General features: G+C 45.6%; 98 protein-coding genes and 2 tRNA genes (1 of these 100 running past the window's edge). 47 read left to right on the forward strand and 53 right to left on the reverse strand.

Annotated elements, in window-relative coordinates:
• Positions 1–37 precede the first annotated feature (37 nt).
• From NX845_RS14670 to rpoC, 11 genes are all read left to right on the forward strand, one after another.
• A tRNA-Gly gene (locus NX845_RS14670) sits at positions 38–112 on the forward strand.
• A 14-nt stretch (positions 113–126) separates the two neighbouring features.
• Positions 127–202 (forward strand) — tRNA-Thr (locus NX845_RS14675).
• 95 nt (positions 203–297) lie between these two features.
• Positions 298–1,482, forward strand: coding sequence for an elongation factor Tu (gene tuf, locus NX845_RS14680; protein WP_012604914.1), 1,185 nt, complete (start codon positions 298–300; stop codon positions 1,480–1,482).
• A 223-nt stretch (positions 1,483–1,705) separates the two neighbouring features.
• Positions 1,706–2,083, forward strand: coding sequence for a preprotein translocase subunit SecE (gene secE / locus NX845_RS14685; protein WP_017073785.1), 378 nt, complete (start codon positions 1,706–1,708; stop codon positions 2,081–2,083).
• Between the two features lie 13 nt (positions 2,084–2,096).
• Positions 2,097–2,645 (forward strand): transcription termination/antitermination protein NusG, encoded by a 549-nt coding sequence (nusG, locus tag NX845_RS14690; protein WP_012605006.1) that lies wholly within the window; start codon positions 2,097–2,099, stop codon positions 2,643–2,645.
• Between the two features lie 212 nt (positions 2,646–2,857).
• Complete coding sequence (rplK, locus tag NX845_RS14695; protein ID WP_010435555.1) at positions 2,858–3,286, forward strand: 50S ribosomal protein L11; 429 nt, start codon at positions 2,858–2,860, stop codon at positions 3,284–3,286.
• 4 nt (positions 3,287–3,290) lie between these two features.
• The gene (gene rplA, locus NX845_RS14700; protein ID WP_017077557.1) at positions 3,291–3,995 is read left to right on the forward strand and encodes a 50S ribosomal protein L1; all 705 of its coding nucleotides are present in this window, start codon (positions 3,291–3,293) and stop codon (positions 3,993–3,995) included.
• A gap of 244 nt (positions 3,996–4,239) precedes the next feature.
• On the forward strand, positions 4,240–4,734 hold the full coding sequence (rplJ, locus tag NX845_RS14705; protein ID WP_017077558.1) for a 50S ribosomal protein L10: 495 nt from the start codon (positions 4,240–4,242) through the stop codon (positions 4,732–4,734).
• Between the two features lie 57 nt (positions 4,735–4,791).
• The gene (gene rplL, locus NX845_RS14710) at positions 4,792–5,157 is read left to right on the forward strand and encodes a 50S ribosomal protein L7/L12 (RefSeq protein WP_004729770.1); all 366 of its coding nucleotides are present in this window, start codon (positions 4,792–4,794) and stop codon (positions 5,155–5,157) included.
• Between the two features lie 235 nt (positions 5,158–5,392).
• The gene (rpoB, locus tag NX845_RS14715) at positions 5,393–9,421 is read left to right on the forward strand and encodes a DNA-directed RNA polymerase subunit beta (RefSeq protein ID WP_004729769.1); all 4,029 of its coding nucleotides are present in this window, start codon (positions 5,393–5,395) and stop codon (positions 9,419–9,421) included.
• 90 nt (positions 9,422–9,511) lie between these two features.
• Entirely contained in the window at positions 9,512–13,714 is a 4,203-nt protein-coding gene (gene rpoC / locus NX845_RS14720) for a DNA-directed RNA polymerase subunit beta' (RefSeq protein ID WP_029222058.1), read from the forward strand.
• A 372-nt stretch (positions 13,715–14,086) separates the two neighbouring features.
• On the opposite strand, the gene NX845_RS14725 is transcribed toward rpoC, so the two are convergent.
• Positions 14,087–14,584, reverse strand: a complete 498-nt coding sequence (locus NX845_RS14725) for an Rsd/AlgQ family anti-sigma factor (RefSeq protein WP_017077561.1) — start codon at positions 14,582–14,584, stop codon at positions 14,087–14,089.
• 164 nt (positions 14,585–14,748) lie between these two features.
• Here NX845_RS14725 and nudC point away from each other — a divergent pair, with 164 nt between their 5' ends.
• The 3 genes from nudC (at position 14,749) to NX845_RS14740 (ending at position 17,601) form a co-directional block, all read left to right on the forward strand.
• A complete protein-coding gene (gene nudC / locus NX845_RS14730) occupies positions 14,749–15,558 on the forward strand; it encodes an NAD(+) diphosphatase (RefSeq protein ID WP_102498712.1) in 810 nt (269 codons plus the stop codon).
• A 299-nt stretch (positions 15,559–15,857) separates the two neighbouring features.
• Positions 15,858–16,925, forward strand: a complete 1,068-nt coding sequence (hemE, locus tag NX845_RS14735) for a uroporphyrinogen decarboxylase (RefSeq protein WP_004729761.1) — start codon at positions 15,858–15,860, stop codon at positions 16,923–16,925.
• A 130-nt stretch (positions 16,926–17,055) separates the two neighbouring features.
• On the forward strand, positions 17,056–17,601 hold the full coding sequence (locus NX845_RS14740; RefSeq protein WP_065682711.1) for a DUF4136 domain-containing protein: 546 nt from the start codon (positions 17,056–17,058) through the stop codon (positions 17,599–17,601).
• A gap of 5 nt (positions 17,602–17,606) precedes the next feature.
• Here NX845_RS14740 and NX845_RS14745 read toward each other — a convergent pair whose 3' ends face one another.
• The gene (locus NX845_RS14745) at positions 17,607–18,533 is read right to left on the reverse strand and encodes a D-2-hydroxyacid dehydrogenase (RefSeq protein WP_017080179.1); all 927 of its coding nucleotides are present in this window, start codon (positions 18,531–18,533) and stop codon (positions 17,607–17,609) included.
• A gap of 71 nt (positions 18,534–18,604) precedes the next feature.
• On the opposite strand from NX845_RS14745, the gene NX845_RS14750 reads away from it, so the two are divergent.
• Positions 18,605–19,192 (forward strand): YjaG family protein, encoded by a 588-nt coding sequence (locus NX845_RS14750; protein ID WP_004729756.1) that lies wholly within the window; start codon positions 18,605–18,607, stop codon positions 19,190–19,192.
• Positions 19,193–19,272: 80 nt separating this feature from the next.
• On the opposite strand, the gene NX845_RS14755 is transcribed toward NX845_RS14750, so the two are convergent.
• Positions 19,273–20,424, reverse strand: coding sequence for a CNNM domain-containing protein (locus NX845_RS14755; RefSeq protein ID WP_017077566.1), 1,152 nt, complete (start codon positions 20,422–20,424; stop codon positions 19,273–19,275).
• Between the two features lie 270 nt (positions 20,425–20,694).
• Here NX845_RS14755 and hupA point away from each other — a divergent pair, with 270 nt between their 5' ends.
• Together hupA and NX845_RS14765 are read left to right on the forward strand one after the other, a co-directional pair.
• Positions 20,695–20,967: a nucleoid-associated protein HU-alpha gene (gene hupA / locus NX845_RS14760; RefSeq protein ID WP_004729753.1), complete on the forward strand. Its 273-nt coding sequence runs from the start codon at positions 20,695–20,697 to the stop codon at positions 20,965–20,967.
• A gap of 47 nt (positions 20,968–21,014) precedes the next feature.
• On the forward strand, positions 21,015–21,713 hold the full coding sequence (locus tag NX845_RS14765) for a DUF1481 domain-containing protein (RefSeq protein ID WP_065682709.1): 699 nt from the start codon (positions 21,015–21,017) through the stop codon (positions 21,711–21,713).
• A gap of 168 nt (positions 21,714–21,881) precedes the next feature.
• Here the strand turns inward: NX845_RS14765 and purD are convergent, their stop codons facing one another.
• The gene (gene purD, locus NX845_RS14770) at positions 21,882–23,171 is read right to left on the reverse strand and encodes a phosphoribosylamine--glycine ligase (protein ID WP_102575795.1); all 1,290 of its coding nucleotides are present in this window, start codon (positions 23,169–23,171) and stop codon (positions 21,882–21,884) included.
• A gap of 181 nt (positions 23,172–23,352) precedes the next feature.
• Positions 23,353–24,945 (reverse strand): bifunctional phosphoribosylaminoimidazolecarboxamide formyltransferase/IMP cyclohydrolase, encoded by a 1,593-nt coding sequence (purH, locus tag NX845_RS14775; RefSeq protein ID WP_102569469.1) that lies wholly within the window; start codon positions 24,943–24,945, stop codon positions 23,353–23,355.
• A gap of 325 nt (positions 24,946–25,270) precedes the next feature.
• Here purH and zntR point away from each other — a divergent pair, with 325 nt between their 5' ends.
• Positions 25,271–25,711: a Zn(2+)-responsive transcriptional regulator gene (gene zntR, locus NX845_RS14780; protein ID WP_029222059.1), complete on the forward strand. Its 441-nt coding sequence runs from the start codon at positions 25,271–25,273 to the stop codon at positions 25,709–25,711.
• 90 nt (positions 25,712–25,801) lie between these two features.
• Here zntR and fis read toward each other — a convergent pair whose 3' ends face one another.
• From fis to NX845_RS14825, 9 genes are all read right to left on the reverse strand, one after another.
• Entirely contained in the window at positions 25,802–26,098 is a 297-nt protein-coding gene (fis, locus tag NX845_RS14785) for a DNA-binding transcriptional regulator Fis (RefSeq protein ID WP_004729744.1), read from the reverse strand.
• Positions 26,099–26,121: 23 nt separating this feature from the next.
• Complete coding sequence (gene dusB, locus NX845_RS14790) at positions 26,122–27,090, reverse strand: tRNA dihydrouridine synthase DusB (protein WP_260256973.1); 969 nt, start codon at positions 27,088–27,090, stop codon at positions 26,122–26,124.
• Positions 27,091–27,230: 140 nt separating this feature from the next.
• A complete protein-coding gene (gene prmA, locus NX845_RS14795; RefSeq protein ID WP_017083825.1) occupies positions 27,231–28,118 on the reverse strand; it encodes a 50S ribosomal protein L11 methyltransferase in 888 nt (295 codons plus the stop codon).
• 188 nt (positions 28,119–28,306) lie between these two features.
• Entirely contained in the window at positions 28,307–29,650 is a 1,344-nt protein-coding gene (gene accC, locus NX845_RS14800) for an acetyl-CoA carboxylase biotin carboxylase subunit (protein ID WP_004729738.1), read from the reverse strand.
• A 15-nt stretch (positions 29,651–29,665) separates the two neighbouring features.
• On the reverse strand, positions 29,666–30,115 hold the full coding sequence (gene accB / locus NX845_RS14805) for an acetyl-CoA carboxylase biotin carboxyl carrier protein (protein WP_017083823.1): 450 nt from the start codon (positions 30,113–30,115) through the stop codon (positions 29,666–29,668).
• A gap of 74 nt (positions 30,116–30,189) precedes the next feature.
• Complete coding sequence (aroQ, locus tag NX845_RS14810; protein ID WP_004729735.1) at positions 30,190–30,639, reverse strand: type II 3-dehydroquinate dehydratase; 450 nt, start codon at positions 30,637–30,639, stop codon at positions 30,190–30,192.
• Between the two features lie 323 nt (positions 30,640–30,962).
• Positions 30,963–32,912, reverse strand: coding sequence for an acetate--CoA ligase (gene acs, locus NX845_RS14815; protein WP_260256963.1), 1,950 nt, complete (start codon positions 32,910–32,912; stop codon positions 30,963–30,965).
• A 218-nt stretch (positions 32,913–33,130) separates the two neighbouring features.
• Positions 33,131–33,763 (reverse strand): 3'-5' exonuclease, encoded by a 633-nt coding sequence (locus NX845_RS14820; protein ID WP_065682705.1) that lies wholly within the window; start codon positions 33,761–33,763, stop codon positions 33,131–33,133.
• Positions 33,764–33,774: 11 nt separating this feature from the next.
• A complete protein-coding gene (locus NX845_RS14825) occupies positions 33,775–35,607 on the reverse strand; it encodes a DUF294 nucleotidyltransferase-like domain-containing protein (protein WP_065682704.1) in 1,833 nt (610 codons plus the stop codon).
• Positions 35,608–35,840: 233 nt separating this feature from the next.
• Here NX845_RS14825 and NX845_RS14830 point away from each other — a divergent pair, with 233 nt between their 5' ends.
• Positions 35,841–37,031: a 3-phenylpropionate MFS transporter gene (locus NX845_RS14830; RefSeq protein ID WP_017094128.1), complete on the forward strand. Its 1,191-nt coding sequence runs from the start codon at positions 35,841–35,843 to the stop codon at positions 37,029–37,031.
• A 110-nt stretch (positions 37,032–37,141) separates the two neighbouring features.
• Positions 37,142–40,573, forward strand: a complete 3,432-nt coding sequence (locus tag NX845_RS14835; protein ID WP_167409364.1) for a PAS domain-containing hybrid sensor histidine kinase/response regulator — start codon at positions 37,142–37,144, stop codon at positions 40,571–40,573.
• Positions 40,574–40,689: 116 nt separating this feature from the next.
• Here NX845_RS14835 and NX845_RS14840 read toward each other — a convergent pair whose 3' ends face one another.
• The 4 genes from NX845_RS14840 to NX845_RS14855 all read right to left on the reverse strand — a co-directional run bounded on the left by NX845_RS14840 (position 40,690) and on the right by NX845_RS14855 (position 44,666).
• On the reverse strand, positions 40,690–42,075 hold the full coding sequence (locus NX845_RS14840; protein ID WP_108156220.1) for a lyase family protein: 1,386 nt from the start codon (positions 42,073–42,075) through the stop codon (positions 40,690–40,692).
• A 12-nt stretch (positions 42,076–42,087) separates the two neighbouring features.
• Entirely contained in the window at positions 42,088–42,474 is a 387-nt protein-coding gene (locus NX845_RS14845) for a hypothetical protein (protein WP_004729728.1), read from the reverse strand.
• A 211-nt stretch (positions 42,475–42,685) separates the two neighbouring features.
• The gene (locus NX845_RS14850; RefSeq protein WP_004729727.1) at positions 42,686–44,389 is read right to left on the reverse strand and encodes a sodium:solute symporter family protein; all 1,704 of its coding nucleotides are present in this window, start codon (positions 44,387–44,389) and stop codon (positions 42,686–42,688) included.
• A 10-nt stretch (positions 44,390–44,399) separates the two neighbouring features.
• Positions 44,400–44,666, reverse strand: a complete 267-nt coding sequence (locus NX845_RS14855; RefSeq protein ID WP_004729726.1) for a DUF4212 domain-containing protein — start codon at positions 44,664–44,666, stop codon at positions 44,400–44,402.
• Positions 44,667–45,114: 448 nt separating this feature from the next.
• Between NX845_RS14855 and NX845_RS14860 the strand changes: the two genes are divergently transcribed.
• Positions 45,115–46,866: a potassium/proton antiporter gene (locus NX845_RS14860; RefSeq protein ID WP_004729725.1), complete on the forward strand. Its 1,752-nt coding sequence runs from the start codon at positions 45,115–45,117 to the stop codon at positions 46,864–46,866.
• Here the strand turns inward: NX845_RS14860 and NX845_RS14865 are convergent.
• The 11 genes from NX845_RS14865 to aspA all read right to left on the reverse strand — a co-directional run bounded on the left by NX845_RS14865 (position 46,863) and on the right by aspA (position 61,699).
• Positions 46,863–47,492 carry a response regulator transcription factor gene (locus NX845_RS14865; protein ID WP_004729724.1) on the reverse strand — a complete coding sequence of 210 codons (630 nt, stop codon included), beginning with the start codon at positions 47,490–47,492 and terminating at the stop codon, positions 46,863–46,865. The two genes, NX845_RS14860 and NX845_RS14865, sit on opposite strands and share 4 nt — an antisense overlap.
• A gap of 212 nt (positions 47,493–47,704) precedes the next feature.
• A complete protein-coding gene (locus tag NX845_RS14870) occupies positions 47,705–49,588 on the reverse strand; it encodes a protein-disulfide reductase DsbD (RefSeq protein WP_260256964.1) in 1,884 nt (627 codons plus the stop codon).
• 175 nt (positions 49,589–49,763) lie between these two features.
• Positions 49,764–50,252 carry an arginine repressor gene (locus NX845_RS14875; RefSeq protein WP_004729722.1) on the reverse strand — a complete coding sequence of 163 codons (489 nt, stop codon included), beginning with the start codon at positions 50,250–50,252 and terminating at the stop codon, positions 49,764–49,766.
• 326 nt (positions 50,253–50,578) lie between these two features.
• Positions 50,579–51,043, reverse strand: coding sequence for an aspartate carbamoyltransferase regulatory subunit (gene pyrI / locus NX845_RS14880; protein ID WP_102559674.1), 465 nt, complete (start codon positions 51,041–51,043; stop codon positions 50,579–50,581).
• 15 nt (positions 51,044–51,058) lie between these two features.
• Positions 51,059–51,988, reverse strand: a complete 930-nt coding sequence (gene pyrB / locus NX845_RS14885; RefSeq protein ID WP_004729720.1) for an aspartate carbamoyltransferase — start codon at positions 51,986–51,988, stop codon at positions 51,059–51,061.
• Between the two features lie 500 nt (positions 51,989–52,488).
• Entirely contained in the window at positions 52,489–53,499 is a 1,011-nt protein-coding gene (locus NX845_RS14890) for an ornithine carbamoyltransferase (RefSeq protein ID WP_102490934.1), read from the reverse strand.
• A 209-nt stretch (positions 53,500–53,708) separates the two neighbouring features.
• Positions 53,709–54,620, reverse strand: a complete 912-nt coding sequence (gene arcC, locus NX845_RS14895) for a carbamate kinase (RefSeq protein ID WP_004729718.1) — start codon at positions 54,618–54,620, stop codon at positions 53,709–53,711.
• Positions 54,621–54,693: 73 nt separating this feature from the next.
• Positions 54,694–55,917 carry an arginine deiminase gene (gene arcA, locus NX845_RS14900; protein ID WP_017077581.1) on the reverse strand — a complete coding sequence of 408 codons (1,224 nt, stop codon included), beginning with the start codon at positions 55,915–55,917 and terminating at the stop codon, positions 54,694–54,696.
• 850 nt (positions 55,918–56,767) lie between these two features.
• Complete coding sequence (locus NX845_RS14905; protein ID WP_017094774.1) at positions 56,768–58,216, reverse strand: YfcC family protein; 1,449 nt, start codon at positions 58,214–58,216, stop codon at positions 56,768–56,770.
• A 542-nt stretch (positions 58,217–58,758) separates the two neighbouring features.
• The gene (locus tag NX845_RS14910; protein ID WP_004729714.1) at positions 58,759–60,066 is read right to left on the reverse strand and encodes an anaerobic C4-dicarboxylate transporter; all 1,308 of its coding nucleotides are present in this window, start codon (positions 60,064–60,066) and stop codon (positions 58,759–58,761) included.
• Between the two features lie 181 nt (positions 60,067–60,247).
• Positions 60,248–61,699 (reverse strand): aspartate ammonia-lyase, encoded by a 1,452-nt coding sequence (gene aspA / locus NX845_RS14915; protein ID WP_004729713.1) that lies wholly within the window; start codon positions 61,697–61,699, stop codon positions 60,248–60,250.
• Positions 61,700–61,983: 284 nt separating this feature from the next.
• Between aspA and NX845_RS14920 the strand changes: the two genes are divergently transcribed.
• Positions 61,984–62,508, forward strand: coding sequence for an FxsA family protein (locus NX845_RS14920; RefSeq protein ID WP_004729712.1), 525 nt, complete (start codon positions 61,984–61,986; stop codon positions 62,506–62,508).
• Between the two features lie 174 nt (positions 62,509–62,682).
• Here NX845_RS14920 and NX845_RS14925 read toward each other — a convergent pair whose 3' ends face one another.
• The 4 genes from NX845_RS14925 to NX845_RS14940 form a co-directional block, all read right to left on the reverse strand.
• A complete protein-coding gene (locus NX845_RS14925) occupies positions 62,683–63,162 on the reverse strand; it encodes a tRNA (cytidine(34)-2'-O)-methyltransferase (protein WP_004729711.1) in 480 nt (159 codons plus the stop codon).
• 77 nt (positions 63,163–63,239) lie between these two features.
• Complete coding sequence (locus tag NX845_RS14930; RefSeq protein WP_017088984.1) at positions 63,240–63,857, reverse strand: superoxide dismutase; 618 nt, start codon at positions 63,855–63,857, stop codon at positions 63,240–63,242.
• A gap of 76 nt (positions 63,858–63,933) precedes the next feature.
• Positions 63,934–65,313 carry an envelope stress sensor histidine kinase CpxA gene (gene cpxA / locus NX845_RS14935; RefSeq protein WP_260256965.1) on the reverse strand — a complete coding sequence of 460 codons (1,380 nt, stop codon included), beginning with the start codon at positions 65,311–65,313 and terminating at the stop codon, positions 63,934–63,936.
• On the reverse strand, positions 65,313–66,002 hold the full coding sequence (locus NX845_RS14940; protein ID WP_017080183.1) for a response regulator: 690 nt from the start codon (positions 66,000–66,002) through the stop codon (positions 65,313–65,315). Before NX845_RS14940 ends, cpxA begins: the two co-directional genes overlap by 1 nt.
• Positions 66,003–66,189: 187 nt before the next feature.
• Here NX845_RS14940 and NX845_RS14945 point away from each other — a divergent pair, with 187 nt between their 5' ends.
• From NX845_RS14945 to pfkA, 3 genes are all read left to right on the forward strand, one after another.
• On the forward strand, positions 66,190–66,699 hold the full coding sequence (locus NX845_RS14945; RefSeq protein ID WP_017077588.1) for a CpxP family protein: 510 nt from the start codon (positions 66,190–66,192) through the stop codon (positions 66,697–66,699).
• Positions 66,700–66,862: 163 nt separating this feature from the next.
• Positions 66,863–67,771 carry a CDF family cation-efflux transporter FieF gene (gene fieF, locus NX845_RS14950; protein ID WP_026012358.1) on the forward strand — a complete coding sequence of 303 codons (909 nt, stop codon included), beginning with the start codon at positions 66,863–66,865 and terminating at the stop codon, positions 67,769–67,771.
• A 316-nt stretch (positions 67,772–68,087) separates the two neighbouring features.
• Entirely contained in the window at positions 68,088–69,050 is a 963-nt protein-coding gene (gene pfkA, locus NX845_RS14955; protein ID WP_004729705.1) for a 6-phosphofructokinase, read from the forward strand.
• A 147-nt stretch (positions 69,051–69,197) separates the two neighbouring features.
• Here pfkA and tpiA read toward each other — a convergent pair whose 3' ends face one another.
• The gene (gene tpiA, locus NX845_RS14960) at positions 69,198–69,968 is read right to left on the reverse strand and encodes a triose-phosphate isomerase (protein WP_004729704.1); all 771 of its coding nucleotides are present in this window, start codon (positions 69,966–69,968) and stop codon (positions 69,198–69,200) included.
• 249 nt (positions 69,969–70,217) lie between these two features.
• Between tpiA and NX845_RS14965 the strand changes: the two genes are divergently transcribed.
• The gene (locus NX845_RS14965) at positions 70,218–70,565 is read left to right on the forward strand and encodes a 5-carboxymethyl-2-hydroxymuconate Delta-isomerase (protein WP_004729703.1); all 348 of its coding nucleotides are present in this window, start codon (positions 70,218–70,220) and stop codon (positions 70,563–70,565) included.
• Between the two features lie 86 nt (positions 70,566–70,651).
• Positions 70,652–71,074 carry a DUF805 domain-containing protein gene (locus tag NX845_RS14970; RefSeq protein ID WP_102453774.1) on the forward strand — a complete coding sequence of 141 codons (423 nt, stop codon included), beginning with the start codon at positions 70,652–70,654 and terminating at the stop codon, positions 71,072–71,074.
• A 101-nt stretch (positions 71,075–71,175) separates the two neighbouring features.
• Here NX845_RS14970 and NX845_RS14975 read toward each other — a convergent pair whose 3' ends face one another.
• The 3 genes from NX845_RS14975 to glpX all read right to left on the reverse strand — a co-directional run bounded on the left by NX845_RS14975 (position 71,176) and on the right by glpX (position 73,424).
• The gene (locus tag NX845_RS14975; RefSeq protein WP_017080185.1) at positions 71,176–71,523 is read right to left on the reverse strand and encodes a DUF3135 domain-containing protein; all 348 of its coding nucleotides are present in this window, start codon (positions 71,521–71,523) and stop codon (positions 71,176–71,178) included.
• Between the two features lie 110 nt (positions 71,524–71,633).
• Positions 71,634–72,254 carry a metalloregulator ArsR/SmtB family transcription factor gene (locus tag NX845_RS14980; RefSeq protein ID WP_004729698.1) on the reverse strand — a complete coding sequence of 207 codons (621 nt, stop codon included), beginning with the start codon at positions 72,252–72,254 and terminating at the stop codon, positions 71,634–71,636.
• 162 nt (positions 72,255–72,416) lie between these two features.
• Entirely contained in the window at positions 72,417–73,424 is a 1,008-nt protein-coding gene (glpX, locus tag NX845_RS14985) for a class II fructose-bisphosphatase (protein WP_004729697.1), read from the reverse strand.
• A gap of 324 nt (positions 73,425–73,748) precedes the next feature.
• Between glpX and zapB the strand changes: the two genes are divergently transcribed.
• Positions 73,749–73,991, forward strand: a complete 243-nt coding sequence (gene zapB, locus NX845_RS14990; RefSeq protein WP_004729696.1) for a cell division protein ZapB — start codon at positions 73,749–73,751, stop codon at positions 73,989–73,991.
• A 112-nt stretch (positions 73,992–74,103) separates the two neighbouring features.
• On the opposite strand, the gene rraA is transcribed toward zapB, so the two are convergent.
• The 7 genes from rraA to priA form a co-directional block, all read right to left on the reverse strand.
• Positions 74,104–74,622: a ribonuclease E activity regulator RraA gene (gene rraA / locus NX845_RS14995; protein ID WP_004729695.1), complete on the reverse strand. Its 519-nt coding sequence runs from the start codon at positions 74,620–74,622 to the stop codon at positions 74,104–74,106.
• 73 nt (positions 74,623–74,695) lie between these two features.
• Positions 74,696–75,613, reverse strand: a complete 918-nt coding sequence (locus NX845_RS15000) for a 1,4-dihydroxy-2-naphthoate polyprenyltransferase (RefSeq protein WP_017080187.1) — start codon at positions 75,611–75,613, stop codon at positions 74,696–74,698.
• A 155-nt stretch (positions 75,614–75,768) separates the two neighbouring features.
• Positions 75,769–77,109 (reverse strand): HslU--HslV peptidase ATPase subunit, encoded by a 1,341-nt coding sequence (gene hslU, locus NX845_RS15005; protein WP_017077598.1) that lies wholly within the window; start codon positions 77,107–77,109, stop codon positions 75,769–75,771.
• A gap of 58 nt (positions 77,110–77,167) precedes the next feature.
• The gene (gene hslV, locus NX845_RS15010) at positions 77,168–77,716 is read right to left on the reverse strand and encodes an ATP-dependent protease subunit HslV (RefSeq protein ID WP_004729692.1); all 549 of its coding nucleotides are present in this window, start codon (positions 77,714–77,716) and stop codon (positions 77,168–77,170) included.
• Positions 77,717–77,960: 244 nt separating this feature from the next.
• The gene (gene ftsN, locus NX845_RS15015) at positions 77,961–78,500 is read right to left on the reverse strand and encodes a cell division protein FtsN (RefSeq protein WP_029222060.1); all 540 of its coding nucleotides are present in this window, start codon (positions 78,498–78,500) and stop codon (positions 77,961–77,963) included.
• A 122-nt stretch (positions 78,501–78,622) separates the two neighbouring features.
• A complete protein-coding gene (gene cytR, locus NX845_RS15020) occupies positions 78,623–79,627 on the reverse strand; it encodes a DNA-binding transcriptional regulator CytR (RefSeq protein ID WP_004729690.1) in 1,005 nt (334 codons plus the stop codon).
• 240 nt (positions 79,628–79,867) lie between these two features.
• A complete protein-coding gene (gene priA / locus NX845_RS15025) occupies positions 79,868–82,069 on the reverse strand; it encodes a primosomal protein N' (RefSeq protein WP_017083806.1) in 2,202 nt (733 codons plus the stop codon).
• Positions 82,070–82,401: 332 nt separating this feature from the next.
• On the opposite strand from priA, the gene rpmE reads away from it, so the two are divergent.
• Positions 82,402–82,620, forward strand: coding sequence for a 50S ribosomal protein L31 (rpmE, locus tag NX845_RS15030; protein ID WP_004729688.1), 219 nt, complete (start codon positions 82,402–82,404; stop codon positions 82,618–82,620).
• Positions 82,621–82,952: 332 nt separating this feature from the next.
• Positions 82,953–84,242: a malic enzyme-like NAD(P)-binding protein gene (locus NX845_RS15035; RefSeq protein ID WP_004729687.1), complete on the forward strand. Its 1,290-nt coding sequence runs from the start codon at positions 82,953–82,955 to the stop codon at positions 84,240–84,242.
• Between the two features lie 240 nt (positions 84,243–84,482).
• Here the strand turns inward: NX845_RS15035 and metJ are convergent, their stop codons facing one another.
• A complete protein-coding gene (gene metJ / locus NX845_RS15040; RefSeq protein ID WP_004729686.1) occupies positions 84,483–84,803 on the reverse strand; it encodes a met regulon transcriptional regulator MetJ in 321 nt (106 codons plus the stop codon).
• A gap of 208 nt (positions 84,804–85,011) precedes the next feature.
• Between metJ and NX845_RS15045 the strand changes: the two genes are divergently transcribed.
• The 3 genes from NX845_RS15045 (at position 85,012) to metF (ending at position 89,782) form a co-directional block, all read left to right on the forward strand.
• Positions 85,012–86,193: an O-succinylhomoserine (thiol)-lyase gene (locus NX845_RS15045; RefSeq protein WP_029224093.1), complete on the forward strand. Its 1,182-nt coding sequence runs from the start codon at positions 85,012–85,014 to the stop codon at positions 86,191–86,193.
• A gap of 2 nt (positions 86,194–86,195) precedes the next feature.
• Positions 86,196–88,607 (forward strand): bifunctional aspartate kinase/homoserine dehydrogenase II, encoded by a 2,412-nt coding sequence (locus tag NX845_RS15050; protein ID WP_102449838.1) that lies wholly within the window; start codon positions 86,196–86,198, stop codon positions 88,605–88,607.
• Between the two features lie 275 nt (positions 88,608–88,882).
• Positions 88,883–89,782 carry a methylenetetrahydrofolate reductase gene (gene metF, locus NX845_RS15055; protein WP_004729683.1) on the forward strand — a complete coding sequence of 300 codons (900 nt, stop codon included), beginning with the start codon at positions 88,883–88,885 and terminating at the stop codon, positions 89,780–89,782.
• A 108-nt stretch (positions 89,783–89,890) separates the two neighbouring features.
• On the opposite strand, the gene NX845_RS15060 is transcribed toward metF, so the two are convergent.
• From NX845_RS15060 to argE, 3 genes are all read right to left on the reverse strand, one after another.
• Positions 89,891–90,430, reverse strand: coding sequence for a PadR family transcriptional regulator (locus NX845_RS15060; RefSeq protein WP_004729682.1), 540 nt, complete (start codon positions 90,428–90,430; stop codon positions 89,891–89,893).
• Between the two features lie 373 nt (positions 90,431–90,803).
• Complete coding sequence (gene ppc, locus NX845_RS15065; RefSeq protein WP_017077604.1) at positions 90,804–93,440, reverse strand: phosphoenolpyruvate carboxylase; 2,637 nt, start codon at positions 93,438–93,440, stop codon at positions 90,804–90,806.
• Between the two features lie 251 nt (positions 93,441–93,691).
• Positions 93,692–94,828, reverse strand: a complete 1,137-nt coding sequence (gene argE / locus NX845_RS15070; protein ID WP_260256967.1) for an acetylornithine deacetylase — start codon at positions 94,826–94,828, stop codon at positions 93,692–93,694.
• A gap of 153 nt (positions 94,829–94,981) precedes the next feature.
• Between argE and argC the strand changes: the two genes are divergently transcribed.
• From argC to argH, 4 genes are all read left to right on the forward strand, one after another.
• Positions 94,982–95,986, forward strand: coding sequence for an N-acetyl-gamma-glutamyl-phosphate reductase (gene argC, locus NX845_RS15075; protein WP_017077605.1), 1,005 nt, complete (start codon positions 94,982–94,984; stop codon positions 95,984–95,986).
• A 12-nt stretch (positions 95,987–95,998) separates the two neighbouring features.
• The gene (argB, locus tag NX845_RS15080; RefSeq protein WP_017080193.1) at positions 95,999–96,787 is read left to right on the forward strand and encodes an acetylglutamate kinase; all 789 of its coding nucleotides are present in this window, start codon (positions 95,999–96,001) and stop codon (positions 96,785–96,787) included.
• A 113-nt stretch (positions 96,788–96,900) separates the two neighbouring features.
• On the forward strand, positions 96,901–98,112 hold the full coding sequence (locus NX845_RS15085) for an argininosuccinate synthase (RefSeq protein ID WP_009848894.1): 1,212 nt from the start codon (positions 96,901–96,903) through the stop codon (positions 98,110–98,112).
• 347 nt (positions 98,113–98,459) lie between these two features.
• On the forward strand, positions 98,460–100,334 hold the full coding sequence (gene argH / locus NX845_RS15090; protein ID WP_004729676.1) for an argininosuccinate lyase: 1,875 nt from the start codon (positions 98,460–98,462) through the stop codon (positions 100,332–100,334).
• A 261-nt stretch (positions 100,335–100,595) separates the two neighbouring features.
• Here the strand turns inward: argH and NX845_RS15095 are convergent, their stop codons facing one another.
• Positions 100,596–100,844, reverse strand: coding sequence for a DUF3624 domain-containing protein (locus NX845_RS15095; RefSeq protein ID WP_029235154.1), 249 nt, complete (start codon positions 100,842–100,844; stop codon positions 100,596–100,598).
• Positions 100,845–100,931: 87 nt separating this feature from the next.
• Between NX845_RS15095 and NX845_RS15100 the strand changes: the two genes are divergently transcribed.
• Positions 100,932–101,279 carry a RidA family protein gene (locus NX845_RS15100; RefSeq protein WP_004729674.1) on the forward strand — a complete coding sequence of 116 codons (348 nt, stop codon included), beginning with the start codon at positions 100,932–100,934 and terminating at the stop codon, positions 101,277–101,279.
• Between the two features lie 329 nt (positions 101,280–101,608).
• Here NX845_RS15100 and NX845_RS15105 read toward each other — a convergent pair whose 3' ends face one another.
• The 3 genes from NX845_RS15105 to NX845_RS15115 all read right to left on the reverse strand — a co-directional run bounded on the left by NX845_RS15105 (position 101,609) and on the right by NX845_RS15115 (position 104,352).
• Complete coding sequence (locus tag NX845_RS15105; protein ID WP_017088972.1) at positions 101,609–103,075, reverse strand: dihydrolipoyl dehydrogenase; 1,467 nt, start codon at positions 103,073–103,075, stop codon at positions 101,609–101,611.
• Between the two features lie 325 nt (positions 103,076–103,400).
• Positions 103,401–104,129 (reverse strand): glutathione peroxidase, encoded by a 729-nt coding sequence (locus NX845_RS15110; RefSeq protein WP_004729672.1) that lies wholly within the window; start codon positions 104,127–104,129, stop codon positions 103,401–103,403.
• Positions 104,130–104,172: 43 nt separating this feature from the next.
• On the reverse strand, positions 104,173–104,352 hold the full coding sequence (locus NX845_RS15115; protein WP_017080197.1) for a hypothetical protein: 180 nt from the start codon (positions 104,350–104,352) through the stop codon (positions 104,173–104,175).
• Here NX845_RS15115 and oxyR point away from each other — a divergent pair.
• Positions 104,351–105,244 carry a DNA-binding transcriptional regulator OxyR gene (gene oxyR, locus NX845_RS15120; RefSeq protein WP_076648692.1) on the forward strand — a complete coding sequence of 298 codons (894 nt, stop codon included), beginning with the start codon at positions 104,351–104,353 and terminating at the stop codon, positions 105,242–105,244. The two genes, NX845_RS15115 and oxyR, sit on opposite strands and share 2 nt — an antisense overlap.
• Before the next feature lie 111 nt (positions 105,245–105,355).
• Here the strand turns inward: oxyR and NX845_RS15125 are convergent, their stop codons facing one another.
• Positions 105,356–107,917, reverse strand: a complete 2,562-nt coding sequence (locus tag NX845_RS15125) for a penicillin-binding protein 1A (RefSeq protein WP_019350879.1) — start codon at positions 107,915–107,917, stop codon at positions 105,356–105,358.
• A gap of 151 nt (positions 107,918–108,068) precedes the next feature.
• Here NX845_RS15125 and pilM point away from each other — a divergent pair, with 151 nt between their 5' ends.
• From pilM to NX845_RS15165, 8 genes are all read left to right on the forward strand, one after another.
• A complete protein-coding gene (gene pilM, locus NX845_RS15130; RefSeq protein WP_260256968.1) occupies positions 108,069–109,094 on the forward strand; it encodes a type IV pilus assembly protein PilM in 1,026 nt (341 codons plus the stop codon).
• Positions 109,078–109,677, forward strand: a complete 600-nt coding sequence (locus tag NX845_RS15135) for a PilN domain-containing protein (protein WP_260256969.1) — start codon at positions 109,078–109,080, stop codon at positions 109,675–109,677. Before pilM ends, NX845_RS15135 begins: the two co-directional genes overlap by 17 nt.
• Entirely contained in the window at positions 109,670–110,299 is a 630-nt protein-coding gene (locus NX845_RS15140; protein ID WP_004729667.1) for a type 4a pilus biogenesis protein PilO, read from the forward strand. Before NX845_RS15135 ends, NX845_RS15140 begins: the two co-directional genes overlap by 8 nt.
• On the forward strand, positions 110,283–110,804 hold the full coding sequence (locus tag NX845_RS15145) for a pilus assembly protein PilP (RefSeq protein ID WP_017085981.1): 522 nt from the start codon (positions 110,283–110,285) through the stop codon (positions 110,802–110,804). Before NX845_RS15140 ends, NX845_RS15145 begins: the two co-directional genes overlap by 17 nt.
• Before the next feature lie 35 nt (positions 110,805–110,839).
• Positions 110,840–112,558 carry a type IV pilus secretin PilQ gene (locus NX845_RS15150; RefSeq protein WP_065606431.1) on the forward strand — a complete coding sequence of 573 codons (1,719 nt, stop codon included), beginning with the start codon at positions 110,840–110,842 and terminating at the stop codon, positions 112,556–112,558.
• 176 nt (positions 112,559–112,734) lie between these two features.
• Positions 112,735–113,253: a shikimate kinase AroK gene (aroK, locus tag NX845_RS15155; RefSeq protein WP_004729664.1), complete on the forward strand. Its 519-nt coding sequence runs from the start codon at positions 112,735–112,737 to the stop codon at positions 113,251–113,253.
• 26 nt (positions 113,254–113,279) lie between these two features.
• Positions 113,280–114,368, forward strand: a complete 1,089-nt coding sequence (gene aroB / locus NX845_RS15160) for a 3-dehydroquinate synthase (RefSeq protein ID WP_004729663.1) — start codon at positions 113,280–113,282, stop codon at positions 114,366–114,368.
• Between the two features lie 79 nt (positions 114,369–114,447).
• Positions 114,448–115,343 carry the 5' portion of an SPOR domain-containing protein gene (locus NX845_RS15165; RefSeq protein WP_260256970.1) on the forward strand. 622 nt of this gene lie beyond the right edge of the window, so only the first 896 of its 1,518 coding nucleotides appear in the window; its start codon is at positions 114,448–114,450; its stop codon lies beyond the right edge, outside the window.

Genomic DNA, 115,343 nt, shown 5'->3' on the forward strand with positions numbered 1-115,343 from the left:
ATTCTAAAGGTTAAATAGCTCAAAAGAGTTACGTGTTGCGTGCATCGTATAATGGCTATTACCTCAGCCTTCCAAGCTGATGATGCGGGTTCGATTCCCGCTGCACGCTCCAACTCATTTTTGTGTGCTGATATAGCTCAGTCGGTAGAGCGCACCCTTGGTAAGGGTGAGGCCCCCAGTTCGACTCTGGGTATTAGCACCAGTCTAAAGCTTCTTCTCCTTTAATAAAGAAAACCATTTTTTTTGGTTGCGTGGTCTTATTTTAAGCCACCTAATCCGTACCTAGAGGGACACCCCATGTCTAAAGAAAAATTTGAACGTACGAAACCGCACGTAAACGTTGGTACTATCGGCCACGTTGACCACGGTAAAACAACTCTAACTGCTGCTATCTGTACTACACTTGCAAAAGTGTACGGCGGTGTTGCTAAAGATTTCGCATCTATCGATAACGCTCCAGAAGAGCGCGAGCGCGGTATCACAATCGCAACTTCTCACGTTGAGTACGATACTCCTGAACGTCACTACGCACACGTAGACTGTCCTGGACACGCCGATTATGTTAAAAACATGATCACTGGTGCTGCTCAAATGGACGGCGGTATCCTAGTTGTTGCTGCTACAGATGGCCCTATGCCACAAACACGTGAGCACATCCTACTTGGTCGTCAAGTTGGTATCCCTTACATCATCGTATTCATGAACAAATGTGACATGGTTGATGACGAAGAGCTACTTGAGCTAGTAGAAATGGAAGTACGTGAACTTCTTTCTGAGTACGAGTACCCAGGAGACGACCTTCCAGTAATTCAAGGTTCTGCACTTGGCGCTCTAAACGGCGAAAAGCAGTGGGAAGACAAGATCGTTGAGCTTGCAGAAGCACTAGATTCTTACATTCCACTTCCAGAGCGTGCTGTTGATCTACCGTTCCTACTTCCTATTGAAGATGTATTCTCAATCCAAGGTCGTGGTACAGTAGTTACTGGTCGTATCGAGCGCGGTATCCTACGTGTAGGTGACGAAGTAGAAATCGTTGGTATCAAAGAAACTACTCTTACTACTTGTACTGGTGTTGAAATGTTCCGTAAACTGCTTGACGAAGGTCGTGCAGGTGAGAACGTTGGTGCACTTCTACGTGGTACTAAGCGTGATGACGTTGAACGTGGCCAAGTACTTTCTGCTAAAGGTTCAATCAACCCACACACTAAGTTTGAGTCTGAAGTATACGTACTTTCTAAAGACGAAGGCGGCCGTCACACTCCTTTCTTCAAGGGTTACCGTCCACAGTTCTACTTCCGTACAACTGACGTAACAGGCGACATCACTCTACCTGAAGGCGTAGAAATGGTAATGCCAGGTGACAACGTTCAAATGACTGTTGAGCTAATCGCTCCAATCGCAATGGACGAAGGTCTACGTTTCGCAATCCGCGAAGGTGGCCGTACAGTTGGTGCTGGTGTTGTAGCTAAAATCTTTGCATAAGATTTGACGAACCACTAGTAAAAAGGGCATCATTTGATGCCCTTTTTCTTCGCTGAAAAAAGAGTTGGATGTTTTGGCATCAATTTTAGCTCTTAGCAAAGAACTAAACGGTCTTTTTGACTAAAATGACTGTTAGATGTGTTGTTTTGCAACGCAAAGGAATGTGCCCTGCAACAGCGGGGTTATTGTCGTCTATATTTAAGACTTATCACAGGTTGGTTTTATGAAAGCAAACGCTGAAACTCCTGATAGCTCAGGTGCAGCAGATACAATGAAGTGGGTAGTCGCTTTTGTACTGTTGGCTGCTGCTGTTGTGGGTAATTACCTGTATGGTGAATTGTCTGTTGTAATTCGCGCTGCAGGTGTAGTTGTGCTGATTGCTGCCGCACTAGGCGTTGCAGCAACAACAGTTAAAGGTAAAGCTGCGATCGATTTTGCAAAAGAATCTCGTATGGAGATTCGTAAAGTTGTTTGGCCTACTCGCCAAGAAACTATGCAAACCACATTGATCGTTTTAGCTGTATGTATTGTTATGTCTCTAGTGCTTTGGGGAATTGACGGCATTATGGTCCGTTTAGTTTCTCTAGCGACTGGGGTGTAGAGGGTTCTGATTCATGAGTGAAGCTCCAAAAAAACGTTGGTATGTAGTTCAAGCCTTTTCTGGCTATGAAGGTCGTGTATCTCAATCGCTACGCGAACATATTAAAATGCACGACATGGAAGAGTTCTTTGGTGACGTTTTAGTACCTACTGAAGAAGTAGTGGAAATGCGTGCAGGTCAACGCCGTAAAAGCGAACGTAAGTTCTTCCCTGGCTACGTATTAGTGCAAATGATCATGAATGATGAATCATGGCACTTAGTGCGCAGTATCCCTCGTGTTATGGGCTTCATTGGTGGTACCTCTGATCGTCCTGCGCCAATCACTGACAAAGAAGCTGATGCTATCTTGAACCGTCTAGAGAAAGCGAGCGAGTCTCCACGTCCTAAGACAATGTTCGAAGCGGGTGAAGTGGTTCGTGTGAACGATGGTCCGTTTGCTGATTTCAACGGTACAGTTGAAGAAGTAGATTACGAGAAAAGCCGCATTAAGGTATCTGTATCGATCTTTGGTCGTGCAACACCGGTTGAGCTTGAATTTGGTCAAGTTGAAAAGCTAGACTAAAACTCTAACTTTTGAACAAGCTGTGGATAAATGCTTCATAAGTTGTTCAAAATAAAAGAGTATAAAAAACCACCTTTTTAGGGTTGTTAAAGGCGCGAATTATGATTATAATTTCGCGCCTTTTTGCTTCTATCGAAGTAAGAAAGAGTTAATTGAAATTAAGGGGAGCTTGCCTTAGGGCTAGCGCATGTACCCAAAAATTAGGAAATATCATGGCTAAGAAAGTTGAAGCTTATATCAAACTGCAAGTTGCAGCTGGTATGGCAAACCCAAGTCCACCGGTTGGTCCTGCTCTAGGTCAACACGGCGTGAACATCATGGAATTCTGTAAAGCGTTCAACGCAAAAACAGAATCTGTTGAGAAAGGTCTACCTACTCCAGTAGTAATTACTGTTTACAACGACCGTTCTTTCACGTTCGTAACTAAGACTCCACCTGCTGCTGTTCTTCTTAAGAAAGCTGCTGGCGTTAAGTCTGGTTCAGGTCGTCCAAACACTGAGAAAGTTGGTACTGTAACTGACGCTCAAGTTCAGGAAATCGCAGAAACTAAAGCTGCTGATATGACTGGTGCTGACATCGAAGCAATGAAGCGTTCTATTGCTGGTACTGCTCGTTCAATGGGCCTAGTGGTAGAGGGATAAGATCATGGCAAAACTTACTAAGCGTATGCGCGTAATCCGCGACAAAGTTGAAGTAACTAAAGAATACGAAATCAACGAAGCTGTTGCTCTTCTTAAAGAACTAGCGACTGCTAAATTCGTTGAGTCTGTAGATGTTGCTGTTAACCTAGGCATCGATGCTCGTAAATCTGACCAAAACGTACGTGGCGCAACTGTGCTACCTCACGGTACTGGCCGTGAAATCCGCGTTGCTGTGTTCACTCAAGGTGCAAACGCAGAAGCAGCTAAAGCAGCTGGCGCAGATATCGTTGGTATGGAAGATCTTGCTGAGCAAGTGAAAAAAGGCGTAATGGACTTTGACGTTGTTGTTGCTTCTCCTGATGCAATGCGCGTTGTTGGTCAACTAGGTACAATCCTAGGTCCACGCGGTCTAATGCCAAACCCTAAAGTTGGTACTGTAACTCCTAACGTTGCTGAAGCGGTTAAGAACGCTAAAGCTGGTCAGGTTCGTTACCGTAACGACAAGAACGGTATCATCCACACTACTATCGGCAAAGCGTCTTTCGAAGCTAACCAGCTTCAAGAGAACCTAGAAGCACTTCTAGTTGCTCTTAAGAAAGCTAAGCCTTCTTCAGCGAAAGGTACTTTCCTGAAGAAAGTAAGCATCTCTACTACGATGGGTGCTGGTGTTACTGTTGATCAAGCTAGTCTTGATACTCAAGCAAACTAATTTGCTTTGGCGCAGATTTAGTATATACTTCTGCGCCTAATATTTGTGGTTGGGTGGTTTTTGAAGCAATTCATAACTGTCTATCCCAAGACCGTAGGCGCTGAACCTTTTTAAGGTGAAGCTTAATAAAACCTACGTAGGCGATGTTGTCGTTTGAAATGAATTTATTCATTTTTGAATAACATCGTAAACGCTCAATGTATTTTATATTGAGTGCTGTAATCACAACCAGAGGTTAATCCAAATGGCTTTAAATCTTCAAGACAAAAAAGCAATTGTTGCTGAAGTCAACGAAGCAGCCAGTGGTGCACTTTCTGCAGTTGTAGCTGACTCTCGTGGCGTTACTGTTGGCGCGATGACTTCTCTACGTAAACAAGCTCGCGAAGCGGGTGTTTACATGAGAGTTGTTCGTAACACACTAGCACGCCGTGCAGTAGAAGGTACTGAGTATGAGTGTCTACAAGACACATTTACTGGTCCTAGCCTACTTGCGTTCTCTAACGAGCACCCTGGTGCTGCAGCGCGTCTTTTCAAAGACTTCGCTAAAGAGAACAAAACATTCGAGATCAAAGCTGCTGCATTTGAAGGCGCAGTTACTGATGCTGATGTACTAGCGACACTACCAACTTACGACGAAGCTATCGCACGCCTAATGATGTGCATGAAAGAAGCTTCTGCTGGCAAGCTGGTTCGTACTATCGCTGCTGTTCGCGACCAAAAAGAAGAAGCTGCGGCATAAGCCTTGCTTTTCACTGGTTGCTATTTAAACTTATTGTTGACTTAAAAGAGAATTGTTATGTCTATTACTAACGAGCAAATCCTAGACGCAGTTGCAGAAATGTCTGTAATGCAAGTTGTTGAGCTTATCGAAGCTATGGAAGAAAAATTCGGTGTTACTGCTGCTGCTGCAGTTGTAGCTGGTGGTGCTTCTGCTGAAGCTGCTGCTGAGCAAACTGAATTCGACGTTATCCTTACTGGCGCTGGCGCAAACAAAGTACAAGTTATCAAAGCTGTACGTGGCGCAACTGGCCTAGGTCTTAAAGAAGCTAAAGGTCTTGTAGACTCAGCTCCTGCAGCGCTTAAAGAAGGCGTTGACAAAGCTGAAGCTGAAGCTCTTAAAGCACAGCTAGAAGAAGTTGGCGCTTCTGTTGAAATCAAGTAATTATTACTTAATTTCCTAGCCGCAAGGCTATTGGCTGGTGGTTTATTAACCACCGGCCTTTTTGCGCTGTAGGGCTATGACGAATTTCCCGCTGTTTAACCGTCATAATCCGAGCAAAAAAACAGTCATTTTTTCGAAATGATTGTTCAACTACAGTAAACAGCTGTTTGTCACCGCCCCCTCTGAAGAGTGTTTTGGGTGGTTTGGGTCACTTATCAGCGAGCTGAGGAACCCCATGGTTTACTCTTATACCGAGAAAAAGCGCATCCGTAAGGATTTTGGTACTCGTCCACAAGTTTTGGACATTCCATACCTGTTATCGATCCAGCTTGATTCTTTCGATAAATTCATCGAACAGGATCCAGAAGGTCAATACGGTCTTGAAGCTGCTTTCCGTTCTGTATTTCCAATTCAGAGCTACAACGGCAATTCTGAGCTGCAATACGTTAGCTACCGTCTTGGTGAGCCAGTTTTTGACGTTAAAGAATGTCAAATCCGCGGTGTAACTTACTCAAAGCCACTACGCGTAAAACTACGTCTAGTTATCTTTGATCGAGACGCACCAGCAGGCACTGTAAAAGACATTAAAGAACAAGAAGTCTACATGGGCGAAATTCCGCTTATGACAGACAATGGTACTTTCGTAATTAATGGTACCGAGAGGGTTATCGTATCCCAGCTGCACCGAAGCCCAGGCGTGTTCTTCGACAGTGATAAGGGTAAGACCCACTCATCAGGTAAAGTTCTTTATAACGCACGTGTAATTCCTTACCGTGGCTCATGGTTAGACTTTGAGTTCGATCCTAAGGATAACTTATTCGTACGTATCGACCGTCGTCGTAAGCTACCAGCATCGATTATTCTTCGTGCACTTGGTAAATCGACTGAAGAGATCCTAGATCTGTTCTTCGACAAGGTGAACTTCGAAGTTAAAGACCAAACTCTACTTATGGAGTTGGTTCCTGATCGTCTACGTGGTGAAACTGCGTCATTCGACATCGAATCAAACGGTAAAACTTACGTTGAGACTGGTCGTCGTGTTACTGCTCGCCATATCCGTCAACTTGAAAAAGATGGCGTTGAGCACATCGAAGTACCAGTAGAGTACATCGTTGAAAAGATTGCTGCGAAAGATTACATCAACGAAGCAACTGGCGAGATCATCGTTGGCGCAAACCAAGAGATTAGCCTAGAAGCACTTGCTAACCTGTCTCAAGCAGGTCACAAGACTCTAGAAGTGCTGTTCACGAATGACCTAGACCATGGTCCATTCATGTCAGACACTCTACGTGCGGATAGCACAGTAGATCGCATCTCTGCATTGGTAGAAATCTACCGCATGATGCGCCCTGGCGAGCCACCAACGAAAGAAGCTGCAGAATCATTGTTCGAAAGCCTATTCTTCTCTGAAGATCGTTACGACCTATCAACTGTAGGCCGTATGAAATTCAACAGCTCTATCGAGCGTGAAGAAGAAGAAGAGCGCGGTACTCTGGATGAATCAGACATCATCGAAGTGATGAAGAAACTGATCGGCATCCGTAACGGCATTGGTGAAGTGGACGATATCGACCACCTTGGCAACCGTCGTATCCGTTCTGTAGGTGAAATGGCAGAAAACCAATTCCGTGTTGGTCTAGTTCGTGTAGAACGTGCCGTTAAAGAGCGCCTAAGCCTTGGTGACCTTGATGCAATCATGCCTCAAGATCTTATCAATGCTAAGCCGATCTCTGCTGCAGTTAAAGAATTCTTTGGCTCTTCACAGCTTTCACAGTTTATGGACCAAAACAACCCATTGTCAGAAGTTACGCACAAACGTCGTATCTCTGCTTTAGGTCCTGGTGGTCTTACTCGTGAGCGCGCAGGCTTCGAAGTACGTGACGTTCACGTAACTCACTACGGTCGTCTATGTCCGATCGAAACGCCTGAAGGTCCAAACATCGGTCTAATTAACTCGCTATCTGCGTTTGCACGTTGTAACGATTACGGTTTCCTAGAAACTCCGTACCGTCGTGTAGTAGATGGTGTAGTAACAGAAGAAGTTGATTACCTGTCTGCAATCCAGGAAGGTCAATTCGTAATCGCGCAAGCAAACACTATTCTTACAGAAGAAGGTACGTTTGCAGATGAGCTAATCACAGCTCGTCAAAAAGGTGAATCTGGTCTTCACCCACGCGAGCACGTTGACTACATGGACGTTGCGACAAACCAAGTAGTATCTATCGCTGCTTCGCTTATCCCGTTCCTAGAACACGATGATGCGAACCGTGCATTGATGGGTGCCAACATGCAACGTCAAGCGGTACCAACACTTAGAGCTGATAAGCCTCTAGTAGGTACTGGTATTGAACGTAACATCGCAGTTGACTCTGGTGTTACAGCGGTTGCTAAACGTGGTGGTCAAGTTCAGTCTGTAGACGCTTCTCGTATCGTAGTTAAGGTTAACGAAGATGAATTGGTACCTGGCGAAGCTGGTATCGATATCTACAACCTAACTAAGTACACGCGTTCGAACCAAAACACATGTATTAACCAACGTCCAACTGTACTTCCTGGTGAACCAGTTGCACGCGGTGATGTTCTTGCTGATGGTCCTTCAACTGACCTTGGTGAACTTGCTCTTGGCCAAAACATGCGTATCGCATTTATGCCTTGGAACGGTTACAACTTCGAAGACTCGATCTTAGTATCTGAGCGCGTAGTTCAAGAAGACCGTTTCACGACAATTCACATTCAAGAACTATCTTGTGTGGCTCGTGATACTAAGCTGGGTTCTGAAGAGATCACAGCTGATATTCCAAACGTAGGTGAGTCTGCTCTGTCTAAACTAGACGAGTCAGGTATCGTTTACATTGGTGCTGAAGTTAAGGGTGGCGACATCCTTGTTGGTAAAGTAACCCCTAAAGGTGAAACTCAACTGACTCCTGAAGAGAAGCTACTACGTGCTATCTTCGGTGAGAAAGCATCTGATGTTAAAGATACTTCTCTACGTGTACCAAACTCTGTTTCGGGTACTATCATCGATGTACAAGTCTTCACTCGCGATGGCGTAGAGAAAGACAAACGTGCACTTGAAATCGAACAGATGCAGCTTAAAGAAGCTAAGAAAGATCTAACTGAAGAGTTCCAAATTCTTGAGGGTGGCCTTCTTAACCGTGTTAAAGCTGTACTTCTGTCTGGTGGTTACTCTGAAGCTAAGCTTGATACTATCGGTCGTAAGCAATGGCTAGAGCAAGTTCTAGAAGACGATGCGCTACAAACACAGCTTGAGCAACTTGCTGAGCAGTGGGATGAGCTAAAAGCAGACTTCGATAAGAAGTTTGAAACTAAGCGTCGTAAAATCACTCAAGGTGATGATCTAGCGCCTGGCGTTCTTAAGATTGTTAAAGTTTACCTAGCGGTTAAACGTCGTATCCAGCCTGGTGATAAGATGGCCGGTCGTCACGGTAACAAAGGTGTAATCTCTAAGATTAACCCTGTTGAAGACATGCCATACGATGAGAAAGGTCAGCCTGTAGACATCGTACTTAACCCGCTGGGTGTACCATCGCGTATGAACATCGGTCAGATCCTAGAAGTTCACTTAGGTTTGGCTGCGAAAGGTATCGGTGACAAGATCAACCAAATGCTTAAGGAACAACAAGAACTGCATAAGTTCCGTGAGTTCCTACAGAAGGTTTATGATCTTGGTGATACTCGTCAGAAAGTTGATATTGCTGAACTGTCTGATGATCAAGTTCGTACACTGATTAAGAACCTACGTGGCGGTCTACCGATTGCTACTCCTGTGTTCGACGGTGCTTCTGAGTCTCTAATCAAAGATCTACTTAAACTGGGTGATCTGCCAGAATCTGGTCAGCTTAAACTGTTTGATGGTCGTACTGGTGATTCGTTTGAGCGTCCTGTAACTGTTGGTTACATGTACATGCTGAAACTGAACCACTTGGTTGATGACAAGATGCATGCTCGTTCAACTGGTTCTTACAGCCTAGTAACTCAGCAACCACTTGGTGGTAAAGCTCAGTTCGGTGGTCAGCGTTTCGGTGAGATGGAAGTATGGGCACTAGAAGCATACGGTGCTGCATATACTCTACAAGAAATGCTAACAGTTAAGTCGGATGACGTTAACGGCCGTACTAAGATGTATAAGAACATCGTAGATGGCAACCATAGCATGGAACCTGGCATGCCTGAGTCGTTCAACGTACTGTTGAAAGAGATTCGCTCGCTAGGTATCAACATCGAGCTAGAAGACGAAGAGTAATCCCTCTTTTTTATAAAGAAGATTGGATTACTTGGTAAAGGGGGCTCACTTTAGTCGGTGAGCTCCTTTAACTCCTTACAGGAGCTGAACGTGAAAGACTTATTAAACTTTCTAAAAGCACAGCATAAGACCGAAGAATTTGATGCAATCAAAATCGGTCTATCTTCACCAGATACGATCCGTTCGTGGTCTTTTGGTGAAGTTAAAAAGCCAGAAACAATTAACTATCGTACGTTCAAACCTGAACGTGATGGTCTGTTCTGTGCACGTATTTTTGGTCCAGTTAAAGACTACGAATGTCTTTGTGGCAAATACAAGCGCCTGAAGCACCGTGGTGTTATCTGTGAGAAGTGTGGCGTTGAAGTTACACAAACTAAAGTTCGTCGTGACCGTATGGGCCACATCGAGCTTGCTTCACCAGTTGCTCACATCTGGTTCCTAAAATCACTACCGTCTCGTATCGGTCTACTAATGGATATCCCTCTGCGTGATATCGAACGTGTTCTTTACTTCGAAATGTACGTAGTAACTGAACCGGGTATGACTGATCTAGAAAAATCTCAGATGCTTACTGAAGAAGAGTACCTGGATCGTCTAGAAGAGTGGGGTGACGAATTCACTGCTAAGATGGGTGCTGAAGCGATCAAAGATCTGCTTTCAACAATGGACCTTCATCAAGAAGTGGAAGAAATGCGCGAAGAGTTAGAAACAACTAACTCTGAAACTAAGCGTAAGAAAGTTACTAAGCGTTTGAAGCTAGTTGAAGCGTTCATCTCGTCAGGCAACAAGCCTGAGTGGATGATCCTAACTGTACTTCCAGTGCTACCGCCAGATCTGCGTCCTCTAGTACCTCTAGATGGCGGTCGTTTTGCGACTTCAGATCTGAACGACCTTTACCGTCGTGTGATTAACCGTAACAACCGTTTGAAGCGTCTTCTAGAGCTAGCGGCTCCAGACATCATCGTACGTAACGAAAAGCGTATGTTGCAAGAGTCTGTTGATGCCCTTCTAGATAACGGTCGTCGCGGTCGTGCGATCACGGGTTCTAACAAGCGTCCTCTGAAATCTCTTGCTGATATGATCAAGGGTAAACAAGGTCGTTTCCGTCAGAACCTTCTAGGTAAACGTGTAGACTACTCTGGCCGTTCTGTAATCACAGTAGGTCCATACCTTCGTCTACATCAGTGTGGTCTTCCTAAGAAGATGGCACTTGAGCTATTTAAGCCGTTCATCTACAGCAAGCTAGAGACTCGTGGCATGGCTACGACAATCAAAGCTGCTAAGAAAATGGTAGAGCGCGAAGAAGCGATCGTTTGGGATATCCTAGACGAAGTTATCCGTGAACACCCAGTACTGCTTAACCGTGCACCTACACTTCACCGTCTAGGTATCCAAGCGTTTGAACCAGTACTAATCGAAGGTAAAGCGATTCAGCTTCACCCACTAGTGTGTGCGGCATACAACGCCGACTTCGATGGTGACCAAATGGCTGTACACGTGCCTCTAACTCTAGAAGCACAGCTTGAAGCTCGTACCCTAATGATGTCGACGAATAACATTCTGTCGCCAGCATCAGGTGATCCGATCATCGTACCTTCTCAGGACGTTGTATTGGGTCTTTACTACATGACACGTGACAAGATCAACGTGAAAGGTGAAGGTATGTACCTTGCTGGCCCTGCTGAGGCTGAAAAGGCATACCGTACTAAGACTGCTGAGCTACATGCTCGCGTTAAAGTACGTATCACTGAAACAGTAGTAGACGAAGACGGCAATAGCACAACGAATACTGGCCTAGTAGATACGACTGTAGGTCGTGCAATGCTATGGCAGATCGTTCCTAAAGGCCTTCCGTACAGCATCGTTAACCAAAAGTTAGGTAAGAAGCAGATCTCTACTCTTCTTAACGAGTGTTACCGTAAGCTTGGTCTAAAAGATACAGTAGTATTTGCTGACCAAATCATGTACGCAGGTTTCGCATACGCGGCTCTTTCTGGTGTTTCTGTAGGTATCAACGATATGGTTGTTCCTCAAGCGAAATACGACGAGATTGAATCTGCTGAAGAAGAAGTTCGTGAAATCCAAGAGCAATTCCAATCTGGTCTTGTTACTGCGGGTGAGCGTTACAACAAAGTTATCGATATCTGGGCATCTACGAATGACCGCGTTGCGAAAGCAATGATGGATAACCTATCTTCTGAAACAGTTATTAACCGTGACGGCGAAGAAGAACAGCAAGAATCGTTCAACAGCATCTACATGATGGCCGACTCGGGCGCACGTGGTTCTGCAGCTCAGATTCGTCAGCTAGCAGGTATGCGTGGTCTGATGGCGCGTCCAGATGGTTCAATCATCGAAACGCCGATCACTGCGAACTTTAAAGAAGGTCTAAACGTCCTTCAGTACTTTATCTCAACGCACGGTGCTCGTAAGGGTCTTGCGGATACAGCACTGAAAACAGCAAACTCGGGTTACCTAACTCGTCGTCTAGTAGACGTTGCTCAAGACGTTGTAGTACACGAACATGACTGTGGCACGCATGAAGGTATCGACATGATGCCTCACATCGAAGGTGGTGACGTTAAAGTTGCACTTTCTGAGCTTGCTCTTGGTCGTGTTGTTGCTGAAGATGTTCTTAAGCCTGGTACTGAAGATGTACTGATTCCACGTAATACTCTGATTGATGAGAAGTGGTGTCAAATCATGGAAGACAACTCAGTAGATAGCATGAAAGTGCGCTCTGTTGTTACCTGTGATGCAGACTTCGGTTGTTGTGCACAGTGTTACGGTCGTGACCTAGCACGTGGTCACCTAGTGAACCAAGGTGAAGCAGTTGGTGTTATCGCTGCACAATCTATCGGTGAACCGGGTACACAGCTAACGATGCGTACGTTCCACATCGGTGGTGCGGCATCTACTGCAGCAGCAGAGAACAGCATCCAAGCGAAGACAACTGGTACTGTGAAGCTTCACAATGCTAAGTTCGTAATTAACAAAGATAAGAAACTGGTTATCACTTCTCGTGCATCTGAGATGACGATTATTGATGAATTCGGCCGTACGAAAGAGAAGCACAAACTTCCTTACGGTTCGATGCTAACCAAAGGCGACAACGCAGCAGTTACTGCTGGTGAAGTTGTAGCTAACTGGGAAGCGCATACCATGCCAATCATCACTGAAGTGGCAGGTCGTATCCAATTCGTAGATATGATCGATGGTATTACAGTTTCTCGTAACACTGACGATCTAACGGGTCTTTCTTCAAGTGAAGTTACAGACGCAGCAGCTCGCCCAGCAGCAGGTAAAGATATGCGTCCAGCTATCAAACTTGTTGATGAGCAAGGTAACGACGTAATGATCCCTGGTACTGATATGCCAGCTCACTACTTCCTACCTGGCAAAGCGATTGTAAACATCGAAGATGGCGCTGAAGTTGGCATTGGTGACACACTATCTCGTATCCCTCAAAAATCGAGCGGAAACAAAGATATCACCGGTGGTCTACCACGCGTAGCTGACCTATTCGAAGCTCGTAAGCCTAAAGAGCCTGCGATCCTTGCTGAGCACACAGGTACTGTGTCTTTCGGTAAAGAAACGAAAGGTAAGCGTCGTCTAGTAATCACTCGTGAAGGCGGTGACGCTTACGAAGAGATGATTCCTAAGCATCGTCAATTGAACGTGTTCGAAGGTGAGAAGATTGAACGTGGTGATGTAATCGCCGACGGTCCTGAAACTCCACACGATATCCTGCGTCTACGTGGTATCCACGCAGTAACTCAGTACATCGCGAACGAAGTTCAAGAAGTTTACCGCTTACAAGGCGTAAAGATTAACGATAAGCACATCGAGACTATCGTTCGTCAAATGCTACGTAAGTGTACAATCACTCATTCTGGTGACTCTCCGTTCCTACCTGGCGAACAAGTTGAGTACCACAATGTTAAGATTGCTAACCGTAAGCTAGAAGCTGAAGGTAAAGAACTAGTACGTTTCGAACGTGATCTGCTAGGTATTACTAAAGCATCTCTTGCAACTGAGTCATTCATCTCAGCTGCATCGTTCCAAGAAACGACTCGCGTACTAACAGAAGCTGCGGTTTCTGGTAAGCGTGATGACCTTCGCGGTCTGAAAGAGAACGTAATTGTTGGTCGTCTGATCCCAGCTGGTACTGGTTTCGCATACCACCAAGAGCGTCAAAAGCAACGTGAAGAAGAGCAAGAAGGTCCTTCAGCTGAACAAGCTACTGACAATCTAGCAGCACTTCTAAACGCTGGTTTCTCTTCAGAAGAGTAAGCTCTACGAGTAGTCTCTAAGAGATAAGAAAAGGCACCTTCGGGTGCCTTTTTTGTATCTGGCGTATAGGTGTTTAACGAGAGGTTTATAGATTAGAAGTTGATAGGTATGCTTGCTTGCAGATTGCTTGGCTGGTGGACTTAGTCGATAGTACTTTCTCGAAGGCAGCTTGCGTGTTAACAGGGAGGCAGTTTACGTGTTTACAGGGAGGCGCTGAGGATGAAACCGGTGAGAAGTGTTACGTCGGGTTATCGCAAAACATCAGACTAGGGACGAACCGATAGGCTCTGGTAAAAGAGTTGGATGTGTTAGGTAACGCTACAGACAAAACAAAAAGCTTGCACAGAGGCAAGCTTAGAATATGTTAAGCCATTAAGCTCCTGGTGGAACCGCTAGGCTGTCGGCAATTTGTTGTATCAGCTGGTCTTCAACCGCAAACCTAGCCTCAAGTATCTCACCTATGAGTGACAGCTCACTATCAAAGCCTTCTAATGTATCACTAGCTTCAATGGCGGCGTACTTGTCGGTGAAGTTGAGCAGAGGGTCCGTGGTAAGGACGATATGACCATAAGACTGGTTGATTTCGTCTGTTGCTTTGAAGCCAGTAGACTGCCATTTGTCCATCACCATGTCATAGATTTTGAAATGACCTTCGGAGATGTAATCAACAAGATGTTGGCTGAATTTTTGGAGTTCTTCTGGAGAAGGCAGTTCAGTGATTGCAGTTGCTTTCGACGATGAAGGCTGTAGAGCGGCAAGCTTACAATACTCAACGATTAGAGACTGTCGAGTTTCGAGCCAATGATCGATGACCTCATTAGAGCCACCCCATTGTTCTTGTATTTGTTTGAATTTATTTAGCATGACCATGTCCTCATGATCTGATCACAACCTTGTGATCAAGTAATTGCCTAAGCAAGGTCCATTTATTGGTATCTACTAAAAGTAATAGTTTGAATTATTATCTGCTACAACTCTAGTATGAAATTAGATTGCCAGTAAAATGAACGAACTGCAAGCAATGAGGCATAGGGATGTTAAAAAAAAGTGATAACAAAATGACAGAGCAAGCTTATTGGTGCGTCGTTTCAGGTAGTGATATTTGGGTTAATAATGATCAGTTTCCTTATGGCTCAGCAGAGGAGCTAGGGCTGAGCGTCGAGCATGCAATCTGTATTGGTCAGCATCAAGGTCGTAAGGTGTATTGGCTCAACGACTGTGATGTTGAGAGTGAGCTGACCATGATAAACCTACGTGAGTTATTGCACTGGCCTGAATCGAGTTTTCTGACAGCAAGCAAAGCCATCCAGTATGGGCACATGACGCAAAGTATGCGTTTTTGTCCTCAGTGTGGCGGTCGTAATCACCTCAACCATAATCAGGTGGCGATGCAATGCGGAGACTGCCGAACGCTTCATTATCCTCGTATCTTCCCGTGCATCATTGTCGCTGTACGAAACGACAACAAGATATTGCTTGCACAGCACCCAAGACATAAAACAGGTATGTATACCGTGATAGCGGGCTTCCTAGAGGTTGGGGAAACCTTAGAGCGGTGCGTGGCAAGAGAAGTCAAAGAAGAGACAGGCATCGATGTCAGTAATATCCGTTACTTTGGCAGCCAGCCATGGGCGTTTCCGTCGAGTATGATGATGGCCTTTCTGGCTGACTATGCTGGTGGAACGCTTAAACCAGATTACAGTGAATTGTCGGATGCCCAATGGTTTGATGTAACAAGCCTGCCTGATGTAGCTCCAGTAGGAACGATTGCGAGACAGTTGATTGATAAAACTGTGGGTGACGTGATGAAAGATGGTGTGACGGAGCAGACGATAGAGTACTAATTTACCTATGATAGTATTTGGCCTATAGGTGGTCAAAAGCTAAAAAAAACCCTCCACAAGTGGAGGGGGTAAGTAAGATGTCGTTATGAGATGCTGAGTAGTGACTACTCAGATGTTATAATTGTAATTTTCGCTAGCGAACAAATTTTTAACATGCTCCCGTAATTGGGTGCAAACTAAGCATTGATTTAAAAGTTAATAACTTGATCTAGGTTGCAAAGCACACAGCTTTTACCCTTCAATCAGTGTTAGAATACTTGCCATCAAAACTAGACAAGATTGAATTGGAATTTAACGGAATGACCGAATTAAAAAACGATCGCTATTTACGCGCACTTTTAAAACAGCCTGTTGATTACACACCAGTATGGATGATGCGCCAAGCTGGCCGCTATCTTCCAGAGTACAAAGCAACGCGCGCTGAAGCGGGCGATTTCATGTCTTTGTGCAAAAACGCTGAACTGGCATCAGAAGTAACACTTCAACCTTTACGTCGTTTCCCGCTTGATGCGGCAATCTTGTTCTCTGACATCCTAACTATCCCTGATGCAATGGGCTTAGGCTTGTACTTTGAAACTGGTGAAGGTCCTAAGTTTGAACGTCCTATCACATGTAAAGCTGACGTAGAGAAGATTGGCCTACCTGATCCAGAAGGCGAGCTTCAATACGTAATGAATGCTGTTCGTCAGATCCGTAAAGATCTGAAAGGCGAAGTGCCATTGATTGGTTTCTCTGGTAGCCCTTGGACACTGGCAACTTACATGGTTGAAGGCAGCAGCTCGAAGGCGTTTACCAAGATCAAGAAGATGATGTACGCAGAGCCACAAACACTGCATTTACTTCTAGATAAGCTGGCTGACACCGTTATTGAATACCTGAACGCGCAAATTAAAGCGGGTGCACAATCGGTAATGGTATTCGACACATGGGGTGGTGTACTTACTCCGCGTGACTACAACCTGTTCTCACTACAGTACATGCACAAAATTGTAGATGGCCTAATCCGTGAAAACGAAGGTCGCCGTGTACCGGTTACTCTGTTCACTAAGAACGGTGGCATGTGGCTAGAATCTATCGCAGCGACTGGCTGTGATGCGGTGGGCCTAGACTGGACAATCAATATTGCGGATGCAAAAGCGCGTATTGGCGATAAAGTGGCTCTACAAGGCAACATGGACCCATCAGTGCTTTACGCACAACCTGAGCGTATTCGTGAAGAAGTCGGCACTATCCTGGAAGGTTTTGGTGACGGCGGTACTGGTCACGTATTTAACCTTGGCCATGGTATTCACCTAGATGTGCCACCAGAGAATGCTGGTGTATTTGTGGACGCAGTTCATGACCTATCTAAGCCATACCATAAGTAATTAAGATATGTTTTCAAAGCCCCTAGATATGTTAACTAGGGGCTTTTTTGTTTGTGCTGTTGGCATTTTATTCTTATCGTTAGTTAGTTTTCTACTATGCTGAACATAACAACCTCTAACGGAAAGTTTTATGTTTAGACTTAGGTATTTATTCTTTACGCTATTGTTGCTCTTACTTGGCTGTGCTTCCGACGTTTCTACTGATTATGATTCGTCAGTCAGCTTCGCAGGCTTTAAAACTTATCAATATGATGAACCCAAGCAATCACCTTTAACACTTGATGCTGCTCGAATTAAAAAAGCCGTAGATGAAGAAATGAAGTTCCGAGGAATCAGTTTCTTAGAGAGTGATGCACAACTTACGGTTTATTACGAAATTCTTGAGGAATCCGAGTTACTTGCTGATGGGCCTACTTTTAGCTTTGGTTTCGGAACTGGGAGTATCAACAACGTCTATGGAGCAGGAGTTAGCACCCCCACTCGTGTTAAAGAGAAAAAGTATGGAAAACTGAGTATTAGCATAGTTGAAACTCAGTCCAACGATGTGATTTGGCGTTCCATATCTCAAAGACAACTCACGGAGACAATGGACACGGAAGACCGGAATGAGTTTATCTTAGATCAAGTGAAACAAATGTTCGAAGACTATCCCGTTCCTTCTTCGAATGTCGAATGACAAGGCTAATAGCCTTTATCAAAATCGATGACATGGTTCAGTTTAAAGCCATCTCGCCACTGTTGGTAATTCTCGGCGAAGAGCTCTACCACCTGCCTTGGCTCACTCAGCGCTGCAATGTGCGGGGTGATGGTCACTTGCGGTAATGTCCAGAAAGGGTGCTCCTGCGAGAGGGGCTCACTTTCAAACACATCCAAGAAAGCATGCTCAACCCACTTATTCTTAATCGCAAGCAACAAGGCTTTGTTATCTAAGCTCTCTCCTCTGCCAACATTAAACAGCAGCACATTCGAGCAGTAACTTAAGGTCGTTTGATTGAGTAATTGATAGGTTTCAGCTGTTGATGGCAAGGTGTTGACCACAATATCCGCTTGCTTAAGGGCAGCCTCTATCTCATTGATGTGGAAAGTGTCTTTAAAGGTCTCTTGCTTTGATGGGATGCCGGTACGGTTGACTCCAATGGTATGAATACCAAAGGCAGCTGCGGTTTTCGCTAAATGACTTCCGATTGAACCTGTTCCTAAAATCACCATGGTTTTGTCAGTTAGGCTAGTATATAGCTGTGGCTGCCAGCTTCGTTGTGCTTGTTGCTGGTGGTAGTGAGGGAAGTGTCTACAGTGGCTGATCGTGTAACCTAACACGTATTCAGCAATCGCAGGGCCGAAGATGCCTTTGACGTTGGTCAGCGTATAATCTTGACGAAGATCCGGCTGAGTGAGTTTATTGATTCCTGCGTAGGTACTTTGCACCCAGTCTAGATGTTTAAACTCATTAAGTCGCTCCGCGATTAAAGGAGGAGAAGCCAGCACGATCTCAGCTAATTCGGGGTTTTGAGTGATTTCGAGGTCAGGTAACCCTTGGTTTAGAATCAGTTGCGTATAAGTATCGTCATGCTCAGTAAGAATATAGAGCTTATTCGTAAAATTGTTCATCGGCCTACCTTTTCCATCCTAGGTTTATCAAGTACACTTTCGCTGTCTTTTTCTGCAATTATTGAGTGACTATGCTTCAGAATCCACTGCAGGTTCGTCTAGAAAAGTTAGAACCTTGGCAACAAATTACCTTTATGGCGTGTCTATGTGAGCGTATGTACCCTAACTATGCCATGTTTTGTGAGAATACAGAATTTGCGGAAGCTCGAATCTATCGTGATGTTTTGGATAGCATTTGGGAAATCTTAACCGTTAAAACGGCAAAGGTGAATTTTGAGCGTCAGCTTGAGAAAGTCGAAGAGCTATTCCCAAGTGGAGATGATTTTGATTTCTACGGTGTTTACCCTGCGATGGACGCGTGCCAAGGCTTAGCAACGTTAATCCATGGCTTACTTGACCGTGAGCATCTGCTTGAAACTGTAATTAAAGTGAGTCAACAATCGGTGAAGACGGTTGCTGAGCTTGAGTTTGCTCAAGGCGCTGAAGAAGTGACAAACGAAAACCAGAAAGAAAACGAAGCGGTGTGTGAAGAGTGGGACGTTCAGTGGGCCATCTTCCGACCTCTACGTGAAACGACTGAGCGTGACCTAGAGCTGATCAAAGATCTACGCCACGAACTGCGTGAAGACCCAGTAAGTAACATTGGTGTAGCGTTATAATTCGCTATCGCATCAAAGTACGAATAAAAACAAAGGCTCCCTAGGGAGCCTTTGTTGTATCTGACGCTATCAAATTGAGATTAAGCGTCTTTTTTGTCTTCTTTTTGAACCTTGTCTTCATCCGCTGACTTTGAGTCTGAGGTGTCGTTGTCTGTTAGAGTTTTTTCCTCTAGCTCGTCCTCTTCATCGCGGTTTTCGATAACACCGTGTGTTTCTTTCCACTGTTCCCAACGCTGAAATGCCAGTTCTTGCATGTCAGTCGTCTTATCTGCCTCGTCGACAATCTCTTCGCCCACTAGGTGCTCAAAGATATCTTCTAGGGTGATGATGCCCTGAATCGTACCGTACTCGTCAACTACTAAGGAAAGCTGCAGGCGGTTTGCCATCATTTGGTCAAAGGCTTTAGCCAAGCCCATGTTGTTCAGCAACACGTGGATAGGGCGCATTACTTCACCCAGAGCTTTCTCGCCACAACCCGCTTGTTGCAATCTAAACAGCTCCAGACGGTGCACAAAACCAATGATGTTGTCAGTTTGCTCGCTGTAAACTAATGGGCGCGAGAATGGTGTGTCTTTGTGTTGCTCTAGGAACGTATTCACGCTCATTTCGGCATCGACGCGGAATACAACAGGGCGCGGTGTCATCACTTGCGTCACGGGCACATCTTGAATGCCTAATAGATTGCTCAGAATTTTTGATTCGCCTTCAGCAAACTCACCACTTTCTTTTGCCAAAATAGCCATTGCAGACAGCTCATCACGCATTTTTGGTGCTTGGTGGCCACGAGCAAGACGTTTGGTGATCTGTTCGGAGAACCAGACAAACGGTGTTAGAAAGAAAACCATCCAGCGAAGTACGTTTGATGATGCTGGAGCAAGTTGACGCCAGTAGGTTGCACCAATGGTTTTTGGAACAATCTCAGACAAAACCAAAATACCCAAAGTCAGTACGGCAGAGAATACACCTAACCATTGGCTACCAAAAACCACAGCCGCTTGTGCACCTGCCGTCGCAGCACCGATTGTGTGCGCGATGGTGTTGAGCGTTAAAATTGACGCGAGCGGGCGGTCAATGTCTGTTTTCAGTTTGTCTAAAGACTCTGCTGCAGGGTGCCCATTTTGTTTTAGTTGAGCAATGTAGCTCGGACTAATACTCAAAAGTACAGCTTCTAAAACAGAACAAATGAAAGAAACTCCAATAGCAATGGAGACGTAAATAGTTAGCAGCAGCATGTTTGCCCTTAAATTAAATTGTACGCTTTAGCAGCGATTCAGCGTGGATTATAGAGATAAAGTAGTGGCTAGGTCATCATTAATTTGCCTCTCAGCCCCTTTTAAACAAGGGCTTGCTCAATAAAATCAGTAACAAATTGTGAGTTATTACTCATATTATGGCTAAAACTACGGCATTAGAGCTAAAGATCGACGACAAACCTTTGCCAGATGGGGCATTTATGTTTTAGAGTAAATTGAATTCAAAAATACAAAGAAGGGAAACCTAAAATGAACAAGACTCAATTAATCGACTTTATTGCTGAAAAAGCGGACCTTTCTAAAGCACAAGCTAAAGCTGCTCTAGAAGCGACTCTTGGTGGTGTTACAGATGCTCTTAAAGATGGCGATCAAGTTCAGCTAATTGGTTTTGGTACTTTTAAAGTAAACCACCGTGCAGCTCGCACTGGTCGTAACCCAAAAACTGGTGATGAGATCCAAATCGCTGCTGCAAATGTTCCAGCATTTGTTGCAGGTAAAGCGCTGAAAGATTCAGTGAAATAATCTAAACTGTACCGAGGTAGTCGTATTCCACCTCGGTACAGGTTTTTATGAAAAAAGCATTTCTTCTCGTTTCACTATTATCTACATTCCTCATTGGCTGTTCATCAACCAGCCCCAGCAAAAACCTAGAGCAATTTGAAACTCACACCGGCGGCCAAGTCATGGGCGACGCGACAAGTTTTTACTGGGTTACTAATAAACTAACACAACCTCATTCTTCAGCTGACTATGTCACTGTCGGCGATTACGGCTGGTACCAAACTGACTATGCTTGGTCGGAAGGTATACTTCGTGAATTCGTTCGTGAAGGCGAACAGCGTAATTCATCGAATAAGCTGGTGCCTTATCGTGTTCATGTGCGTTTCAACAAGTCAGGCGAGGCTGTGTATCAGCAGTATCGTATTGACAGCAAAATCTTACCTATCCAAGCCAAGCAGCTTGAAAACTATCAGAAAGAAGCGACGTCGGTTCTAGCGACCACAACGAAGCAGCATGATGAAGGGCTTAGGCTGATTCAGGGTTACTGGAATGGCAGCTCTTTTAAAACGTGCGCTGGTGGTGAGTTTGATCGCATTGAATTTAACCAGACCTTACCAGGCTTCGTGATTGACCGATTGGCGTCTGTGGAAAGCTATGCGGCGTTTCTTGGCAGTGACTTACTCGGTAAGATGAGCGTAGAAGAGTTACTGATGCTGGCTGAAGACAGTCATGATTGTGTCGTAAGGCCATCGTTGCTGAAAGAATAGAAAGCAATCAAAGAATTAAGAGTATTTGGCCTACTGTAGGCTAAGTGCCTATTTGTCTGTACAAATACAGTTTCTTGTATATATGAGATAATAAAAAGGCGCCTATTGAGGCGCCTTTTTCTGTTATTCACTTGCTCTCACTCGAATCTAAGCGAGCAACAAGATTGTTTACTGCTCTTGTTCGCGCGCAATCGCACGGTAACCAATGTCATTGCGGTGGAACATACCATTCCAGCTAACTTGCTTCGTCAACGCGTAAGCGCGCTCTTGAGCCTCAGAAACCGTATTGCCCAGTGCTGTTGCACAAAGTACACGACCGCCGTTTGTCACAACGTCGCCAGCTTCATTATTTGTCGTACCCGCGTGGAAAACCTTTTGGCCTTCAACTTCGCTTATTGGTAGTGAAATAACGTCACCTTTTGCGTAGTCAGCAGGGTAACCGCCAGCCGCAAGAACAACACCGATAGAAGCGCGTGGATCCCACTTCGATTCTGCTTCGTCGAGCTTCTCGTCGATAGCCATTAGGCAAAGTTCAACAAGGTCTGACTCCATACGCATCATGATAGGTTGCGTTTCAGGGTCGCCAAAGCGGCAGTTGTATTCGATAACTTTAGGTGTGCCGTCAGCATCGATCATTAGGCCAGCGTAAAGGAAACCTGTGTAAGGTGCGCCTTCCGCGTCCATGCCACGTACCGTTGGGTAGATAACTTCCTCAAGGATACGGTTGTGGATTTCTGGAGTCACAACCGGTGCAGGAGAGTAAGCACCCATGCCGCCCGTGTTCGGCCCAGTGTCTTTGTCGCCAACACGTTTGTGATCTTGGCTGGTGGCCATAGGAAGCACGCTAGAGCCGTCAACCATTACAATGAAGCTTGCTTCTTCGCCTTCGAGGAACTCTTCGATAACAACGCGGCTGCCTGCTTCGCCAAAGGCGTTGCCCGCTAGCATGTCTTTGATTGCGTCTTCTGCTTCTTCAAGTGTCATCGCAACGATAACGCCTTTACCTGCCGCAAGACCGTCAGCTTTCACTACGATAGGAGCGCCTTGCTCGCGAACGTAAGCGATAGCTGGCTCAATCTCAGTGAAGTTTGAGTAGTAACCTGTTGGGATATCATGACGAGCTAGGAAGTCTTTGGTGAATGCTTTAGAGCCTTCAAGCTGTGCTGCCGCTTGAGTTGGGCCAAAGATTGGTAGGCCAACTTCGCGGAATGCATCAACCACACCGATAACCAATGGTGCTTCAGGGCCCACGATAGTCAGTTCGATTTTTTTATCTTGAGCAAACGCGACTAAACCAGCGATGTCTTCAACGCCGATGTTTACGTTCTCTAGTTTCGGCTCAAGTGCAGTACCTGCGTTACCTGGAGCAATGAATACTGTTTCAACGTTTGGGTTTTGTGCCGCTTTCCAACCTAGTGCGTGCTCACGACCGCCAGCACCGATGATTAAAACTCGCATTGTAAAATCCTTAATCTCAAATATCTAAATATTTAAAAAAACAAAGTTATAAGTCTTGCTCAAAGTAGTTGGTGATGTGGCTAGGCAGCAATTGAGCCCATCCCCGGAATCATAGTCCGCTATGTGACCGGGGTGGGCGAAAGCAGCTAACGACGCCACAGTGCCAAATACGAAGAGGAAATTAGTGGCGGAAGTGACGCATGCCCGTAAAGATCATCGCCATGCCGTGTTCGTCTGCTGCAGCGATAACTTCGTCATCACGCATAGAGCCGCCCGGTTGGATAACACACTTGATGCCAGCTTCTGCTGCCGCGTCGATACCGTCACGGAATGGGAAGAATGCATCTGATGCCATCACACAACCTTCAACCTGTAGACCTTCGTCTGCTGCTTTGATGCCTGCGATTTTTGCAGAGTAAACGCGGCTCATTTGGCCAGCACCCACACCAATCGTCATGTCACCTTTCGAGTAAACGATCGCGTTAGATTTAACGTACTTCGCTACTTTCCAGCAGAATAGAGCATCTTTTAGTTCTTCCGCTGTAGGTTGGCGCTTAGAAACGACGGTTAGGTCATCCTCAGAAACCATGCCTTGGTCGCGGTCTTGCACTAGCAAACCACCGTTAACGCGTTTCACGTCAAAACCAGTTGTCTTAGTTGTCCACTTACCACACTCAAGCAGGCGAAGGTTTTTCTTAGCCGCTACGATTGCTACTGCTTCAGCAGAAACAGATGGTGCAATGATAACTTCAACGAATTGACGCTCAGTGATAGCCGTTGCTGTTGCTGCGTCTAGTTCACGGTTGAAAGCGATGATGCCGCCAAATGCAGACGTTGGGTCTGTTTTGAATGCGCGGTCGTAAGCTTCTAGGATGTCTTCACCTAGTGCAACACCACATGGGTTAGCGTGCTTAACGATCACACATGCTGGCTGGTCGAACTCTTTCACACACTCAAGTGCTGCGTCAGTGTCAGCGATGTTGTTGTAAGAAAGGGCTTTACCTTGAATTTGGCGAGCCGTTGAAACTGATGCCTCTTCAGGATTCGCTTCAACGTAGAATGCTGCTGCTTGGTGGCTGTTCTCACCGTAGCGCATGTCTTGCTTCTTTTCGAACTGTTGGTTGAACGTGCGAGGAAATTTACTTTCTTCGTCACCTTCTTTGTTCTCACCGTATGATGGAACCATAGTGCCGAAGTAGTTTGCGATCATACCGTCGTAAGAAGCCGTGTGTTCGAATGCTGCGATAGCGAGGTCGAAGCGAGTCTCTAGGGTCAGAGATTGCTCGTTAGCGTCCATTTCAGTGACAACGCGCTCGTAGTCGTGTGCGTTTACAACGATCGTTACGTCTTTGTGGTTTTTCGCTGCAGAGCGAACCATTGTAGGGCCACCGATGTCGATATTCTCAACAGCGTCAGCAAGGGTACAACCTTCTTTAGCAACGGTTTCTGCGAATGGGTATAGGTTTACAACAACCATATCGATAGGGTTGATACCGTGAGTTTCCATCACGTCATCATCTTGGCCACGACGGCCTAGAACACCACCATGAACTTTTGGGTGCAGAGTCTTAACACGGCCATCCATCATTTCTGGGAAACCAGTGTAGTCAGATACTTCTGTAACAGAGATGCCTTTTTCAGCAAGCAGGCGAGCAGTGCCACCGGTAGATAGGATATCTACACCACGGTTAGCAAGAGCTTGTGCAAATTCAACGATACCAGTTTTGTCTGATACGCTGATGAGAGCGCGGCGAATTGGACGAGCGTTATTCATGCTTCCATCTTCCTCAAATTCATGGGGTTAAAATAAAGATATTTGCCAAAAAAGAACTTGTTTCTATCTTCTTAGCGTGGATTATCTTAGATACCAGTAAGAGATAAAATATTGGCCAGTTTTGGTAAAGACCTTTTGGGTTAGTCTTATGATTAAGCTATAAGATAACCAACTCCAAATTTGATGGCGCAGATTCTAACTAATTTATTACAAAAAAGCTCGCGCAATCGTTTGGCATCTCAAAATTAATTATGAAAAGTGCCATTTCAGCCTGAAAAGTAACGATAAGGTTAATTGTGGAATGGACGGAACAGTAGGAAAAAACATGTTTCAGATCGGTGAATTAGCGAAACGATGCGGTGTGACAGCCGATACCTTACGATTTTATGAGAAGAATAACCTGATCGCGCCAGCCAGTCGCAGTGAGTCGGGTTATCGCCTATATGATGAAAATAACCAGAAACAGGTGACGTTTATTCTCAAATCTAAAGCGTTGGGACTGAGTCTGGACGAGATTAAAGAATTGCTTGAGATTCGTCTCGAAGCCACACAGCACAGTTGCGCCGAAGTGAAATCAATTACCTCAGCAAAACTAGAGATGATCGATGAGAAGATTACCGAGTTAACCAAGATTCGCACTGCACTTAAAAAGATCAATGATGCGTGTTGTGGCCACGTAGACGACGATGCAAGCCATTGTTCTATTCTGGCAGCCTTGGATTCAGCAAACGTTGATAAAGAGCGCTGCTGTCGCACTGGAGAGTAATCAGCCACCTATTACGGTTCGACAAGCCAAAAAAAAGCCAAACTCAAAAAATGAGCTTGGCTTTCCATTCAATAAATTACGAAAGAACGATTAGTTCATGCCGTATTTTTTAAGTTTCTTGCGAAGAGTACCGCGGTTAATACCCATCATGGTTGCTGCGCGAGTTTGGTTACCGCGAGTGTACTGCATGATAGTGTCTAGTAGTGGCTGTTCAACTTCAGCTAATACTAATTCGTATAACTCGCTGACTTCTTGACCGTTTAATTGAGCAAGGTAATTTTTCAATGATGCTTTAACTGAGTCACGTAGTGGTTTCTGCGTGATTTGGTCTTGTGATGTAACTGTAGTTACTGTCAATGCTTCTGAAGTCAGATTTTGTTCGAACATATTCGGTCTAGCTCTTCTCGTAATTATGGTGCAACGTTATCAAAAAAACCTTCTAGCGCTTCAAGCTGCAGATCACCTGCTTCGAATGCGTTGAAGGTACGGCGAAACTCACTCGCTTGTTCATGTTCTTTTAGGTACCAACCCACATGCTTACGAGCAATTCGGGGGCCTAAAAACTCGCCATAAAACTCATGTAGAGCGTTCACATGACCAAGCATGATGTCTTTCACTTCCGAAATCGGGAGCGGGTCCATCGTGGTGCCGTTTTCCAAATAGTGTAGGATTTCGTTAAAAATCCAAGGACGTCCTTGGGCAGGTCGACCTATCATTAAAGCATCAGCACCGGTGTACTCCAGCACAAACTTCGCTTTTTCCGGGCTATCGATATCACCGTTAGCGATAACCGGAATAGATACTGCTTGTTTCGCTGCTTTAATGTGTTTGTATTCTGCCTCACCTTTGTACATACAAGCGCGAGTTCTCCCGTGAAGGGCAAGAGCTTGTATGCCGCAGTCTTCGGCTATTTTCGCGATTTGGACACAGTTTCTATTGTCTGTATCCCAGCCTGTGCGCGTTTTCAACGTTACTGGAACGTCGACAGTATTTACCACAGCCTTCAGAATATCTTCAATGAGTTCTGGATGCTGAAGTAGGGCTGAGCCCGCAAGCTTCTTATTCACTTTTTTGGCTGGGCAACCCATATTGATATCGATGATTTGCGCACCGTTAGCAACATTGAATTGAGCAGCCTCGGCCATAAGCTGTGGATCTGCACCAGCGATTTGTACTGAACGAATGCCCGATTCGCCTTCATGTACCATACGCTGCTGAGATTTTGACGTTTTCCAAACTTTAGGATTGGAGGACATCATTTCACTGACTGCCATCCCCGCACCGTAACGAAGACACAACTCACGGAATGGTCTATCCGTTACGCCAGCCATAGGAGCGACGATTAGATTGTTCTTAAGTTGATAATTTCCGATTTTCAAAAATGTCATCACAGTTCTGTACCAGCAAGGGCGCGCATTTTACGCATTTTTTCGCTGCGTGAAAAGACTAATATTTGAGCATTTACAATTTGTTTTTGTAATTTGTTTAAATTTCAGTCAATTAGCGCTCAAAGTCTTACCTAGCCTTGCTTCTGACCTGAGATTCGACACCATTCTTGTTGTTCAATGATCGGATCAATGTGAAGCTCATCACGATAATAAGTCGCAACATCTTCCGCTTGTGTATCTAAAACACCCGACATCGCAAGTACACCATTTGGCTTAACTAGGCCTTTAATGATGCCAGAAAGGTCGCGTAATGGGCCAGCAAGGATGTTGGCAACAACAACGTCAGCAAGTAAACCTTCCGGTTGATCTTGTGGTAAGAAGACTTCTAGTTGCTCTGCCACGCCATTGCGTTGTGCGTTGTCTTTTGATGCAAGCAGGGCTTGAGGATCAATGTCGATCCCGATAACTTTTGCCGCGCCAAGTTTGATCGCAGCGATCGCTAGGATGCCTGAACCACAACCGAAATCGATCACGGTTTTGCCTGTAAGGTCTAAGCCTTCAAGCCACTCAAGACACAATGCCGTTGTCGGGTGAGTACCTGTACCAAATGCAAGACCGGGATCCAGCATTACGTTTACAGCGTCAGGTTCAGGGATATCGCGCCAGCTAGGGCAGATCCATAAACGCTCACCAAACTTCATTGGGTGGAAGTTGTCCATCCATTCACGTTCCCAATCCTTGTCTTCAATTTGCTCTACTTTATGAGCAAAGTCTGCAGGGAACATGTTGCTTGCTTTAATCTGCGCTAGAACGACACCAGTATCAGTCTCAGCGTCGTAAAGCGCGAGAATGTCAGTATCACCCCAAAGGCGAGTTTCACCCGGCAGAGGCTCAAATACAGGGGTATCTTGTGCATCCAGGAAAGTTACGGAAAGAGCACCAGTCTCTTCCATTAACATGTCGCCGATTTGTTCGGCATTTTCATTGGTCGCATTAAGCTTGATTTGAATCCAAGGCATGGCTGCATCTTCTATATGAGAAAAATTGGATGGGGAGTCTAGCAGAAAATATGAGCAAATTCATCAAAACACCGCGGATTATAAGAGGGATTATTGATTGATTTTTGCGAGTGTTTAAAAACAAAAATGCCCACCGAAGTGAGCATTTATTACTGTTCTACAGAGAACGTATTACGGAAGACTAGCTTCTATTGCAGACCAAGTTTCTTCTCAAGGTAGTGGATGTTTGCCCCACCGTGTTGGAAGTTTTCGTCGTTCATAATCGCTAATTGCAGCTCAGTATTGACGTTGATACCTTCAACAATCATTTCTGCTAGTGCGTTCTTCATACGTGCAATCGCTACGTCACGGTTCTCACCGTAAGTGATCAGCTTGCCGATCATTGAATCGTAGTGTGGTGGTACTGTGTAGCCAGTATAGATGTGAGATTCCCAACGAACACCCATACCACCTGGAGCATGGAAGCGCGTGATCTTACCTGGAGATGGTAAGAAACGAACTGGATCTTCCGCGTTGATACGACATTCGATTGAGTGGCCGCGCAGCTTAATATCATCCTGTGTGAATGATAGAGGCTGACCAGCAGCAATGCGAAGTTGCTCTTTCACTAGGTCGATACCCGTTACCATTTCAGTAATCGTGTGCTCAACCTGGATACGAGTGTTCATTTCGATGAAGTAGAACTCACCGTTCTCGTATAGGAATTCAAATGTACCTGCGCCGCGGTAACCAATCTCAAGACATGCACGAGTACAACGGTCACCGATGTACTTACGCATCTCTTCAGTGATACCTGGAGCTGGTGCTTCTTCCACAACTTTCTGGTGACGGCGCTGCATTGAACAGTCACGCTCACCTAGGTGGATAGCATTGCCTTGGCCATCTGCAAGCACTTGTACTTCAATATGACGTGGGTTTTCTAGGAATTTTTCCATGTAAACCATGTCGTTATTGAAACATGCTTTTGCTTCAGCACGCGTCATCGCGATAGCTTCTGTTAGTTCTTTTTCAGTACGAACAACACGCATACCACGACCGCCGCCGCCGCCAGATGCCTTGATGATTACAGGGAAACCAATGCGCTTAGCGTGCGCTTTGTTTTTCACTTCATCATCATCAAGAGGGCCGTCAGAACCCGGTACACAAGGTACGCCAGCTTTCTTCATTGACGTGATAGCTGACACTTTGTCACCCATCATGCGAATGGTTTCAGCTTTAGGGCCAACGAAGATAAAACCACTGCGCTCTACCTGTTCTGCAAAATCTGCATTTTCAGATAGGAAGCCGTAGCCAGGGTGAACAGCTACTGCACCTGTAACTTCAGCTGCGCTGATGATACGAGGGATGTTTAGGTAGCTATCGATACCACGAGCTGGACCGATACAAATGGTTTCGTCAGCAAGCAGTACGTGCTTAAGATCGCGGTCAGCTGTTGAGTGAACCGCTACCGTTTTGATGCCAAGCTCTTTACATGCTCGCAGAATACGCAGTGCAATTTCACCACGGTTCGCGATTACTAATTTATCTAACATAATGAGTGCTCTCTATTATTCGATAATTACTAGAGCTTGGTCGAATTCTACTGGTTGACCGTCTTCAACTAGGATAGCCGTTACAACACCAGATTTATCAGCTTCGATTTGGTTCATCATTTTCATTGCTTCAACGATACATAGCGTTTCGCCAGCAGTTACAGATTGACCAACCTTAACGAATGGTTTTGCATCTGGGCTTGGAGCGCCGTAGAAAGTACCAACCATTGGAGAAAGAACTTGGTGGCCAGCTGGAACTGCAGGAGCTGCTGCTTCTGCTGCTACAGGTGCCGCCGCAGGTGCTGCCGCTACAGGAGCTGGAGCCGCTGCATATTGAATCGGTGCTGCAGATACAGGGCTGTTACGACTGATTCGTACTGACTCTTCACCTTCAGAGATTTCTAGCTCAGAAATACCAGACTCTTCAACCAATTCGATTAGCTTTTTGATTTTGCGAATATCCATTGTTTCTTTCTCTTTATCTGTTGATTGAACTTACTCTTTGACTGAGTAGGTTAGTAATAGTTCGTTGTTTTTATTTACTTTGCGTTGAGCTTGTTGAGCGCAGCCGTCAAAGCAAATTGATAACCTTGGGCACCTAAGCCACAAATCACACCTTCTGCTTTATCAGATAGGTAAGAGTGGTGACGGAATGGTTCACGTGCGTGAACATTCGATAGGTGAACCTCAATAAATGGGATAGCAACACCAAGTAGTGCATCACGCAACGCCACACTGGTATGTGTAAAGGCCGCTGGGTTGATAATAATGAAATCAACATTTTGATAAGCACTATGGATAGCTTCAATCAGTTCATACTCACGATTTGACTGTAAGTGAGACAGCTCAACATCTTGTGTTTTCGCTTGCTCGGTCAATGAGCTAATAATCTGGTCAAGTGTTTGAGAACCGTAGTGTGCAGGCTCTCTAAGGCCTAACAGGTTAAGGTTTGGGCCATTTAAAACTAGAATGCGAAACTTTGTAGACATTGTGGGGCTATCTTCCTTTATCGTGTTTACGAATGTGAATGTTGCCATTTTATTGAAAATCTGGGGTTAATTTCCAGTAAGAAAAACCCAAATTTAAAAATTAGAACCAGATTATAGCTAATTCAGCGCAAATCGCAGCAATTTACTGGTCTAATCTCCTATAAGTACAGCATGGAATTGTTATCAACTTAACAAAAAACCACGATGGCTTTAATTTTATCGAAGATATTTGAGATCAAGATCGGCCATAAAAAAACCGCCACATAGGTGACGGTTTCGTTATGGTCTGTTTTAAACAGTGACTAGCTAATGTGACGGGTTGCTTATGCCAGTTCTGCTTTCTCTGCAATCAGTTTATCAACCACGCTTGGGTCGGCCAGTGTCGAGGTATCACCTAGATTTCCAGTATCGCCGGTGGCAATTTTACGAAGGATACGACGCATGATCTTACCCGAACGAGTTTTTGGCAGAGAGTCTGTCCAATGCAGGACATCTGGCGTTGCGATAGGACCAATCTCTTTACGTACCCAGTCTTTCACTTCTTTATGAAGCTCTGCAGTTGGGAACTCACCATCATTCAACGTGATGTAAGCGTAAATGGCTTGGCCTTTAATATCATGAGGAATACCGACAATCGCGGCCTCAGCAATCTTATCAAACGCCACTAGAGCGGATTCAATCTCAGCGGTACCCATACGGTGACCAGATACGTTAAGCACGTCATCAACACGGCCAGTAATCCAGTAGTAACCGTCTTCATCACGACGAGCACCATCACTGGTAAAGTACATGCCTTTAAAGGTAGAGAAGTAAGTTTGTTCGAAACGGTCATGATCGCCATGTACGGTACGCATTTGTCCTGGCCAAGAGTCAAGAATCACAAGGTTGCCGTCTGTTGCACCCTCAATGATGTTACCCATGTTATCAACCAGCGCGGGCTGTACACCGAAGAATGGGCGAGTCGCTGAACCCGGTTTTAGGTCTGTTGCGCCCGGCAGTGGTGAGATTAAGATACCGCCCGTTTCTGTTTGCCACCATGTATCGACAATCGGAGACTGCTCATTACCAATCGTTTTGTAGTACCACTCCCACGCTTCTGGGTTGATAGGTTCACCTACCGAGCCCATGACTCTTAGGCTGTCACGAGAAGTCCCTTCAACCGCTTCATTGCCTTTCGCCATCAAAGCGCGAATCGCTGTTGGTGCAGTATAAAGAATATTAACTTGATGCTTATCGACCACTTCACTCATACGGCTGGTGTTCGGGTAATTAGGCACGCCTTCGAATAGAATTGTTTTTGCGCCATTGGCAAGCGGCCCGTAAACGAGGTAAGTGTGACCGGTAATCCAGCCTACATCCGCTGTACACCAGAAGGTTTCGCCTTCTTGGTAGTCGAATACGTATTTGAAGGTCATGGCTGCATAAACAAGGTAGCCACCTGTGGTGTGCATAACACCTTTCGGTTTACCTGTAGAGCCTGACGTATAAAGGATGAATAGTGGGTCTTCTGCGTTCATCTCTTCTGGTGGGCAATCTGCCGATACATTAGCAATAGCATCATGCCACCACACATCACGGTGTTCGTGCCACGCCACATCGCCGCCAGTGCGTTTGAATACGAAAACCTTCTCGATGTTTTTTACTTCAGGGTTGGTGAGTGCTTCGTCAACATTTTTCTTCAGTGGAACCGCACGGCCACCACGCACGCCTTCATCGGCAGTGATAACAACTTTAGAGTTGGAATCGATAATACGACCAGACAGTGCTTCTGGAGAGAAACCGCCAAATACCACAGTGTGGACAGCACCGATACGTGTACACGCCAGCATAGCCACTGCCGCTTCAGGAACCATTGGCATATATAAACAAACCACATCGCCTTTGCGTACGCCTTGCTCTTTTAGAGCATTTGAAAACAGGCATACATCTTTGTGCAGTTCATTAAAAGTTAGTGTTTTGTCATCAGCCGGATCATCGCCTTCCCAGATGATGGCGACTTCATCACCGCGCTCAGCAAGGTGACGGTCGATACAGTTAGCCGAAACATTAAGCGTGCCATCTTCAAACCAGCGGATATCGATGTGGCCAGGGTCAAAAGAGGTGTTCTTTACCTGTGTGAAAGGTTTAATCCAATCAACGATTTTTCCGTGTTCACCCCAAAAGCCTTCAGGGTCAGATACAGATTGTTGGTACATGGCTAGGTAAGTGTCATTATCCGCGTGCGTCGTTGATTTAATATTTTCTTTTACCGGATAAACGTGGGCTTCACTCATTGCATCTCTCCTTGTGCCTACATTCTTAATGAACTGGCAACTTCCTTTGTGTTCAGTTTCTAAGTCTATTACAGGACTGTCGTTGTGCTATCACTCTCGGCTAGGACGGCGATTTCCACAATTAGACTTTAGGATGAGACGCTGCTTTTCACTTAGAAAATAGCGAGTTAAGTTCATTTTTGCGATATTGCTCTCTATGCAGAGAGGCAATGGTTGAATTAAGAATAAGAAGAGTTGAAACGAGGTAAATCACCGTATTTAAGGCGAACAAAGATCAGGGCTGCGGAGATAGCATCTTGTAATGCATCATGTTTATTGACCGGGATAGGCAAATCCAGCTGGCGGCAGATGGCGTCCATACTGAGATCGAAGTAGGCATTGGGCAGCTGCCTTTCGAGTTTTTCTTGATAGAGCAGGCTCACTTCGACTAACCGGTTAGGCAATGGAAATCCGAGTTGTTTTAAACAGGCGCGATCGAGAATTTTTTTATCGTAGCGGATGTGATATCCGACTAAAGGGCGATTACCGATGAAATCCAGCAGCTCAATTAGAGCTTGTTTCTCTTCTATGCCGTGCTTTAGATCTTGATGGCGAATGCGATGGATTTTGATGGAATTGGAATCGAGTGACTGCGGTGCTCGTAGTCGAACTTCAAAAGGTTGGCTGGTAATGATTCGGTTACCGATGATCTTTGTCGCGGCAATAGTGACTAATTCCGCCTGATTAGGGTCGAGGCTGGTGGTTTCACAATCGAGCGATACATATTCATTATGGGTAGGCGCGGCAAAAAAAGGCTGATAGGGGGAGCCTTTAAGTTTGTGATGCCAGTAATAACGAACCAATCTATTCATCGTTCAGCCGCCTAGTCTCTTATTTGATAGTGGTAGCCTAGCCATTGCTTGAATTTCTTCACCACATGCAAGCTATGACGAAGCAGATCCCTGTCTGCTCGCTCCATCAACTTCACGTTAATTTTATTGCTGCTGTGTTGTTGGGATAACCGCTGAGATAAGCGCCACTTAAAGAATTGCTTGAGCGCTTCGTTAAGGTTATCGGCGGTACTTTGCTCCAATACATTTTTACCGACTAGGTGCTCAATCCGCTCAAAGGTGTTGTTGACCGTGACACCATGCTCAAGGCTGAGTGCCCGAATGCCATGCACGATAGGGAAAATACCGCCTTGTTTGATATCGAGCCCTGACTTGGACTGTTTAACATTGCCAAACAGGGTGAGGGGAACGGAAAAGTTCAGGGCAGGGCGACAAAATTCGGTGAGGATTAACTCCTGTCCCAACATTAAATCACTGAGGTGTTGTTTCACTGGTTTTAAGAGTTCTCTATTACCTGCTACAGCATGGGCATCCGCCATGATCGCGATGTCCATTACGGTTTCTGGTGTGGCTTTTCTTACCCAACTCGTGAGGGTTTGTTTCCATTCTTGCTGAGAGTGCACCCACTTAGGGTTGTTGACCATTACGTTGCCCGGGCAAAGAGGGTAGCCCAATTGCTGCAGGGTGTGGGTCAGGTCGTTCATAGCGCTTTGGCATTGGTGCCACTCTAAACCATCTTGAATGATGAGTGCATTATCTTGATCGGTTTTGAGAATTTGCTCTCCGCGGCCTTCAGAACCCAGAACGATTAAGCAGCAGTGATTGTGCAGCGCGGGTGGAATGATGAGCTCAAAGGCTTTCTCAATGATCTGCTCGTTGACCGCAGAAATTAGCTCCATGATAAAGCGCGTACGAATCCCGTTACTGAGCAAACTCTCGACCAGTTGACGCTGTTTGTTGGATGCCATTGCCAACTCTTCAACGCTGGTGGCTCGCGCAATACGTAAAGTGAGAACGTGTGAATGAGTGGAAAACGCACTGAGAATTTGCGTCATGTCCACCATACCAACCGCATTAAGACCATCACAAACCATCAGTCTTTTTACACGATTTCTAGTCATGGTAATCATGGCATTAAACAAAAAATCGCCTTGATTGACATGCATTACCGGAAAGGTCGCAATATCACCGACAGGGGTATCTAGTGGGAAATTATCCAGCATTACAGCATGTAATAAATTGGTCCGTGTGACGATTCCATACGGTAAGGTACATGATGTTCCAAAAGCTTTTGGAACATCATGATCCAAATGAACCAAAGCGGAGTCTAAACCTTGTTCTTTAAGGGTTTGAGTGACTTGATTGATAGGTTGGTTCGGTTTAAGTATCAGTGGTGGGTGATAGATAGAGTCATCCACTTTGGTCAATATGAACTCGGCTAGATTCTGCTGCTGTTGGGCGGCTTCGATCAGTGCTTTACGTGTTGATAGGTTGCTATCAAAGTAGGCGGCGAATTGGCCATTAGCGTGGTAAAGCTCGAGAAAAATCTCGGTGGGCAGCAGATAACTTAATGTATCTTCGAGCGCGATGTATTGGTGTTTGGTGTGAGGTTCAAACTGGCTTCGGACATCAAAAATATCGTCATTGGCATAGTGTGCGTAAATCTCGCCATCACTGCTCGCGCGCTCTTCAACCGCTCCTTTGATCAAAATGTGCAGGTGTCGGCTCGGCCTATCGGCTTCCAGGATTACTTCTTGAGAGCGGTAATACACCACGTCTAATGAAGAGCGCAGCTTCAACTGTTCGGTGTCGGACAGGCTATCGAAGGGTGGGTGCTGCATATTAAAGTTGTCAGGCATAAGCATCACAAGAAGAAATGGGAGTCTTTAATCAGTCTGACAAAATACCAGCGAAGCTCCAGACGACTTTAGTCTAAATGCGAGTATGGGTATCGATGAGCCTGAGATATCTCGTTGAAATGCGATATCCAAGTAAATTGAATATAGGAATACTATCCCAGTAATAATTCCCTTTTTCATCGTATGCGAGATAGGCATAATTGGCGCTTCCTTGTTCCACACATTTTTATAGGTCGCCTATGTTTAATCCTTCCCCTTATGGCTGGATATCCCAGTATTTTCTTGGTTTCTTTTTTGCCTATGGCGTTTATCTGCCATTTTGGGCGCTGTGGTTTGAAGACCAAGGCGTTTCTGCAGGGGACATTGGCGTATTGATTGGTGTGGGTTTGGCTACGCGTTGTGTTGCCAACTTTGTGATAACACCGCGTATCCATAAAGTTGAGCATTTAATACCAGCATTGCGTTGCCTCAGTTTTGTCGCGCTATTATTTGTTGGTTTCCATTTCTTTACTGGTGGTAGCTTTTTATTGATGTTGCTAGCAACGGTAATGTTCAACCTCTGCTATGGACCGATTATTCCGCTTTCTGATGCAATGGCGAACCATTACAGCCGTCTCAAGATGCTCGATTACGGACGTACACGTTTGTGGGGTTCAGTGGCATTTATTGCTGGTTCAACGGTGGTTGGTTATCTGGTGGCTGAATTTGGCACGGATATGATTTTGTATACTGCGCTGGCAGGAGTTTTGGTTTCTCTGTTGTTCGCGATGAGAAACCCGAACGTAATGCCGGTGACAGAATCAGAGCAAGTCACTGAAAGACCTAAACTTGGTCAACTATTACGTGAATCGTCGGTAGTGAAGTTTCTTGCATTGATGGCACTGCTTCAAGGAAGCCACGCCGCGTATTACAGCTTTAGTGCGATTTACTGGAAAGAGGCGGGGCACTCTGAGGCGATCATCGGTTATCTGTGGAGCTTGGCTGTGGTTGCTGAGGTGGCTGTATTTGCTCTGAGCAAGCGATTGTTTGCTGGATTATCATTGCGCACTCTGTTTGTGATTGCTGGCATCGGGGTAATGGCTCGTTGGGGTATCACAGCATCAACGATTGCGATTCCAGTATTGATAGTGGCTCAGTTGCTGCACGGGGTGACGTTTGCTATGGCACACATCGCAGCGATTCAATACATCCAATCTGAAGAACAGAACAAGATGGTTGCGCTACAAGCTCTCTATAATGCGATTCCATTAGGTGCATTTATTGCTCTGATGACCACCTTAAGTGGTTGGGGATATGAGCTTTGGGGTGCCAATATCTTCTGGGGTATGGCCGCAATGGGAGCACTTGCCTTGTTTATTAAGGTCGATGAAAGAAGCTCAGTGGTTGAGGTTAATCAAACAGCCTCAGCTCAATCTGATGCTCAGAATTAAAGCCTAAAGCACAGAATTTAAGCGATGCGATTGAGTTAAACGCACTTCCCTAGTTAAATGAAACCTCTCCCTTATGGAGAGGTTTTTTTATGGATGAAAAAGGGTTTTTAATGCAAGGATGGATAGTAATTCCAGTCTCTTTAGCCTATTTGGGCGTGTTGTTTTTGATCGCTTGGTATGGAGACAGGCAAGTTCGTTGGCTATCACGCTGGCGTCCATGGATCTATAGCCTTTCTATTGCGGTGTATTGTACCTCTTGGACCTTTTATGGAACGGTCGGGCAGGCGAGCAATAACCCATGGTCCTTCTTGCCCATCTACCTCGCCCCTATTTTGGTTTTCACATTGGGATGGCGGATCTTAGCTCGGCTGATCCTCATCGCCAAGCGTGAACACATCACCTCTATTGCCGACTTTATCGCGGCTCGTTATGGAAAATCTCAAGGCTTAGCGGTGGCGGTGACCATTATCGCTGTGGTTGGTATTCTTCCCTATATCGCGCTGCAATTGCGCGGTATTACCATGGGGTTGGATATTGTTGCGCCAAACCTAGCCACTGATTTTGGTTATCAGGACTATCACGTCTCTTGGTTTGTGGTCGGTGCATTGGCCATTTTTACGATGTTGTTTGGCACGCGACACATCGATAACACTGAACACCACCGTGGCATGATGATGGCTGTAGCGTTTGAATCCATCGTTAAGCTCGCGGCATTTTTGATTGTTGGCTTGTTCATCATGTACCTGGCGGTGAGCAGTGACAAAATCGACCTGCTTGATGTGGCGGCTTCCACCTATGAATCACCGAATATTCCGACCTTAATTATTCATACCGTTTTAACCATGTTGGCGATTGTCTGTTTGCCGCGCCAATTCCATACCATGGTGGTTGAGAACGAACGCCCTCAAGATTTGCATACTGCTCGCTGGCTGTTTCCGCTTTACCTGATTTTGATGGGACTTTTCGTGCTGCCAATTGCTTGGGCAGGACAAGGGTTGCTCACTGACATGCCGGCTGATACTTACGTTATCAGTGTGCCAATGGCAGAAGGTGCGAATCACATTGCTTTGTTAGCTTTCCTCGGAGGTACTTCGGCGGCGAGTGGCATGGTGATTGTATCGACCATAGCATTAGCGATCATGGTATCGAATGATTTAGTGATGCCATTGTTGCTGCGTCGTATGCGTCTAACCCAAAGAACACATCGACATTTTTCTGGCCTGTTACTGGTGATTCGACGTGGGTTAATTTTGCTGCTGTTACTTGGTGCTTGGTTGTTTTATCAGGCCCTCGATACTATCCATTCATTGTCGGCTATTGGCTTTCTTTCTTTTGCTGCGATTGCTCAGTTCGCTCCTGCATTAATTGGTGGATTGTACTGGCGTCCCGGAAACCGAAAGGGCGTTTATGTCGGTTTGCTTGTCGGTTCTGTGATCTGGCTGATTACCCTGATGAGTCAAACCAGCATGCTAGCGGGCGATAGCGAAAGTAACTTACTGCTGTGGATTATCACGCCGCCAGAACTGCTGAGAAGTTGGGATGTTAGCAGCTCCAATTGGGGCATAGTGCTGAGTATTTTACTCAATACCTTGTGCTATGCCGTGGTCTCGATGACGACCAGACCAAGCCTAAGTGAGCGCTTACAATCGGCAGCATTTGTTGGTACACCACTGCCTGAAAATGAGAACATCAGCCTCTATCAAAACCGTGTGACAGTCGCAGAATTAGAGATGTTGGCATCGCGTTTTGTGGGTCGAAAGCGAGCGAAAAGCGCCTTACACAGCTATTGGCAGCAACATGGCCAGCCGTTACTTCCCAATCAACAAGCTCCAGCAAGCCTGATTAGACACGCAGAGCGCGTACTCGCCGGTGTATTCGGTGCTTCGTCTGCTAAGTTAGTACTCACTTCTGCTTTGCAAGGCAGAAACATGCAGCTTGAAGAGGTTGCGACTATCGTTGATGAAGCCTCGGAATTGTACGACTTCAGCCGTGGTTTACTGCAAGGCGCGATTGAACATATTGGCCAAGGTATTGCAGTAATCGACAAACAAATGAGGCTGGTGGCGTGGAATCAACGTTACTTAGAATTGTTTGAGTTCCCTGCTGGCTTGATTCAGGTTGGTCGACCCATTTCAGATGTTATTCGTCACAATGCTGAGCAAGGTTTGTGTGGCCCTGGCGACCCGGAAGATCACGTTCGCCGCCGTGTTTATCACCTTGAACAAGGCACTCGACACACCTCTTCTCGCATTCGTCCCGATGGTCGAGTCATTGAAGTGCAAGGTAACCCGATGCCAAGCGGTGGCTTTGTGATGAGCTTTACCGACATCACGGTATTCCGACAAGCAGAGCAAGCGCTAAAAGATGCTAACGAAAGCTTGGAATCGAGAGTGCATGAGCGAACTCAAGAGCTCGAAAAACTGAATCATCGCTTGGTAAAAGCAACTCAGATTTCGGACCAAGAATCACAATCCAAGAGTCGTTTTCTTGCGGCTGTGAGTCACGATTTGATGCAGCCATTAAATGCTGCTCGCTTGTTTGCTTCTTCGCTATCTGAGGTGGCAAAAGAACAAGAGGTCAAACAGCTTTCATCCCACATCGAGAGTGCCCTTGGTGCGGCTGAAGATCTGATTGGTGATTTGTTGGATATCTCGCGCTTGGAATCCGGTAAGTTAGAAACCAACATTCATGCGATTGCCGTGCATGATGTACTAACCAATTTGAATGCGGAATTTAGCGCTTTAGCGATACAACAAAAAATCCAGTTTCAAATGATCCCATCGTCATTGTTCATTCATTCTGACCCTAAATTATTAAGACGCGTGATTCAGAACTTTTTGACCAATGCGTTTCGTTACAACCCGGAAGGGAAAGTGGTACTGGGTGCGAGACGAGTGAATGGTCAGGTTAGAATTGATGTGTGGGATAACGGAACCGGTATCGATGAAGACAAGCAACAAGAGATCTTCGAAGAATTTACTCGTGGTAGCCAAGTGCGTGCTGATCAGGGGTTAGGGCTAGGATTAGCCATCTCCAAAGGTATTGCCCATGTGCTTGGCCATCAAATTTCGATGCGCTCATGGCCGGGCCAAGGCAGTGTCTTTTCCATCACCTTAGCTCGCGCGGAAAAAGTGGCTCCGGTTGTACAAGCTTCGACGCCAATGGCGACTAGTGATATCGAGCACTTGAAAATACTGTGTGTCGATAATGAACGAGAGATTTTAGTCGGTATGGAGAACTTGATTGGTCGTTGGGGTTGTGAGGTTAAGACAGCCGTTGATCTAGTTGAAAGCTTGAAGTGCCTAGATGATGGTTGGCAGCCGGATGTGATTTTCTCTGATTACCGTTTGGATAATGGCCGAACCGGACTCGAAGTCCTGCAGCAGTGTCGTTTACGTCTTGGGGACTCTTTTGAAGGGGTCATCATCAGTGCTGATAGAACCGATGACATGTTGGCAGCGATAAAGGCCAATAGTTTTAGTTTTATAGCCAAGCCAGTGAAACCGCTAAAACTTAGAGCGGTATTGAATCGAGTGAGTTAACTTGAATTAACAGGTTCGGATTAGCACATTCGGACTTGTGAGCGGATAGTGGAAAGGCCTCGTATGAGGCCTTTTTTGTTTCGGTAAGGAGCGTTAATTTTTGGTTCATTGATTAACTAACCGGCAATACCACCCTGCGTCAGTGTGGTTGGATCAAGTAGCTTGCTAAGTTCTTCTCGGCTGAGATCAGTTTCTCTTTCTGCAACATCAAGAATCGGTAAGCCCTCTTTATAAGCTTTCTTGGCAATATCTGCTGCCTTTAGATAGCCAATCACAGGGTTGAGCGCCGTCACTAGAATTGGGTTCTTTGACAGTGCTAAATCGAGATTGTCTTGGCGCACGGTGAAGGTAGCTATCGCTTTATCAGCCAGTGCGACTGAGCTGTTGGCTAACAACTCTATGCTTTCTAGAACGTTATGAGCAATAACCGGCAGCATCACATTCAATTGGAAGTTACCCGATTGGCCAGCAATCGTGATCGTGGTGTCATTGCCAATCACTTGCGCTGCCGCCATGGCTGCAGCCTCTGGAATCACAGGGTTGACCTTTCCTGGCATGATAGACGAGCCCGGTTGCAGCGCTTGTAACTCAATTTCCCCTAAGCCAGCCAACGGCCCTGAGTTCATCCAGCGAAGATCGTTTGAGATCTTGAGGATCGCAACTGCTGCAGTTTTAAGCTGACCAGAAAACGCAACGATCGCGTCTTGGCTGCTGAGGTTGAAAAAGAAGTTTTCACTCGAGGTAAAACTGATCTTTGTTGATTGAGACAGGTTACTTGCAAATTTATCGGCAAAGCGTGGGTCGGCATTGATCCCCGTACCTACCGCTGTGCCACCTTGAGCAAGTGCCTTGATTGCTGGCAAACTGCTTTCAATGGCTTGCTTGGTGTGTTCAATCTGGAACTTCCAACCACCAAGCTCTTGAGCAAAGGTAATCGGCATTGCATCCATTAGGTGAGTACGGCCTGTTTTTACTACCTCAGCAAGCTCTTGCTGTTTAACGGTAAGTGCTGAAGAAAGGTGAGTTAACGCAGGCAACAATTTGTTTTCTGTCATCAAAGCAACGCTTACTTGGATCGCCGTTGGCACGACATCGTTACTGCTTTGACCCATGTTGACGTGATCATTGGGGTTCACGTCGCCTTGTAAGCTTCTTGAAGCGAGCGTGGCAATGACTTCATTGGCATTCATGTTGGAGCTAGTGCCAGAACCCGTTTGGTAAACATCAATAGGGAATTGCTCGAGGTGTTTACCCTCAATTATCTCTTGGCTTGCCTCGGCAATTGCGTTTGCAATATCACCTTCTAATAAGCCTAATTGAGCGTTGGTATCGGCGGCGGCTTGCTTAATTAACGCCAGTGCTTGAATAAAGCTGGTTGGCATCTTGTGCGAGCTAAACGCGAAGTTATCCGCGGCACGTTGAGTTTGTGCCTGGTATAGCGCATCGGCAGGGACTTTAACTTCGCCCATGCTGTCTTTCTCAATCCGAAATTCTTGGGTCATGTTCTATCCTTGTTAGCCAAGTGGGGCTTGGACTTGTTGTAGTGTCTGGCTGATATTCAAAAAACGCGCTTGGCCGTGCGGTTGCTGGCGGTAGTGGCGTTTTAAATAAAATAGTGGAGAGTGAATAGAGTCTAGGCAGATATGACGAAAGGCGAAACTGTGGTCAGGAGACTCAATCGCTTCAATTAAATGAAAGAAAACTTGGCGCAGGTACAGTTCACACAACAAGATATTTTCTTGAGCGGCATGCTTTTCATAGTAAGCCGACAGCGTGAGTGCGCATTCGATATAGTCTCGAATCACAAACGGTTCGTTACCTTGAACTTGCTCTAATGAAGCAAAGCGATCCTGTGCTTTGTAAAATCTTGAATAGAGAACCTGCTGCTCTTTCATCATCATTTGCATCTCTTTAATGGATGTTAATGATAATTATTATCAAATGAAAGTTTAAAAACAACCCTTTCTTTAGTCTTTTTATAAAATAGCAGGGAAAAAGAAAAAGCCGATACATAAAGTATCGGCTTTCTTGAGTCAGTACCTAATCCCTACAATGTAAGTACTGATTCATTTTCTAAGTGCTTATTATCCTAGTCACTAAGTAGCGAGCTTCTTAGTGGTCGTGAGCTTCACCAGCACCTTTAGGATAACGGATAGACTCAACCATCTCTTGTACATCTTCAGGAACTTCAGCGGTCACTTTGTTCACTGCAATTGATACTACAAAGTTTAGACACATACCTAGCGTACCAATGCCTTCTGGGCTGATACCAAACCACCAATTTTCCGGTGTGCTTGCTGCTGGGTTAATGAACTTGAAGTAGATGATGTAGCTTGCTGTGAAGGCAATACCTGACAACATACCTGCAATTGCGCCTTCCTTGTTCATCTTCTTGTAGAAGATACCTAGGATGATGGCAGGGAAGAAGGATGCTGCGGCTAAGCCGAAGGCAAACGCTACTACCTGAGCTACGAAACCTGGTGGATTAATACCTAAGTAACCAGCACCGACAATCGCGACCATCGCTGCCAAACGAGCGGCTAATAGCTCCTGCTTGTCGGTCATGTTTGGTCTAAAGCCTTTCTTCAACAAGTCATGTGAAATCGACGTTGAGATGACCAATAGTAGACCTGCGGCTGTTGATAGTGCGGCTGCTAGGCCACCGGCTGCAAGTAGTGCTACAACCCAGTTAGGTAGTTTTGCTAGTTCTGGAGAAGCCAGTACGATGATGTCACGGTTAATCTTCATCTCGTTGCGTTCATCGCCCGAGTAGAACATTTTGCCATCGCCGTTCTTATCTTCCCAACCGACTAGGCCAGTGCTTTCCCAGTTTTTATACCAGCTTGGTGCGTCTACTGCTGCGACACCTTGCATGTCTGGGCCGTTAATCGTTTCAATCATGTTCACACGAGCGAACGCTGCAACGCCGGGTGCTGTTGTGTATAGCAATGAGATGAACAGTAGTGCCCAACCCGCTGAGATACGAGCATCACGTACTTTTGGTACTGTGAAGAAACGAATGATTACGTGTGGAAGACCCGCAGTACCGACCATTAGAGCTGCACAGATGAAGAATACATCCACCATGCTCTTGTTACCTTCGGTATAGGCGGTAAATCCGAGCTCTTCGGTTAGGCCATCCAGTTTATCAAGAAGGTAAACATCCGTGCCTGATAGCGTTGAACCCATACCAACTTGTGGAAGTGGGTTACCCGTCATCATGATAGAGGTAAAGATTGCTGGTACAAGGAAGGCGAAAATGAGGACACAGAATTGAGCTACCTGCGTATAAGTGATGCCTTTCATGCCACCAAGCACTGCGTAGAAGAACACAATACCCATACCAATGATGATGCCTAGGTTAATATCAACTTCTAGGAAACGAGAGAATACAACGCCAACACCACGCATCTGGCCTGCAACGTACGTAAATGATACGAAGATTGCACAGAATACCGCTACCATGCGTGCTGTTTTCGAGTAGTAACGTTCACCGATGAAATCAGGAACCGTAAACTGACCGAACTTACGTAGGTAAGGTGCTAAACATAGCGCAAGTAGTACGTAACCACCTGTCCAACCCATAAGGTAAACCGCACCGTCGTAACCAACGAATGAGATGATACCTGCCATTGAGATGAATGATGCTGCCGACATCCAGTCAGCGGCTGTTGCCATGCCGTTTGCTACTGGGTGTACGCCGCCGCCAGCAACGTAGAATTCACTGGTTGTTCCAGCGCGAGCCCAGATTGCGATGCCGATATATACTGCGAAAGTAATACCGACGAGAATAAACGTCCAAGTTTGAATATCCATGTTCTAGCCTCTAGTCTTCCTGTACGTTGTATTTTTTGTCCAGCTTATTCATGCGAACAACGTAAATAAATATCAACGCCACGAAGGTATAAATTGAACCTTGTTGAGCGAACCAAAAACCTAGCTTAAATCCGCCAAATTGAATGGTATTGAGGACATCCACAAATAAGATGCCTGCGCCGTAAGACACCACAAACCATATTGCGAGTAGTGTTCCCATTATTCCCAAGTTTTCCTTCCAGTAGGCTTGAGCATGTTCCGTAGATTCGAACGCCATTGCCTTCTCCTTTATTCCGTTTTCGTAGAAACCGTTTTTGTGAAACCGTTTTGTAAAATAGCGTGTTAACGTAATGTTACGATTTAGAATGTAGCAAGGATAAGTCAAGGGATCTGTGCAACTTTAGTCGGGATGGTATTAGCGCTAATGTACTGAAATATGGGAGCTAGGAGACATAACTATAGAAAAATGTGATGTTACAGTATTGTTAAATTAGCCAAAGGTCTAACAAAAAGGGATGAATTAGACTGCGAGTCATAAAATTTAACAACTAAATGACCGAGAAACGGTATTTAGCCCTGCTTATGACACGAAGCGAAACATAAGTTTGTTATAGTAACAACGGCACTTTCACCGACCGTGCCTTGCTAAACGGCAGAAGATCAACAAGCTAGTGGCAAAAGATCAACAGGCTTAAAGCTCGGAATTTATTCTTTGGGGGAACGAATTGGACGCAATAACCATTAACCACTTATTCTTGACTGGTGCCGTACTCATCGCCATCAGCGTGCTTTTCTCACAAGTGTCCTCTCGATTGGGCGTTCCTATTCTTTTGATCTTTTTGTTCGTTGGTATGTTAGCGGGTGAAGATGGACCCGGTAATATTCATTTCGATGATTACTCACTGACCTACTTGGTGAGTAACCTTGCGCTTGCCGTGATTCTGTTGGATGGCGGTATGCGAACCAAGGTGGCGAGCTTCAAGGTCGCTTTCTGGCCTTCGCTCTCGCTGGCGACGATAGGTGTCGCATGTACAGCAACCTTAACCGGATTAATGGCGGCTTGGCTGTTTGACTTGTCATTAATGCAGGGCATCTTGGTCGGGGCGATTGTTGGTTCAACCGATGCGGCAGCGGTATTCTCTTTGCTGAAAGGGCAGAGTCTCAATGAGCGTGTGGGTTCAACTCTAGAGATCGAATCAGGCACTAACGACCCAATGGCGGTCTTCCTGACGGTGACTTTAATTGCGCTGTTAGGTAACCCTGACGCTGAGATGGGAATGAACTTCCTACTGCAAAGTTTTGCGATGCAGTTTGGTATCGGTACCCTTGTTGGCATTGGCGGCGGCTGGGTTCTATGGAGCTTAATCAATCGAGTACAACTGGCTGATGGCCTTTATTCCATTCTGGTACTCAGTGGGGGCGTGGCTCTGTTTGCGTTCTCTAACATGCTTGGCGGCAGCGGCATCTTATCGATTTACCTAGTGGGCTTGTTCATTGGTAATCGTCCAACGCGTTCTCGACACTCTATTCTTAATGTCCTTGATGGCATGACGTGGCTAAGTCAGATCGTGATGTTCTTGGTGTTGGGTTTATTGGTGACACCATCGACCTTAATGGACATTGCACTTCCTGCGTTAGCACTGGCTTTCGGTATGATTTTGTTTGCTCGTCCAGTGTCGGTTTGGTTGGGTTTGCTGCCGTTCAGAAGCTTTACCACCAAGGAGCGCTGGTTTGTCTCTTGGGTCGGTTTACGTGGTGCAGTTCCGATCATTTTGGCGGTTTTCCCGATGATGGCTGGTCTGCCAAATGCTCAGCTGTATTTCAATATTGCCTTCTTCGTGGTTATGGTTTCGTTGATTGTTCAAGGCGGCAGCTTAATGAAAGTCGCAAGACTCGCTAAAGTGACTCTACCGCCAACGCCAACACCGATTTCTCGTACCGGTATCGAGATTTATCCGACCAGTGAATGGGAGATGTTTGTCTACAAGCTGAAAGAGGAAAAGTGGTGTGTCGGTGAACCGCTCAAGCGTTTATCGATGCCTGAAGGGACGCGCATCACTGCGCTGTTTCGACAAGATGCCTTGCTTCACCCATCGGGCAGTACCATATTAGAGGCGAACGATATTCTCTGTGTGCTTGGTCAAGATAAAGACCTAGATAGCCTAAGTGAGCTCTTCAGTGAGGCACCTTTGGCAGAAGAAGCCGCTCGATTCTTTGGTGACTTCTTCTTAGATGTTGGGTTATCGGTCGCTGCGGTAAGCGATTGTTATGGTATTGAACTTGGCTCGGAAGAAGAGCGAGAAATGACGCTAAAACAATTGGTTGATCAAGAGCTTGGGGCACACCCGGTATTAGGTGACAGCTTTGAGTGGCATGACATCACTTGGGTGGTTGCAGATATAGATGATCATAAAGTCGTCAAGTTGGGTTTATGCTTGCCTAAGACGACTTTAGAAGAGGATGTAAACGAAGCTTAATTGTGGATTTCTTGTAGCAAGATAACTGCTTGAGTTCGATTTTTCACATCCAGTTTACGGAAGATGGCTGTCATATGCGCCTTGATGGTCGCTTCCGAAACATTCAATTCATACGCGATTTGCTTGTTCAGCAGGCCGTCCGATAGCATTCCTAACACTTTGTATTGTTGAGGCGTCAATGTGGAAAGCTTTTCCGCAAGGTCGCTACAGGCTGCATTGTTGGTGATCAGCCCTTCAGGGAAGAATGGGTCGCCATTCAGCACTTGATTGAGTGCGCTGACCAATTCACGCATATCACTCGATTTAGGAATAAAGCCAAAGGCACCGTGGCTCTTCACTTGAGTGACAACGCTGGCATCCTCGCTGGCAGAGATCACCACAATTGGTAAATCTGGGTATTCAGCACGCAGTTGAATTAGGCCAGACATCCCGTTTGCACCCGGCATCTTAAGGTCGAGAAGCAACAGGTCTGGTTCATCCTCTTTCTTTAGCAGAGTCAGTAAGGCATCGAGGGAATCAGCCTCAAGCAGGTTCGCACCACTGATCGCCATATGAACTGACTGAAACAGGGCGTTGCGAAAAAGAGGATGGTCATCAGCAATGATGATGGTATAGGTCGAGTCCATGACGTTCATACTTTTAACAATTTAGTTAATATTTATTATCATCCTGATTGAGTATGTGGACAATATTTATGCATTAAAAGTCTGAACCATATCGACTTTTATCCCCGGAATAAGAAAGCGTTACTCGGAATAGCAAAAAAGCCGCACTGTCATCTCGTTACGGAGGGGCAGTGCGGCTTTCGTTTAGGCAGATATTCCGGCGAATATTGCCGTTATAGCTGGTGGTCTTGCATGTGTTTCAAGAATACATCGGCAGCCATAAATCCAGTAACACGAGCATTTGGAACATGGTTACCCTCGCCATCCCAGAACTCTATGGTTGGCAAACCGAGTACCTGTAATTGTTTAAGCAGTTCAATGTCTTGAGGCATGTTTCTCGTTACGTCAGCCTGAAGCAGGACGAAATCAGAAAGCTTGTTCTCGACATCGGCTTGGTGGAAGGTGTACTTCTCAAACTCTTTACAGGCCACACACCAATCGGCGTAGAAGTCGAGCATCACTGGCTTACCGAGTTTCTTCGCTTCGATGAGCTGGATTTCTAATTCTTCAACCGTGTTGATGCGTGCAAATTGGATTTGCTGTTCAACCACCACGCTCTTTTCTGCAAACCAGTAATTCAACGCAGGTTGCGCAGAAGCGAACAGACCGAGCATCGCGATGATACCCACTGCGCTCTGTTTCCAGCCGCCAAATGGCAGTGCATTCTTGCTGTGGTAAAGCCAACCAAAGGCGATGAAGCCTAATCCAGACCAAAGCACAGTTGCCCACAATTCAGGAATAATTCGCTCTAGTAGGAAGATAGGCGCTGCCAGCAAGATAAAGCCGAATACGATCTTCACCTTATCCATCCAGCTGCCTGCTTTTGGCAGTAGCTTATTACCAAATACCGCAACCAAGATCAGCGGGATACCCATACCCATCGCTAACGCATACAGGGCAATCGCACCCGTTAATAGGTCACCACTTTGAGCGACATACAGCAGCGCACCTGACAGTGGCGCTGTGGTACAAGGTGAACACACCAAGCCCGAGATAGCGCCCATCGCGAACACGCCCAAGGTATTGCCACCTTGTTGTTTGTTGCTTTGATTGTTGAGCCAGGTTTGGATACTGCTTGGCAGTTGTAGGTTATAAACGCCGAACATCGACATCGCCAACGTCACGAACAGAACACTCAGCGCGATCAGTACGTAAGGGTGTTGCATGGCCGCTTGGAACTGCATGCCTGCTGAAGCAACCACTAAACCTAATAAGGTGTAGGTTAACGCCATGCCTTGCACGTAGATGAACGACAACATCAGCGCACGACCTTGGCTGAGCTTGCCGCCACCCAATACGATACCCGTTAGAATCGGATACATAGGCAGAACACACGGCGTAAAGGCTAAGCCAACACCGAGTGCTAAGAATAATAATGGAGTCCACCAACTGTCACCCAGCTTATCGGCTAAGCCTGCTTCTTTTGAAACGGGAGCATTGGTTTGTTGAGTGGTATTACTTGCTGTGTCAGCTGTAGGAGAAGAGGGTTGTACTGAATTGTCCGCTTCACCAGCTGCAGAAGATGAACCTTGTGAGGCACTGCTGTTTTGGGCATCACCACTGTTTTGCACATCACTGCTTTTTATATCCCCAGGATTCGTCGAAGTAAACGGTTCAATGTCGATTACTCGAGTTTCTGGTGGGTAGCAGAAACCAGCATCTGCACAACCTTGATACTTAACGATCAGCTGTGAGCCATCTTGGTAACTCTGTAGCGGAACTTGCACGAATAACGGCTGAGTATAAATGCTCACCTCACCGAAGAATTCATCTTGGTGTGGTTGGCCATCTTCCATTTCAACATTGCCGATAGCGAGATTTTGGCCAGTGAACGAGAGGCTATGTTGATAGAGGTAGTAGCCCTCTTTTACTTGCCAGTCGAGAAGGACTTTGCCGTCTTGCTGGTAGTAATTGAAAGGAAAAGCTTGGTCTACAGGGACAAAACCGTTGTTATTGCCTCCGAAGCTTGGCTCGGCGTTGTCGTTTCCAAAAAGCGCCCACGCAGGCTGGGTGAACAGGGAAACACAAACAAAAAGTAATGTGGCAAGTCGTCGCATACTATTTAGTCATCAAAATGGAGTTGAAGGTATCTTAACTCAATCAGACCGTAATAGTTTGTGATTAGTTTCATCGACCAGCAAATATCCGCTAGGGCGGGTGGGCCACTTTCTTAGGCAGTCGAGAGAGGGTTAGCAGCGCAACTGCAGTGAACTGCCCTTGCCAATAAGACATTTAGGCAACACCCAAGCGTGCTCTTACTACTTGTTCGCAAGCATCAATGTTCATCGTGTCTTTTGGAATAATTAAAACCGTATCGTTACCACCAACCGTACCGATAATCTCGGTATGTGGGTCGATATCGACTAATCTTGCGACCAACTGTGCGCAACCAGGGTTTGTTTTTACGATCACCATCGCTTGGTTGTGAGTAATTAATTCGATTTGTGATGAGATTGAGGCATCGACACGCACAGGCGCGCTTTCAACCGTGATGCAGTAAACCTTTTTACCACAGGCATTCTGAATTTTGACAACGCCAAGCTGTGACAAAATGCGAGAGACAGTCGATTGGCTGATACCTGTATAGCCAATGTCGACGAGTTTCTCGCGCAGTTGATTCTGGGTCGAGAAGCTTTGTTGTTGTAGTAAGCGTTTGCACGCGGCAGTCAGTGTTTTATCTTCAGCTGAATACAAGCAACCGTGCTCAGTGATTTGGTTCATGAACAACTCCTTAAGGTCAACGTGTTGATATCGCTTGTCCATAGCGCAGAACGCACTCCCAAAGCCGTAGAGTACGATTGTTAATTAGGGCTTACCGATGAACCCCGAAATAAGAGGGAGGGTATGCGAGATGTATGATCATCTATTCATTGAGTCTAACACTAAAGGATAGTTATCTTTTTGAAGGCGATCACCAAACAAAATTCTGGTTAATTGCTTTTATTGTGGAGTTTTGTTCTTTGGTTGAATGGATATTTATTCCGTGTTGGGAATAAATATCCATGAATTATTAAGGGTTTTTGTTGCGGAGGTAATAGCGCTAAGGGTTAGCGAAGTTCACTCATGATCTCGCGAGAGAATACTTTTTCACAGTAGTGACATTTTAGCTGTACGTTTTCGTGTTTTAGCTGCACTTTAAAGCTACTTTCGACAGGTTCACCGTGCGAAATACAGTTGCTATTTGGGCAAGCGAACACACTGTTGATTTGTTCTGGCAGCACAAGTGTTAGCTTGTTGACCACTTTGTACTCTTCAATTTGATTCACTGTCGCTTGTGGAGCGTATAGAGCCAATTGGTTGGCTTGTTCCTTGGTCAGAAAGATGTTCTCAATCTTGATTAGGTCTTTGTTGCCGAGCGCTGATGATGGCAGGTTTAACCCCATCGTGATGCGTTGTTCTGTTTTATGCAGCTTGAACAGTTTGAGAATTTTAATCCCAAGATGAGCAGGGATGTGGTCAATGACGCTGCCATTACGGATCGCTTCTACTTGTAGCTGAGTTTGTTTAACCATGACTGTATCTCCTGCTTATAAAGTGTCATTTAGAACTAGGGCTAATAAAGCTTCACGTGCATACACACCGTTTTCGGCTTGTTCGAAGTAGTAAGCGTGTGGCGTTTTATCGACGTCAGTTGTGATTTCGTCGACGCGTGGCAGTGGGTGAAGTACCTTCATGTTTTGGCGAGCGTCTTTCAGCGTATCGGCCGTCAGAATGTAAGCCGATTTCATGTGTGCGTATTCTGACGCATCAAAGCGCTCTTTCTGTACGCGAGTCATGTACAGCACATCCAGTTCAGGCACCACTTCTTCAATACTGCTGTGGGTGCTGTATTGGATACCCATCTCTTCCAGTTCTTCACAGATGTAATCTGGCATCGCTAACACTTCTGGCGCGATAAAGAAGAAACGCACGTTATTGAATTTTGAGAGTGCTTGCGTCAATGAGTGCACGGTACGGCCATATTTTAGGTCGCCAACGAATGCCACATTGAGGTTATCGAGCGTGCCTTGCGTTTCGTAAATCGAGAATAGATCCAACAAGGTCTGCGTTGGGTGTTGGTTCGCACCGTCGCCACCATTTACAATTGGCACACCGTTAGAGAATTCAGAGGCTAAACGTGCTGCGCCTTCTTGTGGGTGACGCATCACAAAGGCATCAACGTAAGAAGAAATGACCTGCACCGAATCGGCAAGTGTTTCGCCTTTCTTAGCCAACGATGTGTTGCCGCCATTATCAAAGCCGATGACGGTGCCGCCAAGGCGTTGAACTGCGGTTTCAAATGAAAGGCGAGTTCGAGTTGAAGGTTCAAAGAAGCAGCTCGCGACAACCTTATTTTTCAGCAGCTCTGGATTTGGCTCTGCTTTGAGTCTTGCAGCAGTATCGACGATAAGCTCCAGTTCATCACGAGAGAGCTCTGGAATGGAGATGATGTGCTTGTTAAATAACGAATGCGCCATAACGGGTCTTCCTTTTTCTATGCATACAGTCAAATTGCGGACAAAAAAAAGCCCCCTAAAAATAGGAGGCTTCGAAACGATCAATAGAGCAAAATAAAAATGACACCAACGCCATTCTAAGGCGTATTGGTTGACAATCATGTGCGACAAAATTGCGGTTCATTTTTTGCTCTCTTAAGACAAATTGCGGAGGATTATACTCAGATAAAAAGGCCATGCAATACTTTCTTTAAAGTATTCATTTAATGGATTTTTATGCGAAATAACGTCCGTTTTTAACTTCCATTTAAGCCTTTGTTGAAGCTGAAAAACTTGTGTTTTTTTTTGGTAATAATCTCTTCAGTCGAATGAAAAAAAATGCGGGCTTTATCCAAGGGTTAAAACCCAAGTATGCCACCCGCATTTCCCTGCTACTGCACTTAACTTGTTAATGCTTGCGAACAAGTGAGTGCTTAACTATTTAGATTATTAGCTACCTAGATTCTTAGTTGTTTAGCTTATTAACTGCCTAATGTCGCAACCATGACTGCTTTGATGGTGTGCATGCGGTTTTCAGCCTCATCGAACACGATGGAGTATTCAGACTCGACCACTTCATCTGTCACTTCTACGCCATCTTTAAGCTGCGGATATTCAGCAGCAAGCTGTTTGCCTACTGTGGTATCTTCGCCGTGGAAAGCCGGTAGGCAGTGCATGAATTTCACATGTGGGTTGCCTGTTGCCTTGATCATGTTCATGTTGACTTGGTAAGGCATCATTAGGTTGATACGCTCAGCCCATGCTTCTTTCGCTTCGCCCATTGATACCCAAACATCGGTGTATAGGAAATCACAACCTTGCACGCCTTCTTGAACATCTTCGGTTAGCGTGATTTTGCCGCCAGTGTGTTCTGCGATTTCACGACATTGAGCCAATAGCTCTTCTTGTGGCCAGAATTGCTTTGGAGCAACAAGGCGAATGTCCATGCCCATTTTCGCAGCGCCAACCATCAGAGAGTTACCCATGTTGTTGCGAGCATCACCTAGGTAAGCAAAGCTGATTTCATGCAGTTGTTTACCACGACCGTATTCCGTCATAGTTAGGAAGTCAGCAAGGATCTGTGTTGGGTGGAATTCGTCAGTCAGACCATTCCATACCGGTACACCTGCGTAAGCGCCTAGCTCTTCAACGATTTCTTGACCGAAGCCGCGGTATTCAATGCCATCGTACATACGGCCAAGAACTCGAGCGGTATCTTTCATTGATTCTTTGTGGCCAATTTGAGAGCCAGATGGGCCTAAGTAAGAAACTCGAGCACCTTGGTCGAATGCGGCAACTTCAAATGCACAACGAGTACGAGTGGACGTTTTCTCAAAGATAAGCGCAATGTTTTTGCCAGTCAGTGTTGGCTGTTCGTAACCGTTGTACTTCGCTTTTTTTAGCTCCATAGAAAGATCTAACAAGTGTTGAATTTCGCGTGGAGTGAAATCTAGTAGTTTTAGGAAGTTACGATTGCGTAGGTTAAAAGCCATGATGTATTCCTTTTTAGATTTAGGCGCTTCCTTGTTACAGGGAAAGAAAATTCAAGAAAGCGCGATTCAATATTTAGTTAAATTTGTTCGGTTCTGTTTGTTCGTTTAATTCTGTTTTCGCAAGCTTTAAAAGCTCTCAAGGTTTCAGCTTCTTAAGCTTTAAGGTTCCAAGCTTTAAGTTTTTCAAGGTGATAAAGCTCGCTAGTGCGTTAACCTTTGGTGATATTGGTGCCCGCTTGGCCTTGCAAGATTTGCAAACCATCTTCGAGTGCACCGATACCCACTACTTTGCCGCCTTGCTGAATGAATTCGCACGATGCTTCAATTTTTGGCCCCATCGAGCCTGCATCAAATGTGAACTTCGCCAATTCGCTTGGTGTGGTGCTGCGCAGTGCGTGTTGAGTTGGCTTGCCCCAATCAAGGTACACAGCCTCAGCATCGGTCAAAATAAGCAGCGCATCCGCATCCAGTTGTTTCGCCAAGAAAGCCGCTGACATGTCTTTGTCGATAACCGCTTCAACACCCACTAATTTGCCATTCTCTTTTTTCACTGGGATGCCACCACCGCCAGTACAAATTACTAGGTGACCCGCATCGATAAGCTGTGTGATCGCTTCGTGCTCAACAATGCCGGTAGGGCGTGGGCTTGGTACCACGCGACGGAAATGTTGGCCGTCAGGTTTTACTATCCAGTGGAATTTCTCCGCTAATTCACGCGCTTCTGCTTCTTCGTAGATCGGGCCAATCGGCTTCGTTGGATCCGCAAATGCTGGATCGTTTGGATCAACCGTCATTTGCGTCAACATGCACGAGATGTTGCGGTCAGGCAGGTAGTTCTTGAACTCTTGCATCAGCATGTAGCCGATCATGCCTTGAGTTTCACTGCCCAATACATCTAGTGGGTACGGGTTTACTTTTTTGTATTCCAAACCTTGCAGAGCAAGTAGGCCAACTTGTGGGCCATTACCGTGTACTAAAACCACGTTGTACACTTTCGCGATTTCAGAGATGGTTTTAACCGCGGTTTCAATATTGCGGCGTTGAACATCGGCTTCTAACGGCTCACCGCGACGAAGTAGGGCGTTACCGCCGAGTGCAACAACAACAGTTTGCTTAGTCATAATTGTGTTCTCTCATTCTGGCCAAGCTGAGATTATTTAAGATCGTTCAACTTGGCCGTTTTCGTCTTAGTGATTAGATACCATCACGCTCAATTGGGCAGCTCATGCAGCGTGCGCCACCGCGACCGCGACCAAGTTCGTCTCCCGGAATCGGAAGAACCGTGATGCCTGCTTTGTCGTATTTTTCGTTGGTGTAGGTGTTGCCTTCGTAGCCAATAACGACGCCAGGTTTAACCGTTAGCACGTTGTTTGCATCGTTCCACTGTTCACGTTCTGCATGGAAGTTGTCGCCACCGGTTGTGATTAGGTTTAGCTTGTCTACGCCAAGTGCTTTTTCGATAGCTGTTACGAAGTAGCCTTCTTCTTTCACTTTTACAGCGCCAGACTCATCGCCAGTTAGGTTCCAGCACTGCACGTCTTTACTTACCACTTCAGGGTAAACAGAGAACGTATCTTCGTTCATGTGAGTCATTACGGTGTCTAAGTGCATGCAAGAGCGGTGTTTTGGTAACTGCATTGCGATAACTTGTGTCGCTTGACCGTGTTTGAATAGGCTAGATGCTAAGTGTTCAACACCTTGTGCTGTTGTACGCTCAGACATACCGATAAGAACCGCGCCACGACCAAGTACAAGAACGTCACCACCTTCAATCGTTGAGTTGTCGTAATTGATTTTTTCTTCATCGCCGAAGTATTTAATGAAGTCTTGGCCTGCGAATGTTGGGTGCCAGCGGTAAATAGCGCGAACGTGGTTTGTTTCACGTTGACGAGCTGGTTTCGCCATTGGGTTGATAGATACACCGCCATATACCCAGCAAGATGTATCGCGAGTAAATAGGTGGTTTGGTAGTGGCTCGATAATGAAGTCAGTTGGTGCGTGCATGCCTTGCATCATTGAAGATGATTTCATTGGCATCTCAGCGTAAGACAAACCGCCCGTTAGGATTTTTGCTAACTCTAGGTTTGGTAAATCGCCCAAGTAGCAGCGCACATCATTGGCGAATGTTTTACCCAAACGGTAATCAGATACTTGGCAGGTTAGTAGCCAATCTTTCGCTTCTGACACCGCTAGTGTGTCGGCTAGTAAGTCAGTAAGAAGAAGAACCTCAACACCTTGATCACGTAGCGTTTGAGTAAACGCGTCATGCTCTTTACCTGCACGCTCAACAGCCAGTACGTCATCAAATAGCAAATCGTGACAGTTAGAGGGTGTTAGGTGAGTCAGTGCGCGTCTTGGGCGGTGAACTAGAACGCGGCGTAATTGACCTATTTCAGAACCTACATAGAACTTACTCATGATCGTCTCTCTCTTATATATTTGAATTACTTTTATTGCTAAGAGTAATTATTTATTTTCAGTTGAGAATATTGAATTATTTTATTCATATCTCTTGTCTGGAATTAATATTACGCCTGCTAGTCAGGTATTCTTAGAGATCTATCACAAATCGTTTTTTATCCCGCAGCCCTTTAAAATCAAGGGTTTTAACAAACTTTATGCACTTTCAACTATTGTCAGGCTTTTCTAAATAGTTAACTCCTTGGGAATATTATGCATGCTTTTTTCATTCGCCTAGCTAGAATCCGATTTGTGAGGGATTATATGCAGAATAGTTTTATTGATAAGAGTGTGCTTAGTTTGGAAGTATGCAGTGTTTTTATTTAGATATTTAATTTTGGATGTGGAATTAATTAGTTGTTAACAAAATAAATGCGAATAAAGCTATTGTGGTCACACTTTATAATTGGGTTTTTTAAGCCAGTTTCCTATAAAAATTACTACTATTTTCTCTTTGGTTATTACTGTGTAAATTACTTTAAATATAATTAACGCTAATAAATGACTAAATATTTGTATAAATATAAGAGCGAAGAATAGTTGGCGATTTATTAGCTTTAACCTTGATGTTTAAACGTTGGCTGACTCTTTGTCGCAAGTGGTTTTTTCTTGTTTAAGCTTTGCTACTGAGATAGGTCATAGAGAGGCGTTAAATGAAGCGTGTGCAGCTCGGCAGGTTGTTTTGGTGATTGGGTTGGAGTTGGATTAGATAGCAATAAAAAAAGCCGCTATGGAAGCCGCTATGGAAGCCGCTATGGAAGCCGCTATGGAAGCGGCTTTGGATGAGAACGGAGTGAAGTGCTTTAAGTTAGATCAGCGCACCAATACTTAGTACAACGATGCAGAACACCATTAAGATACCGACTAATGGCATTACCCATTTAACCCAGCGAACATAAGGGACGCGGGCAATCGCCAAGCCACCCATCACAACCGCAGAGGTCGGGGTGATTAGGTTCACCAAGCCAGATGCCGATTGGTAAGCGGTGATAACGAGGTCACGACCTACGCCAGCAAAGTCGGCCAGTGGTGCCATGATAGGCATGGTGAGTACGGCTAAACCAGACGTTGATGGCACTAAGAAGGACAACAAAATCTCTAAGAAGAACATCACGTTAATAAAGATAACTGAAGAAAGCCCCGTTACCATTTGTTCTGCAGAGAACAGAATCGTATCGGTGATCATACCTCGGTCCATCACGACCACGATACCACGCGCGATACCGATGATAAGCGCTACACCAAGTAGGTCGCGGGCACCATCAATGAAGCTAGTCGTAAACTCTTCCTCGCTCATGCGAGCCACAATACCGACAATGATTGTCGCGGCTAAGAACATCGCTGAGATCTCTGCCATCCACCAGCCAGCAACCGATACACCGTAAATCATCACAGCGAAAGAGCCACCGAAAATAGTGAGGATTAATTTACGCGTTGTGGTGAAATCAAGTTTTTCGTCGCTCGTGTTACCAAGGAAGTGCGCTTTGTTCTCTTCGTATTTGTCGTAGACAATCGATGTTGTTGGGTCAGCTTGAACCATTCTTGCGTAACGCATGACGTAGGCAACACAAATTATCCAACCAATAACGAGCATGGCAATACGCAGCACGATACCGTCAGTAAATGGGATACCAGAGGCGTTGGCAGCGATCACGGTTGCGAATGGGTTAATCGTTGACCCTAGCACCCCAATCCCTGCGCCAAGCAGTACGGTCGCAGCGGCAACAAGAGGGTCAAAGCGAGCGGCCATCATTACTGGTACTAGCAGCGTATAGAATGGCAGTGATTCTTCCGCCATGCCGTAGACGGTACCGCCAGCAGCAAACAATGCCATCAGTATCGGTATCATCAACTCTTCTCGCCCTTCTAGGCGGGCGGTGACGCGTTCGATACCGGCATCAATGGCGCCAGTTTTGGTTACTAGCCCTAAGAAGCCACCAATGATTAGAATGAACAGTGAAACGTCGATGGCTGCAGCTTCATAGCTATTGTGGTCGTAGAAACCGTCAATAGGCGCGAGTAGTACGTCAATCACACCTTGAGGGTTACCTTCTACTGCTTGATAGGTTCCGGTAACCGGTACTTCTCGACCTAACTCTTCATTCATTGCTCGGTCGTATTGGCCTGCTGGAACAACCCAGGTAAGCAGGGCTACGAATGCAATTAGAATAAATAGAATGGTGTAGGCAGAAGGGAATTTAAAGTTGGCAAAGAAGCCGCCCTTTTTTTTCTCGCTTGGTATCGTCTGAGTCGTCATGGCTATCTCCTTACATCATCCTAAATAGAATTGACGTGAATTAGCGACTAATGTTTATAGATTGTAAATACAGTGACATTTATAAAGCATTCAACGATATAAAATTCTTGCCCTTATAGAGCGAGCATCTATATGACGTTGCCGACTTTAAATATAAGTATCTTTATATTTATATATCCAAATGAATTAAGATTTAATTTAACTGCGGTTATTTTATTCCTTACATCGCCATTTAAGTTTGGTATTGTTCACAAAAATAGTGACTAATGAATAGGATGAAAAACGTTAGAAAAAGAGCAAGGTTTTTTGGTTAGTTAGCCTGGATTAATATTCGATTTGAATTAGATAGAAACAAGGGGTAGTTGCGTTGGCAGGCATTGTTAATGAATGGCGTGAATATTATTGGAATTTTATTCAAACTTTATTTTTGTTCGGATTTTTAGGTTTATAATGTTTATTTGATACGTATCAAATAAACACATTGTGCAGAAAAGAAAAAAGGAAGCCGAAGCTTCCTTTTAGGTTTGGTTTTTCAGCGAGTGTTAGATAAACAGACCGCCGAATGCGAAGCCGAGTGCTACCGCTGTACTGATTGTTGCCACACCAGGAATGAAGAATGGGTGGTTAAATACGTATTTACCAATACGCGTTGAACCTGTGTCATCCATCTCAACCGCTGCCAGTAGCGTAGGGTAAGTTGGAAGTACGAACAGTGCACTTACCGCAGCAAAAGAAGCCACGGCTGTTAGTGGTGCTACGCCAATCGCTAGAGCTGCAGGCATCAGTGCAACCGTTGTTGCGCCTTGAGAGTAAAGCAGCATAGAAGCGAAGAACAGAACAAGAGCCAGCATCCAAGGGTAGTCAGCCAGTAGAGCACCAGCAACGTCTTTGATTTCAGCAACGTGTGCATTCACAAACGTTGAACCTAACCAAGCCACACCCAGTACACATACACACGCAGTCATACCAGAGCGGAATGTTGGAGCCGAAGAAATCTTCGCTGCATCAATCTTAGTGAACATCACGATTGCCGCTGCTGCTGCCAGCATCACAGACATGATCGCTTCGTTACGGCCCAGTGCTGGGTTTTCAATTAGGCCAACAGAGCTAGAGATAGCGGCTGCGTAGCAAACAACAAAACCAATCGCCGCAAGGAAGATGTAAGTCGCTTTCTTCGCTGTTGGTAGAATTTCGCGTTTCTCTTCTGTTGCTAGCTTGATTAGACCTTTCTCTAGACGTTCTTGGTAAATAGGATCGTCTTTCAGTTCGCTGCCCATGTAGTTCGCGACAACCGCACCAACCATACAAGCGATGAAGGTTGTTGGAATACAAACCATCAATAGCGTTAGGTAATCGACACCAAAGGGTGCCAGCATCGCTGCAAAAGCCACAACTGCTGCCGAAATAGGCGAAGCTGTGATCGCAATTTGAGAGGCTACAACTGCGATAGACAGTGGGCGAGAAGGACGAACACCTTGGCCTTTTGCTACTTCTGCAATAACAGGCAACGTAGAGAATGCTGTGTGACCAGTACCCGCCATCAGTGTCATTACAAAGGTCACAATCGGCGCGTAAAAGGTGATACGTTCAGGGTGTTTACGCAAAAAGTTTTCTGCAATTTGTACCAACCAGTCCATACCGCCAGCAACCTGCATTGCTGCAATTGCGGTGATAACCGACATGATGATCAAAATTACATCGACCGGGATAAAAGATTGGCTTGTTGGAACACCAAGAATTAATGAAAGGGCAATAACACCAGCACCACCGGCAAAACCAATACCGATACCGCCAATTCTGGCCCCCAAAAAGATAAAGAGCAGGACGACAAATAGTTCTACTGCAATCATAAGTAACACCTCATTTTAGATTTTATTATGTGAACATTCGCCACTGGAATGTTCACATAATAGTTCTATGGTTTAGGTTTAATTAAGCAAAAACGCAACTAACGGAAATCCACAAGATCAGCAGGGTTAACCGTATTGGAGCCTAAAAAAGGGCTCCGTTTGGAGCCCTTTCTCGCTACCGTTATTCGTAGCGTTTAGCTTTATACTGAGGATGCATCAGATTTTCAACAGAGAAAATGTCATCAAGTTCTTCTTCGCTCAATAAACCGCGCTCTAGAACTACATCACGAACACTCTTACCTGTTTCAGCACAAATCTTACCTACAATGTCACCCTCGTGGTGGCCAATGTATGGGTTTAGATAAGTAACGATACCGATAGAGTTAAATACGTGAGATTCACATACTTCTTTGTTCACAGTAATGCCGTCTACACACTTGTCGCGTAGGTTCACACATGCGTTTGTTAGGATGTCTAAAGACTCAAACATGCTTTGTGCGATAACAGGTTCCATTACGTTCAGTTGAAGTTGACCGCCTTCTGCTGCGAAAGAAACCGTGTTGTCGTTACCTAGAACTTTAAAGCAAACTTGGTTTACTACTTCAGGTACAACTGGGTTTACTTTAGCAGGCATGATTGAAGAACCCGCTTGCAGTTCCGGTAGGTTTAGCTCGTTGAAGCCAGTACGTGGACCTGAAGAAAGAAGACGTAAGTCGTTACAGATTTTAGACAGTTTAACGGCTAGACGTTTAAGTGCGCCGTGCGTCATTACGTATGCGCCACAGTCAGACGTTGCTTCGATTAAATCTTCAGCCGCTACACACTCTAAGCCAGTTACTTCTGCTAGGTGCTTAACTGCTAGGCCTTGGTAACCCGGAGCTGCGTTCAGACCAGTACCGATAGCTGTTGCGCCTAGGTTAACTTCAAGCAGTAGTTTTGAAGTGTATTCTAGGTTTTTGATTTCTTCGTTGATGGTTACAGCCCAAGCGTGGAACTCTTGGCCAACCGTCATAGGCACAGCATCTTGAAGTTGAGTACGACCCATTTTCAAAATTGTGTTGAATTCTTGGCTCTTAAGCTCAAATGCACCTTTTAGGTATTCGATAGCATCGATCAGTTTACGAACGCTGTTGTAAACAGAGATACGGAAGCCAGTTGGGTAAGCACAGTTTGTAGATTGGCTGCGGTTTACATGGTCATTTGGGTTGATGAACTCGTATTGGCCTTTTTCTTTGCCCATAAGTTCAAGTGCCACGTTCGCAACGACTTCGTTCGCGTTCATGTTTACAGAAGTACCAGCACCACCTTGGAAAACGTCCGATGGGAACTGATCCATGCACTTGCCAGTGTCTAGAATGAGGTCACAAGCTTCGATGATGTATTTAGCCACTTCGCTTGGAATTACACCTAACTCTTTGTTTGCTAAAGCCGCTGCTTTCTTTGTCATCACCATACCGCGAACGAATTCAGGTACATCTGAGATCGTTACATTTGAGATGTTGAAGTTTTCAACTGCGCGTAGAGTGTGGATGCCGTAGTAAGCATCAGCCGGAACATGACGTTGACCTAATAGATCTTCTTCGAGACGAGTAGCTTGAGGAGCTTCAACTTGAGCTTCTGATTGAGTAGCCATAACAGGATCCTTAGAGAATTATTCTGATTATATAGTTAGTTATTAGCCTATTCTGTGTGCAAATACTCCGTTCGCTAGAATATTGGGCTGATAAATCCGTCCTGACTTATGTGGCACATGATACTGTACTTAGCGCATAAAAATATTAAGTTGATCACCTTTTTCGTTTTTGTTTCGTCAATATTTAGCAAACTTATTCCGGGTCAATAAACACGCTTATTTACAGGATAAATTTGAGATTGGTAGGGCTTTCAGCGTAAACTGGACGTAACAAAGGAGGGCGTGTGTTTCCTATCTTATTATTACTCTTTATCTTCGTACCCATCATTGAGATTGGGCTATTTATTCAAGTTGGTGGCTTCTTAGGATTGTGGCCAACTATCGCGTTGGTTCTGATCACTGCATTTGTGGGTGCATCGCTGGTTCGTAGCCAAGGCATTCAGACACTTATGTCTGTTCAAGGTCGGTTGCAACAAGGCGAAATGCCAGCACAACAGATTCTTGAAGGCGTAATGCTTGCGGTTGCAGGTGTTTTACTGCTGACTCCGGGTTTTATGACAGACGCACTCGGCATGTTGGTATTGCTGCCTGCACCAAGAGCGATGATTGCCAAGAAAATGATGGAAAAAATGGTGGTGACCAATATGTCTGGTGGTTTCCATGCGGGTGGACAAGCTGGTTTTGGCCAGAGCCCATTTGGACAAGACCCATTCAATTCAGGCCCATCTGATCAATCAAAAGACGGCAACACCTTTGAGGGTGAGTTTGAGAAGAAAGACGACGACAACGATCGTAACCGCTTAAATTAATCCGTTTTTTCTCTCTTCTTTATATAGAGGGAAAACAGAAAAGGCTCTTACCTTTATCCTTCGCAAGAAAGTGATAATGGTAAGAGCCTTTTTTATTGCATGTTACCTGCTATTTACGATTATTAGCTGGAACAGGTAACAGGCCGTGCGAGCGGTTATTTACTGAGATTGGTATTATACCGCGCCTTCAAAACCCATTTGTCGCCAAGCTTCGAACGCAATGATGGCCACTGCGTTTGACAGGTTCAAGCTGCGTGCTTCTGGCATCATTGGAATTCGAATACGTTGCTCCATTGGCATACTTTCGATGAACTCAGCAGGCAAACCGCGAGACTCAGGGCCAAACATCAGTACATCACCTTGTTGGAATTTCGCATCAACGTGGTGGCCAGTGGTCTTGGTCGTACAAGCAAAGATACGGTAGTCACCCTCACGTTCATTCTCTAGATACTCAAGGAAGGCTTCTAGATTCTTGTGACGCTTTACTCGTGCGAGGTCGTGATAATCTAAACCCGCACGACGAACTTTCTTCTCTTCGAAATCAAAACCAAGCGGCTCGATAAGGTGCAGGTTTGCGCCGCAGTTAGCTGATAGGCGGATGATGTTACCCGTATTGGGCGCGATTTCTGGTTCGTATAGAGCGATATCAAACATGTTGGTTCACAAGAATAATCAAAGATAGCCAGAGTATACGGTGGCAAGCTGAGTGAGTACAGTTCGCCACCCTCAGCTTAGGCTTGGTTCGCTAGTGCCTGAGCGTAGTTTTCAGATACCGCATTCCAATTCACTACGTTCCACCATGCATTGATGTAATCAGGACGACGGTTTTGGTAGCTGATGTAGTAGGCGTGTTCCCAAACATCGAGTGCAAGAATAGGCTCGCCATTACTGGCAACGGTATCCATCCACGGATTATCTTGATTTGAGGTCGAGATGATCTTCAGTTGTCCTTCTTCCACCACTAGCCAAGCGAAGCCGGAACCAAAGGTATTGATTGCCGCTTGAGCGAACTGATCTTGGAATGTCTCGAAATCTCCGAAAGTACTTTTGATAGCTTCGCCAAGCTCGCCCGTGGGTTCACCCCCACCGTCTTGCGACATGCAGTTCCAATACAAGATGTGATTGTAGTAACCGCCACCATTATTACGAACCGCAGGACTGTGCTGAGAAATGTTAGCGAAGATCTCGGTCAGAGACTGTTGCTCTAGCTCGCTGCCAGAAACAGCCGCAACAAACTTATCGTAGTAGGTTCTATGGTGCTTGCTGTAATGCACTTCCATCGTCTTAGCATCAATGTAAGGTTCTAGGGCGTCGTAAGCGTAGGGTAAAGCAGGGAAAGTGTGTGACATGGTAAATCCTCCTTAATTAGAGGATTTACCATAATGATAATAACAATCATTATCAACTGTGATCTTTGTGGGGGTATTATACCGGCAAGATTGGCAGGGTGATTTCGAGTTGTAATCCACCGAGCTGGCTATGGCTTGCAGTGATGATTCCGCTGTGTTGGCGAATCGCACTTTCTGTAATGGTGAGGCCAAGCCCAGTGCCACCTGAATTACGATCGCGTGCCGTTGAAACGCGGTAGAAAGGTCTGAAGATAGAATCCAGTTCATCCTCCGGTACACCATCACCGTTGTCATTGACGCAAATCGTCAGCTGATCTTGGACAACATGGAATTGCACATCGACTTGGTCTTTGCCGTAGTAGATAGCATTGCGAGTAATATTGTCTAAGGCACTCATCAGCAGCTTAGGATTACCCGAAATAGAACGCTCTGGGATCTCTGAAAACGTCAGTAATTTACCCATCTGTTCAGCTTCAAACTCTGCATCTTTTAAGATCTCTTCCCATAAGCTCGAGATAGGTTGAACCTCACGAGTAATGTGGCTGTCGACCTGCATACGAGATAGCGTCAGTAGCTCACTGATCATTTGTTCCAAACGCTGCGCTTCGGTATCAATACGTTCTAATTCTTGGCTCTCACCTTGCTTACGAATTGCCAGTGCATTGGCCATGCGTAGACGAGTCAATGGCGAGCGCAGTTCGTGTGAAATATCAGAAAGTAGTCGCTGTTGCCCTGAAATCATCTGGTTTACCGCTTCCACCATTTGGTTAAAGCTTTCACCTGCTTGTCTGAATTCTGAGGTGCCTTTTTCGAGCTGAGGATCGACCTCAAATTGACCTTTTGCTACACGTTGCGCAGCGCGCTCTAGCCTACGTGCGGGTTGACTCAATGCCCAAGCTAGCCATAGTAATAGCGGGGTACTCGCTAGCATTACCGCAAGCAACAGTTGTAAAGGTCTATCAAACAGTCGTAGCAAAAATGGCGGTGGTTGGTTCCATTTTACTCCGGCATACATCAGTAATTCTTCACCAGCGAGTGTGATAGGTACTGGCCCTGCCACCATGTAGTGTCCGTATAGTTTCTGTTTTGGTACTTCAGGGTTATCAATCGAGGTAACAAAGTTGCGAATCGCCTTAAGCTTATAGTCCGAATGTCTTTTTGACGTAAGGACAGCGCCTTCTAGGTCGGTCAAATAGATGCGAGCACGAGAATCCTTGCGGCTACGTGGTGCCTCAAGTTGGAACACAATTTTGCCTAGATTAGGTTCTTTGGCGTAGCGTTTCTCTGTGATTTTAGCGATACGCTCGAGTTTATCTAGGTGATCTGCGGGCACATCTCGCGCCACTCGAGGGTCTAAATGGGGAAGTGACAGCACCGACAAAAGCACCAGTAACATGGTGAACCAAAAGATAGCAAAGATACGTCCATATAAGCTGGTGATTTTAGGGATGCGCATTAATCTTCCTCTACCAATAAGTAGCCACGGCCTCGTAAGGTTTTGATGCGAGACTTACCATCGCTGCGCTCTGGAATCTTCTTGCGTAGATTGGAGATGTGCATGTCTATCGCGCGGTCAAACGCCGCCAGCCTTTTGCCTAAAACATCCAAGCTCAGTGCTTCTTTGGTGATCACTTGCCCCGGGTTTTGGATGAGATGGCTCAGCAAGGCGAATTCTGTGGTGGTGAGATCTATAATCTGTCCATTGCAGTAGGCTTCTTGTTTGCCAGGGAATACTTCGATGTCTTGGTATTGAATGGTGTCGCTGGCTGATTTAGGTGCGGTGTTAGTCTGTGTTCTACGCAAGATGGCACGAATACGAGCGAGCAGTTCTCGGTCACTGAACGGCTTTGGCAAATAATCATCTGCGCCAAGTTCAAGGCCAATAACACGGTCGATCTCTTCGCCTTTGGCAGTCAGCATCAATACTGGTGTTTCCCAGTTTTCTCTCAGCTTCTTTAGCGTTTCCATACCGTTAAGGCGCGGCATCATCACATCCAAAAGAATCAGATCAATCTCATCATTGATAGCGTCAAGCCCCGCATAGCCATCATTGGCTTCGGAAACAGTGAAGCCCTCAAAGCTCAGGATGTCTTTAAGTAAGCTGGTTAGTTCTGTGTCGTCATCAATAAGAAGAATGTTCGCCATTGGGAAGCCTTAATCGGTTATCTACTATTTACACGTTAATAATACTGCTAATTATTCGTCAACTTTCACTCTTTACGATTCTTTACGCTTTCTAAACGTCACTTTACGAGGGAAAGACTAATCTATATCTAAGCGCTGAGAAACAGACGCAATACATGACTTATTATACCGAATCGAGGCAACAATTATGAAAATGACTAAGAAACTTGTACTAGTAGCAGCGGCACTTCCACTTATGTTAGGTACAGCGAGTGCGTTTGCATACGGCGGTGGTGATAAAGGTGATCACAAAGGTATGCACGGTAAGTGTGGTGGCTTCGATAAGAAAGTGATGCGCCAACTAGACCTGACGGATGCTCAAAAAACAGAACTAAAAGAGATGCGCGAAGCGAACCGCGCTGAGATGAAAGCAAAACACTCAGGCAACAAAGCAGATAAAATGGCGCAAATGAAAGCGCATCACGAGAAAGTTCAAGATCTAGTTCTAGCTGATACTTTTGATGAAGCTGCAGCAAACGACCTAGCAAGCCAAATGGTTGAGAAGCAAACAGAGCGTCGCGTAGCAATGCTTAAGAAGCAACACCAAATGATGAGCGTACTAACGCCTGAGCAAAAGACTCAGCTGAAAGAAATCCAACAAGAGCGCATGGCGAAGTGTGCTGACAAAATGGAAAAACGCATGAACAAAGACAAGTAATTCATGGCTTGAGAAAGCTGAATTGATTGAAAGCGTTTAGAAAGAAGCGGCCTAGTGCCGCTTTTTTGATCTTTAAAAATGAATGTATTACATCATGGCTGTCATATTCAATCGGTTGTTTGCGGGTTATACTTTGTGCTATTAGTCACTTTATAGCCAATTTATGAAACAAGAATACGCACGTTTAGTTACGCTCGCCGCTTGGGCTGCCACCATCATTGCCTCCATATTATTGGTTGTGAAGGTTGCTGCGTGGTGGGTGACAGGTTCAGTCAGTTTATTAGCTTCTGTGGTTGATTCGCTGTTGGATATCGCCGCTTCTGTCGTCAACCTAGTGGTGGTTCGCTACTCTCTTCAGCCTGCCGATAAAGAACATACCTTTGGTCATGGTAAGGCTGAGTCTCTTGCTGCATTAGCGCAGGCAATGTTTATTTCCGGTTCCGCTTGTTTCCTTATTCTTAATGGTATTGAGCGTTTCTTCCGACCGCATGAGCTGAACTCCCCTGAAATTGGTATTTATGTCAGCTTGTTCGCGATCGTAATGACCTTTGGTTTGGTTCGATTCCAAAAACATGTTGTCAGCAAAACGGGCAGCCAAGCGATAGCCGCCGATTCACTGCATTATCAATCCGACCTTTATATGAATGCAGCGATCATGCTCGCACTAGCACTGAGCTGGTTTGGCATTGGTCAAGCGGACTCGGTATTCGCGATTGGTATCGGTATCTACATTCTTTACAGTGCCTACCAAATGGCAACAGAAGCCATTCAATCTTTGCTTGATAGAAAGCTGCCAGATGAAGAATTAAAACAGATAAAAGAGACATCGCTGAGTGTGGAAGGTGTGCTTGGCGTGCATCAACTAAGAACGCGTCGTTCAGGGCCTGTTCGGTTCATTCAATTGCATTTAGAACTCGAAGATAATATCCCACTTATTGAAGCGCACCGCATTTCTGACGAAGTAGAAGACAAGCTTATCTCCGTTTTCCCTGATGCTGATGTATTAATTCATCAAGACCCGTATTCGGTCGTATTTGGACCAGAGAAGCAGCAGAAATTTCACTCATGGTAAGCGGGCTAAAAAAGGGTTGGCAAATGGTAAGTAGGTGGCTTTTGAACTAAAGTGAGTAAAAATTACTAATTCTTCGGTGATTCAAAAATCACCTTAGTAACAATTAATGTTGATTCTGATGTGAATCAACAAAGTTACTGAGTAAAACTGTAATACTCTTACAGAAGTAGAAATGTTACATAATTTTACGCGATTTAAGTGCTATTCCTGTAGAGGAAATGTAACATAACGCACAAATATAGATTTAAAATCTTGTTGATATACAATCAGCAAGAATAAGAATTGAATAATAGATTCCCAAAAATCGAGGGTGAGCATGATTAAGAAGATCGGTGTTTTGACCAGTGGTGGTGACGCTCCAGGCATGAACGCAGCAGTTCGTGGTGTAGTTCGTACTGCGCTATCAGTTGGCATTGAAGTTTACGGCATTTACGATGGCTACCAAGGCCTTGTTGAAGACCGTATCGAAAAGCTTGACCGTTCAAGCGTATCTGACGTGATCAACCGTGGTGGTACTTTCTTAGGTTCTGCACGTTTCCCTGAGTTCAAAGACGTTGCTGTTCGTGAGAAAGGCATCGAGAACCTTAAGAAGCACGGTATCGAAGCACTCGTTGTTATCGGTGGTGACGGTTCTTACATGGGTGCTAAGAAACTGACTGAGATGGGTTACCCATGTATCGGTCTTCCAGGCACAATCGATAACGATATCGCGGGTACTGACTACACAATCGGCTACCTAACAGCGCTTAACACTGTTATTGATTCAATCGACCGTCTACGTGACACGTCTTCTTCTCACCAACGTATTTCTATTGTTGAAATCATGGGCCGTCACTGTGGTGACCTTACGCTTATGTCAGCAATTGCGGGTGGCTGTGAGTACATCATCACACCTGAGACTGGCCTAGATAAAGATCAGCTCATCAGCAATATCCAAGATGGTATTGCGAAAGGTAAGAAGCACGCAATCATCGCTCTAACTGAGTTAATGATGGATGCGAATGAACTAGCGAAAGAGATCGAAGCTTCAACAGGTCGTGAAACTCGTGCAACGGTTCTTGGTCACATCCAACGTGGTGGTCGCCCGACTGCATTTGACCGTGTACTGGCTTCTCGCATGGGTAACTACGCTGTTCACCTTCTTCAAGAAGGCCACGGTGGTCGTTGTGTTGGTATCGAGAAAGAAGCGCTTGTTCACCACGACATCATCGACTGTATCGAGAACATGCAGAACCCGGACCGTTCTGAGCTGTTCCGCGTTGCAGAAGAGTTGTTCTAAGCCACGTTTAGCGTTCGCTTAAAGAATTTAAAAACCGCTGATTTATCAGCGGTTTTTTTGTACCTGTTGTTTTAAAACCAAATCTCAGGCAATAAAAAAGGCCAACCTAAGTTGACCTTTCATTTAATCTAAACGGTGACGTTTAAATTAAGCTTTTGCTTCAGCTGCTGCTTTAGCGATAGCTGCGAAGCTTTTCGCGTCTAGAGCTGCACCGCCAACTAGAGCACCGTCGATGTCTGGTTGTGCGAAGTAAGCTGCTGCGTTTTCTGGCTTAACAGAACCGCCGTATTGGATAACAACTTTCTTAGCAACGTCTTCAGATTTCTCTGCGATGTGTGCACGGATTTGAGCGTGGATGCGTTGTGCATCTTCAGCTGTAGCTGCTTTACCAGTACCGATAGCCCAGATTGGTTCGTAAGCGATGATAGCGCCTTCAAGAGCTTCAACACCTTGAGTGTTGATAACAGCGTCAAGTTGACGAGCACATACAGCAACAGTTTCGCCTGCTTCGTTTTGTGCATCAGACTCACCGATACAAAGAACTGGAGTTAGGCCGTTCTCTTTTAGGAATGCGAATTTCTTAGCAACGAATTCGTCAGACTCAGCGTGGTATTCACGACGCTCAGAGTGACCGATGATGATGTGAGATGCGCCGAACTCTTTAAGCATTGCTGGAGACATGTCGCCAGTGAATGCACCGCTGTTGTTTAGGTCAGAGTTTTGAGCACCTAGGATGATCGCGCTGCCCGCTTCAGTAAGCGTACGCTCAGCAAGATCAACGAAAAGTGCTGGTGGAGCAACTGCTACGTCTACGCCTGTTACGCCTTCAAGTTCAGCGTTAAGACCGTTTAGTAGATCAACAACCATTTCTTTGCTGCCGTTTAGTTTCCAGTTACCCATAACTACAGGATGACGCATAGGAATATCTCCAAAGTATTTAAATAAATCGAATGTAAAAAAGTAAACTTTATTACGAAATAATATAACAGAATAATATCAACAGATCATGACTGTGGTCATGACTTTCTTGGATCTTACTCAATGGTCAGAGTAGATTTTGAGCATATATCAGTGATCCGGCAGACAGAATAATAGCTAACTTCTCGGATTTTTCATCGTTAGTTGCTATTAAGGGACAAACGATTGCGTTAACAATAGGAAGTAATAATGCCGAATCTAGTTCTAGAGTACTCAAATTCAGTGGATGAGCGAGTGAATATCCAAGGTTTACTGGAAGACCTTCATCAAGTTACATTAAACTGTGGTTTGTTTGATGTACCTTCTGTGAAGTCTCGTTCACTGCGCTGTCATAACTGGTTGGTCGGTGATGAAGAGGACAATGTGGATTTTGTTCATATTAGCTTCGAGTTACTTTCAGGACGTACCGAAGAACAGAAAAGAGAATTGTCGCGTTTGTTGATGCAAACCTTACAAGAACAGGCAAGCCATATCCGTAGCCTAACGGTCAACATAAGGGATATGGATAAAAGTTGCTTTCAGAAAGTGATTAACTAGCTAAAAATAATCAACGAACTAAAAGTGATTAACTAACTATTTGCTGCTAACTTTTTGGTAGCGTATTAATTTTTTGAGTATTTAAGATGTCGATGAAAGATTTACTGCTCTCTTTCAAAGGGAGAATTGGTCGTAAGACTTACTGGATTTGGAATATTTTCTACTATATAGCGATTACTGGTTTCGCTACTGGTATCTCTGTTTTATTCCCTACTTACTCTTACATCCTGCTACCAATCTTCCTGTTGCTGTTAGTGATCCCAGATCTGGCGGTCACCGCTAAGCGCTGGCACGACCGCAATAAGTCGAACTACTGGCTATTGCTGAATGTGCCACTCGTGCTAGGGCGCCTTGCTTCACCAATGGCAGCGACCACGACAGAGCCGGTATCGCCTATTCACATGGTGGCAACGGTTGCTGCACTAGTGTGTGGTTTGTGGATCTTGGTAGAATGCGGTTTGATGAAAGGCACTGAAGGCCGCAATGATTACGGCGAAGATCCCGTTTAAAGATTGGATGATTCATCAGTAAAAAGGGAGCATTGTGCTCCCTTTTTTGTTCTAAGGCATTTTGTTTTTAATGCGTTTTTTTCACTAATACATTTTAGCTTTCAGTACATTTTTGGTTCTGTATTGGGTCTAAAAGGCACGACATTTTCAGGCAGAGATTCTTCGAAATCGCAGCGGCCTTTGAGTGCATCTTGGAATTTACAGACCTGACAGCGCAGCTCTTGCATCAGAACAACATTAGCGTGATGTGGATTCTTGCAGCGGCTGACGACTAAATCGATATGACTTTGTTGAGCGCGAAGCCTGTTTTGCATGGTCTCTGAGGCTGAGCAAATCATCTGTTCGCACATCTCGTGTTTGAATTGATCGAATGCTTTCGGATCGCTTTTCGCGAGTTGGACCAGTTCATCAAAAGGGGGCAGTTTTTGACTGGGCTGTGGATGTGCCATGATTCCTTCCTTCCTTCCTTAGAATTAAGCATGTTTCATATGCTTTAAGCTTAAGAAAGAAATTTGTACAAATTTTAATCTATTGGTGTTTTCTCAATATTGAGACAGGATCAGTAACTTGGCGTTAGGGTATAAGTACAACGACGCTCGCCAGTAATGATGTGTTCAGTGCGGCTCACATGACATTCATCTTTGAGTAATTCTTTGAAAACATTGAGCTCAGATTGGCACAGGCTAGGGCAGCGAGTCGCAGCCTTGCAGATAGGGCAGTGGTTCTCGATCAAGATGTAGTGATCGTCATGCTCTTGAAGTTCAGCCATGTAGCCTTCGTCTTCACGCAGCTGGGTGAGTTTTTTAAGCTTGCTGATCAGCGAGTCACAATCAGACAGCGCGGTTTGATATTGCTTAAGGGTGTGTTGTTCGCGCTCGGCCGCAACCTTAGCTAACCCCTCTTTACCAAACAGATTCTCCACAGCATCGATCACTTGAATGGTGAGTTCACCGTGTCGATCTGAAAATTGACCATGGCCTTGTTGAGTCAGGGACCAGTGGCGAGTCGGGCGACCCACCTTTACTTTAACATCATGAAACGCAAGAATACCGTCATCTTCCAGACTTTGCAGATGTTGCCTTGCACCCATTGTCGTCATGCCAAATTCTTCTGACAACTGTTTCGCGGTTACCGCGCCTTGACGCTTAATGGTCTGTAAGATTTTGTCGCTTGTTTTCATACTATCTCTACCTAATGAACCTTACTATTATGAGGCAAGGTGTTTATAAAGCAAACCATTTACTATGGCGTAGGTGAAATGCACAGGTTATTGATGGCCAATAAAACAAAAGGCTGATACTTGGTATCAGCCTTCGCGTGTTCTGTTGAACCTAGTTTAGGTTTACAGGATGTGACCGATTACTTCTGGGTCTTTACGCTCTAGGTAGTGGATAGATTTGATGCGGCGAATAGTACGGCAGCGACCACGGATAAGCAGTGTTTCTGTGGTTGCGATATTGCCTGTACGAGTGATGCCTTCTAGTAGGTCACCCTTAGTAATACCCGTTGCAGAGAACACAACGTTGTCGCTACGAGCCATGTCTTCCATCTTCAACACGATACCCGCCGTTACGCCCATTTCAGCACAACGCTCTAGTTCAAGCTCACCGTGTTTGCGGTTCTCTTCTGTATCGCCTTTTACTTCATGACGAGGAAGCAGACGTGCGTGCATGTCGCCGTCGAGTGCGCGAATAACCGCAGCTGAAACGACGCCTTCAGGCGCGCCGCCGATGCAGTACATTACGTCGACTTCACTGTCTGGCATACACGTTAGGATAGAAGCAGCAACATCACCATCTGGCACTGCGAATACACGAACGCCCATCGCTTGCATGTCGGCAATCACTTGATCATGACGTGGCTTAGCCAATGTGGTTACTACCAGTGTATCGAGTGTTTTACCTAGTGCTTTCGCAATGTTTTCTAGGTTTTCTGTCAGTGGCAGTTCTAGGTCAATCACGCCTTTTGCGCCAGGACCAACAACCAATTTTTCCATGTACATGTCAGGCGCTTTTAGGAAGCTACCTTTTTCGCCTGCAGCCAATACAGCCAATGCATTTGATTGACCCATTGCTGTCATGCGAGTCCCCTCAATTGGGTCAACGGCGATATCTACTGCATCACCGCCAATACCGACGTTTTCGCCGATGTATAGCATAGGTGCATCATCGATCTCACCTTCGCCGATAACGATCTCGCCGCTAATTTCGGTTTTGTTCAGTAGGCTACGCATTACTTCTACAGCAGCGCCATCTGCAGCGTTTTTATCGCCGCGGCCAAGCCACTTGTAACCAGCTAGTGCTGCACCTTCAGTGACACGAGAGAATGACATTGCTAAATCGCGTTTCATGCGGACTCCAAAATTTTCAAAAGGGGAATAGAAATTTCGCGGCGAATTTTACCATATCCCAAAGGAAACGTTTGCCTTTTTGTTTTTTGGGGATTGCTCTTGATCAATTTGCGGGTGAAAACAGGTAATATTCATCAAAATAATCAGTCTGTTGTCGCGGTAGTAATAATTCACGTCAATATTCGGTAAAAAGCGCTGTTTTTTTCATCGAATGGCGCAAAATATCGAATATATTGAGTGTTTATCCTTGCTCTGCTGAGTAGAATGGGGAAATAAGTGGAGTAGACCTTCACCATCAAACGGATAACTTAAAGGTAGGCCAGAATGTCTTTTGAAGTACTAGAGCAGCTAGAAGCAAAAATTCAAACAGCAGTAGATACAATTGCACTTCTTCAAATGGAAGTGGAAGAGCTTAAAGAAGAGAAACAAGCACTAGCAACAGAAGCTGGTGAGCTTAAAGAAAGCCGTCACGAGCTAGAGCAAAAAACTCAGCAAATGCAGGAAGAGCATTCAGCGTGGCAAGATCGCATCCGTAACCTTCTTGGTAAAATGGATGACGTAGAGTAATTGACTCTTCAGATTTAAAAAAACGCCCGCTACTGAGTAGCGGGCGTTTTTGTTCGTATTCTTATGCTTCGTGTTCTTATGGTTTGTTTTATTATTTGAAGCTGAGTGAGAGTTACTCGATCTCTTCTTCTTCAACATCCAGATCAAGTTCTACATCTAAAGGCTCTGCCGAAAGAATAATACCGGTGTTGTCAGCGTAGAGGTAATCTTCCGGCAAGAAGGTTACGCTGCCAAAGTTGACCGGTACGTCTAATTCGCCGACACCTTCTTGGCTCGCACCAACAGGGATAGAAGCCAAAGCCTGAATACCAATGTTCATGTCTTCTAGCTCATCGACTTCACGAACGCAGCCGTAAACCACAATACCTTCCCACTCATTGTCTTCAGCAAGTAGGGCAATCTCAGCATCGATCAGCGCTTTGCGTAGCGAGCCGCCACCATCGATTAACAACACACGTCCCAGACCATCTTGCTCTAATACGGAGCGAATCAAAGCATTGTCTTCAAAACACTTTAATGTCGTGATCTGTCCTGCGAAGGATGCACGTCCACCGAAGTTGCTGAACATGGGCTCCACGACATCAACTTGATCCAAATATATGTCGCACAGTGCTGAAGTGTTGTATTCCATTAGTATACCTTTTGAACAATGAGCTTACTTTGAGTATATCGGTGCTTGATCCCTTTGCAATGATTAGTCTCATTTAACTCAATAGAGTTTGAGCTACGACAACCCCTGCAAACAATAGGTTAGTGACCAGTGAGCATTTCACAATCACTGGCATCATTGGTGCAATCTGCGCTGGTTTTTCGGTTTCCCAAACGGCCTTGCCATGTTTGTAAACAATAACAATGCTTAATAAAAACGGCAGGCTGATCCAGACCGGTTTTTCTTGAATCAGTAGGTAGATGGCGAAAGATGCAAGGGCGAGCCCAAGCAGTGCAAAATGATAGTGTTTGGCTTTGCGTTGCCCTAGGCGAACCGCCATGGTGCGCTTACCACATTCACTGTCGTTCTCTATATCACGCATGTTGTTGATGTTGAGTACCGCAACCGCCATTAATCCACAGCCTAAGGCCGGAAGAAATAGGCTTGGCTCAACATGACCAGTGTGTAGGAAGTATGTGCCTGAAACGCCTAACAAACCGAAGAAGATAAATACCGATAAGTCGCCAAGGCCAATATAACCATAAGGTTTATTGCCCACGGTGTAAGCGATGGCAGCCATTATGGCTAATACGCCTAACGCGATGAAAGATAAGATGCTTTCAATCGAGGTTAAGGCATGAAAAATAAGAATCAGCCCAGCGAGCATGGTAAACACGATGTTGAGGATAATGGCTTGCTTCATGGTTTTCGCGGTCACCGCGCCGGATTGCATTGCGCGTGTTGGCCCCAGACGGTTTTCGTTGTCTGTGCCTTTTACTGCGTCACCATAGTCATTGGCTAGGTTCGATAAAATTTGTAATAAGGTGGCAGTTAAAAAAGCCAGTAGGGCTATTGATAGAGAAAACTGACCACCGGCGAACGCTAAACTACTTCCTGTAAGAATAGAGACGAGTGCGAGAGGCAGAGTTTTTGGTCGTGCGGCATCAAGCCAAATCAGTAGAGATTGTTTCATCGTAGGTCTATTTCTTTGTAAGTCTTCGTTTCAAACTGTGATTTGAGTATACGCCCATTTTTCGGGTAATAAAAAGCCCACTCGAAAGTGGGCCTTGAATTCGCTTATTAGCTGCTATTTCTTTGAGATAGAGCAATAAGTTGGAGTTTTGTGTGCTACAGGATGAAGCGACTTAGGTCTTCGTCCTCTACGAGCTCGCCAAGCTTAGATATTACATAAGCTTCATCAATCAGCAATTTACTGCCTGCTCGGTCTGTTGCGTCAAATGAAATTTCATCCATTAGGCGCTCCATGACTGTGTGTAGACGACGCGCACCGATGTTTTCAGTAGTTTCGTTCACACGCCATGCTGCGTCTGCAATTTGGTTGATGCCATCTTCAGTGAACTCAATGCCGACATCTTCTGTTTTCATCAGGGCAATGTACTGTTCTGTCAGTGACGCCTTTGGTTCAGTAAGAATACGTTTGAAGTCATGTGCTGATAGTGCTTCAAGTTCTACGCGGATTGGCAGACGACCTTGCAGTTCAGGGATCAGGTCAGATGGCTTAGCCACTTGGAAAGCACCTGATGTGATAAACAAGATGTGGTCAGTTTTAACCATGCCGTGCTTCGTTGATACTGTGCTGCCTTCGATTAGAGGCAGTAGGTCGCGCTGAACACCTTCACGAGATACGTCTGGGCCTGAGCTGTCGCCACGCTTACAGATTTTGTCGATCTCATCGATGAATACGATGCCGTTGTTTTCAGCGTTGAAGATCGCGCTCTCTTTTAGCTCTTCTTGGTTCACAAGCTTCGCAGCTTCTTCTTCCGTCAGTGCTTTGAATGCGTCTTTGATTTTCATCTTACGCTTTTTCTTGGTGTCGCCCGCTAGGTTTTGGAACATGCCTTGCAGCTGGTTGGTCATCTCTTCCATACCCGGAGGTGACATGATTTCAACGCCCATTTGCGGTGCGGCTACATCGACTTCGATCTCTTTGTCGTCTAGCTTACCTTCGCGCAGTTTCTTGCGGAAAATCTGACGAGTGTTTGAAGAGGTGGTGTCTTCAGTTGATTGCTCGTTCTGACCCCAAGCATCACGTGCTGGTGGTAGAAGGGCATCAAGAATACGTTCTTCAGCTTGCTCTTCAGCGCGGTATTGTACTTTTTCCATCGCTTGTTGATGTGTCATCTTGATCGCAACGTCCGTTAGATCACGGATGATGGTCTCAACTTCTTTACCAACGTAGCCAACTTCGGTGAACTTAGTCGCTTCTACCTTGATGAACGGCGCATTAGCGAGTTTCGCTAGACGGCGAGCAATTTCAGTTTTACCCACACCCGTTGGGCCAATCATCAGGATGTTTTTTGGCGAAACTTCAACACGCAGGCTTTCTTCAAGCTGCATACGACGCCAGCGGTTACGTAGAGCGATAGCCACTGAACGCTTAGCGTTGTCTTGGCCGATAATGTGGCGATTGAGTTCGTGAACAATTTCGCGAGGAGTCATCTCAGACATGGTTTTTCCTTAATTCTTTAATCACTGTTGAATACAACGTTATTGATGGAAGCGGTCGTTACTCTGGCTTTGGCAGCTCAACGGTGCTTTCTAGTTCTTCAATAGTGTGGTGATGGTTGGTGAATACACAGATATCGCCAGCAATGTTCAGCGACTTTTCTGCGATTTCACGCGCATCTAAATCAGTATTTTCTAATAGTGCAGTCGCTGCTGCTTGAGCGAAGTTACCGCCCGAACCGATCGCAATCAGGTCGTTTTCTGGTTGAACGACGTCACCGTTACCAGTAATGATCAGTGAAGCGGTTTCATCCGCGACTGCTAGCAGTGCTTCTAATTTACGTAGAGCACGGTCGCTACGCCAATCCTTCGCCAGCTCAACGGCAGCTTTGGTTAGGTGGCCTTGGTGCATTTGCAGCTTGCTTTCAAATTTTTCGAATAGCGTGAAAGCATCTGCCGTACCGCCAGCAAAACCTGCCAGTACTTTATTGTTGTATAGGCGACGTACTTTACGGGCATTGCCCTTCATTACAGTATTGCCTAGAGATACTTGTCCATCACCCGCGATGACGACTTTATTATTACGACGTACAGATACAATGGTAGTCACGAGTAGGGCCTCTTAATATTTCTTATCTTTGGGTATAAAAAGTATATGAGGATGGTGCTCGGATAATTCAAGGAAGGGCGAGTGATGTCGCGCAACTTATCGGCGGAAGTTGTAAGGAAAACTGACTAAAGGGAGTAAATAAAAGAAAACCTCCACAATGGGAGGCTTTCGGAGTTTGGTTTTCGGCTTTTGCTAAGATTAAGTAAGACTGCGACTATCGCTAAATCTAAATCTAAATCTAAATCTAATCGGTGTCTTTCCAAATAGCGCAAGGTTCGATTTTCGCCCGTTGCAGCTTATGACGATCGCGCTCGGCGTCACGCTTCAACTTGTATGGCCCTAAAACCACACGGTACCAGCTACTGCCGTCTTTTTTACGGATTTCACTCGAGATGCCTTGGAACGCAATATCTAACTTGCGCGTTTCTGCCTGTGCTGACGTTTTGTAAGCGCCACACTGCATCACGTAAGGGATCTTAGAGATCTCTTGCTCTTTGGCTTTAACTTCAATCTCGCGGCTTGGCAGCGTTTCAACGTAGTCCCACTTCTCTTCTGGAGGCGGTGGAATCACTTTCGCTGGTTTTGGCTTAGGTTTTGGTTTGGTAGCCACAGGTGTTGGTGCTGGCGGCTCAGGATCATTACTCAATAAGTAAAGTCCATAACCAAAACCACCGGCAAGGAGGATCGCTAAAAGACCACTGCGCCAAGGTTTACGGCGAGGGGCTTGTTTCTTGGTCGGTTTTTTCGTGCCACGACCACGCTTTACATAATCTCTATTAGCCACAAGACAATTCAATAGTTGCTGATTCTGTCCTCATGGTAATCCAGATTGCGCGAGGATAATAGTGCAGAAATGGAAGCGGCACATCAAAATGTGCCGCAGATTTATAAGGGTATTTCCGAGGGTTACATTCGAGGTGGTGCGGTGCTGCCTCTAACGACTAATTTAGCTTCAAGCAGACGCGAACCTGCTTGCACATCGTTGCCCTTCAATAGATCAAGCATCATCAACATCGCTTGGCGTCCAATCTCATAGCGAGGCTGAGAAATAGTGGTTAGCGGTGGATCGCAGTATTGAGCGAATTGGATGTCATCGAAGCCAACAATCGATAGGTCTTGAGGAACGCGTAAACCTAGCTTCTTCGCTTCTTGAATCGCACCAATCGCCATCGCATCGTTATGACAGAAGATCGCTGTAGGTTGTTCAGGAAGTGCGAGTAATTGACGAACCGCTTGCGCACCCGCTTCAAAGGTGAAATCGCCCACAGTGCTGTAAGCTGGGTTCATTGATACTCCAGCGCGGCGCAATGCTTGTTGGTAGCCTTGTTGACGGAACTTACACAGGGTTGCAGTCGTTGGCCCAGAGATCTGAGCGATGCGCTTATGACCTAACTGAGCGAGGTAATTCACGGCTTCAAATGCAGAGGTTAGGTTGTCGATGTGAACCGTTGGCAGTTCAAGCTCAGGTGCGAATTCACACGCCATAACCATTGGCGGTAAATTCTTTTGCTCAGGCTTACTGACATCAAACGGATGATCAGTGCCAAGCAGTAGCATACCGTCTGCTTGTTTTGTGAAGACCAAGTTAACAAATGAAGACTCACGCTTCTTTTGTTGGCCACTGTCACCCAGTAGAACGAGGTAGTCATTCTCTACAGCGGCATCTTCGATACCACGAATGATTTCGGCGAAGTAAGGGTCACAGATATCAGGAACGATAGTGATGATGGTTTTTGATTCGTTGCGACGTAAATTTCTAGCTAATGTATTGGGTGAGTATCCAGCTTCAAGTACTGCTGTCTCAACTCGCTTACGAGTAGAAACCGAGACTTTTTCAGGGTTCATCAATGCACGTGATACCGTTGCCGTTGAGACGCCTGCTAGCTGGGCAACATCCTTCATTGTCGCCATAAATTAAACCCTCTTTTAAGTTCCTTTGTCGCCTAAGTATTTAAGGCGTGAATAATTAATACAATCGGATAGATATTATGAAAGTGTTGCTAACACTTTTTTTATTGCAATATTTTATTCGTTTCATCCGTGTAAAGTTACGGCTAGATTAACAAAAATCACATGACTAGTGTGAGGTTGCTCACGAGAAATATGAAATATTTGTGAACAAACTTATCATTAGTTTTAACCCAAGTAGGTTTAGCTCAAATCTTGCGGCTCAATATCGAGTGACCAACGGACTTTTTTCGCAGCAGGTAACATATTAATTGCCGGCTTGGCACTCATTAATAACTTCTGCATTAACGAACGAGTCTGAGTTTGTAGAATCAACTGCCAGCGTGATTTACCCGCTCGCTTGGCCAGTGGCGCTGGGGTGGGGCCTAGAACCATGCAATATTGGTCAAACAAGGGGTGCGATTCTAATGTATGACGAACCTGACGCAAGAACTCTTCCACCAAACGTGTGTCATTGGCTTCCGCTCTAAACAGAGTCATAAAGGTATAAGGTGGCAGCATCGCTTGTTTACGCTCGGCCAATGCGGTTTGGGCAAAGTGGTTATAGTCTTTGTGCAGCAACGCTTGTAACAAGCCATGTTCTGGATGGTGAGTTTGTAAGATAACCTCACCCGGCTTACTGGCACGGCCTGCTCGACCGGCAACTTGAGTAAACAGTTGAGCCAACCGTTCAGAGGCGCGGAAGTCACTACTATATAAAGAGGCGTCAACATCCAATAACGCCACAAGTGTCACGTCAGGAAAGTGGTGACCTTTAGCAAGCATCTGTGTACCGATAAGAATTTGGTATTCACCTTTACGAATCGACTCGAGCGCACTTTCTAAGCTGCCTTTGCGGCGGGTGCTGTCTCGGTCAATACGAATGGTTTTGTATTCAGGGAATAGCTGACCAAGTTGAGCCTCTAGCTGTTCGGTACCAACACCCACCGTCACTAAGTTCGCTGAACCACAACCTTGGCAATTGTGTACGATATGCTGCTGAGAACCACAGTGGTGGCAGCGCATCTCATTGCTGTATTGGTGATAGGTGTAGTAGGCATCACAACGCTTACATTCCGCTGTCCAACCACAATCGTGACACATCAGTGCTGGAGAGAACCCACGGCGGTTGAGAAACAACATCACTTGGTTGCCTGCTTTGAGGTGTCTTTGCATTTCAGCAATCAAAGAAGCAGACAAGCCACTTTCTAGATATTCACCCTTTACATCCAACACTTTATTGGTGGTCGGCAGCGCGACACCCGCACGTGAAGTCAGGGTGAGGTAACTGTATTTACCGATCTGAGCGTTGTGCAGCGTTTCAAAGGCCGGAGTCGCCGAGCCTAACACAACCGGGATCTGCGCTTTATGAGCACGCATGATCGCTACATCACGAGCGTGGTAGCGTAGGCTATCTTGCTGCTTATAAGAGGCGTCGTGCTCTTCATCGACAATGATAATTCCCAGATCAGCGAAGGGGGTGAACAGAGCCGAGCGCGTACCAATCACAATGCCCGCTATTTTGTCTCGCGCTGATAACCAAGCATTCAGTCGTTCAGAATCGTTTAATCCAGAGTGAATCACCTCAACAGGCACATTAAAACGACGCTTAAAGCGATTAATCGTTTGTGGAGTGAGGCCTATTTCCGGTACCAAGACTAATGCTTGTTTACCTTGCTCGAGAATCGGCTTGATCATATTCAGGTAGACTTCGGTTTTACCTGAGCCGGTAACCCCCTCTAGCAAGAAGCAACTAAAATCGGTTTGGCTATTTACTGTCGCAATAGCGATCGCTTGTTCAGCATTGAGCTTCGGCTTGTCTTGTTCGTTTTCAAGTTCAACTGGCCACGGTTGGCGCTTTGGCTTTTTCTCTACCGACTCAATCCAACCTTTCTCTTCCAACGTCTTAAGCACCGCGCTCCCGACTTCCTCATCAATGAATTCTTGATGAGGAACAGGGCCGTGCTCAAGCATGTGCATCACTTTGGCTTGCTTAACCGCACGACCAAAGCCTTGCATCAGTTGATCTCTGCCTGATGGGGTCAATTGCCACTCGACAAGCGTTGCGAAGTCGGCAGCTTTGCCTTTTCGTAAAGCGCTTGGTAGAGCATTAGCCAAGGTTTCACCCAGTGGATACTGATAGAACTGGCTGCACCATACCAAGAGTGAGTAGACCGATTCTGGCCAAACAGGTTGGTTGTCTAATAAGGCTTTAATGGGCTTGAGCTTGTCTAGCTCGAATTCAGATTCGTTAACCAGAGCTGTAACAATACCTGTTAAGGTTTGTCGTCCAAAAGGCACAGAGACTCGTCCACCAATAATCGGGAATAGGTGGTTAGGAATCTTGTAATCGAACTGCTTGTCTAGTGGAACAGGCAGTGCCACGCGGGCAATCATTGGACGCATAAAGGGACAGCTTTATCTGAGTTGACGAGAGCGAACAGTCTAATGGATAAGGGCGTTAAATTCGAGGAGCAGTTTGGATGAGAGTATCGAGTTAACACTGGAAGATAACGAGAGCCCGAAATCTCAGGCCGACAAAGGAAATAAAAGAGGCTATTGGTGAAAAATGTATCAAATCAGTTGATCCTGCCTTATAGATTCATTACTATACTGCGCCTTAAAGGTATGGCTTTATCGCAGTTTAGTGATGCAGCGGTGTCTTTATTTTATTTTTTAACTACGTGTGGTGTGCGGCTTAGAATCGTATAGCGACACGGCCTACTTGAGGTTATCCCATGAAAACTGGTATCCACCCAGAATACAAAGCAGTTTCTGCAACTTGTTCTTGCGGCAACACATTTGAGTTCAACTCAACGCTTGCAAAAGAATCTATCCACCTAGACGTATGTGACAAATGTCACCCATTCTACACTGGTAAGCAACGTATCGTAGATACTGGCGGCCGTGTTGATCGCTTCAACAAGCGTTTCGGTGCTCTTTCTAGCAAGAAGTAATTCTCGCTATTTAGACATAAAAAGGACACTTCGGTGTCCTTTTTTGTTGCCTGAAATTTAAGAAAACGCTGAATCTTATTCAGCCATCAACTTCTCGAAAACGACAGGCAACCCGCTTAAATTTTGTTTCATAACTTACACCCAACACTTCATTCTTGAAATCCGCTCGAAAGTTCAACAAGCGACAGTAATTTCAACTGCTCACTGGTCTTATTAGTAGTGAAATCTCGTTTTTTAATGAGACAGAGGCTTTAACCACCTAGGAACTTTGAAGTACATCTATTAACATGAACAAGATCCCCCAAATAATAATATCCTAGGAACCTACACCTATGTCTGAAGACAGCCGCCAAGATCAATCCTCTCAAGCGTTATCGCCTCAAGAACAATTCCGTCAGCAAGCTCTTGATTACCATGAGTTCCCAATTCCAGGCAAAATTGCCGTAGAACTGACGAAGCCTGCAAACTCTGCAGAAGACCTAGCACTTGCATACAGCCCAGGTGTGGCTGAGCCTGTTCGCGAGATCGCTCAGAACGTTGATAACGTTTATAAGTACACAGGTAAAGGTAACATGGTTGCAGTTATCTCTAACGGTACAGCGATTCTTGGCCTAGGTAACCTTGGCCCTATTGCTTCTAAACCTGTTATGGAAGGTAAAGCGCTACTGTTTAAGCGTTTTGCTGGTTTAGATTCTATCGATATTGAAGTAAAACACCGCACAATCGATGAGTTCGTTGATACGGTTGCGAATATCGCAGATACATTCGGCGGTATTAACCTAGAAGACATCAAAGCACCTGACTGTTTTGAGATTGAGCGTCGCCTGATTGAACGTTGTGATGTCCCTGTTTTCCATGATGACCAACACGGTACAGCGATTGTAACGGCTGCAGGTATGCTGAACGCGATTGAGCTTCAAGGTAAGAAGCTTGAAGAGTGTAAGATCGTTTGCTTGGGTGCTGGCGCAGCGGCGGTTGCTTGTATGGAACTGCTGATTAAGTGTGGCGCTCAGCGTGAGAAGATCTACATGCTTGACCGTAAAGGTGTAATCCACACTCGTCGTGAAGACTTGAATGAATACAAAGCGCTATTCGCAAATAATACGGACAAGCGCACGCTTGAAGATGTTATTGAAGGCGCTGACCTGTTCTTGGGCGTATCGGGTCCTAACCTGCTACCAGCTAAAGCACTCACGTTGATGGCTGATAAGCCTGTTGTGTTTGCATGTTCAAACCCAGATCCAGAGATCAAGCCAGAACTTGCTCATGAAGTTCGTTCTGACCTTATCATGGGTACAGGCCGTAGCGATTACCCGAACCAAGTAAACAACGTACTTTGTTTCCCATTCATTTTCCGTGGTGCGCTTGATGTGCGTGCGAGCGAAATCAATGATGAGATGAAGCTGGCTGCGGTTAAAGCGATTCGTGAACTAGCGAAAGAAGAAGTGCCAGCGGAAGTACTCGCCGCTGCCGGTGAGACTGCACTGGAGTTTGGTAAAGGCTACATCATTCCTAAGCCAATGGACCCACGTCTACTTCCTCGCGTAGCAAAAGCGGTTGCAGTAGCGGCCGTTGAATCTGGCGTAGCTCGTATTGAGATGCCTGCTAACTATATGGCTTAATGGCTTTAATGCCTTAATAATTTAATAATTTAATAGCTTAATAGCTTAATAGCTTAATAGCTTAATAACTTAATAGCTGTTGCTCTATTGAGCAAAAAAGAATAATAAAAAACCGACTCATAGGAGTCGGTTTTTTTATGTCTATCATTCACAGAGCAGCTACCGATAACGTAGTGGGTGATGTGACAAATAAGGTTCAGCTATAGCGAATCAATATTGAAGGCAGTGACTGAGTTGTTTTTATTCTTCGTCAAACGCTTCGAATTCGATACCCATCTCTGTCATCAGCTTTTTCACTTCAGTCGGGATGTCGTCTGGACGGTCTTTACGGAGATCTTCATCCGTTGGCAGTGGTTGGCCAGTGTACGCATGTAGAAAGGCTTCGCACAGTAGCTCACTGTTTGTTGCATGGCGTAGGTTATTAATCTGGCGGCGAGTGCGCTCGTCAGTAAGAACCTTTAACACTTTTAGAGGGATAGAAACTGTAATTTTTTTTACTTGTTCGCTTTTCTTTCCATGCTCAGCATATGGGCTTATGTATTCACCATTCCAGTCGGCCATTGCGTACCTTCATCACTTTAGTTGTTAGAATAAATTAATAGTGGTGATTTTAGCGGGATTTACTGCCATAAGCAAAGACATATAGACGTCCAGAAGTGTTGACGTCTCACATTTATGAAAGTAAAGTGAATAACATATATCTAACACAGCCGCAGAATGCCGACAAGCCGCTGTGATTCTCAGACGCAAAACTTGTAAGGAAGCACCTATGAGCAGCCGGAAGCCAGCAACAATCGCAGTACGTACTGGTATCGAGTCAGACACGCAACACCATGCCGTTGTCCCACCTATTTATCTTTCGACTAACTATGGGTTTCCCGCTTTTGGTGAAGTGCCAAAGTACGATTACACCCGTTCTGGTAACCCAAATCGTGGTTTATTAGAAACGGCATTGTTTGAGCTTGAGTCTGGCAAAGGTGCAGTGGTGACTAACTGCGGTACTTCGGCGCTTAATTTATGGGTTTCGGCTTTCTTAGGTGGCGATGATCTTATTATCGCTCCGCACGACTGCTACGGCGGTACTTACCGCCTGTTTAATACCCGCTCGTTAAAAGGTGACTTCAAAGTTTTGTTCGTTGATCAATCGGATCAAGCAGCGTTGGATGCGGCGATCGCGCTCAAGCCAAAGTTGATCTTAATAGAAACGCCATCGAACCCGTTAGTTCGTGTGGTTGATATTGCAGAGACTTGCCGTAAAGCGAAAGAGGTTGGTGCTCTGGTTGCTGTCGATAACACGTTTTTGACGCCTGTGTTCCAAAAGCCTTTAGAGCTGGGTGCTGATTTTGTTATCCACTCAACCACCAAATACATCAACGGACACTCAGATGTTATTGGTGGCGTTGTAGTGACGAAAACTGAAGAGCACGCTGAAGAGCTTGCATGGTGGGGCAACTGTATTGGTGCGACCGGCACACCATTTGATAGTTACATGACTCTACGTGGTATTCGCACGCTAGGTGCGCGTATGCGTGTTCACGAAGAGAGTTCACGTGAAATTCTGACGGCTCTGCAACAACAAGATCTGGTGGGCACTATTTACCACCCAAGCCTTCCTGAACACCCGGGTCACGAGATCGCGAAGAAACAACAGTTGGGCTTTGGTTCCATGTTGAGCTTTGAGTTTGCGGGCTCTTTTGAAGCACTTAAATATTTTGTAGATAAGTTAGAGCTATTTTCTTTGGCTGAATCACTGGGTGGGGTTGAAAGCCTGATTTGTCACCCTGCGTCGATGACTCACCGTGCGATGGGCGAAGAAGCATTGGCAGAAGCGGGTGTTTCTCAACAACTACTGCGCCTTTCTGTTGGCCTTGAAGATGCGGAAGACCTAATCGACGATCTCAAGCAAGCGTTTGAAAAAACACAACGCTTTATTGCTGAAGGGGAGGCTTAATAATGGCAACCTTTCGCCAGCTACATAAATTTGGTGGCAGCAGTTTAGCGAACCCTGAATGTTACCAACGCGTGGTCAACATTCTTAGAGAATATTCATCAGCGACGGATTTGGTGGTGGTATCGGCCGCAGGCAAAACAACCAACCGCTTAATTGAGTTTGTCGAAGCGCTCGACAAAGATGGTCGTATTGCTCATGAATGCCTGCAAACCCTTCGTCAGTTTCAACTTGAACTGATTGAGGCTCTGCTTGAAGGTGAAGCCGCCTCGCAACTAACGGCAACCATCCAACAAGAATTTACCGCTTTGGGTGAGCTAACGGCTCCCTTGAGTGAAGCACAAAAAGCACAAGTACTGGGTCATGGTGAGGTTTGGTCTTCACGTTTGTTGGCGACGTTGTTATGCCAGCATGACTTACAAGCGGTTGCTCAAGATGCGCGTGCTTTTTTACGTGCAGAAGCGGGTGCTCAACCTGAAGTTGACCGCGCACGCTCTTATCCTCTGATTAAAGAAGCCTTGGCGCAGCATGCACATTGCCGCGTGGTAATTACTGGCTTTATGGCTCAGAACTGCGAAGGCGAAACGGTGCTGCTTGGTCGTAACGGTTCGGATTACTCAGCAACCGTGATTGGTGCTCTGGCTGAAGTTGAACGCGTGACAATCTGGAGTGATGTGGCGGGCGTATACAGCGCAGACCCTCGTTTGGTTTCGGATGCGTGTTTGTTGCCTCTGCTTCGCCTTGATGAAGCGAGTGAACTCGCTCGTCTGGCGGCTCCAGTGCTCCATAGCCGAACGCTACAGCCTGTGGCTCAAAGTGCTATGGACTTAAGCTTACGCTGCAGCTACCAGCCGGAGGCGGGCTCTACACAGATAGAGCGAGTACTAGCATCGGGGCGTGGTGCAAAAATCATTACTTCTTTGGATGAAGTTCTTATCGTGCAACTGACTTTTGGTCACGGCCATGATTTCGACCGTCTGGAGAGTGAAGTCCTTGAAGGGCTTAAGCGTGCTCAATTAGAGCCGCTTGCTTATGAATTAGAACCCGATCAACACTGCTTGCGCCTTGCTTACACGGAAGAGATCGCTGGTGGTGCATTAGAATATCTACAAGATCACGCGATTGAAGCGGAAATTAAGCTTAAAGAAGGCTTCTCTCTGATTGCGGCGGTGGGTGCAGGTGTGACTAAGAACCCGAACCATTGCTACGGTTTCTATCAGCAGCTCAAGAGCTCGCCAGTTGAGTTTATCTCAGAAGCAAACTCAGGCTTAAGCTTGGTGGCTGTGATTCGTAAGAGTGAAACATCAAGCCTAGTGAAAGGCATTCACTCTCAGCTGTTCCAAGCGCAGAAGCGTGTTGCGATTGCTTTGTGTGGTAAGGGTAACATTGGTTCAAGTTGGTTAAGCCTGTTTGCTGAGCAAAAAGCGGAACTTGAAAAGCGTCGTGGAATGAACTTTGAATTGGTTGCGGTGGTTGATAGCCAAACTTATTGGTTCGACGATCAAGGCATTGATGCGACTTCTGTGAGCAAGCGCTTTGATGATGAAGCGATTGCCAACAATGGTAACGACTGGTTAGAGCGTTTGGGTTCTATTCAGGGTTACGATGAAGCGGTAGTACTCGATGTCACCGCAAGCCCTGTGCTTGCAGCAAAGTACCTGCAAATTGCACAACAAGGTATCCACCTGATCTCGGCTAACAAGGTGGCTGGCTCTGCATCAAGCGAGTATTACCATCAGGTACAAGATGCTTTCGCTAAGATCAGCCGTCACTGGCTGTACAACGCGACAGTGGGTGCTGGTTTACCTATCAACCACACTGTGCGAGACCTGCGTGAGAGCGGTGACGATATCATTGCTCTGTCTGGTATTTTCTCTGGCACTTTGTCTTGGTTGTTTCAACAGTTTGATGGCACGGTGCCATTCAGCGAGTTAGTCGACTTAGCGTGGCAACAAGGCCTGACTGAACCAGACCCAAGAGCTGACCTTGATGGCTCAGATGTCATGCGTAAGCTGGTGATTCTAGCGCGTGAATCGGGTTTGGATATCGAACCTGAAAACGTAAAAGTGGAATCGCTCGTACCTGCAGAGCTGCAAGAGCTATCAGTGGATGACTTCTTCGATAAAGCTTCTGTTCTAAGCGAAGAGTTGGCTGAGCGTTTGGAAAAAGCGCACTCTCAACAAAAGGTTCTGCGTTACGTAGCGCGTTTGGAGAAGAATGGTAAAGCAACCGTAGGTGTTGAAGCACTATCGAAAGAGCACGCACTGGCGAACTTACTGCCCTGTGATAATATCTTTGCGATTGAGAGCAAATGGTACAAAGATAATCCATTGGTGATCCGTGGCCCAGGTGCAGGACGTGAAGTCACAGCTGGTGCAATTCAATCTGACTTAAACAGAATGTCTAGCCTGTTTTGATTTTCAGATCGGTTGGTTTAGTGTCTAAATAGCATACTATTCACTAAGATAAATAAGGCTGAAAGCACGATGTGTTTGTCAGCCTTTTTTCTACATTATTTCTGCTTTGCGACCCATCTAACGACTTGAGTTTTACTCACGATCTACTTGAGAAAAATTCATAATGGATCTGTTGACATTAAATCGTATTCAATACATTCTACAGACATATAGACGTCTAAACGTCGTTTAAGGATTTGAGTTTTAGTGGTTGCTTTTGCCACAGGGAGAGTAAGATGGGATACACACACGCTAGTCATATCGACGCTTTAAATCAGAATATCGCTGAGCTTTCTGACAACATCAATGTGTCATTTGAGTTTTTTCCACCAAGCAGTGAGAAGATGGAAGAGACCTTGTGGAACTCTGTTCACCGTCTTAAAACACTTCAACCAAAATTTGTATCGGTAACTTACGGTGCAAACTCGGGTGAACGTGACCGTACCCACTCAATCATTAAAGAAATTAAGAACCAAACTGGCCTAGTGGCAGCACCACACCTCACATGTATTGATGCGAGCCGTGAAGAGTTGATTCAAATTGCTGACGACTACTGGGCAAATGGTATTGAAAGCATTGTTGCGTTGCGTGGTGACATTCCAGCAGGCGGCGGTGCGCCAGAGATGTACGCGTCTGATTTAGTCGAGCTGCTTAAATCTCGCCACGATTTTGATATCTCAGTAGCGGCATTCCCTGAGGTTCACCCTGAAGCAAAAAGCGCTCAATCTGATCTAATTAACCTAAAGCGTAAAGTAGATGCCGGTGCTAACCGTGCTATCACTCAGTTCTTCTTCGATGTAGAAAGCTACCTACGCTTTCGTGACCGTTGTGTGGCGGCTGGTGTGGATGTTGAGATTGTTCCGGGCATCTTACCTGTTTCTAACTTCAAACAAGCGTCTCGTTTCGCTGCGATGAATAACGTAAAAGTACCGGGCTGGATGGCGAAGCAATTCGAAGGTTTGGATGATGATCCAACGACTCGCCAGTTAGTCGGTGCGAGCCAAGCGATCGATATGGTTCGTACGCTGAGCCGTGAAGGTGTGAAAGACTTCCACTTCTACACGCTAAACCGTGCAGAAATGACCTACGCACTTTGCCATACTCTAGGTGTTCGCCCACAAGTTGCTGCGCTGTAATTAAGCTTCAGCCTTGTTAAAGCGCTATTTGCTGTAAATCTCAAATCCGATAGATACAAAAAAGGCTTGGACTCTAAGAGTTCAAGCCTTTTGCTTTTCTAGCTTAACTTAAGCAAGAGCACCAAGTTCAAGCAGTACTTCGTCCGCCCATACAATCCATGCTTCACGGATAAGTAGGTTACGACGAAGCGTTAAACGCTCTAGGCGTGCTTGCTTGTCTAGTGTAGATGGCGTTGCGTAGTAAGCCGCTTCGATTTCTTTGTAGTGAGAAACCAGTTTGCGAGACTCTTCAACTAGCTCAGCAAGTTGTACACGGTAAGCGTCAGCAGGCTGTACAGCACAAGCCATTAGCTTAGCTGAGAACTCGTCACGAACGGTTGGGTGTGCAGTTGGTTGTTCAAACCATTCACCTAGCGCGCCACGGCCTGCGTCAGTGATAGAGTAAACTTTACGATCAGGTTTGCCTTCTTGAGGCTCAAGCACGCAAGTTACCTGGTCGTTCTGAGCCATTTTATTTAGCTCGCGGTAAACTTGTTGGTGGCTAGCTTTCCAGAAGTAACCAATGCTTGAAGAGAATTCTTTTGTGATATCGTAACCAGTAGCATCGCGTGTACTTAAAACGGTTAGAATTACGTGTGGTAATGACATGTCTGAAATCCAAATGGTAAACAGTAAACAAATACTTAGACAACAAGTGTGCTTCTAATGGCACGTTATATTGGTTATGTCTAAGTAGCACCAACTCGGCGGTTGGTTATGTCACCTTACAAAGCCGTTTATCACCTAGGTTGACCAGTTTATAGGTCAAGTTGCTGCAGATTATTTTTTTGGAGTGTTTCCGCAGCGGAGCAGTAGTATATCTAAATAATAAGCATAAAGTAGAATACATGGACAAAATAACCCAAAAAACTGACAAAATACTTACTAGTGGTTATCTGGTGAAATAAAAAGGCCGCACATGGCGACCTTTTGTTCTTTTTGTAGATGTAAATGCTGATTAAGTTATAGTAGGAATCACTAATTAACCAGTATTTCGCATACCTGCTGCAATACCTGCAATCGTCACCATTAGTGCTTCTTCTAGCTCTGCTGGTGGTGTTTCACACTTACGAGTACGGTAAAGCAGTTCCGCTTGAAGCATGTTTAGTGGCTCAACATAGATGTTACGTAGACGAATTGACTCAAGTCCCCAAGGGTCACTCTGCATCAGGTTCTCGTTGTTCTCTACATTTAGTACCGCTTTGATGTCTTTTTGTAGCTGTTCACGCAGTAACTCACCTAACGGCAGCAGTTCTTTATCAACAAGGCGTTGGTCGTAGTACTTCGCAATTTCCATGTTGCACTTCGAGTAAACCATTTCCAGCATACCTAGACGAGTAGAAAAGAATGGCCATTCGCGACACATCTCTTCAAGTAGCGCTTGATGGCCTTGATCTACGGAGTATTGGATTGCTTCACCTGCACCTAACCATGCTGGAAGTACCAAACGGTTTTGGCTCCAAGAGAAGATCCATGGAATCGCACGTAGGCTTTCTACGCCACCGTTCGGGTTACGTTTCGCTGGGCGAGAACCGAGTGGCAGTTTGCCGAGCTCTAGCTCAGGTGTCGCTTGACGGAAGTAAGGTACAAATTTCTCTTCGCCACGAACTACGTTGCGGTAAGCCTCACAAGAAACTTGAGAAAGCACTTCCATTAGGTCGCGCCACTCTTGCTTTGGTTCAGGTGGCGGTAGAAGGTTCGCTTCTAGAATCGCACTTGCGTATAGGTTGAAACTGTTTACGGCAACATCTGGCAAGCCAAGTTTAAAGCGGATCATTTCGCCTTGCTCTGTTACACGTAAGCCGCCTTTCAAGCTCTTAGGTGGTTGAGAAAGTAGGGCTGCGTGCGCTGGAGCACCACCACGACCAACCGTACCACCACGACCGTGGAATAGAGTCAGTTCAATGCCTTCTTCTTCACAAACCTTAACCAGCTTGTCCATTGCGTCGTATTGCGCCCAACCTGCAGACATTACGCCAGCATCTTTTGCTGAGTCAGAATATCCGATCATCACCATTTGGTGGTTCTGGATAAAGCCACGGTACAAATCGATGCTCATTAGCTGTTTCATTACTGCTTCTGAGTTGTTCAAGTCGTCCAGCGTTTCGAACAATGGACATACGTCCATGCGGTACGGGCAACCACATTCTTGCAGCAGCAAGTGAACAGCCAGCACATCCGATGCTGTACGAGCCATAGAAATTACGTAAGCACCGAAGGCTTCACGAGGTTGAGCAGCAACCACTTTACAGGTGTCTAAAACCTCTTTGACCTGTTCAGAAGGTTCCCAATCGCGTGGTAGCAGTGGGCGTTTTGAGCTTAATTCATTGGTTAAGAAAGCAATCTTGTCTTGCTCGCTCCACTGGTCGTAATCGCCAATGCCTAGGTAGCGAGTCAGTTCAGATAGGACATCTGAGTGACGTGTACTTTCTTGACGAACATCGAGACGAACTAAATGCACACCGAATGCTTTTAGGCGACGTAGGGTATCAAGCAGAGAACCATCCGCGATTACGCCCATGCCACATTCGTGCAGCGATTGGTAACACGCGTAAAGTGGTGTCCAAAGTTGGTCGATGTTCTGCAGTGTTTCTTTCTTCGGTACTTCAGCATCATGCAGTTTTGCATCAAGCACTTCTAGCGTGTTGTTCAGCAGAGTGCGTAAGCTCTTAAGGATTGCACGGTAAGCCTCGTGCTCATCGCCAGCCAATTCACGAACGGCATCATTACACTTCGTCATCGACAGTTCAGTAATCAGCTCGTTCACGTCACCTAGGTACAGATCAGCGGCTTTCCAGCGAGATAGGCGCAGTACTTCTTTGGTGATGGTGTGCGTTACGAATGGGTTACCATCGCGGTCGCCACCCATCCAAGATGAGAAGTGAACTGGGCGTGCATCGATTGGTAGGCCTTCACCAAGGTAACCTTTTAGTCGGCCATCCATATCACGTAGGAAATCAGGCACGGCTTCCCAAAGCGAGTTTTCTACAACCGCAAAGCCCCACTTAGCTTCATCAAGTGGTGTCGGGCGTTGCTGACGAATCACATCAGAGTGCCAACCTTGAGCGATAAGCTGCTCTAGGCGACGTTCGGTTTTCACGCGTTCTTTGTGTGATAGGTCGCTTAATTCTAATTTAGACAGACACTCGTTGATCTTAACCAGCTTGTTGATCATGGTTCGACGAGTGATTTCTGTTGGGTGAGCGGTCAAAACGAGTTCAATGTTCAGGTCGCGAACGGCTTGAGCCGCGTCTAGCTTGCTGATGTCATTTTGATTTAGTTTAGAAAATAGAGATTGCAGCACGTCTGGTTCACAAACATGCTCCTCACAGTGGCGAGAGATGGTGTGGTATTGCTCTGCCATGTTGGTGAGGTTGAGAAATTGGTTAAATGCACGAGCAACAGGAGTGAGTTGTTCGTTCGGCAGGTTTTTGATTTCTTCAACTAGGCTGTCACGGTCAGCTTTGTTGCCTGCGCGGGCGGATTTGGAAAGTTTACGGATAGTCTCCACTTTCTCTAAGATAACGTCACCATGTGCATCTTGGATTGTGTTACCTAGCAAGCGTCCCAGCATGCTTACGTTACTCTTGAGAGCGGCGTATTTCTCGTTCATTGTCATCCTGCCTCGTAAAAAAATTACATCCATTGTTCCTTGTTAAGTACACAATCTAGCGAAAAGTGCTGTATCTAGTCAAATAAAGCATTCTAAGTTTGCAATTATTAGGTTTAAAAATGCGGGAGAAGTAAATTTTTCAAAACTTAGAGAAAAAGTGAAATTTAATTACAAGATCAGGCTGTGTCAGGGATAACAGAATAAAAGCCACCTTTTTGGGTGGCTCATATACGAAAATATTGGAAGGGAAGTAATAACTAAAAACAATATTTACGGATCGATTTACTCAGAACATCAATTGTTGGGTCAATAAAATCGAAGCTTAAGAACTCATCCGGTTGGTGAGCTTGGTCAATTGAGCCTGGACCTAACACCAAGGTTGGACATAACTCTTGAAGGAAAGGTGCTTCAGTACAGTAGTTCACGGTTTGCGATTCAATCTCACAAACTGATTCCATGCCACCGACAAATGGATGGTCGTGCTGGCACTCATAGCCTGGGATTGGCTCATGCAGGGGAGTAATTTCAATTCTGCCCGGCCATTTTGCTTCCACTTCTTTAAGTGCGCTGCGCAGCATGTTATCTAAGCCATCTAAGCTAATACCGGGCAAAGGACGAACGTCATAGTGTAGTTCACAGCAGCCACAGATACGGTTAGCGCTATCTCCTCCGTGAATATGCCCAAGATTTAGAGTAGGGCTTGGAATTGCAAAACCTGGGTGATGGTACTCTTTGACTAGCTTGTCACGCAGCTGCATTAAAGCAAACAGCACTTCATGCATGATCTCAATGGCGTTGACGCCTAATGCTGGATCAGAAGAGTGGCCTGATTTACCGGTTACTCGTACTGCGTTGGCGACATGACCTTTATGACCACGAATCGGCACGAGGCTGGTTGGCTCACCAATGATGCAGTAGTCCGGTTTAAATGGCGCATTCTCAGTGAAGTGACGCGCACCCAACATAGTGGTTTCTTCATCACAGGTTGCTAATACATAAAGCGGCTTGGTCTGTTTGCTCCAATCCATCTTCTTCGCAGCTTCATAAACGAAAGCGAAAAAGCCTTTCATATCGGCGGTGCCTAATCCGTAGAAGCGGTTGTTGTGTTCTGTTAGTGCGTGAGGATCGAAATTCCAACGTCCTTCATCGAATGGCACCGTATCGCTGTGTCCTGCAAGCAGTAAGCCCCCTTCGCCAGAACCCATCTTTGCGACCATATTATGCTTGCCGGGTTCGACCTCTACCACCTCAACACTAAAGCCTACGTCTTTAAACCATTGAGCCATTTTTTCGATCACTTTCTCGTTGCCATGATCCCAGCTTGGATCGGTTGAGCTAATGGAGTCGGTGGAAATTAGGCCTTTATAGACCTCAAGAAAACTCGGTAATTGCATAATAACTTCACTTCTACTATTGACAGGAAAACCATAAGTCGGTAAAACACATATTAAATCATATTTAATGCATAAGAAATCAAATAAAGCTAAAAATTAAGTATGAATAGTCAAATTTGAAATGTAACTTACCTCAAGAATGGATGTGTTGAGATGTTGAAAACCACGATCATTGGCGCAAGCGGCTACACAGGAGCAGAACTGGCTCTAATGATAAACAGACACCCTGAGCTCACGCTATCAGGTTTATATGTCTCAGCCAATAGTGTAGACGCGGGCAAACCTATCGCGGCACTGCACGGTAAGTTAGCTGGCCTGATTGATATGCCAGTGCAACCTTTAACAAATCCGGAAGAAGTGGCTAAACAGTCTGATGTGATTTTCTTAGCCACTGCACACGAGGTAAGTCACGACCTAGCGCCAATCTTCCTTGAGAACGATTGCCAAGTGTTCGACCTATCGGGTGCATTCAGAGTTAAAGGCGAAAACTTCTATCAAGAGTTTTACGGTTTTGAACATCAACACGAACAATGGCTAGACAAAGCGGCTTACGGTTTAGCTGAATGGAACGAACAAGAAATCAAAGAGGCTCAACTTGTCGCCGTCGCGGGTTGTTACCCAACGGCATCACAACTGGCGATTAAGCCTTTGGTTGAAGCGAAGCTACTGGATGAGAATCAATGGCCGGTGATTAACGCGACCAGTGGTGTCACTGGAGCAGGCCGCAAGGCGAGTATGGTCAACAGCTTCTGCGAAGTAAGCCTGCAAGCTTATGGTGTATTCAACCACCGTCATCAACCTGAAATGGCTGCACATCTAGGATGTGATGTGATTTTCACCCCGCACCTAGGCAACTTTAAGCGTGGCATTTTAGCGACCATTACCATGAAACTGGCTGACGGTGTGACAGAACAACAGATACAAGAGGCCTTCGAGCAAGCTTATCAAGGTAAACCAGCCGTGAGATTACTCGAAGAGACATTGCCAAGAATTCAAGATGTAGAACAAACACCTTTCTGCGATTTAGGCTGGAAGGTACAAGGTCAGCACATCATCGTTGTTTCAGCGATTGATAACTTATTAAAGGGTGCATCTAGTCAAGCGATGCAGTGTTTAAATTTACGTTATGGTTTTGCACCATTAACTGCGTTAGTGTAAGGAAATCTAGATATGAGCCTTAATAATCAACCATTAATCATAAAGTTAGGTGGCGCTGCGCTATCTTGTGGTGAAACACTTAGCAAGTTATTTGGTGCTATCTCTGCTTACCAACAACAGGCACAACGACCAATCGTGATTGTTCACGGCGGTGGTTACCTTGTTGATGATTTGATGAATAAGTTGAACCTTGAAACGGTTAAGAAAGAAGGGCTACGTGTTACTCCTTATGATCAGATTCCTGTGATCGCTGGTGCGCTAGCGGGCACAGCCAACAAATTGCTTCAAGGTCAGGCGATTAAAGACGGCATCAACGCCGTTGGTTTGAGCCTAGCTGATGGTGGTTTATGTAAAGTCAGCGAGCTGAACCCTGAATTGGGTGCGGTAGGTAAAGCGGAGCCGGGCGACTCCACCGTCCTGCAAGCGATTCTTAATGCTGGCGCACTGCCAATCATTAGCTCGATTGGTTTGACTGAGCAAGGCCAACTGATGAACGTCAATGCAGACCAAGCTGCTGTAGCTGTAGCTGGCGCGCTTGATGCTGAACTGGTACTGCTTTCTGATGTCAGTGGTGTATTGGATGGTAAAGGCCACCTGATTCCAAGCCTTAATCAGCAACAAGCCGATGACCTTATTAAAGGTAAAGTGATTACCGATGGCATGATCGTGAAAGTACAAGCTGCACTAGAAGCGGCTAATGACCTAGGACGACCAATTGAAGTTGCAACCTGGCGATACCCAGACAAGCTGACACAACTTTTTGCAGGTAAGAGCATAGGAACACAGTTTTTACCTCAGTAGACCTCACTACGAGTTACTACTAAAGAATTTAGATAAACAGATTAAACATATAATTATTAAAGTGATTTCCAACGCTGACCGCCATGTGCAGTATGGAAACTAGGAGAAAGAAAATGAGCAAAGTTAACGTAAAGAAAGTTGTAGTAGCCTACTCTGGCGGTCTAGACACATCAGTAATCATCCCATGGTTGAAAGAGAACTATGACTGCGAAGTTATCGCATTTGTTGCTGATGTAGGCCAAGGCGATGAAGAGCTGATTGGAATCGAAGAGAAAGCAAAAGCTTCTGGTGCGTCTGAGTGTTACATCGCTGACCTTAAAGAAGAGATGGTGGCAGATTACATCTACCCAACGCTAAAAACTGGCGCTTACTACGAAGGTAAATACCTTCTAGGTACATCAATGGCTCGTCCAATCATTGCGAAAGCACAGGTTGAAGTTGCACGTAAAGTAGGTGCAGACGCTCTATGTCACGGTTGTACAGGTAAGGGTAATGACCAAGTTCGTTTTGAAGGTGCATTTGCTGCACTAGCACCAGACCTACACGTAATTGCACCTTGGCGTGAATGGGATCTAGTGAGCCGTGAAGAGTGTCTAGACTACCTAGCTGAGCGTAACATCCCTTGTACGGCTTCTCTTACCAAGATTTACTCGCGTGATGCAAACGCATGGCATATCTCTACAGAAGGTGGTGTTCTAGAAAACACATGGAACGCACCTGATGAAGATTGCTGGGCTTGGACTGTAGACCCAGAGCAAGCGCCAAACGAATCTGAAACAGTGACGCTTAAAGTTGAAAAAGGTGAAGTGGTTGCGGTTGATGGCGAAACAATGACGCCATACAACGCGCTGGTTTACCTAAACGAGAAGGGTGCTAAACACGGTGTTGGTCGTATCGATATCGTAGAGAACCGTCTTGTTGGTATGAAGTCTCGTGGTTGTTACGAAACTCCAGGTGGCACAATCATGATGGAAGCACTACGTGCAGTCGAGCAATTGGTTCTTGATAAAGCGGCATTCGAATTCCGTGAAGAGCTGGGTGTTAAGGCTTCTCACCTTGTATATGACGGCCGTTGGTTCACTCCGCTATGTAAGTCAATTCTTGCAGCAACAGATGAGCTAGCACAAGACGTGAATGGTGAAGTGGTTATCAAACTTTACAAAGGCCATGCAACCGTGACTCAGAAGCGTTCTGACAACAGCCTGTACTCAGAAGAGTTTGCAACCTTTGGCGAAGATGAAGTTTACGACCAAAGCCACGCTGAAGGTTTTATCCGTCTTTACTCGCTATCAAGCCGTATCCGTGCTCTGAATAGCCAAAAGTAATCCGAACAATGAGTTAGTGAGCTAGCCTTTAGCGAAGGTTGAAGGCCAGTAAACAGACATCATTATGCAAAGCCCATTTACTATTGATTAGTGAGTGGGCTTTTTGCTTTCTGTTTGTTTAATAAATCAGCTTCGGTTTTTACTGTCGAATGGCATATAATTCGCGCTCCACGCTGAAAATAATCAACGGATTGAGTTCTTGGTGAATAAATATGTGAAAATAATGAATTAATACTTTATTTTCATTTTGAATTGCCGTAAGTTTAAACCATCAGAAAAATACTGAATCTTAATCAGAATTATCATTTGCAAAAAACAGTGAGCACTGTGCAATTAGGAGATACACAATGGCATTATGGGGCGGTAGATTTACCCAAGCAGCAGACACCCGGTTCAAAGATTTTAACGATTCTCTTCGTTTTGATTACCGATTGGCTGAGCAAGACATTGTGGGCTCTATTGCCTGGTCAAAGGCTCTACAATCGGTCAACGTTCTAACAGAAGAAGAGCAGCAAAGACTAGAGCTTGCACTGAACGAGCTAAAACTCGAAGTGATGGAAGACCCTGAACAGATCTTACGTTCTGATGCAGAAGATATTCACAGCTGGGTTGAGCAACAACTTATCGGTAAAGTCGGTGATTTGGGCAAAAAACTTCACACTGGCCGTTCTCGTAATGACCAAGTGGCGACCGACCTTAAACTATGGTGTCGTCAACAAGGTAACCAACTGCTACTCGCGCTTGATCGCCTGCAAAGCCAAATGGTGAATGTTGCTTCTCAGCATCAAGAAACCGTGCTTCCTGGCTACACTCACTTGCAACGTGCTCAGCCGGTAACTTTTGCTCACTGGTGCTTGGCTTACGTTGAAATGCTTGAGCGTGATTATTCTCGTTTGAATGATGCGATTAAGCGTCTAGATACATGTCCGCTGGGTTCTGGTGCCCTTGCAGGAACTGCTTACCCGATGGACCGTGAAGAGTTAGCTCACAACTTAGGTTTCCGTCGTGCAACGCGCAACTCTCTAGATTCAGTTTCTGACCGTGATCATGTGATGGAGCTGATGTCGATCGCTTCTATTTCAATGCTTCACCTTTCACGTCTTGCAGAAGATATGATTTTCTACAACTCAGGTGAATCGAACTTCATCGAGTTAGCGGATACCGTGACGTCAGGTTCATCTCTGATGCCACAGAAGAAAAACCCTGATGCGCTCGAACTTATCCGTGGCAAAACTGGCCGTGTTTATGGTTCATTAGCCGCAATGATGATGACAGTGAAAGCCCTGCCTTTGGCGTACAACAAAGATATGCAAGAAGATAAAGAAGGTCTGTTCGACGCTTTAGACACTTGGAATGATTGTATGGAAATGGCTGCTCTTTGTTTTGACGGCATTAAAGTGAACGGCGAACGTACACTTGAAGCAGCGAAACAAGGCTACGCGAACTCAACCGAACTGGCTGATTACCTAGTAGCGAAAGGCATTCCTTTCCGTGAAGCTCACCATATTGTTGGTGTGACGGTAGTGGCGGCGATTGCTAAAGGCTGTGCATTAGAAGAGTTAACCATCGCAGAGATGAAAGAGTTCTCTGAGGTGATTGAAGAGGATGTGTATGACATCCTGACCATTGAATCGTGTCTTGAAAAACGTAGCGCGCTAGGCGGTGTATCACCACAGCAAGTGGCTTACGCGGTTGACCAAGCTGAGAAGCGTTTATCACAGCGTGACACTTCCATCGTGAAGGTTCGTCCTGCTCGTCTGACGGATATTGAAGCGTTGGAAGGCATGGTGGCCTACTGGGCGAACATGGGTGAAAACCTACCTCGTTCTCGTAATGAACTGGTGCGTGATATTGGCTCGTTTGCTGTCGCAGAACATCATGGTGAGGTGACAGGTTGTGCATCACTCTATGTGTATGATTCTGGTTTAGCGGAAATTCGCTCGCTCGGTGTTGAGGCTGGGTGGCAAGGTCAAGGGCAGGGTACAGCGATTGTGCAGCACTTGGTTGATAAAGCACGACAAATGGCCATTAAGAAGGTGTTTGTACTGACTCGTACTCCAGAGTTCTTTATGAAGCATGACTTCTTACCGACATCAAAATCTCTGCTACCTGAGAAGGTGCTGAAAGATTGTGACCAGTGTCCTCGTCAACACGCGTGTGATGAAGTGGCCTTGGAAGTGAACTTGGTAGAGCAGATCATCGCTAAGGTTAATGTTGCATAAAGCATTGATTTTATAGTCCCTAAAAAAAAGATCAAAAAATTGATCTTTTTTGGGAACAAATTAAGAAAAGTCCGGTCTATTAAAGTACCACTGCTTTTTCTTAGAATTTTCTAAGAAAGCCCTAGAATCGATTGGTTCTGGGGCTTTTTTCTATCTGCTGTTTGGGAAATGATGATGGCTTGCTAAGTCGGGTCATTTAATTTGGCATCTAGCCTTTATCGCTTATCTAGTCTTTATCACTTATCTAGCAACGTCTCTCTGTTAACGCTTTTTGTTCCTTAAAGGCAGCACGACAAACTTCATTATCCAATGTAACGACAGCAAGCCACTGAATGCGAAAGCGGCCATCATCAAAGCGATGGCATTGATGGTTTTTGGGTCTTCTTTGAAAAACAACCACCATGCTCCCCAACTTAAAATCGACAACACCATCAGCTGATTCATGCAGCGCTGGCAGCGGCCGAGTTTGTTACGGATTTTTTCACTTTTATTGCAATGAATGCATGTCATCTTGGGTTTGATTCGCGTTATGCTTGTTGCCTTGATAATAACACGTCACAAGATATTGGATCACGGTGACACAGAGAGAGAAAGTCGATGATTGAGCGCCAAGAAACCAAACAACGCATGAGCCGTATTGTTAAACACAACGGCACTATCTACCTATGTGGCCAAGTGTGTGCTGATGCAACCAAAGACATCACTGAGCAAACACAAACGATGCTGGATAAAGTGGAAGCCCTACTTGAGCAAGCGGGTAGCGACAAAGAACACATGCTGTCAGCAACGATTTACTTGAAAGACATGAAAGACTTCCAAGAAATGAATGCAGTTTGGGATGCATGGGTTCCAGAAGGTCACGCTCCAGCTCGCGCATGTGTGACGGGCGACATGGCTCGCGAAGCGCTGCTTGTTGAGATCTCTGTGATTGCTGCTGAGAAGTAATCGCTAAGCCTTTAGCGACAAGCAATGGCTTCAAGAGATTCCAGATACCTCGTCCCTCGGTTCTGGAATGACGGTTAAGTTTTGGTTTAGCTGATGCGTCACTTTGGTCTGCTTCAGCTTAGATGCGTTTTTAAAACTACCATCACACTGATTGGCTTCGGCTCAGATGTGCGTTAAAAGTTACGTCATTCCCGAAAGCGACGAAGGAGCGTAATCGGGAATCTGTTATTTGCTCGTTGCCAAAAACAAAAAGGAAAGCCAATGGCTTTCCTTTTTAGTATCTAGTTTCTGTTAATAGAGCAAACTGCTAGTTTTGCAACGACCTGAGATTAACAACCAGGGCCACAATCTAGACAGTGTTTCACCATCTCTGGACCAAGATGCAGTTTCGCATTGAGGTCACGTAGCGCTGTTCGTACACCTTCTTCAATTACTGGGTGGTAAAATGGCATATCCAACATTTCAGAAACCGTCATCTTTTTCTGGTGTGCCCATGCGAGTAAGTGAGCCAAATGTTCTGCGTTTGGTCCCATCATCTCAGCACCAAGGAAACGGCCTGTACCTTGCTCGCCGTATACGTGCAGAATACCTTTGTTGCGAAGCATCACTCGTGAACGACCTTGGTTCTCGAAAGACACTTCACCGGTTGCGAAACAACCACATGTGCCTAAGCGGGTTATGATCTCTTTGTATGTTTCGCCAACCATCGCGATTTGTGGGTCAGAGAATACCGCAGAGATTTTAGAGCGGCGTAAGCCTGCGCGAATCTCAGGGAAGCGACCTGCATTATCACCCGCAATACGTGCTTGGTCAGCTGCTTCATGTAGCAGAGGCAGTTGGTTACTTGCGTCACCAGCAATAAAGACTGATGGTAGCGATGTTTGTAGCGTGTAGTGGTCGGCGATTGGCACACCACGTTCATCAAGCTCTAGAGAGGTATTCTCTAGGCCAAGCTTATCAGTGTTAGGACGACGGCCTGTTGCTGCCAGCACATACTCAACGATGTTAGTTTCTAGTTCACCTTGCTTATTGATGAACTGGATTTCGACGCGATCTTCACCTGATTCTGTGGTAATGCGCTTCATGCTTTCAATTTTCACATCAGCATCAAGGTAGAACTCTTCATTGAAGGCTTTATCTGCATACGCCATGATCTCTGGGTCGGTTACTGGACCCACTTGACCACCCAAACCGAACAGTTTGGTCTTCACACCTAAGCGATGCAGTGACTGACCAAGCTCTAGGCCAATAACGCCCGGGCCAAATACCGCAACCGACTCTGGTAAATCATCCCAGCTGAACACGTCATCGTTAATGATTAGGCGGTCACCAAGTTCATTCCAAACTGCAGGGTATGCAGGGCGAGAGCCGGTCGCGATAACAATACGCTTAGCGGTGACAACCGTGTGGTCATCGATTTGTAGCGTGTTGTCGTCTAAGAACTTTGCGTAGCCAGAGATCTTGTCTTGCTCTGGGATTTCATCAACACCTTCTAAAACAAAACCAACAAAACGGTCACGTTCAAATTTCACTCGGTCCATCACTTCACGGCCGTTAATCACGATATCACCTTGTGGGTGAACGCCAAAAGCCGGAGCTTTCTCGATGTGATGTACACTTTCTGCAGCTGCAATAAGCAGTTTAGATGGCATACAACCAACACGAGCACAGGTTGTACCGTAAGGGCCGCCTTCAATCATCACGACACTGTCAGTGTGTGCTTTTGCAGCGCGGTAAGAACCTAGACCTGCCGTACCGCCCCCGATAACTGCTACATCTACATTGACTTGTTTCATAATAATTTTCTCGCAATGGCTAAATTTAGTGTGAACGAACCCCTCCAACTCTGGTGATTTTGTTGAGAGTCAGGATTGCGGTTCAGTTTTGTGATTCTGTTTTATTAGGTTTAGCTTGTGATTCAGCTTTTTGTTACTCACTGCTTCTTGTTACTAACTATAGGTTAGTTAAAAGTTGGCGAGTCAGAAGCTGTATCTTTTTCCAAAGCTCAGATAAGAGTGGTTTGGAATAGCTAACCCACAAGAGGGTGGGTTAGCTGGTATTACTAAGCTATTTAATTACTTAGGTTATTTAATTGCTAAGCGTTTATTAGCGACTAAGTGATTAACCTAGGAAAGTTTCTAGTTCTTCGCTACCACCGATGTGTTTGCCACCGATGAATACTTGAGGAACGGTAGTGCGACCAGAGATTGCACGTAGACTTACTGTTGTTGCGTCTTTACCTAGAACCACTTCTTCGTAGTTTAGACCTTTGTCGATTAGGTTCTGTTTCGCTTTCATACAGAAAGGACAGCCTGGCTTAGTGAATACTGTGATTGACTCTTGCTCTTTGTGTTCAGGAGCAAGGTAGTTAAGCATAGTATCAGCATCAGAAACCTTGAACGGGTCGCCTGGTACGTCTTCTTCGATGAACATTTTTTCTACCACGCCGTTTTTAACCAGCATGCTGTAGCGCCATGAACGTTTGCCAAAGCCGATGTCGTTTTTCTCAACTAGCATACCCATGCCGTCTGTGAAGTCGCCGTTGCCATCTGGGATGAATGTGATTTTTTCAGCTTCTTGGTCTGCTTTCCATGCGTTCATTACGAACGTGTCGTTTACAGAAACACAAAGGATGTCATCAACGCCGTTTTCTTTGAATACAGAGTGCAGCTCGTTGTAACGAGGTAGGTGGCTTGAAGAACATGTTGGTGTAAACGCACCTGGTAGGCTGAATACGATAACTGTCTTGTCTTTGAATAGCTCTTCCGTCGTTACGTTAACCCATGCATCACCTTGGCGAGTTGGGAATGTTACTTGAGGGATTGATTGACCTTCTTTAGATGCAAACATATTGATTTCCTTAAATAGTATTTTAATTTTGTTCTATCAGAGCTTAACGTTTTTCTTTGCTCTGTTTCGTTTCGTTGAGCCCATTATTAGATAAATCCTTTGATAGCTCTAATCGTTTGATGTTATGGTTTTGATAGGTAAATTCTATCAAGAGCATTTTTCTTTTAAATGTTTCGATTAAAACCCTTGTTCTTATTAAAACCTGAGGTAAGAGACTGAGCATGAACATTCGTGACTTTGAATACTTGGTGGCGCTCGCTGAGCACAAACATTTTCGAAAAGCAGCAGAAGCGTGCTTTGTAAGTCAGCCGACATTGAGCGGTCAGATACGCAAACTGGAAGATGAAATTGGACTTCAGTTAACCGAGCGTAGCCCAAGGAAGGTAATATTTACAGAATCAGGTTTACAACTTGTTGAGCAAGCCAAGCGCATTCTCAACGAGGTAAAGACTTTTAAAGATATGGCAAGTGGACACGGTGAAGCGATGACGGGGCCGATGCATATTGGTTTTATCCCGACCGTTGGCCCGTACATTTTGCCTAAGATCATTCCTTATCTAAAAGAGAGTTTCCCCGATCTTGAGCTTTACCTACACGAAGCGCAGACACATCAGTTAGTGAGCCAGTTAGAAGATGGCAAACTTGATTGCTTGGTGCTGGCTGCGGTAGATGAAACGGCGGCGTTCAAAGAGATTGATGTCTATGACGAACCATTAAGCGTTGCCGTACCGTGTGATCATGAATGGGCACAGCAGGACGCTGTCGATATGCTGCAATTAAATGGACAAACCGTACTTGCGCTGGGTGATGGTCACTGCTTACGAGATCAAGCTTTGGGCTTCTGTTTTGCTGCGGGTGCAAAAGATGATGAGCGCTTTAAAGCGACCAGCTTAGAAACGCTGCGTAACATGGTAGCGGCAGGGGCGGGCATTACCTTGTTACCTCAGTTATCGGTTCCAAAGGAAAAGCAGAAAGATGGCGTGTGTTACGTGCCAGCGGTGAATCCAACACCTTCACGTCGCATTGTTGTTGCTTATCGACCGGGCTCTCCGCTAAAGGGGCGTTTTGAGCAACTGGCTGAGGCTATCCGAACTCAATTGGAAAAAACGGTTTAGCACTCGAGTTTAGAGCGGAGTTCGTTCAGATGTAGATATAAAAAAGGGTTGATATGAATTCATATCAACCCTTTTTTGTTGGTTCATCTTACTCGGTTCAACAAACCCTAGCTAGAATAGCTCTTCTACTGCTTCGCCTGATGACGTTGAGTAGATGTCATCATTGAAACGTTCAGTGATGTACTCAGTTGGCTCTGTGCCTTTCTCGAAGTACTCGAACATTGATGAGCTATCGAACTTATTAGTCAGTAAGCCAGTTTCACGGTCGATACGAACACGAACGATGTTCTCCGGAATCTCTTTACGCTCAGCAGGAACGCCCGCTAACGCCGTACCCATGAAATCAACCCATGCAGGCTCTGCCGTTTTAGCGCCCGCTTCGGCACCGGTAATCTGGCTCTTGCCAAGGTTAGAGTTCGCTTTAGTTCGACCTAGGTTACGGTTGTGGTTATCAAAACCAACCCATACCGTTGCCACCATGCCAGGGCCGTAGCCGCTGTACCATGTATCTTTCGAGTCATTGGTTGTACCGGTTTTACCGCCAATGTCACGACGCTTCAACGGCTGAGCTCGCCAACCTGTACCATTCCAACCTGTACCAGCACTCCAGTCACCGCCGCCCCAGATATTGCTGTACATCATTTCACGAACAAGGAATGCGTTCTGCTCAGAGATGACTTGAGGCGCGTATTGCACTTTGGCATCCACATCTTGCTCTGCAAACTCATCGGCCATTGGGTCTGTGGCAACCTTATGATCGCAATTGTCCTTACAAACCACTTTTGGTGTCGCTTCGAATTCAGTCTCACCAAATGGCGTTTCAATACGGCTGATGTAGAAAGGTTCAACGTAGTAGCCGCCATTAGCGAATACTGAGTAACCTTGAGCTACCTTCATTGGCGTTAAGCTACCCGCACCTAGAGCAATGGTTTCAGAACGAGGTACTTCGTCAATATCAAAACCAAAACGAGTTAGGTAGTTACGAGTATCATCTAAGCCAACTTCACGCAGCACACGCACAGCCATTACGTTTTTAGATTGAGCTAAGCCAATACGTAAACGCGTAGGACCCACGTAGGTCGGTGGTGAGTTCTTTGGTCGCCATGCGGTACCTTGGCTCTTATCCCATTGATTGATAGGCGCATCGTTGATCAGTGATGCTAACGTTAAGCCTTTATCAATCGCCGCTGAGTAGATAAATGGTTTGATACCAGAACCCACCTGACGAATAGATTGCGTCGCACGGTTGAATTTGTTGTGAACAAAGTTAAAGCCACCCACCATCGACAATACCGCGCCGTTGTTCGGGTTCATTGCAACAAAAGCAGTGTTCGCATTGGGTACTTGGCTTAGTCGCCATTCAACAGGTGTTTCTGACTTCGCCTCTGCTGACTCTTCTGTCGGCTCTTCAGATACTTCGTCTCCTGTAATTGCTTCATGGCGAACCCAAACTTGCTCACCAACAGCAAGAATCTCTTTCGCTTGAGAAGGGGCTGGTCCTTGGCGATTATCCGTTAGGAATTTACGCGCCCAGTTCATGCCTTGCCACTCAATAGTGCCTTCGCCTTGGTTTTTAACCCAAACTTGAGCGCTTTTCGAATCAACCGCGGTAACAACCGCAGGGACTAAGTCACCATAGGTTGGTTGAGACTTAAGGTGTTTAACGATTTGTTCCTGATCCCAAGCTGATTGAGCCGTCTGCCACAATACTTTTTCTGCACCACGGTAGCCGTGACGCTCATCGTAGCCAAGTAGGTTCTTAATCGCCGCTTGGTTCGCTGCTTTTTGCAGTTTCGAATCAACGGTCGTGTAAACCTTCATACCTGATGTGTAAGCGGCTTCGCCATAGCGTTCAACCATCCACGCACGTGCTACTTCAGCAACATACGGCGCGCTCAGTTCAATCTCTGCACCGTGGTATTTCGATATCAATGTCTCGCTACGAGCTTCATCGAACTCTGCTTGAGTGATGTATTTCTCGTCTAACATACGACGTAATACCACGTTACGACGGTGAGTCGCGCGCTCAATCGAATAGATAGGGTTCATCGTGGATGGTGCTTTTGGCATACCCGCCAGCGTAGCAATTTCACTCAGGGTGAGCTCAGGGAGATCCTTTCCGAAATAAACACGCGCAGCCGCGCCAAAACCGTACGAGCGATGACCAAGGAAGATCTTATTTACATAAAGTTCCATGATCTCTTCTTTGCTAAGCAGTTGCTCAATGTGGATCGCAATGAAGATCTCTTTGATCTTACGCATGATCTTTTTCTCATTAGATAAGAAGAAGTTACGCGCAAGCTGCTGAGTAATGGTACTCGCCCCTTGTTTGGCTGAACCCGACATTGCAACGACGAGCGCTGCACGGGTGATACCGATTGGGTCAATACCTGGGTGTTCGTAAAAACGGCTATCTTCGGTGGCAATCAGAGCTTCAACTAAGTGGCGAGGAATCTCGTCATAAGTCACTGGGTTGCGACGCTTTTCGCCAAATTGAGAGATCAACTTACCGTCTTGACTGAAGACTTGCATTGGCGTTTGGAGCTTCACGTCACGCAAAGTGGCAACATCAGGCAACTCTGGTTTTACGTAATAATAAAACCCAAAAATTGTACTGACTCCAAGAATCATGCAAATCAATGTAAATATGAATAATCGCTTTATGAACTTCACCGGATAATCCCTGATTAGTTAAGGCTGATAAGCAGCAAACCCTTGTACTCTAGGCTAAAAACTTAGCTTTCGTTTATTAACGCTTATTTAACTAATAATCACAACCCCTAGATAATCAACGAAATGCTTGGCACTTCAGGAGCTAGGTCACATGGGTTCATCATTAATTACAGGTATAGATATAAATCATCACAGCATCAAAGCCGTGGTACTAAAACCCGTGGGGGAGCTGTATGCCCTAGTGGGATACAAAGAGCTGCCGATTTCGGACGACATTTTTACAGCTAACCATACTTTGGAGTATCAGAAAACTGTTAAGAAACTTAAAGAACTTAGGAAAGGGCTGCCTTTTGGCTGTTGCAACGTCGCCATTTCAGTACCTGATAACACGGTGATCAGCAAAGTACTGCAAATAGAGAGTGAGTTAGAAGACAGAGAAAAAGAGTTTTCGATCTATCAAACCTTTGCTCATCAATCTCCCTTTCCGATAGAGGAGCTGAGTTTAGATTTTGTAAAGCTGGAAGACAAACGATTTGGTAAAGGTTCGACAAGCAGTTATCAGGTATACGCCACTCGTAAAGAAGTGGTGGATAGCCGAGCGGATGCTTTGACCAAAGCTGGTTTTAAACCTGTGGTGGTAGACACGCAGGCGCATGGGCTGCTTAACATCTGGCAAATGGCATCGCGCCTGTACCCCGAAAAGAAAAACTGGCTGCTGGTGGATGTGGGAATCGACCAAACGTCGTTAGGCATTATTCCACAAGGTTTGGTTCCGTTTTATAAAGATATCGCTTTTGGTACCAAAGATCTTCGCAGCAATGGTGCTGCAAGTGATATCGAGAGTGTGTTCGCCACCACTGAAGATACACATCAATTTATTGTTAACCTGATTGAGAAGCTCAAGCGTCAATTGCAGCTCTATTCCTCGGGAAATGCGCAGCAACCTATCTCAGGGATCTGGCTGATGGGCGAGGGCGCCAGCATTCCGATGGTAACCGAAGAGCTAGAACGTCATTTTCAGATGAGCTGCGAGTCATTGAATCCTTTGTCTCTATTTGAGAATAAGGTGGCGAAGCGACGTCGATTACCAACGAATTGGCAACATTTCGGTATTGCGGCGGGTATGGCGATGAGTGGACTCAAGTGGCAGGGAGAAAAGCATGTTGCATCAAATTAACCTGCTGCCGTGGCGTGATGAGATTCGCGCTCAGCACAAGAAGCGCTTTATCCATCTGATCATTCTTGGCGTCATCATCGCGCTTGCAGGGCAATGGGCGGTTGGTCACTATTTTTACGACCAACAAGCCAAGCAGCAAGCACGTCTTAGTTACCTCAATCGATATATTGTCGAGCTCGACCGACAAATTCAGTCATTAAAGGTCGCAGAGCAGGAGCATAAAGCGATTCTGACTAGGCTTGATGTGGTCGAATCGTTGCAGCTTGGTCGCAACAAGACCACCGACTTTATGAATCTGATGCCGGAGCTTATTCCTGAGGGCGTGTATGTCGACAAGATAAAGATGAATGGTCAGGAGATTGAAATGTCGGGCATCAGCGACAGCACCGCTCGTCTCGCCACCATGTTGGACAACCTCGAGCGTTCAGATTCTCTGAAAGGGGTCGAGATGCACTCTATCGTTCATAACCGCAAGCGCTTTAATAAAGAGTTTCAGACCTTCAAGGTCTCTTTTGTGTTTAGCCCTGTGTCTTTAGAAAGCACAACCGCGAGCAGAAAAGAGAAGGGGGCGCATCATGGCTAACCTTCAAAATAAGATTAGTTGGCAAAACAGGATGAGTTTGCAAGATCTCGATGTTGATGAGATCACCGAATGGCCATTGTTGCCTCAGCTTCTCGTGATTCTGGTGTTGATAGTGTTAATCCAAGGTGTTGGCACTTGGCTTTATGTGCTGCCGCTCGACGATGAACTGCAACAGATGAAGCAACAGGAGCAGACCTTAAAAGCGACCTTGAGAATAAAGGCCAATAAGGTTGCGGCCTTACCTAAGCTTCAGAGCCAGCTGGATGAGCTAACTAGCCGTTATGACTATCTATTGGAGCAATTGCCCGTTCAAAAAGAGCTAGCCAGTATGTTGGCCTCTGTGAACGAGCTTGGATTGGATAATAAGCTGACATTTACGCGAATTGACTGGGGGCAGAAGCAGAACAAAGAGTTTCTCTATCGTTTACCGCTCAACATCGAGCTGACGGGTGACTACCACGAGATTGGTGATTTCTCTGCGGCCATTGCTAAGCTGCCACGCATCATCAGCTTTGATGACGTGAATTGGCAGCGAGTCAGTCAAGAAAGTAGCACGCTGCACTTCAGGGTTCGAGCTTATACCTACCAATTTAAATCGGAGGTCAATGATGAAACCCAATAGCGTGTTTTATTCAACATTACTATTGCTTGTGCTCACAGGCTGTAAAGCGAATGAAGATTCGTTAGAAGACTTTGTAGTGCAAGTTGAGGCCAAAGCGAGAAAAGAGGTGGAACAATTGGTTCCTGCGACTGAGTTTTTGGCCGCTACTTATCAGCGCCGAGCCTTTCGTCCTCCGTTTGAACTGCCTAAAGAAGCTATCGTGCAAAACCAGCCTTTAGTTAAGAAGGACTGTTGGCAACCTAGCGCGCGTTCTCGTAATGGGAAATTAGAAAAGTACCCGTTGAGTAAGCTTCGTTTAAGAGGCGTCATGGGAAGCGGAACAAGTGTGTTTGGGTTAGTGCAAACACCCAAAGGGAACGTGGTAAACGTCAAAAAAGGCCAGTTTATCGGCTTAAACAACGGCCGAGTTACTAAAGTGACGAGCCAGTACGTTCAGATTAATGAAACTCTTCCAGATGGCTTAGGTTGTTGGCATAAGCGCAACGTTAGACTGGCTCTGAAGTAAACCAATGTCACATGATGTGGATATGAGATGTAAATATGATTAAAGGAATAAGTGGATTAGTGAGCAAGGCTCTACAAGGTTTTGCTGTGTCTGTGATGTTGGTCTTTAGTGTGCTCAGTCACGCCGAAAGCTTACCTAATCAATTGGAGAATATTGATTTTAGGGTAAACAAAGATAAAGACGCCGTCATTATTATTGAGCTGGCAACCAGCACCGCTGTGGTGGATGTTCAACGTGCTCAGGAAGGGTTAAGTATCGAATTACTCAATACTCAAGTTAATGACGATAAGCTTTATCTTTTGGATGTGAAGGATTTCGCGACCCTAGTGGAAGGTATTGAAGTCTATAAAGAGACGCCCAGCACACGACTGTTGGCGACGATCGCTGGTGACTATCAGTATGAATATAACCTAAAAGGTCGTTTCATAGAGGTGGTGATCAGCAAGCCTGTTATCAATGAAGCGACCAAAGAGAAAAGCGTTTTAGAAAAAGAGGGCAAACTGATATCGATTAACTTCCAAGATATCCCGGTACGAAATGTCCTGCAGCTGATTGCTGACTACAACGATTTCAATCTCGTCGTGTCTGACTCGGTAGCTGGTAACCTAACTTTACGTTTAGATGGCGTACCTTGGCAGCAAGTTCTCGACATTATCTTGCAAGTTAAAGGACTAGATAAGCGCGTTGATGGCAATGTTATTTTGGTGGCGCCAAAAGCAGAACTCGATCTTCGAGAGCAACAAGCGTTAGAGAAATCTCGCTTAGAAGAGGAGTTAGGGGAGCTTAAGTCGGAAATCATCAAGATTAATTTTGCTAAAGCCACCGACATTGCCGACATGATTGGCGGTGAAGGTGCGGTGAGCATGTTGTCCGATCGTGGCTCGATCACCATTGATGAACGCACCAATTCTCTATTGATTCGTGAACTGGAAGAAAACATTGCCGTGATACGAGGCATCATTGAATCTTTGGACATCCCCGTGAAGCAAGTCCAGATAGAGGCGCGCATCGTAACCGTTACCGAGGGTAACCTTGATGAGTTAGGGGTGCGTTGGGGTGTTTCTTCCACCAACGGTAGCTTTAAAGTTGGCGGCTCGATAGAGGGCAACCACCCATCGCAAATTACGCCGTATGACGATAATGGTGGGAACAGTGCGATTGACGATTTCCTCAACGTTAATCTAGGGGCGACATCTCCTAATGCATCAAGCATTGCGTTTCAGGTGGCTAAACTGGGTTCAGATACCTTGCTTGATCTTGAATTGTCGGCACTACAACAAGAGTCAAAAGCTGAGATTATTTCCAGCCCACGTTTAATCACCACCAATAAAAAACCCGCTTATATTGAGCAAGGTACTGAAATTCCTTATTTAGAGTCGTCTTCAAGTGGTGCTACTTCGGTCGCATTTAAGAAAGCAGTGTTGAGTCTTAAGGTGACACCACAAATCACGCCCGACAATCGTTTGGTATTGGATTTAAGCGTGACCCAAGATAGGCCAGGGCAAGTAGTAAAAACCGGAACGGGTGAGGCTGTTGCCATTGATACTCAACGCATAGGGACGCAAGTTCTTGTTAATAATGGTGAAACAGTCGTACTTGGTGGAATATTTCAGCACAGTGTGAGCAGTACAGTGGACAAAGTTCCTCTGTTAGGAGACCTGCCAGTTTTGGGTGCATTATTCCGTCGTAGCTATGAAAATGTGGGTAAAAGTGAACTACTTATTTTTGTTACACCCAAAGTTGTGATTCAGTAATGAACAATTAGATTAAAAATAAAGTTGCATTAGTGGCACCTAACCTTGATAATTTCGGGTCTTATCACGAATTATCTGTGAGGAATCGGTGCCACGGGCCTTTTAATTTCAGTACTTGTACTGACCTACCTTGTGGCGATGTCATTGAATTAACGTTGTAAATTACTGCTAAAAACATGGCTGAGAAACGCAATATTTTTCTTGTTGGCCCAATGGGCGCCGGCAAAAGTACAATTGGTAGACACCTAGCTTCCCAACTTCATATGGAGTTTCTAGACTCTGACACTGTGATTGAAGAGCGCACTGGCGCAGACATCGCATGGGTTTTTGATGTTGAGGGCGAAGATGGTTTCCGTAAGCGCGAAGAATCTGTAATCAACGATCTGACAGAAGAACAAGGTATTGTTCTTGCGACAGGCGGTGGTTCAGTGCTGAGCAAAGAAAACCGTAACCGTCTATCTGCACGAGGCATTGTTGTATACCTAGAAACAACAATTGAAAAGCAACTTGCTCGCACTAACCGCGACAAGAAACGCCCTCTACTTCAAACAGACAACCCGCGTGATGTGCTAGAAGATCTAGCTGTATCTCGCAACGCACTATACGACGAAGTGGCGGACTACACAGTTCGTACCGACGATCAAAGTGCAAAAGTGGTAGCCAACCAGATCGTAAAAATGCTAGAAGAACGTTAAGTTCATTTTTTTCGGAGAGCAAACCCATGGAACGGATTACGGTCAATCTAGCTGAGCGTAGCTACCCTATCTCTATTGGCGCCGGGTTATTTGAAGACCCGGCGTACCTTTCTTTTTTATCAGGCAAACAGAAAGTTGTTGTTATCAGTAATGTGACAGTAGCGCCTCTTTATGCCGATAAAATTTTATCGTTGTTGGATCAAGTAGGCTGTCAAACTTCTCTTTTAGAGTTGCCAGACGGTGAGCAATACAAAACACTTGAAACGTTCAACTCAGTGATGAGCTACATGCTTGAAGGAAATTACAGCCGCGATGTGGTGGTGATTGCTTTGGGTGGTGGTGTTATCGGTGATTTGGTCGGTTTTGCTGCCTCTTGCTACCAGCGCGGTATTGATTTCATTCAAATCCCGACGACCCTTCTTTCTCAAGTGGACTCCTCTGTAGGCGGTAAAACTGCAGTGAACCATCCCCTTGGCAAGAATATGATCGGCGCTTTTTACCAACCAAAATCTGTCATCATCGATACTAACTGCTTATCAACGCTTCCAGAGCGTGAGTTCGCAGCGGGCATTGCTGAGGTGATCAAATACGGCATCATTTACGATGAAGTCTTTTTTGATTGGTTGGAACAGAATCTAGAGAAACTTTATCAACTAGATGAAGATGCACTGATTACCGCGATTGCTCGTTGTTGTGCAATTAAGGCTGAAGTGGTTGCTATAGATGAAAAAGAGTCAGGAATCAGAGCGTTATTGAACCTAGGTCATACATTTGGTCATGCGATCGAAGCAGAACTAGGCTATGGTAATTGGCTACATGGTGAAGCTGTGTCGTCAGGCACTGTAATGGCAGCGAAAACCGCTCAATTACAGGGACTGATCTCTCAGCAGCAACTTGAGCGAATTATTTCTATACTCAAGAATGCGAAACTGCCAATCCATACGCCAGAAAGCATGTCTTTTGAAGACTTTATGAAGCACATGATGCGTGATAAAAAAGTGCTGTCTGGTCAGTTACGTTTGGTATTACCAACAAGTATTGGTACCGCTGAAGTGGTCGCTGATGTGCCTCAAGACATCATTAAACAAGCGATTGATTTCTGCCGTACTCTTTAAATTTGGTTGTGAGGTTGCCTAGCTAAATTCTAGGCAGCTGAAGCGTTTTACTGATCGATCTTATCAGTAGGGATCCCCAATGAGTTTGGCTCATGAATTAAGAGTATTAGAGTTAGAGTCTCAAGTTGAGCTGCTAGAGCGCTTACAGCTTTTGACTAACTTTGGTTCAAACCTTGTAACGGTTGCGGGCAAAGCTGGCTCTGGCCGATCTTGGTTGGCTCAACGTTACCTTGAAGCATGGTCGACAGAAAAAAATCAGTGTTTACTGCTTTGTCACCCAAGCCAAGACGATCAACAACGTCGCGCGCTTATTCTTAGCCAAATTGTTTCTGATCCCCTGTTTAATCAACATGATTCTTTATCAGATAGCCTCGCAAGGCTACTGGATGGAGAGTCGTGTAATGTGGTTATCGTTGTAGATGATGCCCACCGACTGTCTGAGTTATTGGTATCCGAATTATGGATGTTGGTACTTGAAGCTCAATCAAACCCTCAATGGACGATCAATATCGTTCTCTTCTCGGAAATTGGCCATCTAGACACGCTACTAACACGTCTTAGTTACGGGCAACCACACAAGCCTATCGACCTCGAAATCGATGATCTTTCTCAACCAGAAGCGGAACATTTCTTTGAATCCCTAGTGATTCGATATGTTGATGATGAGTCTGAAACTCGCGTGCGACGTGCGTTTAATAAAGCGCAACCTTTGCCTGGCGAGTTAATGGCTTTAGGAGAATTGAAAGTGGAAAAAAGGATTATTATTCGCTCAATTATTGGCTCACCCATCAATATCGCGATGGTGGTGGCCTTGTTGTTGGTTTTAATTGGTGGTGGCTATTGGTGGATGTTCAGTCAACCAACCCCTGACGATAAAGCGCAATCACTTATCGCTCCCATTGAACAAACCGCTATCCCAACGTTTGAAGTGGAAAGTGGTACCAAGCAAGCCGGAGTCGACGGGTCTTCAGATTC

The organism is Vibrio sp. NC2, assembly GCF_025195005.1.
Taxonomy (GTDB): Bacteria; Pseudomonadota; Gammaproteobacteria; order Enterobacterales; family Vibrionaceae; genus Vibrio; species Vibrio splendidus.

What these genes read in the sequence shown, in the direction of transcription:
- tuf (WP_012604914.1), top strand. Translation starts at nt 298, where the DNA reads ATGTCTAAAGAAAAATTTGAACGTACGAAACCGCACGTAAACGTTGGT.
- secE (WP_017073785.1), top strand. Translation starts at nt 1,706, where the DNA reads ATGAAAGCAAACGCTGAAACTCCTGATAGCTCAGGTGCAGCAGATACA.
- nusG (WP_012605006.1), top strand. Translation starts at nt 2,097, where the DNA reads ATGAGTGAAGCTCCAAAAAAACGTTGGTATGTAGTTCAAGCCTTTTCT.
- rplK (WP_010435555.1), top strand. Translation starts at nt 2,858, where the DNA reads ATGGCTAAGAAAGTTGAAGCTTATATCAAACTGCAAGTTGCAGCTGGT.
- rplA (WP_017077557.1), top strand. Translation starts at nt 3,291, where the DNA reads ATGGCAAAACTTACTAAGCGTATGCGCGTAATCCGCGACAAAGTTGAA.
- rplJ (WP_017077558.1), top strand. Translation starts at nt 4,240, where the DNA reads ATGGCTTTAAATCTTCAAGACAAAAAAGCAATTGTTGCTGAAGTCAAC.
- rplL (WP_004729770.1), top strand. Translation starts at nt 4,792, where the DNA reads ATGTCTATTACTAACGAGCAAATCCTAGACGCAGTTGCAGAAATGTCT.
- rpoB (WP_004729769.1), top strand. Translation starts at nt 5,393, where the DNA reads ATGGTTTACTCTTATACCGAGAAAAAGCGCATCCGTAAGGATTTTGGT.
- NX845_RS14725 (WP_017077561.1), bottom strand. Translation starts at nt 14,584, where the DNA reads ATGGTCATGCTAAATAAATTCAAACAAATACAAGAACAATGGGGTGGC.
- nudC (WP_102498712.1), top strand. Translation starts at nt 14,749, where the DNA reads ATGTTAAAAAAAAGTGATAACAAAATGACAGAGCAAGCTTATTGGTGC.
- hemE (WP_004729761.1), top strand. Translation starts at nt 15,858, where the DNA reads ATGACCGAATTAAAAAACGATCGCTATTTACGCGCACTTTTAAAACAG.
- NX845_RS14740 (WP_065682711.1), top strand. Translation starts at nt 17,056, where the DNA reads ATGTTTAGACTTAGGTATTTATTCTTTACGCTATTGTTGCTCTTACTT.
- NX845_RS14745 (WP_017080179.1), bottom strand. Translation starts at nt 18,533, where the DNA reads ATGAACAATTTTACGAATAAGCTCTATATTCTTACTGAGCATGACGAT.
- NX845_RS14750 (WP_004729756.1), top strand. Translation starts at nt 18,605, where the DNA reads ATGCTTCAGAATCCACTGCAGGTTCGTCTAGAAAAGTTAGAACCTTGG.
- NX845_RS14755 (WP_017077566.1), bottom strand. Translation starts at nt 20,424, where the DNA reads ATGCTGCTGCTAACTATTTACGTCTCCATTGCTATTGGAGTTTCTTTC.
- hupA (WP_004729753.1), top strand. Translation starts at nt 20,695, where the DNA reads ATGAACAAGACTCAATTAATCGACTTTATTGCTGAAAAAGCGGACCTT.
- NX845_RS14765 (WP_065682709.1), top strand. Translation starts at nt 21,015, where the DNA reads ATGAAAAAAGCATTTCTTCTCGTTTCACTATTATCTACATTCCTCATT.
- purD (WP_102575795.1), bottom strand. Translation starts at nt 23,171, where the DNA reads ATGCGAGTTTTAATCATCGGTGCTGGCGGTCGTGAGCACGCACTAGGT.
- purH (WP_102569469.1), bottom strand. Translation starts at nt 24,945, where the DNA reads ATGAATAACGCTCGTCCAATTCGCCGCGCTCTCATCAGCGTATCAGAC.
- zntR (WP_029222059.1), top strand. Translation starts at nt 25,271, where the DNA reads ATGTTTCAGATCGGTGAATTAGCGAAACGATGCGGTGTGACAGCCGAT.
- fis (WP_004729744.1), bottom strand. Translation starts at nt 26,098, where the DNA reads ATGTTCGAACAAAATCTGACTTCAGAAGCATTGACAGTAACTACAGTT.
- prmA (WP_017083825.1), bottom strand. Translation starts at nt 28,118, where the DNA reads ATGCCTTGGATTCAAATCAAGCTTAATGCGACCAATGAAAATGCCGAA.
- accC (WP_004729738.1), bottom strand. Translation starts at nt 29,650, where the DNA reads ATGTTAGATAAATTAGTAATCGCGAACCGTGGTGAAATTGCACTGCGT.
- accB (WP_017083823.1), bottom strand. Translation starts at nt 30,115, where the DNA reads ATGGATATTCGCAAAATCAAAAAGCTAATCGAATTGGTTGAAGAGTCT.
- aroQ (WP_004729735.1), bottom strand. Translation starts at nt 30,639, where the DNA reads ATGTCTACAAAGTTTCGCATTCTAGTTTTAAATGGCCCAAACCTTAAC.
- acs (WP_260256963.1), bottom strand. Translation starts at nt 32,912, where the DNA reads ATGAGTGAAGCCCACGTTTATCCGGTAAAAGAAAATATTAAATCAACG.
- NX845_RS14820 (WP_065682705.1), bottom strand. Translation starts at nt 33,763, where the DNA reads ATGAATAGATTGGTTCGTTATTACTGGCATCACAAACTTAAAGGCTCC.
- NX845_RS14825 (WP_065682704.1), bottom strand. Translation starts at nt 35,607, where the DNA reads ATGCTTATGCCTGACAACTTTAATATGCAGCACCCACCCTTCGATAGC.
- NX845_RS14830 (WP_017094128.1), top strand. Translation starts at nt 35,841, where the DNA reads ATGTTTAATCCTTCCCCTTATGGCTGGATATCCCAGTATTTTCTTGGT.
- NX845_RS14835 (WP_167409364.1), top strand. Translation starts at nt 37,142, where the DNA reads ATGCAAGGATGGATAGTAATTCCAGTCTCTTTAGCCTATTTGGGCGTG.
- NX845_RS14840 (WP_108156220.1), bottom strand. Translation starts at nt 42,075, where the DNA reads ATGACCCAAGAATTTCGGATTGAGAAAGACAGCATGGGCGAAGTTAAA.
- NX845_RS14845 (WP_004729728.1), bottom strand. Translation starts at nt 42,474, where the DNA reads ATGATGATGAAAGAGCAGCAGGTTCTCTATTCAAGATTTTACAAAGCA.
- NX845_RS14850 (WP_004729727.1), bottom strand. Translation starts at nt 44,389, where the DNA reads ATGGATATTCAAACTTGGACGTTTATTCTCGTCGGTATTACTTTCGCA.
- NX845_RS14855 (WP_004729726.1), bottom strand. Translation starts at nt 44,666, where the DNA reads ATGGCGTTCGAATCTACGGAACATGCTCAAGCCTACTGGAAGGAAAAC.
- NX845_RS14865 (WP_004729724.1), bottom strand. Translation starts at nt 47,492, where the DNA reads ATGGACTCGACCTATACCATCATCATTGCTGATGACCATCCTCTTTTT.
- NX845_RS14870 (WP_260256964.1), bottom strand. Translation starts at nt 49,588, where the DNA reads ATGCGACGACTTGCCACATTACTTTTTGTTTGTGTTTCCCTGTTCACC.
- NX845_RS14875 (WP_004729722.1), bottom strand. Translation starts at nt 50,252, where the DNA reads ATGAACCAAATCACTGAGCACGGTTGCTTGTATTCAGCTGAAGATAAA.
- pyrI (WP_102559674.1), bottom strand. Translation starts at nt 51,043, where the DNA reads ATGGTTAAACAAACTCAGCTACAAGTAGAAGCGATCCGTAATGGCAGC.
- pyrB (WP_004729720.1), bottom strand. Translation starts at nt 51,988, where the DNA reads ATGGCGCATTCGTTATTTAACAAGCACATCATCTCCATTCCAGAGCTC.
- NX845_RS14890 (WP_102490934.1), bottom strand. Translation starts at nt 53,499, where the DNA reads ATGGCTTTTAACCTACGCAATCGTAACTTCCTAAAACTACTAGATTTC.
- arcC (WP_004729718.1), bottom strand. Translation starts at nt 54,620, where the DNA reads ATGACTAAGCAAACTGTTGTTGTTGCACTCGGCGGTAACGCCCTACTT.
- arcA (WP_017077581.1), bottom strand. Translation starts at nt 55,917, where the DNA reads ATGAGTAAGTTCTATGTAGGTTCTGAAATAGGTCAATTACGCCGCGTT.
- NX845_RS14905 (WP_017094774.1), bottom strand. Translation starts at nt 58,216, where the DNA reads ATGACGACTCAGACGATACCAAGCGAGAAAAAAAAGGGCGGCTTCTTT.
- NX845_RS14910 (WP_004729714.1), bottom strand. Translation starts at nt 60,066, where the DNA reads ATGATTGCAGTAGAACTATTTGTCGTCCTGCTCTTTATCTTTTTGGGG.
- aspA (WP_004729713.1), bottom strand. Translation starts at nt 61,699, where the DNA reads ATGGCTACTCAATCAGAAGCTCAAGTTGAAGCTCCTCAAGCTACTCGT.
- NX845_RS14925 (WP_004729711.1), bottom strand. Translation starts at nt 63,162, where the DNA reads ATGTTTGATATCGCTCTATACGAACCAGAAATCGCGCCCAATACGGGT.
- NX845_RS14930 (WP_017088984.1), bottom strand. Translation starts at nt 63,857, where the DNA reads ATGTCACACACTTTCCCTGCTTTACCCTACGCTTACGACGCCCTAGAA.
- cpxA (WP_260256965.1), bottom strand. Translation starts at nt 65,313, where the DNA reads ATGCGCATCCCTAAAATCACCAGCTTATATGGACGTATCTTTGCTATC.
- NX845_RS14940 (WP_017080183.1), bottom strand. Translation starts at nt 66,002, where the DNA reads ATGGCGAACATTCTTCTTATTGATGACGACACAGAACTAACCAGCTTA.
- NX845_RS14945 (WP_017077588.1), top strand. Translation starts at nt 66,190, where the DNA reads ATGAAAATGACTAAGAAACTTGTACTAGTAGCAGCGGCACTTCCACTT.
- fieF (WP_026012358.1), top strand. Translation starts at nt 66,863, where the DNA reads ATGAAACAAGAATACGCACGTTTAGTTACGCTCGCCGCTTGGGCTGCC.
- pfkA (WP_004729705.1), top strand. Translation starts at nt 68,088, where the DNA reads ATGATTAAGAAGATCGGTGTTTTGACCAGTGGTGGTGACGCTCCAGGC.
- tpiA (WP_004729704.1), bottom strand. Translation starts at nt 69,968, where the DNA reads ATGCGTCATCCTGTAGTTATGGGTAACTGGAAACTAAACGGCAGCAAA.
- NX845_RS14965 (WP_004729703.1), top strand. Translation starts at nt 70,218, where the DNA reads ATGCCGAATCTAGTTCTAGAGTACTCAAATTCAGTGGATGAGCGAGTG.
- NX845_RS14970 (WP_102453774.1), top strand. Translation starts at nt 70,652, where the DNA reads ATGTCGATGAAAGATTTACTGCTCTCTTTCAAAGGGAGAATTGGTCGT.
- NX845_RS14975 (WP_017080185.1), bottom strand. Translation starts at nt 71,523, where the DNA reads ATGGCACATCCACAGCCCAGTCAAAAACTGCCCCCTTTTGATGAACTG.
- NX845_RS14980 (WP_004729698.1), bottom strand. Translation starts at nt 72,254, where the DNA reads ATGAAAACAAGCGACAAAATCTTACAGACCATTAAGCGTCAAGGCGCG.
- glpX (WP_004729697.1), bottom strand. Translation starts at nt 73,424, where the DNA reads ATGAAACGCGATTTAGCAATGTCATTCTCTCGTGTCACTGAAGGTGCA.
- zapB (WP_004729696.1), top strand. Translation starts at nt 73,749, where the DNA reads ATGTCTTTTGAAGTACTAGAGCAGCTAGAAGCAAAAATTCAAACAGCA.
- rraA (WP_004729695.1), bottom strand. Translation starts at nt 74,622, where the DNA reads ATGGAATACAACACTTCAGCACTGTGCGACATATATTTGGATCAAGTT.
- NX845_RS15000 (WP_017080187.1), bottom strand. Translation starts at nt 75,613, where the DNA reads ATGAAACAATCTCTACTGATTTGGCTTGATGCCGCACGACCAAAAACT.
- hslU (WP_017077598.1), bottom strand. Translation starts at nt 77,109, where the DNA reads ATGTCTGAGATGACTCCTCGCGAAATTGTTCACGAACTCAATCGCCAC.
- cytR (WP_004729690.1), bottom strand. Translation starts at nt 79,627, where the DNA reads ATGGCGACAATGAAGGATGTTGCCCAGCTAGCAGGCGTCTCAACGGCA.
- priA (WP_017083806.1), bottom strand. Translation starts at nt 82,069, where the DNA reads ATGCGTCCAATGATTGCCCGCGTGGCACTGCCTGTTCCACTAGACAAG.
- rpmE (WP_004729688.1), top strand. Translation starts at nt 82,402, where the DNA reads ATGAAAACTGGTATCCACCCAGAATACAAAGCAGTTTCTGCAACTTGT.
- NX845_RS15035 (WP_004729687.1), top strand. Translation starts at nt 82,953, where the DNA reads ATGTCTGAAGACAGCCGCCAAGATCAATCCTCTCAAGCGTTATCGCCT.
- metJ (WP_004729686.1), bottom strand. Translation starts at nt 84,803, where the DNA reads ATGGCCGACTGGAATGGTGAATACATAAGCCCATATGCTGAGCATGGA.
- NX845_RS15045 (WP_029224093.1), top strand. Translation starts at nt 85,012, where the DNA reads ATGAGCAGCCGGAAGCCAGCAACAATCGCAGTACGTACTGGTATCGAG.
- NX845_RS15050 (WP_102449838.1), top strand. Translation starts at nt 86,196, where the DNA reads ATGGCAACCTTTCGCCAGCTACATAAATTTGGTGGCAGCAGTTTAGCG.
- metF (WP_004729683.1), top strand. Translation starts at nt 88,883, where the DNA reads ATGGGATACACACACGCTAGTCATATCGACGCTTTAAATCAGAATATC.
- NX845_RS15060 (WP_004729682.1), bottom strand. Translation starts at nt 90,430, where the DNA reads ATGTCATTACCACACGTAATTCTAACCGTTTTAAGTACACGCGATGCT.
- ppc (WP_017077604.1), bottom strand. Translation starts at nt 93,440, where the DNA reads ATGACAATGAACGAGAAATACGCCGCTCTCAAGAGTAACGTAAGCATG.
- argE (WP_260256967.1), bottom strand. Translation starts at nt 94,828, where the DNA reads ATGCAATTACCGAGTTTTCTTGAGGTCTATAAAGGCCTAATTTCCACC.
- argC (WP_017077605.1), top strand. Translation starts at nt 94,982, where the DNA reads ATGTTGAAAACCACGATCATTGGCGCAAGCGGCTACACAGGAGCAGAA.
- argB (WP_017080193.1), top strand. Translation starts at nt 95,999, where the DNA reads ATGAGCCTTAATAATCAACCATTAATCATAAAGTTAGGTGGCGCTGCG.
- NX845_RS15085 (WP_009848894.1), top strand. Translation starts at nt 96,901, where the DNA reads ATGAGCAAAGTTAACGTAAAGAAAGTTGTAGTAGCCTACTCTGGCGGT.
- argH (WP_004729676.1), top strand. Translation starts at nt 98,460, where the DNA reads ATGGCATTATGGGGCGGTAGATTTACCCAAGCAGCAGACACCCGGTTC.
- NX845_RS15095 (WP_029235154.1), bottom strand. Translation starts at nt 100,844, where the DNA reads ATGACATGCATTCATTGCAATAAAAGTGAAAAAATCCGTAACAAACTC.
- NX845_RS15100 (WP_004729674.1), top strand. Translation starts at nt 100,932, where the DNA reads ATGATTGAGCGCCAAGAAACCAAACAACGCATGAGCCGTATTGTTAAA.
- NX845_RS15105 (WP_017088972.1), bottom strand. Translation starts at nt 103,075, where the DNA reads ATGAAACAAGTCAATGTAGATGTAGCAGTTATCGGGGGCGGTACGGCA.
- NX845_RS15110 (WP_004729672.1), bottom strand. Translation starts at nt 104,129, where the DNA reads ATGTTTGCATCTAAAGAAGGTCAATCAATCCCTCAAGTAACATTCCCA.
- oxyR (WP_076648692.1), top strand. Translation starts at nt 104,351, where the DNA reads ATGAACATTCGTGACTTTGAATACTTGGTGGCGCTCGCTGAGCACAAA.
- NX845_RS15115 (WP_017080197.1), bottom strand. Translation starts at nt 104,352, where the DNA reads ATGCTCAGTCTCTTACCTCAGGTTTTAATAAGAACAAGGGTTTTAATC.
- pilM (WP_260256968.1), top strand. Translation starts at nt 108,069, where the DNA reads ATGGGTTCATCATTAATTACAGGTATAGATATAAATCATCACAGCATC.
- NX845_RS15135 (WP_260256969.1), top strand. Translation starts at nt 109,078, where the DNA reads ATGTTGCATCAAATTAACCTGCTGCCGTGGCGTGATGAGATTCGCGCT.
- NX845_RS15140 (WP_004729667.1), top strand. Translation starts at nt 109,670, where the DNA reads ATGGCTAACCTTCAAAATAAGATTAGTTGGCAAAACAGGATGAGTTTG.
- NX845_RS15145 (WP_017085981.1), top strand. Translation starts at nt 110,283, where the DNA reads ATGATGAAACCCAATAGCGTGTTTTATTCAACATTACTATTGCTTGTG.
- NX845_RS15150 (WP_065606431.1), top strand. Translation starts at nt 110,840, where the DNA reads ATGATTAAAGGAATAAGTGGATTAGTGAGCAAGGCTCTACAAGGTTTT.
- aroK (WP_004729664.1), top strand. Translation starts at nt 112,735, where the DNA reads ATGGCTGAGAAACGCAATATTTTTCTTGTTGGCCCAATGGGCGCCGGC.
- aroB (WP_004729663.1), top strand. Translation starts at nt 113,280, where the DNA reads ATGGAACGGATTACGGTCAATCTAGCTGAGCGTAGCTACCCTATCTCT.